Here is a 115,343-nt window from a genome sequence, read left to right on the forward strand (position 1 = left end):
CCTGCTCAAACTTGTCACAGAAGCACTTGATAACAACCCGCAATCCATCGAAGACTTTAAAAACGGAAAAGACCGCGCGATTGGTTTCTTAGTCGGACAAATCATGAAAGCATCGAAGGGACAAGCAAACCCGCCGATGGTCAACAAGATTCTCCTAGAAGAAATCAAAAAACGCTAATGAACAATAGCAAAAAAAACCGCCTCATGAGAAGAGGCGGTTTTTTTTGCTTGAACTGACAGGGTCTTATAATAGATTCAGACCACCGCCGTATATCAATTCGGAGATTCTTTTCTTATAATGAAGTATAAGCGAAAGTGCACATTCGAAGGGGGATAAAGGTGAACGAACCGGAAAAACAGCACGTAAAGTTATGAAAGAAACAGCTTCAATTGTTCGACTACTCTTATGACAGCAGGGTCCTCACACTTTTCTAAATTCGTCAGCATCCCTTGAATGACTGGCTTACGAGGCTCAGCTTTCGCCAGTTCTTCTTCAATGACTTCAATGGATACAAGGGTATCATCAGAAAGCAAATGCTCAAGCTTTAACAAACGAAGCTCCTCTTCTAGGGATGCAGCGCTCGGCGCTTCATCGTCCCAAATGGTTGGCTTTAAGATCGGTTTCGTCTGAGAACGAAGCATACCTTGAACCAAATCATCTAATCGTTCGAGTATAAAGGAAGAGAGCTCATCAAATGATAATTGCATCTGATCTTGTAAAAGCAGCACCTGCACATACGATTGGATGATTCCTTGAATCATGACTGACAGGTCAGTTATAAATGGTTCGATCTCCTGTCCATAAGTGGTCAAGATGGAAATTTGAATTTCATCATTCATTTGCTTTTTCACAGTTTTTGAATACTTTTTAATTTGCTGGTTTTCTGGAATAATGTTCTCGCTGAGGATCAAAATGATAAAATCCTTGTTCTCAGCAAAATGCTGAAACTGTTCAGCGATTTGCTTCTGGAAGATATCTCTCGGCGCGAGATGCTGATTCTCTTTTCGAATCGTTTCAATACTTTGCATAGACGTGTCGATATAATATTCGAACGCTCGGTTGAAAAGCTGTTCTTTTGATTTGAAATGCAAATAAAACGCGCCTTTCGATATTCCGCACTCATCTGCTATTTCCTGAATGGTCGTAGAAGAAAAACCCTTTTTCGCAAACAACTGGATGCTTGCTTTAATGATTTTTTCTTTTTTTTCGTTCATGAAATAAGGCCCCTTCAGCTTTAGAATGTTACGTCAAACGCAAGAGAAATGGTTGACGGCATTGTATATCACCGTTTATTATGATATAGAATGACCAGTCAGTCAATACATAAAGGAAAATGGAGGACATAATGAATTCGATCATCAATTTTGTATTAAAGAATAAGTTCGCTGTATGGCTCATGACAATTATCGTAACAGTTGCTGGTCTATATGCTGGATTGAATATGAAACAAGAATCAATCCCGAATATCAACACTCCAGTCATTACGGTTTCTACAACGTATCCTGGCGCAACGCCGGACGAAGTATCAGATAAGGTGACCGATCCAATTGAAAAATCGATCCAAAACCTAAATGGAGTGAGTGTCGTCACTTCCAATTCATATGAAAATGCGTCATCCATTCAAATTGAATATGACTATAGCAAAGACATGGATGAGGCGAAAAAAGAAATTGAAGATGCGATTAGCAATATCAACTTCCCAGAAAATGTGGAACAACCAAAAATCGCACGTTTCAGCATTAACGCCATTCCAATTTTAGCACTCAGTGTGTCTGGCGATAAAGAATCCTTACAGGAATTAACTGAAAAAGTTGAAAATGATTTGATCCCTGCACTCAAAGGTCTGGATGGTGTCTCATCTGTAGAAGCATCTGGTCAACAAATCAAAGAAGTGCAATTCTCATTTAAACAAAAGAAACTCGAAGAATATGGTTTAGATGAAGAAACCGTTCAAAACATCATCAAAGGTTCCGATGTGAACTTGCCACTTGGTTTATACACATTTGGCAACAAGCAAAAATCGGTTGTCGTGGACGGTAACATTTTCAGCGTGAAAGACTTGAAAAATATGCGTATTCCTGTGACAGGAGGGGCCGGCAATGCCTCTGGCGGAATAGGAAATACAGGTGCAGTTGGAAGTGCTGAGCAACAAGCAGCAGCAAGCAGTCAGTCTGTAGAGCTTCCAACAGTGAAGTTATCTGAAATAGCCAATATCAAAGTAGTGAAAGAAGCAGAATCAGTCTCAAGAACTAATGGTAAAAATAGTATCGGACTTCAAATTATGAAGGGTTCTGATGCAAACACAGTCAGTGTTGCAGAAGAAGTCACAAAAGAACTAGACAAATTTAAAAAAGACAACGAAGGAATGAACATAAGTTCAACTTATGATCAGGCAGAGCCAATCAAAGAATCTGTCAGCACAATGCTGAATAAAGCAATCATTGGTGCCATCTTTGCCATTATGATTATTCTCTTGTTCCTTCGTGACATCAGATCAACATTGATCTCGGTCATCTCGATCCCGTTATCACTGTTAATTGCTATCTTAATTTTAAATCAGCTCGATATTACGCTGAACATTATGACCCTTGGCGCGATGACCGTTGCAATTGGTCGTGTCGTGGATGACTCCATTGTCGTCATAGAAAACATATACAGACGGATGGCGCTTAAAGATGAACCGTTACGAGGAAAAGCCCTTGTACGAGAAGCAACGAAAGAAATGTTCTTGCCAATTATGTCTTCAACGATAGTCACAATTGCTGTGTTCTTGCCATTAGCACTAGTTGGTGGCATGATCGGTGAATTATTTATCCCATTTGCATTAACAATTGTGTTTGCTTTACTTGCATCACTTCTTATTGCCGTTACGGTCGTTCCAATGATGGCACACAGCTTGTTTAAGAAAAACTTGTATGGCGATAGAAAAGAGCTCAAAGAACACAAGCCAAGCAAGCTAGCACTTGGCTACAGACGTGTGTTGAACTGGACATTAAATCATAAATGGATTACGTCTGGAATTGCCGTTCTTATGCTTGTCGGAAGCTTATTCTTAGCACCACTTGTTGGCGTTAGCTTCTTGCCACAGGAAAGTGAAAAAACAGCAATAATCACGTACACACCTGAGCCTGGACAAACAAAAGAACAGGCTAAAGATGAAGCGAAGAAAGCAGAAGAGTACTTAATGAAACGTGAGCATGTCGATACAGTTCAATATTCATTAGGTACGTCAAATGCTCTGATGGAAAATGCTGGTGGAACTTCAAATGGTGCTCTCTTCTTTGTCAAATATGAAGGTGACACACCGAACTTTGAAAAAGAAAAAGAAAAAATTAGTAAAGACCTTCAAAAAAATGCATCACAAGGTGATTGGAAGTTACAAGACTTCTCATCTTCCGGTGCGAGTAATTCTGTCACTTACTATGTGTATGGCGATACAGCAAGTGACATTGAAGGCACAGTAAACGATGTAGAAAAGATTTTAAAAGACGAGAAGAATTTGAAAAACGTGAGCACAAGCTTGGCTGATAAATACGCTGAATACACATTTAACGCAGACCAAGAGAAGCTTGCGAAACTAGGTCTTACAGCTTCACAAATCGCACAAGAAATTGCGCCTCAAAGCAATGAAGTCACTTTAACGAAGGTGACAGAGGACGGCACAGAAATTGATGTGAAGCTTCAAACAGATAAAGACGAATACAAGAGTAAGAAAGATTTAGAAGACAAAAAAATCACGACACCTACAGGGCAAGAAATCCGAATCGGAGATGTAGTGAAGGTCAAAGAAGGAACAACGGCAAATACAATCACGAAACGTGACGGTAAAATCTACGCTGAAGTATCCGGAGATATGACAACGGACAACGTAGCGAGTGTCACACAAGACGTACAGAAAAAGGTCGACAAGCTCGACTTGAAATCTGGTGTAACTATTGATTCGGGCGGTGTGAGCGCAGATATTCAGGAATCCTTCACACAATTAGGGATTGCGATGTTAGCTGCCATTGCCATTGTGTATCTGGTATTAGTTATCACATTCGGTGGAGGGCTTGCACCATTTGCGATCCTGTTCTCACTACCGTTCACAGTCATTGGTGCCTTGGTCGGATTGTTTGTAGCGAAAGAAACGATCAGCTTAAACGCAATGATTGGCTTGCTGATGCTGATAGGAATAGTCGTAACAAATGCCGTTGTCTTAATTGATCGAGTCATTAATAAAGAGAAAGAAGGACTCTCAACAAGAGAGGCATTACTGGAAGCTGGTACAATAAGAGTACGTCCAATCTTAATGACGGCACTTGCGACAATTGGGGCACTTCTTCCATTAGCATTAGGATTTGAAGGCGGAAGCCAAATTGTTTCAAAAGGACTTGGCGTCACAGTCATTGGTGGTCTCGCAAGTTCAACATTGTTAACACTGGTTATCGTACCAATCGTATACGAAGTGTTAAGCAAATTTAAACGCAAAAAGAAATACGTAGAAGAAGATTGAGATGGGGCCCCGCTTTGATGGCGGGGCTTTTTTATGTTGAAATCTGACAAACAGCTCTTTTCATAAGCTCTTCAAATGCTTGGAAAAATGCGTCACGATCGACATGGTCGATCACTTGAATTGATTTTCCATCTGTATGCTCTTCGGTACGTCCTTGCTTTGGCGTTTCGGTGTAAACGATCGCATTCATTTCCTTTGAACGAGTAAATGATGAGGAATCAAGAGTGATCGTTGTCAGCACATCCCATAAGTAGTAAGTCGAGTTGGTTTCGTGATGAATGAGAGGCGGGCAAAAGGCGTAGCACTGCCCAATAAAATCTATTCCAATATGAGAACGAAGGGAAGCCCAGCGCTGACGAATATCAGGTGTAAGCGGAACTTGATTCGTGCTTTCAAGTGCGACCATATCAATAGGAAAGCGTTCCTTGAAGACAGTGCTGACAGCATAAGGGTCCCAAAATGCATTCCATTCTGCTGTCCCATCATGCTCGGGTTCCTCAACATTGCCTTTTTCAAGAAATGTACCGCCCATCCATACCAATTTTTCGATTTTATTAGAGATTGAAGGATCTTCTTCTAAGGCGCGTGCAAGGTCTGTGAGCGGACCTGTAAAGAGCAGCGTGACGGGTTCTGCAGACTTTTTAACAGTTTCGATTAAATGAAGATGTGCTGGAAGCTTGGACACGTTTGTATCAACAGTGCCTTTCTCGTTTAAAATAGGTAAGGCGTCTACATAAAAAGCATGCATTCGCCACTCTTTCGGAAAAGGATTGACGCCTCTAGAATTTGAAGCAGCGACTTCAATTTCATAAGGGCTAAATCGATCAATGATTTTTTGAGACGCACTGAGAGCAGGCTCTAAATAACAATCAGCAGGAATCACAGACGTCCCAATCACTTTCAGATGTTCCATTTGAAGGAGAAGAAATAACGAGACGAGGTCATCAACACCGCCATCATGATTAAAATAGACAGGCTTTTTCATCGCAAACCATCCTTTACAGCGTTTTCTTTTATCTTATCAGAATGCTTTCTTGCTGAGGGAAATGTGGCAGGAGATTTGTCATATTAGGGTGTTGTTCTGTTGCCATTTTCAAATCTCATAGTATAATTAAAGGTTGTTAGTGGTGAAAATAGATTGCATAATGAATATAGGATGATGATGAATGAAACGTGCTCGAATTATATACAATCCGACATCTGGGCGTGAACTCTTCAAGAAGAATTTGCCGCAGGTTTTGCAAAAATTTGAACAAGCTGGCTATGAAACATCTTGTCATGCAACGACATGTGCAGGAGATGCGACACAAGCAGCTGAAAAAGCTGCCCAGAGAGACTTTGATTTAATTGTAGCAGCAGGTGGAGACGGCACGATCAATGAAGTCGTCAACGGACTAGCCCCGCTTGAAAAAAGACCAAAACTAGGAATTATTCCGGTTGGAACAACAAATGACTTCGCAAGAGCACTTGGAATTCCACGAGAAGGTGTTTTAAAAGCAACAGATGCCATTATAGATGGTATAGCGAAGCCGCTTGATATCGGTAAAGTCAATGGCCATTATTTTATTAATATTGCAGGCGGCGGCCGGTTAACAGAGCTCACCTATGAAGTGCCTAGTAAGCTGAAGACAATGCTTGGACAGCTTGCTTATTATTTAAAAGGCATGGAGATGCTTCCTTCGATCCGCCCGACAGAAGTCGAAATTGAATATGACGGCAAATTGTTTCATGGAGAAATCATGCTGTTTCTTGTTTCACTCACAAACTCAGTAGGCGGCTTTGAAAAGCTAGCGCCAGATTCTGTTTTAGATGATGGAATGTTTGACCTGATTATTTTAAAGAAGGTCAATTTAGCAGAAGCCATTCGAGTAGTCAGCCTTGCACTGCGAGGCGAGCATATTCATGATAACAATGTCATCTACACAAAAGCGAATCGCGTAAAGGTAGATGTAAAAGATAAAATGCAATTGAATTTAGATGGCGAATTCGGCGGCATGCTGCCAGGTGAATTTGAAAACCTGTATCGTCATATTGAGTTTATAGTGCCAAAAGCAACAGCTGAAAAAATAGGGTAGAGATTGAACTTGGTTCCTTATGGCGCCAAGTTTTTCTTTGCAAATGAGGTGATAAAATTGGTGAAAATGAAACCGCCTGTTGAAAAGAATGAATACTACAATGTAACCTTCGAAGACTTAACGCACGAAGGTGCAGGTGTAGCGAAAATTGAAGGGTTCCCTGTCTTTGTACCGAATGCCCTTCCAGACGAACAAGGGAAAATCAAGGTCACACGTGTGAAAAAAGGATTTGCTTTTGGGCGACTCATGGAGCTGACAAAGGAAAGTCAGCATAGGCAAGATGCGCCATGTCCTATCTATAAGCAGTGCGGAGGCTGTCAAATTCAGCACATGAGCTATGAAGGCCAGCTGCTATTTAAGGAGAAACAAGTAAAGGACGTATTAGAGCGGATCGGCAAGCTTGATATGAGCCGTGTAAAAGTTCATCCTGTACTCGGCATGGAAGACCCTTGGAATTACAGAAACAAAGCACAAGTTCCAATTGGCGAACGCGAAGGCGGACTAGTTGCAGGATTTTATCAGCAGCGTACCCATGAAATCATCGATATGGAAAAATGTTTGATCCAGCAGTCAGAAAATGACGAAGTGGTACAGGCAGTAAAAGACATATGCAATGCGTTTGGTATGAAAGCATATAACGAAGAACGTCATAAAGGCTGGCTACGTCATGTGATGGTTCGCTACGGTATTGCAACGGGTGAAATGATGGTTGTGTTTGTTACTAGAACGGCTGACTTTCCGCAAAAGCAGCAGGTGATTGAGCAGATTATAGCACGCTTCCCACACGTTCGGTCAATTGTGCAAAACGTGAATTCAAAGAAAACAAATGTTATTTTCGGAGACGAAACGACTGTTTTATGGGGAGAAGAATACATTTATGACACGATTGGCGACATCAAATTTGCTATTTCAGCCCGCTCGTTTTATCAAGTGAACCCAGCTCAAACAAAGGTGCTTTATGACAAAGCCCTTGAATATGCAGAGCTGCAAGGCGAAGAAACCGTCATCGATGCGTATTGCGGAATCGGTACGATTTCCTTGTTTCTCGCACAAAAAGCAGGCAGAGTATATGGCGTTGAAATAGTTCCAGAAGCAATTGAAGATGCAAAACGCAATGCTGCATTGAACGGAATCAACAACGTCGAATTCGCAGTCGGTGAAGCAGAAACCGTTATCCCAAACTGGTACAAAGAAGGCATCAAAGCAGACACCCTCGTCGTCGATCCGCCAAGAAAAGGCTGCGACGAAGCACTGCTTGATACGATTTTAAAGATGAAACCAAAACGCGTTGTTTATGTGTCCTGTAATCCAGGGACGCTAGCTCGTGATTTGCGTATTCTTGAAGATGGTGGGTATGTGACGGAGGAAGTGCAGCCTGTGGATATGTTCCCGCATACGAGTCATGTGGAGGTTACAGTAAAACTTGTTTTAAGGATACCAGTTAGCTAAACGATACTCGGTTAAGAGGTATGAGAGAAGAAAGAATAAATTTTACTTTCTTCTCTCAGGCTTCTATTAAAATAATTTTTATTGAATGTTTAAAACAATTAAGTGTATTACCTGTATAAACATAATTATGAAAATTTCTCTTGTTCTTTATTCAATTAAAATTTTTAAATCAAAGAGGTTAATTGAATAAAACCATTTAATCTTCCTAGGAAAAAGCAGATTAATGTTTTCATACATAATTTATTAGTGATCATATGTATGTTTATTTATCTTATAAATCACCGATAAAATGAATATATTTGTAGAAATATCCTTTTTGTAGAAGTATAAATAGATTTCCTCATTTATCAAAACCTCCCCTCAAAAGATAGTCTAAAGCGTTTACTAATTCCCTAAGTCATATTTGAAAAATAGAAAAGCAGCAGTTTACTTTACAAAATCAATTAGAGGTGGTCAATTGAATTTCCTAATTAATAAATTTGGAATGACAATAATCGGAAAAATATGAGAAGAAATAAGTGTTCTTATTTCCAATAAATATATAGAAGTACTGGAATTTAGCTGGTGCAATATTATATAAAATTTAATTTTTATATAATATTGGAAATGGTGAAAGAAGGAGATAGATGTTGTTTAGCACAGTAGACAAGCCTTTAGTACATTGTAGAGTACATGAGCAAATGCTTTTTTGATCAGAAGAGTATATGGTTGATGATATTGTTGAGTCTCTGTTGCATAAGGAAAACATAATACTTTGTACGTCTAGAAAGTACATAAATTCATATCTAATTTTGAAAGCACTTAATATGGATGAAACAATTGGTTTTCAGAAAAGAGAGAACCCATCTAAGAGGGCAGAGATTCTGGTAATAACCAATCGATTTGAAATGTTAGACTTCTTGGGAACTTGCTCTGTAAATACAGAGAGACTTTTTCAAATTTGCAGTAATATTCATCTAAATGACCGTAGTGAATTCCTTGATGCCGAAGATTTCTTTGAAAAGTGGACAGCATATCTTAATCAGTCTAAAATAGAAGAGCAAATTGAGTATAATCAGATCAAAGAAGCTGAGTATAAAGCTTTTACTGCATTTGATATTAGAGTAAAAATTGGTGATTTTGAGGCTGAAGTTGAAATAGTACCGAATGATTTTCAACTCTATTTCAATAAAATTATAAAGGCTCACAAGGTGAAGGAGATTCTTGTGCTCCTAGGGTTTATAAGAAATGATAGCCCAGAACCAGATGTCAATGAACCAAAGGAAATTGTTTGGTTAGAGTCAGGTGGGTATGATGACTGGTTGCCAGCAGTTGAAGTGTATGGCGAAGGGATTTTTATTGAATTTAATCAAACTACTATAAGCAAGTGGCTCGAAGAAAACAGCGAACTTCCAAAGCGGTCAGAGAAGTTTACATCATTATATGCAAATTGGATAGAAAACAAAGGATGGGAAGTACGTGATGAAAAAGACGTCGTGTATGTTATGCTACATACATTTGCCCATCTATTAATTAAGCAGTTATCCTTGCAATCAGGGTATTCATCAGTAGCTATTAAAGAAAGAATATATTGTGGTAAGAACATGGCTGGGGTTCTTTTGTATACTGGTAGTACTGATCAAGAAGGTTCCTTAGATGGCTTGGTAGAAATGGGGAATATAGATAAGGTTCGTCCACTTATTATGGAGGCGCTTGAAGAGGCAATATTCTGTTCTAACGATCCATATTGTTCCAGTTTAGAGCCGAGTGAGGATAACCAGTTAAATGGCTGTGCCTGTTTGCTTGTTCTATGGTTGCTGAAATTTCATGTGATACAGGAAACTGATTATTAGACCGGTCATTGTTAGTAAAAACAATAGACATCAAGTATTCCCCATTCTTTAAGGGATTACTGTAGATGGAAAAAGTGGAATGCTCGCATATTGTAATCCTCCAAATTCAAGTTTTTTTAAGTCTTAGATAATGGAACTGTACAAAGGAATTTTGAGTGCGATCACTTGATTTATAAAAAGCAAGAGTTTCCGAAGAGCAGTTTTTAGAACTGCTCTTGGTTTTTAAGCTTTGCAATGAACAGTAACAACAGAAATCCGTTTGAGTTTGTTGCAACAGTTACAAGTGAATTTGTTTTTAGGTTTAGAAAAACGATGTCATTACAGAAATGATTTGCCGTGCACAAAAACCAATTTTGTCTTAGGATATTCATGGTAAGAGATGTAGTTGTAGCAATGGAAAGGTATTTATTGGAGTCGACTTTCAATGTTAATTTTTTTCTTACTGGAATCCTCAAACTATGCGATATATAGAAAATATAAGAAAGAAATAATATAAAATTTCTCATGAATATTTCGCTCTGCATACAAAAGTAATTAGGATTGAAATAGAAAAAGCCTTTGTCTCATCCGCAAATCTTCCCTATAATGGGATAGTAACATTGGTTCGCGGAGAAAAAGTTTTAGTGGAAAAATGTTCTCCTAGAATGGTTGAGAGTAAATATGTCTAATAAAATATATGGTACGCATAAAGGGAGATTAAAAATGATTGTTATTGATTTATTTTCTGGAGCAGGAGGGCTGAGTGAGGGGTTTCATAAACACGACTTTAAAATTGCTGCGCATGTTGAAAAAGAATATTGGGCATGTGAAACAATTAAAACGCGTTTATTTTATCATTATCTAAAGGCAAAGAACGATTTAGAGTTATATAATGAATTCCTAAGGATGTCAGACAATTACCGCAGTATTGAACAAACGAGAGCTTTAGTTTTTGAACGTTACCCTGAATTGAGAGAGAAGCTCGACATTGAAGTACTAAACCGGAAGTTTGGGAACCCCCATAATGACCCAACAGCTACTTCTTCTACACAGATGATACAACTTATTCAGAATTCTCTTCAGTATAGCCGTGCTACAAGTGTAGATTTAATTATTGGTGGCCCGCCATGTCAAGCATACTCCTTGGTGGGGCGTAGCAGGATGAAAGAGAGTGTAGATAAGGACTCAAGAAATTATCTATTTCAGTACTATAAAAGAATTGTCGATGAGTTTAAACCTAAAGCGTTCGTTTTTGAAAATGTTCCGGGCCTACTTACTGCTAAGAAAGGGAAGGTGTACCAAGAAATAAAGGAATCGTTTGATCAAATTGGTTACACAGTGCTATCTGGAACAAGTGAGGAAGACAAGAGTAATATAATCGATTTTGCTGATTTTGGTGTACCTCAAAGGAGAAAAAGGGTTATCCTGTTTGGTTTTCAAAAGAATTTAAATTATGAGTACCCTAACTTTGAAAGACATAAATTATCTTGGAATATTCCTTTAACTACTCGAGATGTTATTTCAGATCTACCAGTCGTGAAGCCAAAACAAGGTCATGATCTTCAACTTTTTGAGTATGATTTAACGCAAAATGTCGATTATTTGTCGCCTTATGAACTGATGATGAGAGAAGACAGTATTGGATTTACTAATCACTTTGCAAGACCCATTAAAGATCGTGATGCTGAAATATATCAAATTGCTATAAAGCATGCCACTCAAGGTAGACAAATTAAGTATAATGAGTTGCCTGATAGATTGAAAACACATAAGAATGATAAGGCATTTCTAGACCGATTTAAGGTTCATTGGTGGGATAGTATTCCGCATACTGTAGTTGCTCATATATCAAAAGATGGTCATTATAATATTCACCCTGATATTGGACAGTGTAGGTCTCTAACGGTGAGAGAGGCTGCACGAATACAGGGTTTCCCTGATAACTATAAGTTTGAAGGTCCGCGTACTGCTCAGTTTACACAGGTTGGAAATGCTGTACCCCCTGTGATGTCTGGGGTAATTGCGAGAGCAGTGAAAGATGTTATTTGTGGTTAATTATACAGTTTAAATATTTCTTGCTTGGGTAAAGAAGATGTTCAATTAAAACAATTTTATCATAGAAATATATTAATAATAAGGGATATGTAGATGTAATTTCAAGACACTTAGTCTTTTGGCGAGTGTTTTTTATAAAGATTACATTATGAAATTTTGATGTTGTTGTTAAACTATATTTTCTGTTAAGAGAAGTACCTTGTTCTAAAATTGTATTTAGATATTTATTCATACAGATTTACTAAAGTACACTTGTTACTTCTTTTTAAATATTTCAAAACAATTGTAAGACTTTATAGCTTATTTACATTAAGGGTTTTTAATAAAGTTAATTGTTTGGTAATTTAATTTGCACGTTTTAATATAAAGAAAAAGAAATTAAAGCTTAAATGTCTTCACCAAATTCCCTTTTTTGCAATTTTGCCTCGTTCATATTAAAGTATATAATGATGAAAATTGACAATCACTTGATTAGCTAAACTTGCTTATCGTGTGTGAAGTCATGAGAGGAATTGGATGAAAGATGAGTGAAAATTTCTGGCGTGATTTACCACGGCCATTTTTTATATTAGCACCAATGGAAGAAGTGACAGATGTTGTGTTTCGTCATGTTGTGAGTGAGGCGGCGAGACCAGATGTGTTTTTCACAGAGTTTACGAATAGTGAGAGCTATTGCCATCCTGATGGGATTCAAAGTGTGAAAGGGCGTTTAACCTTTACAGAGGATGAGCAGCCGATTGTTGCTCATATTTGGGGAGACAAGCCTGAGAACTTTAGGCAAATGAGTATTGGAATGGCGGAATTAGGATTTCAGGGGCTTGATATTAATATGGGCTGTCCTGTCCCAAATGTCACGCAAAACGGGAAGGGCAGTGGCTTGATTCTTCGCCCAGATGTTGCCGCAGAACTGATTCAAGCGGCAAAAGCTGGAGGATTACCAGTCAGCGTAAAAACAAGACTTGGTTTTACAGAGGTCGATGAATGGCGCGATTGGCTCAGACACATTTTGGAGCAAGACATTGTGAACTTATCGATCCACCTTCGTACTAGAAAGGAAATGAGCCAGGTGGATGCACATTGGGAGCTCATTCCTGAGATTATAAAACTTCGTGATGAAGTAGCACCTGATACGCTTTTGACCATCAATGGTGATATTCCTGATCGTCAAACGGGCTTAAAGCTCGCTAACCAGTATGGAGTGGACGGTGTGATGATTGGGCGCGGAATTTTCCATAACCCATTTGCTTTTGAAAAAGAGCCGAAGGAGCATACGAGTGATGAGCTGCTAGGTCTTTTAAGATTGCATCTTGATCTTCATGATCAATATTCCTCATTAGGCTTGCGTCCATTCAAGGCGTTACATCGTTTCTTTAAGATTTATGTAAAAGGATTCAGAGGAGCGAGCTTCCTAAGAAACCAATTAATGAACACATCATCAACAGATGAAGTGCGTGCAATGCTAGATGAATTTGAAGCGAGAAATCAAGAACAATCATGACGGACAAGAGGAGGGGTAACCCTTCTCTTTTTTTATAAATAGGACTATTAAACTAGTTCTCTCAAATGGTAAAATGAGATAGAAATAACAATTGGAGGTATTTTATTTGAAACCATTTTGGGATACAGACATAGAAAGTGAAGAGACATTTAAGAAAATCAATGAGAAAGGCATTGTAAAAGCGGAAAAGAAGCTAGGCGTCACCTTGCCTGATACATATAAAAAACTTATTCTTGAACAAAATGGCGGGTATACCCTGCATAACGCCTTTCCAACGGACCAGCCGAATGGATGGGCAGAGGATCATGTGTCATTTGATCATTTAAGAGGAATTGCCAAAGGCGAAGGCATCATGGATAGTGATTATTTAATAGAAGAATGGGAATTGCCTGAGGGACTTGTGCTCATTTGTGGGGATGGTCATACGTGGATTGCATTGGACTATAGAGAAACAAAGGAACATCCGCCAATTCATTACTTTGATCTAGAATATGAGACGGATTTTAAATTAGCGAATTCGTTTGATGAATTGATAGCGGGGCATTATACCGCAGAAGATAGCGAAGAAGATGGGATGTCAGATGAAGAGTGGCAGGCTGAATATGAAAAGCAGAATAAACCTTTATCAAAAGAAGAAGTGAAAGACATATTCTTAACAAAAGACCCTGAACAGCTTTCAAAAATCGCGAATTTCCAAGTGGAACAAATAGATGATATTAAGTGGATTTTTTCTGAAGTAGAATCGTATATGGATGCGCTTCAGGACGAAGAAATGTTAACGACTGCTGGCTGGGCAATCAATACGATCTTTATGATGAATGACGAAATGATTAAGCAGCATGCTGATGTTGTCGAGCATGCACGTCGTTTTGCAAAGCATTTGAGTGAATCAGAAATAGATGAGATTCACAACATTGCCATTAATATATCAATCGCATTTGAATTTGATTTAGAGGAATAGGCATCTATCATATTTTAAATAGACCCCCTTAACCAACAAGGGGGTCATCTTTTCTTTACTCCGCACTCTCCACAACCTCACGGCTATCCTCTGTTTCACCAATATAAATAGGGCCGTTTGCGTGGTCGAGTCGGATTGGCCATTCGTATGGAACTTGAAGTCGTCTAGCAATGGCTCTCCAGAATTTTGTTGAATCCAATTCGAATTCTTGGAAGTCTTTTAATAAGTCTTTGTAAGACGAGCCATCAAATTGAATGAACATATCTTGAAGGCGCATGAACGCGACATGTCTCACTTCTAATGCTGCCGCAGCTTCCATTTCTTCTTCTGTTGCTTCTCCAATGATTGTTCCTGCGGGCGGAAGCATGTCGTATACGTTAAATTCCTCTTCTTCTTCGTGTGCTGCATTGTGCTGTTGATCTGACATTTCTCTTCACTCCTTCTAGTCTTCATCAAAATTTGATTCGTGCTTACCTCTATTATCGGAAGGAAATGCGAAATGTGGAATGAAAAAAGAAGCAGATCCACAACACTTGCTTTTTCTTCTTGAATCTTTTATGATCAATTGCAGATATAAAAGGTCTATAATAGATAGAAAGGAAATCATCTGATGAAATATTCTAAAGCAACCAACTATGCACTTCATACGATGGTATTTTTAACTCTTGAACCAAAGGGGAAAGCAATAGGCGTTGAGCCTCTCGCCAAGATGCAAGACCTTTCACCCACCTATTTATCCAAAATTTTAACAAAGCTTGTGAAGGCAGGATTGATTGAATCAACACCTGGCGCAAAAGGTGGTTACACCATTATGAAAAAGAAGGAGGACATTTCATTTTTAGACGTCATTCAGGCGGTAGAAGGTCAAACTAATTTATTTCGTTGTTCCTTAGAACATGATTCTTTCATGCCTCATGATGACTGTTTGATTGAGCAGGTCATGCAGGATGTTGAAACGAAAATGCAGGAGACGTTAAGTCAAAAGCGGTTAGTTGATATTGCAAGCCAAATTGAGCAGACAGAAAAAAATCCATTTTTCAACATGTGATTTTTTTGAACTAATTATAGATATTAAGAGTCTTTAAAGTCTGGAATAGAAAAGGAGAGATTGATATGTTATTAGATTGTGCCATTATCGGAGGCGGGCCAGCTGGATTAAGTGCAGCACTTGTTGTAGGACGAGGCAGAAAGCAGGTCATTGTATTTGATGATGAGCTGCCAAGAAATCGAGTGACGCAGGAATCACATGGATTTATTACAAACGATGGAATGACACCGTTTGAAATCAGACAAGCGGGAGAGGCAGACCTTCAAAACTACCCACATATCCAAATCAAACGAAGTAGAATTGTTGAGATACAAAACAATGATGACAACTTTACGTTACTGACACACGAGGGAGAAAGGTTCGAAGCGAAGAAAATCATATTGGCAACAGGACTAAAGGATATACTGCCAGAGATGAAGGGGATGCATGAAGTGTATGGAAAGACGTTGTTTAGCTGTCCTTTCTGCGATGGCTGGGAGCTAAAGGACAAGCCGCTTGCTCTCATTGCTGAGAATTCACGTGCCTTTCATATGGCTAAACTTCTTTCCAATTGGACAAAGGATTTGATCGTGTTTACGAATGGGAAGCAAGTGTTTGCTGAAGAGGAGAAGGCACTGCTATCAGCACATTCTATTCAAGTCATTGATGTACCAATTATGTCCATTCATCATGAGAATGGACAAATGCACTCTCTTCACCTTGCGAATGGGGAAACGGTGAATAGAGAAGGCGGATTTGTCGCAAGTGAATTCAAGCAGTCAGCTCCATTTGCTGAAAAACTAGGCTGTCAAATGACGAAAAATGGTGGTATTGAAACAGATATTCTTGGACGTACAACCGTCAGCGGTGTCTTTGCGAGCGGTGACAATTTAGGCGGGCCTGCTCAACTTGTTCTTGCAGCAGCTGCTGGTAGCCAAGCAGGAATGGGCGTCATCCATGAACTTGTGCAAGAAGAATTTCAACAAAAAACATCTCTATGAAAAGAGATGTTTAGCGATGAACGGTTTTCCGTTTTACTAAAATGTGAGCTGTCCATTCAAAAAGTGCGTAGATGACAAAGAAGATCAGGATCCAGCTGCTGGCATCGACCCATACATTAGTGATATGAATGATGTTCGCCTGATCAAGTCCAGTCTGTATCCACATGGTGATCAATGCTGTGAGGAACACCTGTAAAAACCATTTTTTCAATTGGTCACACCTCCATCTCTTTCTATCATATAAGAAATGACAGTTTATTTCCAATTGTTTTCCTGTATGTTTCAACGGTAAAATGAAATATAAAACGAGTGAAAGGAAAGCAAATGAGTGATCAAACAAATATGTTTCTAAAAAATCATTTTCCTCATCTTGTCCTCACGCCGCCTCTTTTTTATGGGTGGCCTATTGGGCTTCGGTTTGAAGTGGCAGATTGGTCATTAGGAAAAAAATCGATTGTATTAGAAAAAGCGGGAGATCGTGCTTTAGAGATTGTGAAATATGCTTTTGATCCAGAAGACGAGATGCTGCTTGTAACGGATGTGTATACAGAACATGAACATGAATTAACGAAGCGTAAGCTCTTGGTTTATCAAAAATATGTCAATCGGAAAATGCGTTACCGATTGCGTCATAAGCTTTTGACCTATGAACACCCAGAAATAGAAGAGAGCATGAAGTTAGAGCGGTTTACAATCAACTGCCGTCTGCGAGATATTCGGTTGCGCCCTTTGCTTCATGCGATGTGCCAAGAAGATTTTTTTACACCAAATCAGATTTTGAAGGGAAAACTGGGGTATGAAATCTATCTTATCAATCTCTCAAAACAGATGATTTTTCACTTATATGATGATCGAGGCTGTGATCTCATTGCGGCAGAGCCAGAGCGTTTAAGACCAGTCTATGAAGGCTTACAGCACTGGCTATTAGACTATGATCGCCCTAAGATGGACCGCCTGTTTGCAGCCAAATAAAAAACCGCACTTTTGACAAGTGCGGTTCTGTTTTATGCTTCTACTTTATTGAAGAACTGTGGTAAATATTCTTTGTGTGCTTCTAGCATTTCATCTAGGATGCTTTTTGCAATGGCATCTGATGGGACGAGCGGGTTGATCGTCATTGCGACAAGTGCTGTGTTGTAATCGCCTGTCACGGCTGCTTCAGCGGCAACACGTTCAAAGGATTTAATTTGAGAAATAAGTCCTTTGACTGCGACTGGCATTTCGCCAACAGCAATTGGTTTAGGGCCGTCTTTTGTGATGACACAGTTCAGTTCAACAGCAGAATCATTTGGAATGTCACTGATGGCACCATTGTTGATCGTGTTCACAGGCTGAATGTCATGCTTGTCGTTATAAATGGATGCAATCAAGTTACAAGCCGCATCACTGTAGTAGGCACCGCCTCGTTTTTCAAGCTGTGGTGGCTTGATATCAAGATCAGGGTCTTTGTACAGCTCGAACAAGTCATTTTCTAGTGCACGTACGACTTCTGCACGAGTGCCCTCATTCTCTGCTGCTTTCTTTTCTTCAGCCAGCATGTCACTTGTTTTGTAGTAGTAGCGGTGATATGGACATGGAATCACGCCAAGCCCTTTTAAGAAATCAGCATCCCACGGAATGGCATGAATGTTGTTCATCGACATCGTGGAGTTTGGATCTGCCATGTCTTCGATGACTTGATCCATGATACTTTTGCCATCTAAGAATACATTGAGTCCAAAGACCATATGGTTCAATCCAGCAAAGCTGACCTCGACTCTGCTTGCGTCGACATCAAGCCCTTTGGCAATTCCCATGCGAATGCCGATTGGCACGTTGCATAGTCCAACGACTTTGCGATGGTTTGAATAGCGAAGTACGGCTTCTGTAACCATACCCGCTGGATTTGTGAAGTTCACAAGCCATGCGTTTGGGCACAGTTCTTCAATATCTTTCACAATATCAAGAATGACTGGAATGGTGCGAAGCCCTTTGAATAGACCTCCTGGACCATTCGTTTCTTGACCAATGACATCATATTTTAAAGGAATGCGTTCATCCTTCATACGTGCTTCAAGAAGTCCGACACGGAATTGTGTTGTGACGAAATCAGCGCCCGCAAGCGCTTTCCGGCGATCTAATGTTAAATGAACCTCGATTGGAAGTCCTGACTTTTTCACCATTCGTTTTGCAAGATCTCCGACGATTTCAAGCTTTTCTTTTCCCGCTTCAATATCGACAAGCCAAAGCTCGCTAATCGGAAATTCATCGTACCGTTTAATAAATCCTTCTACAAGCTCTGGTGTATAGCTTGATCCTCCGCCAATTGTGACAACCTTTAATCCTTTTGCCATGTTCTGCACCTCCGAATAATGTAACGCGCAATGTTATAATAGAGAAAAGCCAATTCTTTTGTTTGTACATCTATAGCTTATCGTGAGAGCATCTCGTGCGTAAATGACTTCAGCGTCTTTAGGCAAGGGTGCCCTATTTAGAGATTTGTTACATAAAAGAAACACAATGTGACATGCTGTTGGAGAAAGGGGAAGTCAGATGTTTTCAAGTGAGGTTATTTCCAGCTTTAATGAACTAGAAAGCGCTTTATACCGATACATCATGGAAAACAGTGAAAAGGTCGTGTATATGAGAATTCGGGACTTAGCAGATGCTGCCCATATATCCACCTCGTCTGTCCTTCGCTTTTGCCGAAAAGTGAATTGTGAAGGCTTTTCAGAGTTTAAAGTGAAGCTTAAAATGTATTTAGAAGCAGAGCAGACACCTACTTTAAAAAGCACCCAGCACTTTCTATATGAATTTATTGAAAGAACATTAAAGGGAGACTTTGAGGGGAAAATTAAGGAGGCAGCGAAGCTCATTGCTGAGGCAAAAAATGTGCTGTTTATCGGGACTGGCAGTTCTGGCATTTTGGCGCAGTATGGGGCGAGGTACTTTTCAAGTCTTGAGAAATTTTCATTTTACATCAATGATCCGTTTTTCCCGATGAATATGCAGTATTTAGACAATAGTGTCACTATTGTGCTGTCTGTATCAGGGGAGAACAGTATTACGATTGATCATATTTCAAAGTTAAAAAGGGAAGGCAGCACAATCATTAGTATTACGAATAACCAGCACTGCACGATTTCGCGCATTTCAGATTTAAATATTGCCTACTACGTCACAGATGAGCGGGTACACAGAGCCAATATCACCACACAGACGCCAGTTGTGTATATTTTAGAAGCAATGGCCCGTGACATGTTCGCGATGTTAAAAGAAAAGTAAAAGAGCCGCTGCATGAATCAGCTGCTCTCTTTTTTCTGCTTCATAAAAGAAAGGATGGCAATACCAGAACAGACGAGCACAAACAGACCGCCTAGCAAATACACAGACCTCGCCCCATATGCATCCGCAATCAATCCAACAAAGAAAATAGATAAACCGACAGATACAGAAGAAAGGACGTAATGAGCCGAGTACACCTTTGATAAATCTTGGACAGGTGTTTCCGTTTGAAGAATGGTTTGCTGCGAAACATCACGAATTTGATAAGCAGGCCCCATCAAAATACAAAGCAGCAAAGCAAGCCAAGGCAGGCTGTTCAGTGAATAGACAATAGTCAGCACTGCATAAATGAATGACCCAGCTGCCATAAAGAGAAGAAGCTGCTTTTGAATGAACCGGCTTATCCACGCAGCCAAGAGCCCGCCTAGAATGGCGCCGGTATAATAAGCGGCATTGATAAATCCCCACCAATCCTCACTTTCGTTTAAATCTTGTGTGACAAAGGCAAGCGTAATTGCCCCAATCCACACAGCGCCTGCTATATTTTCACACACATCCATAAAGGTCAGGGTGCGAATTGTTTTATTTGTCCAAATGATCGTCCAGCCATCCTTGAAACTGTTCATCTTATTTGCTTTTCGAACGGTGTCTTCTTGCTTAAGAAGAGGAAATAAAGGGATGAAAAATAAATAAGACAACACAATCATCAAACAAGTGATCCACATTAAATAAAAGGGACCAATGAACAGAACGAGCATTCCAGTAAACGAATAGCCGGCAATTTGAACCGTTTGTTGAAAAATGGAGGCTGTACTGTTCGCTTTCACAAGCTGATTTTCTGGCACAAGCATCGGCATGATGGCCTGCAATAAAGGGCTAATGAACCCGCCTGTGATGGAAATGAGAATGAGCGCACCAAACAGCCAAATCATATGCTGCTGAAAGAAATGAAATTGAGCTGTAAACACGATGAGCATCCCAAGACGTAAAAGCGGGACCCATTTCAACAGCCGGCCCGCTTGATAGTGATCTGCCAAAACAGGAGAGATGAGCCCAGCTAATAGCTGGCATAGCGTTCTTATTAACGGAAATAAAGCCGCATACGCAACAGATTGTGTATCTTGATAGATCACAAATGTGATCGTCATGACAAATAGAATATCACTTAGCATGAGAAGGCTTTTACTGCCTGTATAGTACCAAAACTTGTTTCCCATATCCAACCGGCTCCTTTTCAAAAACAAGTTCAGTATAGCATGGTGAAGAAGGACCCAGTGGCTTTTCATTGAAAAATACATCTTAAGGATGAGAGGATTGTGATAAGCTAAATGAAAGACATCGTAAGGAAAGGGGTTCAAATCAATGAAAGTACTGCCAGCACATGAATTCTTGAATCAGCACAGCATCCCATATGAGATCAAAACATTTTCTTCCGAAACAGAGAAGGGAGCCGCAAATGTAGCAGCAGCCCTTGGTTTTCGTGAGAGACAAATGATTAAGACATTGATTTTTGAAACAGGGGAAGGAGAGCAGCTGCTTGTGATGGTTGGCGCTGACCAGCATATTAAGTCAGGGAAACTAAAGAAAGCGGCTGGCTCTCGTAATATTAAAATGGCATCACCAGAGAAGGTTCTAGAAGTGACAGGCTACCGAATTGGCTCAATACCGCCGTTTTGCTGGCAGCCAGAAGGCTTCCGCACCATCATCGAAGCTTCGCTATTAGAGGAGGAAATATTAGGCGTTGGAGCAGGTGAATGGGGAAATGAAATACTGATCACACCAGAACAATTAGTGAAAGCCTCAAAGGCTGTACCGTATGACATCGTGCAGCCAGCAGAATAGAAAAAAGTGCCTGTTTCTCATGCAGGCACCTTTTTAATTTGCAGCCGGCTCCTTAAATGGACCGATATCTTTCATTTGCAGGAAGGCATCCACGGTTCTATTTTCTTCAAGGTCATTCGCCCGTTTGCAGATCACAACAGGTCTGACGATTTCTATGCCTTCGATATATACACGCCCAATCTCTTTCCGCTTGAGACTGCCTTGAACCGCATCACGGGGAACAAGTGTGATCCCATAGCCAGCTTTAATCATTTGAATCGCTTCATGAACACCGCTGAATTGTAAATCAACAGTCGGTTTTTTAATTCCTTTCGAGGTGAACAGGGAAAAGAGCTTATCTCTAGTGGAGCTGCCTTCTTCACGCATTAAAAAGGGCTCCTGACTCAGGCGCTCTAGCGGAACGGTTTTTCCGTTCAACAGATGGTCTGCTGGCACAATAAAATCATAGCATAAATTCGTCAAATGAGAGGTAACGATCTCCTCATGATGCAAATCTTCAATTACAGCGATGGCGACATCTGATTCATATTGAAGCAGGCTCTCTATCACTTGAGCGGAATTTCCGCTTTTTAATTCGATTTCTGACTGTGGTGATGACGTTTTAAAAGCAGCCAGCCAATCAGGCAGTAAAAAGTTGAGTGGTACATAGGTAGAACCGATGCGGAGGCGCCCCTTCTTCCCGTTTTGTAATAGCGTGATCTGATATTCTACTTCCTTTTCAGCCTCAAACACTTGCCGGGCATAAGGATACAGCATCTTTCCCATTTCTGTGAGCGCAATGCCCCGACCGTTTCGTTTAAAAAGGCGAAACCCGATCTCTCGTTCAATGCTTCTAAGCTGAGCCGTCACAGCTGGCTGTGTCAAAGATAGTGCGTCGGCAGTTTGTGTGACGCTTTTTGTCTCTGCGACCTTTGCAAAAATCCGAAGGGCATGTAAATTCAACTTCGCACCACCTATCAATTATTTTGATAAAACAATCAAAAACATTCATTAGATTTATTATAAGGCATCCCTTATCGTAAAGGTAGCGAAGGGGGAAGAAAAAATGGATCGTCGTCAAAAGCAAGTTGTGTCAATATCGCTCATCACAGCATTTGCACTTATTGGGGATTCAATGCTCTATATTGTTCTCCCGGTCTATTGGAAAGAGATTGGTTTATCATCCATTTGGGAGGTCGGGTTACTGCTGTCCATCAACCGATTCATTCGTATCCCGCTAGCACCTGTCGTATGGTGGCTCTATCGCTATATCCCAATGAAGACGGGTGTATTGATCGCGATTTTGATCGCGTCAGTGACCACGATATTATATGGGATGAGCGGCTTTTGGCTGCTGCTTATCTGCCGCTGCGCATGGGGTCTCGCTTGGACATTACTCCGAATGAGCGGGATGAGGGTTTTGGCTGAAATGGACGAAGGCTCACAAGGACATTTGACGGGGCTTTATAATGGGCTTTACCGGCTTGGCAGTTTATTTGGCATGTTATTTGGCGGAATCTTTGCTAGCTTGATCGGCTTCCAGTCCATGACGCTAGTCTTTGGTTTACTTACATTGATGGGATGCATTTTTTATGTATCGTTGGATGAAATTGAAAAGAGAGAAGGCACGCAGGTGTATCATGGCATCAAACAAAAGTGGTTTACACGAGATGTTGTAAAAGTACTGATAACAGGCATGCTGATCGCACTGATCATTCAAGGTTTATTCGCATCCACGCTGAGTCATGTCATTGAAGCAAAGATTGACCAGGATCAATTGACTCTGTTTGGCTTTGTCATCGGAGCTTCGGCTTTAAGCGGTGTGATTCAAGCAATTAGGTGGGGATGGGAACCATTTGTAGCACCGAGAACGGGCAAATGGTTTGATCGGCTTGTGATGAAGGAACGAATGCTATGCTGGATGTTTCTTTCATTTGGAGGGCTCAGTTTTCTTGGGGTCATGCTGAAGGTAAGCGGCTGGTTCCTATTGATGCTGCTTTTGATTCAGCTGCTGGCAACGATTGTAACAACGTTCACCGATACACTTGCCTTTCAAAAAGCCTCTGCTCAAACAGATAAGAACCGCTTTCTCGCCAGCTATTCTTTTGTTCAAGATATGGGGGCTGCTTTAGGGCCTTTGTGCGGGTATACATTGATTCAGTTTTTCGGAACAAACAGCGTCTTTTGGTTGATGCTCATCATAAGCTTAATGCTTGTCAGCATGTGGATAAGAGGCGGGCAGCATGTTTCTTCTAGTGCAGTGTAAAAAATAAAGCGTCATATAAAAAAACTGCCTCATGCAGCTGATCGCAGGAGGCAGTCATATTCTCTTATTCTAAGTCTGAATCGTAGGCTTTTTGCGTGAGCTGGCTGACAACCTCTTTTAATCCATTTGGTTTATGGAATTCTACAGGTGTGCTTCCTTTTTCGAAGACAATTTGGTCTGCTTCGACGAGCACGACATATCGATTGTTGACCTTCGCAATATGGATCGAGTGGCCAAAGTCCGCTAGAAGCCCTTTGATTTCTGTTTCACCTAGACGCATTTTCATTGTGATATCAGGGGTTTGTTCCACAATGTGAGAAGCTGCTAGTGTGACCTGTTCTGTATCGAGTGTTTCTCTAATTTCTCGTTTTTCACTCGCTTCCCATACTTCAAGATCCTCTTCGAACTGCTTTAATTCTTCACTTTCATCCTGTAATGTTTCAAATACTTGTTCCTGCACCATGTTCATAACCTGTGATTTCATGATTTCAGGCATAGATTCTCCGTATTCGACGAATTTCAGAAAGTCCTCAAAATAACGAGCATGTGAGGATTGGTGAATTTTCACTTCAGCTTCCTCTGTCATGCCCTCTTCTGGCATAAAAGGGTATTGAATTGATTTCATGTTTTTTGTTGTAATAGCCATTTCTACTTTTTTGATCAAGGTAGATGTATCAGCGATAGAAGCAACTTTCTGTTCAAAATCGCATTTCATAATAAAGACAAAGGAGTCATCGAAGTACTTTTTAGGAACGGCAGACGCAACTAAAAAAACGCCGCCTCTGACAGCACTTGTATCTAAATACGTGCGAACAAACTGTTCACTGCATTCATTAAATACTTCTTTTGTATCGGCAAATCTCGTCTGATGAAATAAATTGTAGTTTGGATTTGAATCGAGTTCATGACCGGGTTCGACAATGAACCGGCCAATTTTGGTTGGTACTTGTTCAGATTTAGGGTGTCTGTCCACTTTTCGTTTGACGATTTTTTTTAGCTCACCATCTAAAAAGTCCTTCAGCTCACTTTGTTCAAATTCCTCTTGATCTAATGTTTGATAATGCTTGAACCGTTTATTTGCTTGTTCATCTTTGCCTTCGATTTCTACGACAAAGAATGATAGAAAACGTATCGTAAAATCCATTGATTGGTCACCACTTTTTCTTCTTCGGATATGTTGAGTATAGAAAAAGGAGTGAAAATCGTCAACGAATGGAGAAATATCGTGTCATTATTTCCCGAGAAATGTTTAATGAAAAACACTTGATAATAATTATCATTCTTGATAGAATGATAAAAGAAAAGAAGGAACCTGCTAGTTCCTTCATCTCAGAAAAATCACTTATTTTGTTTCAAATGTTTCGCAATCAGTTTCAGCATTGCGAGTCACATCAGTCATTGTGTTTTTACCAATTTTAATGGTAGAAGCTGTACAGCTGTTATCCGCCCAAAAACGGCAAGAGTTCACTTCACAAAGTACGTTTTGTGCCATGGGAATTCACCTCCGTGATTCATATTGAGAATGAAGCAAGCTGCCACTTGAATTCATTCCATCTAGTAGTCTCTTGATAAAAAGAGGCTGTTTGTGCTGTTGATGCACATGTTTATCATACCATCTACCCTGATAATATACAATTTAAACTTTGAAAGAGCGAGAATACAAATCTCGCTCTTTTTTTATTTGTAAAAATAGTTAAATGCTAGGTGGCACCCTCTCTCATTTCGACATATGAATAGAGTAGATTCAAAACCTGATGTCGGACAAAGTATGAGGGTACATGTACTGATTTTTCGCATAAAGATAAGGTTTTCAATCAAAAATTTTTCATAGAGAGATGAGGGGAGAAGATGAAAGCAGTCATTCTCTGCGGAGGAAAGGGAACGAGAATGAGTGAGGTCACACAAGCGCTTCCTAAACCACTTGCTATGATCGGAGATCGGCCTATTCTATGGCATATTATGAAAATCTATCAGTATTACGGAGTAGATGAGTTTATCTTATTGCTTGGATATAAAGGAGAGAAGATCAAAGAGTATTTCCTGAACTACGACTGGCGGCATCACAGCATGAAGCTAGATATGGCGACAGGGGAGATGAAACTTTTAGGAAAGTCAGAGAACTGGAAAATCACTTTTTTAGATACAGGCGAGAATACGATGACAGGCGGACGGTTAAAGCAGGCACAGGACTTCATTGGGGATGAGACATTTATGATGACGTATGGTGATGGACTTGCCAATGTCAATATGTTTCATCTGCTGAAGCGTCATCAGGATCTTGGGGCAGCTGCGACTGTCACAGGAATTGAAAAGAAGTCACAGTACGGGACGTTGAAGGTATATAACGGGATGGCACAATCCTTCTCTGAGAAGACAGACAGTATCGGGATGATCAATGGAGGATTTTTTGTGTTGTCTCCAAAGGTATTTGACTATTTGACAGACGATGATCAATGCGTGTTTGAAGCGGAGCCTCTTCAAAATCTGGCGAATGATGGAGAGCTTGCGGTTTATGAGCACCACGGATTTTGGACAGCGATCGATACGTATAAGAACCTGAAGGAAATCAATGGCATGTGGACAAATGGAAAACAACCATGGAAGGTTTGGTGACGGCATGAGCGGATTTTGGAATGGGAAAAACGTATTTGTGACTGGATGTACAGGACTATTGGGAAGCTATCTCGTCAAGGAATTGATTGATCAAGGGGCAAACGTGACGGGACTTGTGCGTGATCAGGTGCCTCGATCGAATCTATATCAAGGCAGTCAATTTGAAAAGATGAATGTGGTACAAGGTGCATTGGAGGATATGCAAACGATTGAACGTGCGTTAGGAGAATACGAAATTGATACCGTCTTCCATTTGGCGGCGCAGGCCATTGTTGGGGTTGCAAATAGACACCCTGTTTCTACATTTGAAGCCAATATTTTAGGGACATGGAATGTACTCGAGGCTTGCAGAAGACAGCCGCTGATCAAACGAGTCATCGTAGCATCAAGTGATAAAGCATACGGCGATCAGGAGCAGCTTCCATACGATGAAGACATGCCGTTAAATGGGAAACATCCGTATGATGTATCAAAGAGCTGTGCAGATTTAATTTCTCACACGTATTACAACACTTATGGTCTTCCAGTTTGTATTACGCGCTGCGGCAATTTATACGGGGGCGGGGATTTAAATTTCAACAGAATCATTCCGCAAACCATCCAGCTTGTGCTAGAAGGAGAAGCGCCTGAAATTAGAAGTGATGGGACATTTATTCGTGATTATTTCTACATTGAAGATGCGGTTAAGGCTTATTTGCTGCTAGCTGAGAAGATGGAGGAAAAAGGGCTCGCTGGAGAAGCCTTTAACTTTAGTAATGAAATTCAGCTGACGGTTCTTGAACTCGTGGATAAGATTTTAAAGGCAATGGGCAGTGAACTGAAGCCTCGTATTTTAAACCAAGGAACGCATGAGATAAAGCATCAATATTTGTCGGCAGAAAAGGCGAGAAAGCTGCTTGATTGGAAGCCAGACTACTCGATTGATGAAGGTTTAGAGAAGACGATTGAATGGTACCGCGAATTCTTTCAAAAATAGAGGTGTTAGTAGATGAACAGCATATATTGTACGGTTCTATCAAGTGGAAGACTTTATCAAGCCATTGCGTTTTTCTTGTCATTGAAGCAAGTAGAAGATGATGCTGTCATCAAGACGTTATGTATGGATGATGCTGCATTTGATCTGCTTCATCAAATGAATTTTCCTCATGTTGATCTTGTTCATGTACGGGAGCTCGAAACGCCGGAGCTGCTGGAGAAAAAAGAGGAACGGGATGCCTCGGAATATTGCTGGACATTAAAACCGATGTGGATTGAGTGGTTATTTGAACAGGAGCAGGCAGAAGGAGTAACCTATCTTGATGCGGATTTATTTTTTTATGAGAGCCCGCAAGTGATTTTTCAACATCAGCCGGATGCCTCTGTTTTACTTTCGAGAGGGGATATTGTGATTCCGAGCTTCGATCCTGAGGAAGTGAAAATGCTTCAGAAGCTTTTAGGTCGCTATAACTCTGGCTTCCTGCATTTTAAAGGAGATAAAGCCGGACGAAAATGCCTCAGCTGGTGGAAGGAAGAATGCTTGAAGGAATGCAAAAATGCACCGGGAGAAGGCAAGTTTGGAGATCAAGGATATCTCGATCATATGCCGAAGCTGTTTGAAAAAGTGGAGGATATTCAAACAAAAGGCGTGAATATTGGTCATTGGAACTATGGGCAGCATTCCTATCGGGAAGAAAATGGACGGATTTTGCTGGAGGATGGGCATCCGCTCATTTGCTATCATTTCAGCGGCTTTCGCATCGTGAGCAAGGATGAGATGCAGCAAATTCATGAAAAAGGGAGAGATGATCTGCCGTTTTTCCAAGAAGCCTATCGAAACGTGCTGCGCCATGTGATTGAATCTGTTGAGCAGGTCGATCCGCTGTTTAACGGCTATGCCAAATTGGAGGAGGATGACGCATGAATGAGAAGCCAAAGGTAAGCGTCATTATTCCGAGCTATAATGCCAAGGAGCGTTTAGAAGGGAGTCTTTTTTCCTTAACGCTTCAGGATACGAATATTCCGTTTGAGGTCATTGTCACTGATAATGGGTCAACGGACGGCACGATGGAAATGCTTGAGAACATTGAGGTGAATTTCCCGTTTAAAAAGGTGCGTATTCCTGTCAATCAAGGGATAGCCAAGGGGCGCAATCATGCCATTCGCGAGGCGGAGGGAGACCTGCTGATATTCCATGACAGCGATATGCTGGCAGAGCCGCAATTTATTCAAAAGCATGCGGAGGCACATGCTGATCATGAGGACCTTGTCATTTGTGGTGTATGCTGGAAGCGGATTTATCGTTATTTTTACGAAGCATTTGATCAGGATCATATCAATCGGTTGAAAAAGCAAGGCCTGTATAAGCGGAAAATGAATGATAAAACGCCTCTTTTATCAATGAAGGAAGTTGAAAATGGTGCATTTCTAGAGAAAAGCTTCGATTTGCAGTCTGAGTTTATTGATATCCTCAAAGACATTTTGCGCACGTACAACTATGATTTAGGCTCTTATGAGCTGCCGTGGCGATTTTTTATTACGAATAACTCCTCTGTCAAACGCAAGCATGTCATCGCGCTCGGGATGTTTGATGAACAGATCGTTCGGTACGGGTTTGAGGATTATGATTTAGGAATTCGTCTGCATCAGCTTGGTCTCTCCTTTGAATTGCGAGAGGATATCATGAGCGTGCATCAGGAGCATCCAAGTAATTTAACGTCATTTGATGACATCAAATATAACATTTTGTATATGTGCGAGAAGTACAACAATATTGATGCCATTGATGTCCATTTGGCTTTCTCTGGTCCATTTTCTCACACCATCACAAATGACATTGTAAAAGAAGTCCGGCAGCTGCGTGATAATCCGGTATTCGATGGTCTGCTCTCTTATTTTTTAGAGCTGCTTCATTTGATCACGGAGCGGAACGTAGGCGTCAAACGCGATAAAAAAGATCAGCTGACCGCTAGACATGTCCCTTTGAAAAAACTGTCCGAGGCAGCGCAGCTTGCGCGGCAGGAATATGGCTGCACAGTGGTTGTAGAAGCCATTCAAGGGCTGACAAAAGAGTTATTACGCGTTGATTTGTTTCAAGTGGATGTGTTGTAGATGGCGTCTTATCATTTTACAACCATTGTGTCGAATACACATGTTTTTAAGCTTTTGGCGCTGATTCATTCGCTTGAACAAACCGCTCATTCATTCAAGTTGTCTGTTCTATGTGCAGACCCTTTGGCTTACAAGGTGTTAAGTGAATTTCCTCATCCGCACGTTAAATATGAACAGCTTGAAGATATTGAAGATGAGACGCTGCGAGAGGCAAAGGATGATCGGACGTTCCATGAGTATTGCTGGACGTTAAAGCCCGTTTTTTTGCTCAAAATCCTTGAGTCCTCAGAAGCGGATTATCTCGCCCATTTGGATACGGATTTGTATTTTTATCATGATCCAGAGGCGATATTTGCAGAGAATCCACTCGCTCATTTATTTTTGACGGATCATATGAATTCCAAGCGGTTCTATCACTTTTATGAGTTATCTGGCCGCTTCAATACTGGATTTGTCGGCTGCCGCAACACAGACGTTGCCAAACGGGCGGTCACACAATGGAAGGAAAACTGTCTTGCACACTGTACAGTCGAAATGGATACAAAAAATAAGACGTATGGAGATCAGCGGTATGTTGAAAGATGGATCGATGATTTTGAAGGGGTCCATGTGGTGACATCTAAAGGAGCCAATGCCGCGATTTGGAATATTGAAAACTACAAGCTTTCAGTTGTGAAAGGGGAAATGTATCTCGACGAATGTCCACTCTTGTTCTATCATTTTTCTGCCTTTACGATCATTGATGAGAATACCTTTAATCTGAATTGGTATTACTATATGACAGAACAAAAGCTTGTGGATCATCTATATATTCCATATGCCGATTTGGTTCATCAAAAAATCAAACAGGTGCAAAAGGTCTTTCCGGAATTCCAGCAAGGGTTTATTGCAAAGAAGCATGTACCTGATACGCATTTTTATGAGATATGAAAAAACCGCTCAATCACTGAGCGGTTTTCTCCTTTTTATGATTCATTCCATTTGGAGATGGTTTGATCGCTAGGTAGTAAGAATGCAAGGATGCCTAATATCGGTAAAAAGGCGACTCCGATCATGGTAGGCGTTAAACCGAAGGCATCAATGAATGAGCCTAGAGCGACCGATCCGATTGCACCCATACCAAACGCAAGTCCAACCGTTAAACCAGACATTGTGCCAATTTTCCCGGGAAATAGTTCTTGAGCATAAACGACTGTGACAGAGAAGCTTGACGTCAGAATGACTCCAATCAGTCCAAGTAAAACATAGGCAAAAACAGGTCCGGCAAATGGCAGCAGCAAGGCAAGTGGAAAGGATGCCAATAAGGAAATTAAAATCACCGTTTTCTTGCCGAAGCGGTCTGCAAGCGGTCCGCCTAAAAATGTCCCAATTGCACCTAGAATGAGAAATAAGAAAATATAAGTCTGTGATTCTTTAATCGTCAATCCATATTGTTCAATCGCATAAAACGCATAGAAATTTGATATCGCATTCCCATACCAAGAGCGGGCAAAGATGAGAAAGACGATAATGCCAAGTGCTGTGAGTGCTGACTTACGGTGAAGTTCAGATCTTGCAGCTTTTGCTGGAGCTTTTTTCGCTTGAGCTCGAATGGTTTGAAGTCTTCCTGCGTACCATCTTGAAATATAAAGAAGGAAACCGACAGCCATCATTCCAACAATCGTAAACCAAGCCACGCCTGGCTGACCGAGAGGGACGAGCATTAAAGCAGCGATCAGCGGAGCAAAGGCTTGACCTGTATTTCCGCCTACTTGATAGATGGATTGTGCAAGTCCTCGTCTTGGACCAGCTGCCATGTTGGCAACGCGGGAACCCTCTGGATGAAAAATGGCAGAGCCGAGTCCGATAAAGACAACGCAAAGCAAGATGGTGGCAAAGGAAGGCGCAAACGCAAGCCCGAATATACCGACAGCACTAGAAAATAAAGCAACCGGGAGTGCATAAGGCATCGGCCTTTTATCTGTGTACCACCCAATAGCGGGCTGCATCACGGAGGAGACCATATTTAATGTAAAGGCAATCAGCCCTAATTGTGTAAAGGTCAGCCCCATTGAGCGTTCTAAAATAGGGAACATGGCAGGAATAACGGCTTGCAAAGTGTCATTGAGCATATGGCAAATGCCAATAATCAATAAAATGGGATAAACCGTTGATCCAGTGACAGAATTTTGAGGTTTATCCTTTGTACGAGCAGCAATAGCCAATGAGACTTCCTCCTTTCATTCAACTGTTTTCTATTTTGCATTCTTCTCATTTTATTCATAAGGTGAACTATAAAACAATAGCAAATTGTCATGATTTAGTAAAAAGAGACACAAGCGCTTGTGTCTCTAAATGGTTACTTATAAAAAGTTGCGATGACAGGCTTCATTTTTTGAATGACGAGTCCACTACCACCGCGATTTTTTACACCTTCAATCATGCCGACGAGGACGTAATCTTCTTTTTTAGGATTAAATGCAAGTAAAAATCCATTTTCAGAACCGTCTGTCGCTCCTTGTTTGCTCTTCAGCTCTGCCGTTCCTGTTTTAGCGGCAATATCAGCTCCTTCAATTTGTAAGGAGTGAGCTGTACCGTTTGGACTCGTCACGACCTGAGTGAGCGCGTCTTTCACTGTATTTGCCGAGTCTTCTTTGATGATTTGTTTTGGTGATGCTGTTTTCTCATCTTGAACGACTCGAGGGTAGACCAGCTTGCCTCCAGTTGCAAATGGAGAATAGGCATGTACTTGTTCAATCGGTGACATGAGTAATTCGCCTTGCCCATATGCCGAGTCAGCAAGTAAGATGTCCGATTGAATGCCGTCGTTCGATACTTGTGCTGGTTTCATTGTAAATGGCATGTGCAAATCTTCGCCAAACCCAAATAATTTCACTTTTTTCTCATAGGTATCTTTGCCAATTTCCAGTGCTTCCTGTCCGAAGTAAATATTATCTGAGTACACGAGGGCATCAACCATATTTACGTTTTCTTTATCGTGAACCCGTGTAATTCGATAATTGCCCCAAGATTGATCCTTTTGCCATTTCAGGCCATGAATGGTGCGTACTTTATTAGGCTTTGTGACACCTGTTTCCAGACCGATGGCTGCTGTAATGGTTTTGAATGTAGACCCTGGTGCATACCGGCTCGCATACCGGGCTTGGAATGGGAGATCTGGGTTTTCACTGTATGCCTGATATTGCTTAGGTGTGATCCCGTTTGTCATAAGATTGACATCATAGGAAGGGGTGCTGACAAGCGCTAATAGATCCCCTGATGATGGATTCATGATGGTGACGGCTCCTTTTTCACCTTTCAGCTGTTCATAGGCTTTTTTCTGTAAAGAAGCATCAATGGTCAGCTTCACTGTTTTTCCATCTTGTCGATCTGATTTTTGCAATGTTTCTTCAATGCCTGTTTCATCATGTACGATCAAAATGCTTCCGCCATCTTGTCCACGTAAGTTTTTGTCAAATGTGAATTCAAGGCCGGTTTTGCCGATGATTTGATCTGCTTTTAATGCCGGATTTCTTTTGATATCATCTGCATTTGCTTTTCCGACATAGCCGGTGAGATGGGCGGCGGCTTCGTTATAAGGATAGTAACGCATTTCCTTCGATTGATAGGTGACGCCTTTTATATCCTTTGGAATCGGTTTCTGTTCTAACATTGATTTGAGCGGGACAAACGTGTCGTCTGTGACCCATGCTTGTTTCAACTGATTGTCGATTAGTTCTTCATCTATATCAAATGCTTTGCTGATTTTTTTGATATTGTGTTCTTTTTCTTCCCCTGTGCCAAGCTTTCCAGGGATGATGCCAAGTGCGCTTCCGCCAGTTGTTTCTGCTAGGGTACGCCCTTTTCGGTCGACGATATTTCCACGGACAGCAGGGTCTGATTTGACTTTGATGGTATCTCCCTTCTCCATTTGCGGGAAGATGAGATTTGGCTTCCAGTCGACTTTCCATTTATCATCTTCTTCTGAGAGAACGCCCTTGTAAGATAGCTTGTGCAGCTTGCCAAATGACGTTTTCATTGTCACATCATAGGAAAATTGATACCCATTTCCTTTGTCCTGTTTTTCGACGTTGAGCTTTGATATGCTTAGGTCATAAGCACCAATTCCATTGAAGATATTGTCGTATTTGTCGGCTAGTTGTTTTTTTGAGAAGTCATTGGCTTTCAAAGACGCACTCGTTACCTCATCAGCCAGCTTTGTAAAGTCTTTCTTCTCCATTTGTTTTGTAAAGGATTGAGCCGCTTTTAAAGCTTCTTTTTCTTTTGAGAAAAGAGAATCTTTTAAGAAAAAGAAAGCAGCAGCAACTACGATGATACTAAGAATGGGAATCATGACTTTTTTCTGTTTCCAAAATGATTTTCGTTGATCCGTATACAATGAAAACACCTCAATTTTTGATTAGATCCTCTATATTTTACAGTGATTTGTCGTGATTTGTATAGTTTCTCATAGAAACCTAGCGAAATAGATAAGAAAAACGACCTGTGATTTGCCGTTTAGGATACCCAATTTTATTAAAAAAATCTAAATCCTCAATTGAGGAAAAAGGTGAAATCATTTATGGTCCAGACCTAGCCTTGTATTACTCACCTTAAAAAGACAAATTTTAAATTATTAAAAGATATGTAGCTAGATATCAGAAGATAATGCCCTACAGCGAGTTCTTAATTTACGGTTATGACGGGTGTAAGCCAATTAGAACGTGATCTTATCCGTATACGACAGCATGAAGGAATTAAACTGGTTAGGAAGTAAGAGAAGCTTATAGGTCGACTAAAGAAGTGTCGTGATGCAGTAAAGCTTAATAAAGAGAGGAATATGATTGTAAATTAAATGTGTGAAATGACAAATGTGTGTATAGTTTCAATATATAGAAAGCTGTCGGAAAGGAATAGTTGATGGATTGTACCGGAAATTGTATAAATAAATCTCATATAAAGGAGGTATTATATGCCTAAAGTTGACAACCTGTTAGCCATCCTATGGATGCTTCGCTCAGATAAAAAAATAACTGCAAAACAAATTTCAGAAAAGTTAGAGATGAATATAAGAACTGTTTATCGTTATATTGATACACTTTCAACGAGTGGTGTACCTATCATTTCAGAACCAGGACATAACGGTGGCTATCGTTTATTGAACAATTTTATAGAGGCTCCTCTATTTTTTGATTTTGAGGAGCAAATTTCACTATTTCACGCTGCTGTTTTTGCAGAAGATGCGGGATATTATGGAGGTGAAGCGCTCCAAAGAGCCCTCTCAAAACTTAGTAAACACTCAAATCAAGAGCAAGAAACAAAGGTAAACCAACATATAACTAGTCTTGAAGTAATAAGTCGAACCAGTTCAATCTCTTTGGAACCTTCTCTGAAAAAGTTGGAAAAGGCGATAGCAGCCGCGAACACGGTGAAAATTCTTTACCATAAAAGTGGAGAAAAGCAATTACATCATAGATGTGTCGATCCATACAGAATGATCTATTGGAATAATAAGTGGTATGTGATTGGATTTTGTCATCTTAGGAATGATATGCGCAGTTTTAGAGTAGATCGAATTGAAAGTCTAATGGTGACTGAAAATCAGTTTGACCAGCAAGAAAATTTTTCAGCACGTGACTTTTTTATAAACAGTCTCCTACCAACTTTAGAAGATAAGGAAGAGATTATTTCTTTGGTGATTCATGGGGATAAAAATGTATTGGCTGATATTTGCCAACATTGGTTTTTAGGACATTATTTACAAGAACGGAATTCACATCAAGCAGTTTTTCTTCTTCCAAAAGATATGATACATACATATGTACCTTATTTACTTTTACCTTACAATAAATCTATTAAAGTTGTTGAGCCAATCAGTCTTAAAAAAAGAATGATTGAAGTTTTGTCGGATTTAATAAAATTTTACCAAGTATGATAACTTCCCTGACGTTAACTGTCAGGGAAGTTATTTTATAATCGCTATATCAACTGTGATTGGAGCGTGATTGGATGCAAACAAAAAAAGCTTATCTATATGTATTTGATACGATGTCTGACTGGGAATATGGATATTTAATTGCTGAACTAAACTCAGGTAGATATTTCAAAAAAGATTTAGCACCTTTAAGAGTAATTACAGTAGGAGCTAATAAAGAAATAAAGACGACTATGGGAGGTTTGAGTATAAAACCAGATATTTCCCTTGAAGAATGTAACCTTGAGAACAAAGATCTTTTCATTTTACCAGGAGGTACGACTTGGGGTGAAGACATTCACCAACCTATCTTGGAAAGAATTGGCCAAGCTTTAGAACTGGGCACTATTGTTGCTGCAATTTGTGGTGCAACTGAGGGGCTCGCGAATAGGGGATACTTAAATACTAGAAGGCATACAAGTAATAACTTAGAATATACTAAAATGGTATGTCCTAACTATCAAGGAGAGAAGTTCTATGAGTTGGCACCTGCGGTATCTGATGCGAATTTAGTTACTGCATCAGGAATAGCCCCTTTAGAATTTGCAATGGAAGTGCTGAAAAAAATAGAAGTATTTACACCAGATACCTTACATTCTTGGTATAACCTGAATAAGACACATCAATCTGAATATTTCTTCCGGTTGATGAATTCAATAAATAAATGAAGTAACTGAAAAAGCTCCATTTCTCTATTTTGATTTGTAGAGAAGTGTAGCTTTTTATTTTGGACTTGCCTTATCATTTTCTATTTGCATGTTCCTGATGCTGCCCCGATTGTACTAAAAAGCCGAGCGCATTAAGAAGATGGCTTTGATCGAATCGAGACTGTCGGTGTTTTGGTTTCTTTTGGCTTCGGTGGTGATACTGTTTTTTTGATGTGAGTGTCCTTTGGCGTGTAATAGGTTGCCCCAATATTGAGCCTGCCTTGAAGCTGATCAATGGAAAGCTCCCCAAACTCTAAATGGTAATCAATTTTGTCCACATGCAGGGATTCGATATGAATGTGTGTATCCTCTGAGACAGGAGAAGCTGGTGCGGACATTTTTTGCTCGAGAGCGGTGAGCCTTTTCTCCAGCTCGGTGACAGAGGGGGATGGACTGGATTCAGTTTTTTTAAAGAGTGATAGAATGAAATGTTTCAAGTAGACCACAACCTTTTCTTCTGCCTTGATCTAGTCTATGGAAAAGCTGTGAGATATATACTTATAGAGATGACAAGAAAGGGGAGAAGTACATGCTGCCTACTCATATACACATTGCCCATATGAAAACGAACTCGATAGGCACAGGATCATCCATGACGTTTGGTTCGACGATTGTTCGCAATCATTGCAGTACGATCAAAAGGAACAATGGCTTTGGGGAACAGAATGCTGATGGCGTGATCACGATCCTTCCGATTGAATCGATTAATGATCGTGATCAAATCGACGCCGTGAGTATCAATATTCGTCATCTATGATAATAGCAGTCGCTTTTCCTTCATCCTTTTGCAGCCTGATATAAAGCACACCGTCTTTAAAGGCCGCATTCATTTGTCCAAGAATCATTTCTGGAAGCCGGATTTTCTTTTCAAACGGACCATATTTCCCCTGCTTTTGGCGAAAATCCTGCTCATTAAAAAAGGAAAGACGCTGTCCTTTCACAACCAAATATTCACCATATGATAACACTTGTACATCTTCCTTTCGGTAGCCAGGTAAATAAATTAAGTACTGAATTTCTGTCGCGGTTTCCACCATGTCGATTGGTGGAAACGACGCGTCTGGGCCGCGCTGATCCTGCTGTGTGAACGTAAAGGGAGATGGACCATTTGCCATAAAGGGAGATCTTTGCTCATCATCGAAGATCATTTTCCAAAAATCATCCCCATGCATTTGCTGGGCAATATCCATCCACTGCTTCATTTTTTCGAAGTCCATGTGAAGACCTCCTGTTAACATACTTGATGGGTGCTTGCATATACCTATAAAAAGGAGGTTTATCTGTGGTTCAACCAACTCCGTATATCAATATTAATATTTTCATGTTAAAAATTAATTCCTTTGAAAATGCATCGGCGGTGAATGTCGGACAAAATTTGTTAGCAGAGTGGCAAAACTCAGATAAAAAAAATCAGGGGTACGGACAAAATTTTGGAGATGCCAGCGGTTTTGTCGGGACAAAAAGCCATGTAGATGATCGAGATCAAGTGGACTCACCTGCCTCTTTTTCACCAGCAGCTAAACCCATTCAAAGGAAGTGACGTGTGATGTTATTCTCACCCTCAGTCGTCAATGTCGGTGCTTTTAAAATCAATGCAATGGATCGGGGTGCATCACTGACGCTAGGTCCTTATCAGCAGATCGATTATTTTCTCTCAATGAAATTGAACCAAGGATTTGGAGAGGACAATGGAGATTGTTCACCGCTTGTCATTCCGATTTCAAGCGTGTTAGATCCAGATATGGTGGACTCAAATTCAGCCAAAAACAGCGTGATTTAAGCAAAAAAAAGAGACCGGGAATCCCCGTGTCTCTTTTCTAATTTGTTTCATTCAGATGGCTTTTTCGTCTTGCATAGGTGAAATAGACAACGACACCAATGGCCACCCAGATCAGGAAGGCTCTCCATGTCTCCCATTTCAGTGTAGCAGCCAATATCATACAAATGACCGCACTAATAATGGGAAGGTAAGGTACAAAAGGTACTTTAAAAGCTGTCTTCATATTCGGATGTTTTTTCCGTAGTACGATCACAGCGATAGAGATCACCGTAAAGGCTGCAAGTGTACCGATGCTGACTAAATTCGCTAGCGTAGATAAGTTAACGAATCCAACGATACATGCCGCAACAGCACCTGTGAGCCAAGTGTTGGCAACCGGTGTTTTCGATTTTGGATGAACGTTTGAAAAGATTTTCGGCATGAGTCCATCTCGGCTCATGGCAAAGGTTAAGCGAACTTGAGCATAAACAAGTGCAATTAACACTGTCGTAATCCCGATAATAGCACCTGCGGATATAATGCCCGCCACACTATTCAGGCCAACAACTTGAAGAGCAAATGCGACAGGGTCACTGACATTCAGCTTCGTATAGTGAACCATGCCTGTTAAGACGAATGAAACACCAATGTATAAAATCGTACAAACACCGAGCGCACCGATGATTCCGATTGGCATCGCCTTTTGAGGATTTTTGACTTCTTCAGACGCATTAGCGATTGCATCAAATCCAAGGTAAGCAAAAAAGACAGTCGCCGCTCCAGCAATCACGCCGTGAAAGCCCATCGGCATAAAAGGTGTCCAGTTTTCAGGTTTGACGTAAGCAAAGCCAGAAATGATAAAGAGAAGGACGATGGCAATTTTAATCAGCACAATGATGTTATTCAGCTTCGTACTTTCTTTGACGCCTCTTGAGACGATAAAGGTGATGAGCAAAATAATGAGTGCGCCTGGAAGGTTAAAGACGGCTCCATCAGCGGCTCCAGGTGCAGCTGATAATGCCTTCGGTATGTGCAGACCGAATCCACTGAGCAGTGATTGAAAATAGGACGACCATCCGCTTGCTACAGCAGAGAGCGCAATGACATATTCAAGCATGAGATCCCAGCCCATTAAGAAGGCGAGAAATTCCCCAAGTGTTGCGTAGGAATACGTATAGACGCTTCCTGACACAGGAATGGACGAGGAGAATTCAGCGTAGCAAAAAGCAGCAAGGGCGCATGCGATCGCAGCTAAAATAAAAGATATAATAATCGCAGGTCCCGCATCTTTCGCAGCAGCAACCCCCGTAATCACAAAGATACCAGTCCCGACCACGCAGCCAATGCCAAGCAAGATTAAATCAAACGTATTTAACGATCGGCTGAGCCGCTTCGTTTGACTTTCAAGCATGAGCTGGTCGAGAGACTTTTTTCGAAATAAAGAACTCATGTTGACCTCCTAATGGATAAATCTTTTCGTAAGACGAGTGTTAGTATATGCTTAAATGATAATTTAGTCAATTGGTTGGAGAACGCTTTAAATCACTAAAGTATTAAACGCCACAATCGAATTTGTGCTTAAAAAGAGACATCCGCCAAGAGATGGAAGGCGGATGTGGCGATAGATAGTCTATGTCTATTTAGTAAATATTTTTTCATTATACAGCACACTTGGATGAGTGGGGTTATGGGCGGCGGAGGCAAGGTGATGTGTTTTGGCTTTCTCCAAATTGCCGAGCTGATAATAACAATAGCAAAGCTGAAGGTGAGGATACCACGTTTTATACTGTGTGAGTGTGAAGGCTGCTTCGTTTTCAGGAGCCTTCAGCGCCTGCTCATACCAAAAGATCGCTGCCTGATGTTTATTTTGAATTTTTAGATGATCCCCGATCCGGCAGCAAAATTCTGGCCGAGGCTGATCATATAAGAAAGAACGTAATAATGAGGATAAAGCCGCTTCCTCGAAACCTACCGCATAATAGCAGTCGGCTAAATATTGGCATGCGCGAATTTCATCCTCAATCCAGCACTGTTTTGTCGCTAAAAATTCATGATAAAAACGAATCGCTCTGACATGCTGCTTGTTATCTCTTAATTCATTGGCAAAGTAAAAGAGATCACGGGGTGTCATGTTCTCTCCCTTTGCCAGCATATCTTCATAAATTCGCAAGTTGCGCCCAGGCTCACCAGCGGTTGTTTTCTTACGCTTTTGGTGTGTGACGGCGATATCGGCTGGAAAGATGTTGCCATACACTTGAAGATACTCATGAACGGCTCCGTACCATTGAAAGTTTAAGGCACGCTTCACTAGGCGATTTCTTCTATATTTAAAATTCACCCGACCGTCTTCATCAAATCCCACATGATAAAACATCGAGACGGCATCTACCGAAGGATCGAGTGTCTCTTTGAGCTGAAGAAATTTTTGACGGTCTTCTTCTAGCAGAACATCGTCTGCATCAAGCCATAAAATATACTCTTTCGTTGCACGTGAGAAAGCGAAATTGCGGGCTTTGGCAAAATGCTGAACCCATTCGAAATCAAGTACCTGTGCTGAAAAGGAGTGAGCAATCTCCTTCGTACGATCTGTTGAACCTGTATCAACGATGATCATCTCATCGACAATGTCTTGAACAGAGGAGAGGCAGTCCGCTAACACCTCCTCTTCATTTTTCACGATCATACATAAGCTAATGGTTACCATCTTTAGATCACCTCTTCATAGTGTATCGAGCAGCAAAAGGAAACATTCTTTTCAGCAGCAGGTTTTTTAAAACTAGTTTTCTGCTACTGGCTGATTTAGAATAAAGGAAGAATCTATGTAAGGGCTGATAAAAATGAGTTTATTGAATGTTGAAGGATTATATAAAACCTATGGCGAGAAAACGCTGTTTGATCATATTTCTTTTCATATAGAACCAAAGGAACGCATCGGATTGATTGGACCAAACGGAACAGGAAAGTCAACGCTCCTAAAGGTCATTGCAGGACTTGAATCGTTTGAGGAGGGTGATATTACGAAGGCAGGGACACTTGATATCGAATTTCTTGAGCAGGACCCTGAAATGAACGGGGATGAAACGATTCTCGATTACATTTTTTCTGGAACAGCACCCATGATTCAAACGATGAAGGCATATGAACAGGCACTCGCTGATTTAGAGCATGATCCGCAAAATGAAGCAAAACAAGAGGCGCTCATGCGCATGCAAAATCGAATGGATCAGGAAGACGCATGGGATGCGAACCTGTCAGCCAAAACGATTTTGACAAAGCTTGGCGTCAAAGATGTGAGCCGTTCTGTTCATGCCTTATCAGGCGGACAGAAAAAGCGTGTCGCGATTGCTAAAAATTTAATTCAGCCTGCGGGATTGCTGATTTTAGATGAGCCAACCAACCATCTCGATAATGCAACGATTGAATGGCTCGAAGGATATTTGAGTCAATACAGCGGTGCTGTCATTCTGGTGACGCATGATCGTTATTTCCTCAACCGTGTGGCCAATCGAATTTATGAATTGAATCAAGGACAGCTCTATACGTATAAAGGAAATTATGAAGTCTTTTTAGAAAAAAGAGCGGAACGAGAAGCCGAAGCTCAGGTAAAAGAAACGAAGCGTCAAAACTTACTCAGACGCGAGCTTGCATGGCTGAGAAGAGGGGCAAAAGCAAGAACGACGAAGCAGAAAGCACGCATCGGCAGAGCCGAAGAGCTGATGGATCAAAAAGGGCCTGATGCGAAGGGAGAGCTGGATTTCGCCATCGGTTCCCATCGCCTAGGAAAACAAGTCATAGAGGCAGAAGACTTATCGATTTCATTTGCTGGCCAGATCCTTGTGGAGCGGTTTACAGACTTAGTCGTGCCAGGCGACCGAATTGGGTTTATCGGACCGAATGGAGTCGGAAAAACGACGCTTCTCAACTGTCTAGCGGGTAAAATTGAACCGACTTCAGGACAATTGACGATTGGACAAACCGTTCGTATTGGCTATTACACGCAGGATCACAAGGAAATGGATGAAGAGCTGACGATCATTGAATACATCAAGGAAACAGCTGAAATCGTTAAGACATCTGATGGCGCCATAGTGACAGCAGAGCAAATGCTGGAGCGGTTCCTATTCCCAAGATCCATGCAACGGACGTTTATTCGCAAGCTGTCAGGGGGAGAACGCCGCAGATTGTATTTACTGAAAGTCTTAATGGAAGAACCGAATGTTCTCTTTTTAGATGAGCCGACGAACGATCTTGATACGGAGACCCTCAGCATTTTAGAGGATTATTTAGAACAGTTTCCTGGCGTTGTCATGACCGTATCGCATGATCGTTATTTCTTAGACCGAGTAGTTCATCGTCTGCTTGTCTTTGAAGGAAATGGCCGCATTTCACACTACCAAGGTGCTTACAGCGATTACATGGAGCAAGAAAAAGAGGCGAAGCGGACAGAGACAAAGCCTGCTGAGAAACAAGTAGAAGCGGCGCCTAAAAAGAGAAAAAAACTTTCTTATAAAGACCAGCTTGAATGGGACGGAATTGAAGACCGGATTCAGGCATTAGAGGAAAAACATCAGCAGCTTGAAGCCAGCATTGCAGAAGCAGGCAGTGATTTTGGGAAAATTCAAGAGCTGATGGACGAACAAAAAGCCGTTGCTGAAGAACTAGAACAAGCAATGGACCGCTGGACAGAACTGTCGATCATGATTGAGGAATTAGAGGGTTAATCCTAATATGAAACCTGTAGAACATTCTACAGGTTTTTTTGCTTTACATCAAAACATGAGAGAATCAAGAACTCAAACATTTACGTTTACGTTAAGGTTATAAAGGTGTATAATAAATCATGAATTGATGAGCAGGAGGCACTGGCAATGGAATGGATGAAAATTGATCAAGTGGCGAAAAGAAGCGGGCTGACGAAACGGACGATTCGTTTCTATGAAGAGATTGGTTTATTATCAGCACCAAAGCGGACAGAGGGCGGTGTCAGACTGTACTCAGAGGACGACATGGAAGAACTAGAGAAAGTAATGCAGGCAAAAGAGGTACTCGGCTTTTCTTTACAAGAGCTTCAATCGTTTATGGAAATAGGAAAACAGCTAGAGCTAAATAAAGAAGGCTATTTGCTGTCGCTTGATCCGAAGGAACGATTAGAGAAGCTGTTAGATATGGATGCGCAGCTGACTGTGCAGCATCAATTGATTACAAAAAAGCTTGAAACGATTCAATCCTTTAAAAAGGATCTTGAAACGATGAAAGATAAAGCGGCTCATGCAATTGAGCAATTACAAAAATAAACACCTCTGTGTGTTTATTTTATTTTGTCAACATTTGAAGGAAAGGTTCTGATGGAATGAAGGAAGAAGAAGTGTTAAAACAGCGTACAAGTCTGCTTAGACAGCCGAAGGCCGTCTGGGCTGTTGCCTTTGCATGTGTGATTTCATTTATGGGGATAGGACTTGTGGACCCGATTTTGCCGGCCATTGCATCACAATTAGATGCATCTCCAAGTCAGGTCTCTCTTTTATTTACGAGCTACTTACTTGTGACCGGCTTTGTGATGTTTTTTACCGGCTTTCTCTCTAGTCGGATTGGTGCGAAATGGACGTTATTAATCGGACTTATTTTTATTATTGTCTTTTCTGCTTTAGGCGGTACCTCTTCAACGATTAACGAATTAATCGGCTTTAGAGGCGGATGGGGCATTGGGAATGCCTTATTCATTTCAACGGCTCTCTCTGTCATTGTTGGCGTGTCTGTTGGAGGAAGTGCGAAGGCCATTATTTTATACGAGGCTGCACTAGGTCTTGGGATTTCGGTTGGACCGCTGCTTGGCGGAGAGCTTGGGACGATCTCTTGGCGCGGACCATTCTTTGGCGTTGCGGTATTAATGCTTGTTGCTCTTTTAGCCATTACGTTTATGCTTCCACCGATGCAAAAACCTCAGAAAAAGGTGAAATTATTCGAGGCTGTCGGGGCGTTAAAATATAAAGGGCTTTTAACGATGGCATCTGCCGCTTTCTTATACAATTTTGGTTTCTTTGTGCTTTTAGCGTATTCGCCATTTGTGCTTCATCTGGATGAGCATGGTCTTGGTTATGTCTTTTTTGGATGGGGACTATTTTTAGCTGTGACATCCGTCTTCTCAGCGCCGGTCATTCATCGCAAGCTTGGGACATTGACTTCTCTTGTGGTTCTGTTTGCTTCGTTTGCTGTGATTTTATTCGGTATTGGGATCTGGACTTCACATGTAGTCGTCGTCATCTGCGGAATTGTGATTGCTGGGGGTATTCTTGGCATGATCAATACTGTGCTCACGACCGCTGTGATGGGATCAGCACCGGTTGAGCGTTCCATTGCTTCATCCTCTTACAGTGCTGTACGGTTTATTGGGGGCGCGATTGCTCCTTGGATTGCCGGCGTACTTGCTGAATCTTATACAGCAAGCACCCCTTACTATGTTGGGGCGGCTGTCGTTCTGTTAGGCATGATCATCCTGCTGATTGGTCGTAAGCATCTCATCAATATTCAAGCAGGTCATTAAATAGAAAAAGCCATATATCTGCATCAGATATATGGCTCAGCTTGTAGACAAACCCTCGCATTCTTTGTCAGGACTGTGTTCCGGTGCTCACGAATGTTCAATTCGCTCCACTCCGGTACTCGTCCTTCCTAGACTTCAAAGGTTTTCTATCATGCTGAAAAGAAGACAAAGGGCTAAAATAAAGATCATTTTAGCCCTTTGTCAACAATCTGAAGCCTATAATACTTTGGTCGTCCAAGATTCGCAATTCCAAGTTTCAGTGGCTACATCTTGATAAAATTCAGGTTCGTGAGAGATCAATAAGACGCTCCCTTTGTATTCTTTTAATGCACGTTTTAGTTCTTCTTTCGCATCGACATCCAAGTGATTGGTCGGCTCATCGAGAACAAGTAGGTTGGTTTCTTCATTGATCAGCTTACAAAGACGGACCTTAGCTTTTTCTCCACCGCTTAAAACAGACACGCGGCTTTCAATATGCTTTGTCGTTAATCCGCATTTAGCAAGAGCAGCTCTCACTTCATATTGCGTGTAAGAAGGGAAGGTGCCCCATACTTCTTCAATACAGGTGTTGCTGTTTTGCTCTTTTACTTCTTGCTCAAAGTAGCCAATATGAAGGAATTCTCCGCGTTCCACCTCACCCGAAATCGGGGAGATTTCTCCAAGGAGACTTCGCAGCAATGTCGTTTTTCCGATCCCGTTAGCGCCGTATAGCGCAATTTTTTGCCCGCGTTCCATTTTCAGATTCAATGGACGAGAGAGCGGTTCATCATAACCAATGACCAAATCTTTTGTTTCAAAAATCAATTTCCCAGAAGTCCGTGCCGTCTTAAAGTGGAATTCAGGCTTTGGCTTTTCTGCTGCGAGTTCAATCATATCCATTTTATCCAGTTTCTTTTGACGGGACATGGCCATATTTCTTGTGCTGACACGCGCTTTGTTTCTTGCCACAAAATCCTTTAATTCAGCCACTTCCTGCTGCTGCCTTTTATAAGCTGCTTCAAGCTGCTGCTTTTTGACTTCGTACACTTGTTTAAATTGATCATAATCACCAACATAGCGCGTGAGCTCTTGATTTTCAACATGATAGATCAAGTTAATGACGCTGTTTAAAAACGGGATATCATGTGAAATGAGGATAAACGCATTTTCATATTCCTGTAAATAGCGCTTCAGCCACTCAATATGCTGCTCATCTAAATAGTTGGTCGGCTCATCGAGAAGGAGAATTTCTGGCTTCTCTAACAGCAATTTCGCAAGCAATACTTTTGTACGCTGCCCGCCGCTCAGCTCTGTCACATCACGGTCCAGTCCAAGATCGGTTAACCCAAGACCTCTCGCTATTTCTTCAACCTTGGAATCAATGATATAGAAATCATTGTTTGTGAGTGCATCTTGAATGACGCCCACTTCCTCTAACAGCTTTTCCAGCTCATCAGGATCGGCTTCACCCATTTTGCCGTAAATGTCATTCATCGCTGCTTCCATGGAAAATAAATAGTGGAATGCATCCTGAAGGACTTCGCGGATCGTTCTTCCCTTTTCTAGCACAGTGTGCTGATCCAGGTAGCCGACACGGACATTTTTTGCCCATTCGACTTTTCCTGCATCTGGCTCCAGCTTGCCAGTAATAATATTCATAAACGTTGACTTTCCTTCACCGTTGGCGCCAATTAAGCCGACATGCTCGCCTTTTAATAAACGGAAGGAGACTTCGTGAAAAATGGCTCTGTCGCCAAAGCCATGGCTTAAATCTTTAACAGATAATATCATTTTTTACACCTCAAATAGATTCAAAACGGCTAGTGCCTCTCATGATTATATCGAACTGTCCCTCTCGATAAAAGCATCAAAAGAAAAATTGCGTTTCAAAGCTGATTTTGAGATACTAAAGGATAGATTGAATGAGGATAAAGGAGATCGACATGATAGAAAATTGGGCATTTTTGAAAGAAGCAAAGCCATTTATTCAAGAGAACTTCCAAGCGGCTGGCTTCGAAAAACCAACAGCTATACAAGAAAAAACAGCAGAATGGATTACGGAGAAGCGTGATGTGATTGCAGAATCGCCTACGGGAACGGGGAAGACACTGGCGTATGTGTTGCCGCTTTTAAATAAAATCGATGTGAATATCAAGCACCCGCAAGTCTTAATCTTGGCACCTTCAAGAGAGCTTGTGATGCAAATTTTTGATGTCGTGCAAGAGTTCAAACAAGGGTCAGACATCAAAGCGATCTCCTTGATTGGTGGAGCGAACATCAAAAAGCAGCAGGAAAAACTAAAGAAACACCCGAATATCGTCGTAGCGACACCAGGCCGCGTCCAAGAATTAATCAAAATCAAGAAACTGAAAATGCATGAAGTCAAAACAATCGTGCTAGATGAAGCAGATCAGCTTCTTGTGCCAGAGCATATGAAAACGATCCAAGCGATCATTAAATCAACATTAAAAGAAAGACAAATTCTTTGTTTTTCTGCAACCCTGAAAGACGAAACGGTTCAACTGATTAAAGAAATGACAACTGAACCAGAAGTATTGAAAATTGCCAGAAGCAAGGAAGAAGCGCAGAAAGTAGGACACTATTATCTGTTATGTGACCAGCGTGACAAAGTGAAACTACTGCAAAAGCTATCACGGCTTGAGGACATGCAGGCGCTCGTTTTTGTGCGTGATATTACGAATTTAAGCATTTATGCAGAGAAATTAGCATATCACCATGTCGACCTCGGTGTTCTTCATAGTGAAGCGAAAAAAGCAGAGCGTGCTATCATCTTAAAGGAATTTGAACAGCGTGAATTCCCGCTTCTTCTTGCAACGGATATCGCAGCAAGAGGCATCGATATTGACGATCTGCCGTATGTGATCCATGCCGACCTGCCAAACGAAGAAGGCTATATCCACCGTTCAGGCAGAACCGGTCGCGCAGGAAAAGAAGGGGCTGTCATCAGTCTTGTCACACCTCAAGAGCAATCAATGCTGAAAAAAATGGCGAAAAAGCTGAATCTTTCGCTTCAGGAAATTGTTTATAAGCAAGGCCAGCTGCATCTTGCGCCAAAGCAAGCATAGAAAAAGGACCCTTCCACATGGAGGGTCCTTTCTTTTTATGAAATTTTGACAAGCTGTTTTCCGACATTTTCCCCTTTGAATAGTCCGAGGAATGCATCAGGAATGTTGTCAAAGCCTTCAATGATTGTTTCTTTGTAAGTCAGTTTGTCTTCTTTTACCCATTGTGCGAGATCTCTTGCTGCTTCTTCAAAACGATCTGAATAGTTGGCAACAATGAAGCCTTGCATCAATGCGCTTGTTTTAATGAGTTTTGTTTGCACACGCGGTCCGATGTCCTCGCTTGCGCTAATATTATAAGACGAAATCGCGCCGCACACTGGAATACGTGCGAAGCGGTTCAAATGATTCATCACAGCATCAGATATTTCGCCGCCTACATTGTCAAAATACACATCGACGCCGTTAGGGCATGCCTTTGCAATAGCATCATCTAAGTCATTTGTTGTTTTATAATTAATCGTTTCATCAAAACCCAGTTCTTTTAAATAAGCCAGCTTATCATCAGATCCCGCAATCCCAACGACGTGAGCGCCTTTGATCTTAGCAATTTGCCCAACAACGGAACCAACAGCACCTGCGGCCCCAGAAATGACAACGGTCTCGCCTTCTTTTGGCTGACCAATCGCAAGAAGACCGAAATAAGCGGTTTGTCCTGGCATGCCTAAAATGCCTAAATAATAGGACAATGGCGCAATGGATGGATCAATTTTAGTCAGAGATTCAGCTTTGGCTGTAGAATATTCTTGCCAGCCAAGGAATCCAAGAACAAAATCACCTTTTTCAAATTGAGACGATTTAGACTCGACAACTTCTCCGACAACACCGCCCTGAATCACTTCATTTAGCTTGAATGGAGGTGTATAGGATTTTGTATCCTGCATTCGTCCTCTCATATAAGGATCTACAGAAACATATTTCGTTTGAATCAAGACTTCACCATCTTGCGGCACAGGTATATCGACTGTTTCAAAATGAAAAACATCTTTTGTAGGTAATCCTTGTGGACGTTTGGCTAATTGAATTTGCTTTTGTTGACTCATGTCAAATCCTCCCTTTCACTTGCAACCTAGATTTACATTAACATGATGCTTCTTTTCATTCAAAACATACGGTCTATTTCAAACACATACAAAAAAGCAGCCGCCATCTCAGAGATGAGGACTACTTTTTTGGAAGTCAACAGAGAGGAGCGGTGGCAGACAGCCAAACAGCTGATACACATCCGCATCACGTTCTTTTAATAAATATTCGTTCGCATTTTGCATGGAGGCTTTCATCATATCGCGCGTCACAAAAGGAAAAAGGATATTCAAGTATGAGGACAACAGGTCTTGTGGATCTTGTTCAATTGACTCGATATCTCCAATGTTAATAATGATGGAAAAGAGATAATCAATGGAGATGCGAAAGTGCTGTTCAGCAAACAATGTAAGCGGCTTTGCTTTTGCTTCTTCAGGATTCCACTTTTGAAAAAGCTGTTTCACCAAATCACTGACAACCCAAGCATTAAACTGCTGCTCCGCTGAAAAGTAATACATCAGCTCTACCTCATTTCTAGCCTCCAGTACAAGAATTGTACACCAAAATAGCAGGGATGAACATAATATTTCTGAAAATTTAGTCATTTTTACAGGGTTTTTGTCAAAAATAAGTCAATAGGCATGGCTAGTACACAATGTAAAATGGATGTGCTCAAGGAAGGTTTAATGATAAAAGTGACGGGTAAAAGATTCGTAAGACGCTAAAGGAGGAATATAAAATGAAACCTGTTGTAAGAGAGTATTCAAATGATGAAACACTTCAAAGAGATGTAGAGCAATTAAAATCACTCGGTGTTGCAAGAGAGGACATTTATGTTCTGTCCCATGACGATGATCGTACAGAGCGTATTGCTGGAAACGCAGATGCCAATACGATAGGTCCAAGAGAAGTTGGACTGAAACATGCTGTTGGGAACATCTTTAGTAAAAAGGGCGATGAGCTCCGAAATAAAATCCATGAAATTGGTTTCTCTAAAGAAGAAGCTGAAACATTTGAAGAACATTTAGACGAAGGGAAAGTCCTTCTCTTTGTGACAGACCATGAAAAAGTGAAAACTTGGGCATAATCGCCAACTGAAAAAAGTCTCTTACTTTCGTAAGGGGCTTTTTTTCATGCCTTCATCTCTGAAGGAGAGGATGCATCTTTTTTACTATATTAAGAAAAAACAGCAGATTGGAATAAACAGTAAATCATCTAATTGAAAATGCAGATATACCAAAGAAAATGATAGGAAATGAGAAAGGAATAGTCAAAATATCACAAAAATCTATTCGGGAAATAATTATTGTATCTTTCAATTTTGTTTCAAAATGTAATGGGAATCTTGTGTAATTTAGTAGATAAATTTCTTAGTTCTATTGGTTTATGTTGTATTTTTGTGTAGAAATAAGTGTTTTGAGGTCAAAAAACCACGAAAAATACCTGTATTTTCAATTAGAAAATTCATTTTAATGTTTAGGAAATAATCTGTTGACAAAATAATCTAAAAACAATATATTTGGCTTATTCCAGTTGTTATGGAAGTAGTTGTTAAATTTCTGATGGGTTTATTCTAGGCACACTCTAGTGATAGGTGGTGGCATAAAACCAAGGTAAAAGCACTCGTGAAATTTCTACTAAAACACAAGAAAATGGTTTTTTACATGAAGAAGAAATGATAGTCGATTTAAACAGTAGATGATCTTTCTACTATGATCACTTTGCAAGAGATATTCAAAAGGCGTCGTATTCCTGTACAGAAGAGAAAGCGTTTTCAATAAAGACAGTGAGTTGATCGAACGGTGAAGGAGGTGAACTCATATGAAAAAAAGAGATAACAAGCTGATGCGATGTAGCTGTCAAATGGCTGCATATGAGGATGCATGCTGAAAAAGAAGAGTGAACATGTGGGATGCTTCTCTCCTTTTTCAGAAAATAGATTTCCTAAAAAATCCATCTTTCATTTTAACATAAGGTGTTTTGCTTGAAAATGACCTTTGCCCGAAAAATCGATTTTAATAGAAGGAGGTCCTGTGATGAAAAAGGCTTTATACCATGAAGACAGTGGATTGTATCTAGAAAAAATGCGTATGGCATTTCAAGAACATTATGAGAAAAGAACAGATATGTGGTCTACTGATCCATCCTTAACAGATGCAGCTGTGATGTCATTAAAGGCATGGCGTTCAAGGGAAAAGAATGCACTTGCTTCTGTGCTCGATATCGGATGCGGGAACGGCCGGGCACTTGAACATTTAAGCGGGCTTTCCGCATATGTCGGCATCGACCTGTATGAGCATGAGGAGTGGGTAGGATTACAGAAAAGAGAAACGGTTCCTGTCCATTTTGTTCATCAAGATTTTATGTCCTGGTCGATGGGCCAGGGTCGAGGGATGCAGTTTGATTTAATTTTAGATCATGGCTGCTTTCATCACCAGCACCCTGATGATCATGAGCGTTATTTAAAACAGGTTTCCTCTTTGCTTCATGAAGGCGGCGTCTTCTCACTTGTTGTATGGGGAGAAGAGTGGAGAACAGGATTAATCGGAGAGGATGGCCGTTTCCACTTTTCGTTTTCAGACTCTCAGCTTGGAGAAAGAATTTGTTCATCAGGTCTGGAGCTTGTATCGATTACACCATTAAAAGCAAAAGCCGGCATTAGCCAGCATCATGTCATTGCCGTCAAAATCTAGTACAAAGGTGAACACTCAAACGTAGCAGAGGTGTTCATTCTAAGAAACAGCCTGTGCGCAACATGTAAGGGAAAGGCGTTATGAACCAAGAATTCTGCTCCTTTGTACTGGAAAAGACCTAGATTGACATATCGCTAGAATAGGTGGAATCAAGGTCTGAAGGATAAGAGGAAACGCACATCCATGTTCTTTTAAGCCATGAGTGCAGGCACATATTCATCACCATCACTGCGCTACCTGAGTCGATTTGGGTGCAGCGATGAATAGGGGGGAGACAAATGAACAAGTTTGTAGATGAATTACAATCAATGATTCATCATTTTACCTTTCAAGAAAAAAACTATTTGCTCGTGGGGCCAGTGAACCTGCCAATCTCCATTCAACATGAAGAAGTGCCATTTAAATGGTATGCCTTCGCACCTGTTGAAGGGGAGACAAAACCAACGATCGAATCTATTGTCCAAATGAGTACCGCGCAGCAAACCTTTTCCTCTTGTCTCTTATTTGGCGACTTTGAAAATGAGGTGCCGCCGCTTGTGCGAATTCATAGTGTCTGCCAAACAGGGGATGTGTTTGGGTCACTAAAATGTGACTGCGGTCCACAGCTTGCGTTATCGCTGAAGAAAATCACCGATTACGGAAAAGGCATGCTCGTCTATATGGCCAATCAAGAAGGGCGGTCAATTGGGCTGATGGCGAAAGCATTGACGTATAAATTACAGGAAATGCAGATGGATACGTTTGAAGCCAACCGTCTGATTGGCTGCGGCGATGATGATCGGCATTACGAGGAGGCAGCGGCTGTTCTGCACTATTTAAACAAAGGGAAACCAATGCATCTCCTAACGAACAATCCAGATAAAGTCGATTCCATTGCTGCTTACGGTCTTCCTGTTTTACGGTTTGATCATACGGTCGAAGCCTCTCTCTATAATGAAGCCTATTTAAAAGCAAAAGCAGCCTCAGGGCATATGGTCGATGAGAAAAAATTAATTAATCAGTAGATGAGTTTACTTTAAAGAAGGCGGGAGAAAAGCGTGAAACCTGAAATCAATTGGATTCAAATCCCAAGCGGCTATGCAACAATCGGAAGTAATGAAGAAGATATGAAAAAGGCATCAGAATTCTGGAAGGACAAGCTTCTCAATCCAACTTACGGACGTGAGAAAAAATTTCAAAAATGGCTGTACAAAGAATTTCCATCCTATCAGCCGTATATCAATGAATTTTTCATTTCAGATACGGTCGTCACCAATGAATGGTATCAAAGCTATTGTGATGAAACAGGCCAGTCGTACCCGGAGAGCTTAACGAATCAAGAGCTTGGCGGAGGGAAAGATCATCCGGCTTGGGGAATGGAGATCGAGGAAGCCTTCTCATTCTGTCAGTGGCTGAGCGGGAAACTTGGGATTGACGTGTCGATTCCTACTGAAGAAGAATGGGAATATGCTGCCCGGGGTAACACGAGAAATCAATACCCATGGGGAGATGAGTTTGACCCTTCTTCCTGTAATACGTACGAATCAAATATCGAAAAAACGACGCCTGTCCGCCATTACGAAAAGGGCAGATCCTTATTCGGTCTTTATGATATGGGGGGCAACGTCGAGGAATGGGTCAATACTAAATATCATGTATACGAAGGTGGCATAGAGGTCGTAGATGATTTAACAGAAACGCTTGGCAATGATTACTACATTTTAAAAGGCGGCTCCTTTGCTAGAGGCGGAGATTTATGCAGAGTCGCCAGAAGACATGGGAAGCACACAGATCCCGTTTTCCGATTTACTGGTTTTCGTGTAGTGACTCGTCAAAAACAACATATAAAGGTGGGAGTGTAAAACCATGCATAGAGGACCAATTACATCTGTTTTATCAACTCAGCAGGATCAAATTGTTTACACTGGCGGTTATGACCGCTGTATTTATCAGTGGAACCGGGCGACAGGAGAAGGAACGTTTATTGGAAGTCACGAGCATATCATTAACTCTTTATCTCTTTCTGAAAACGGAAAATATTTAGCGAGTGCATCGTCAGACTACACCATTCAATTGTTTGATACAGGTACTCATACTCAAATTCGCACCCTGTTTGGTCATGCGGATGATGTAGAAGCCGTTGCTTTTGCGAAGCAGGATACGTTGCTTGTATCGGTGTCTAGAGATAGAAGATGCTTAGTCTGGGATATCGAAACAGGAGCCATCCTAAGAGAATTTCATGGACATAGCAAGGATGTATTAGCTGTATGGATACATGGCGATAAAGCTTATACAACAGGTGATGATGGCTATGTTCTTGTGTGGCTGTATGATACAGGAGAAATTGTAGGGGAGATCGGTCCGTTTGATTATGAGCTGGACACAATCAGCGGCAGCAATCAAAAAGAAGTGTTCGCACTTGGCAGAGACGATGGCACCGTTATTATTTATGATGCGGTGACTTTACAGGAGAAAAAAATCATCAAAGCTCATTTACAGGGCGTCAAGCGTGTGAACTTTTCTCCAAGCGGCAATTACTTGCTGACAGCAGGCTATGACCATTTAATTAAGCTGTGGAATTACGAAACAGGGGATTTAGTCGATACGCTGCTGCCTCATAAATATCAGTGGGAGCGCTCGCTTGTCTGGACGGAAGATGAGAAATCCATCCTAGGAGCCAGCTTTGGAAAAACGTATTGTGAATGGTCTATTGAAAAGGGGAAAGTCGTATCAGATGAGATCGAAATGGCTACACCATCTATTAATGATATTGCACTGACTGATGCGGGAGATATCATCACAGCATCAGATGACGGAAAATTCAGAAAGAATGGGATTGAAATTGCTAAATCGACAGGCGTTTTAACAAATGGAGTGGCTGTCGCACGAGATGGAAGCTATTATGCTTGGGGAGATCATGCAAGTCAGGTGCATATTGTTCATGAATCATTACAGCAAATGGTTTCGTTTGATCTCAATACAGGGCCGGTCAACAGTGTGTATTTCCACGAGGAGGATCGGCAATTTTATATTGGAACTTACGGCGGCTATGTACATGTCATTTCGACGGAGCATTTAAAGGAAGTTGGCCGTTCCAAAGCACACGATTGTGCTGTGAAAGCACTAAAAGTAGAAGGAGATCATATCATCACAGCCGCAGTAGAAGGAACCATCTGTCTTTTAGATAAGAAGAGCTTGTCTTTAAAAGCGAAATATATCGGGGCGACAGAGCTATTAAATGATGTATTCATTGATAGCAAAAGAGATCGTATTGCCATTGTCAGCCGTGACAAGAATGTGAGATTGTTTGATTTGCATACAGGAAGAATTTTAGACCAGCATAATGAACACCAGTATTCGATTAAATCGGTCTCTGTCACAGACTCTGGCTATATTGTGAGCGGAGATTATTGGGGCTATATCGTTGTGTGGAATCCAGAGCTCGGGGTCAATACCGGCCCAATTAGAATTGCCAAGAATGGAATTAGTGCCATCAGACAATTAGGCAATGATGTATACGCAAGCTCGTATGATGGTGGGATTTATCATATTCGAGAAGATGGCACGTATACCGAAGTACTGCGCTTATTTGAACAATTTCCAAAAGAAGTAATCTCTCATTAAGAAAAAGAATGTAAGCGGGGGATTCTCATGATAAGTGTTTGCAAGGAACATATGAAAAAAGGTCTGACTGTACTCAATTGTCCGCATGTGCTCCTCATTAATAAATATGAATGTCGCAAATGCTGTTTTTGTAAACAACGAGCATCATATAAACTTTTTTATTCCTTGCCTTACTATGATCGTTCTGAAAAGAAACGGATGGAAAAAATATGAGAATAGAACTCCTTCATTTCCTGAAGGAGTTCTTTCCCTTGAAAGAGAAGAAAGGAGACTTACATGAAAGACGATGTGTTTTATATGAAACTGGCGATTGCCAACGCAAAGGCAATGAAAGGGCAAACCTCCCCAAACCCGCTTGTCGGTGCAGTCATTGTGCAGCAAGGTGAAATTGTTGGAATGGGTGCTCACATGAAGGCGGGCGAACCTCATGCTGAAATTCATGCACTGCACATGGCAGGAGAAAAGGCAGAAGGAGCTCATCTGTATGTAACGCTCGAACCTTGTTCGCATCATGGGAAAACGGGTCCTTGCACAGAAGCGATTATCAAAAGTGGTGTGAAACGAGTAGTCATTGCGACGCAAGATCCGAATCCGCTTGTAGCAGGGAAAGGGATTACCGTGTTGAAACAAGCAGGGATCGAAGTAGATGAAGGAATATGTAAACAGGAGGCGGATCGCTTAAATGTGCCTTTTTTCCATTTCATTCAATCAGACCTTCCCTACGTCATCTTAAAATCAGCCATTTCATTAGATGGGAAAATTGCCACAGCTCAACTTGAAAGCAAATGGATCACAGGAACAGAAGCGAGGCAAGAAGTGCAGCAATTGCGCCAAGAAGCAGATGCTGTGATAACAGGTGTCGAAACGATTATTCAAGATGATGCAGGTCTTATTGTGAAAGATTCAATAGCGTCTCAGCCGATTCGCGTCATTTTAGATTCTACATTAAGGATTCCGCTTCATGCGAAATGTTTAACAGATCGTAGAGCGGAAACCATTATTTGTACCTCGCACATGTATGATCAGAAAAAGTATGAACAACTCATAGAAAAAGGGCATCACGTCTATGTCACAAGCGGAGAGCAGCGGACAGATATTCATGACGTGTTAAGAATGCTGAAGGAACGTTCTGTTATGTCAGTTCTTGTTGAAGCAGGAGGGAATGTGAGTGCTTCCTTTTTAGAAGCATCACTTGTCAATGAAGCCGTCATTTATATGGCACCTTTATTAATCGGTGGAAAACAGGCACCTACTTTTTTTGAAGGAGCTGGGGTGAAAAAACTAAAAGAGGCGATCCGTCCAGCAGATGTTGAATATAGTATGGTAGGAAAAGATATCAAAATGACAATGAAATTTCAATAAATATAAGGCCTTGTGCTTCGAGTGCAAGGTCTTTTCAATATTTCTCATAAAAATAAAAATGTACATACACCTTTCCAAGGAACGATGAATACGATGGATGGGGGTGATTCTATGAGAAGATGTAGACAATGCGGAAAGACATATCCAACTCATTCGACAGACCACTACCAAAAAGGAAGCTGGTATGATGCGTATAAGGATGATGGCTGGGAATGTGATAGTTGTAAGAAAGGAAAGTCAGGAAAACCAGTGAAAAATCCTTGCTGCGGGAAAGATCCATGTGTGTGTGTCATTCAAGGTCCGCCAGGAGGAAGAGGAAGAAGAGGCCCAGCAGGTCCGGCAGGTGCAGTGGGTCCAGCGGGTCCAGCAGGTCCAATCGGGCCAACAGGTGTAGGGTTAACGGGTATCGTAGCATTTGATCCAGCGGTAGCGCCGACGTATCCAGTAGGTCAAGTGGTGACGTATGATGGCAGTACGTATGTGGTCAATACAGCACCGCCAACAGGTACGCCGGATACGTCGCCAGATTATACGCTTTTAGCTGCTGCAGGCGCGACTGGTGAGACGGGTGCTACCGGGACAGGTGCAACCGGCGCCACGGGAGCAACCGGCGTCACAGGAGCGACAGGAGAAATTGGTCCAACCGGAGCCACCGGTACAGGAGTAACAGGTGCCACAGGAGCAACCGGAGCGACCGGCGTCACAGGAGCGACAGGAGAAATTGGTCCAACCGGAGCCACCGGTATTACGGGAGCGACAGGGTTAATAGGAGCAACCGGAGAGACTGGCGCCACAGGAGCAACTGGTGCAACCGGCATTACGGGAGCAACAGGCGTAACTGGGGATACAGGTGTAACAGGAGCGACCGGTGCAACCGGCGTCACCGGAGAAACAGGTATTACGGGAGCGACAGGGTTAACAGGAGCAACAGGCGTAACTGGGGATACAGGAGCAACAGGGGCAACCGGAGCAACCGGCATTACGGGAGCAACAGGCGTAACTGGGGATACAGGTGTAACAGGAGCGACCGGAGTCACCGGTATTACGGGAGCGACAGGGTTAACAGGAGCAACCGGAGAGACTGGCGCCACAGGAGCAACCGGCGTAACTGGGGATACAGGTGTAACAGGAGTGACCGGTGCAACCGGCATTACAGGAGCAACCGGCGTAACTGGGGATACAGGAGCCACCGGAGTGACCGGTGCAACCGGCATTACGGGAGCAACCGGCGTAACTGGGGATACAGGAGCCACCGGAGTGACCGGTGCAACCGGCATTACGGGAGCAACCGGCATTACAGGAGCAACCGGCATTACAGGAGCAACCGGCGTAACTGGGGATACAGGAGCCACCGGAGTGACCGGTGCAACCGGCATTACGGGAGCAACCGGCGTAACTGGGGATACAGGTGCAACAGGAGTGACCGGTGCAACCGGCATTACGGGAGCAACCGGCATTACGGGAGCAACCGGCGTAACTGGGGATACAGGTGTAACAGGAGCAACCGGTATTACGGGAGCGACAGGGTTAGCAGGAGCCACCGGAGCGACTGGCGCTACGGGAGCCACCGGCGTCACCGGAGAAACAGGTATTACGGGAGCGACAGGGTTAACAGGAGCAACCGGAGTGACTGGCGCCACAGGAGCAACAGGCGTAACTGGGAATACAGGAGCAACCGGAGTGACTGGCGCCACAGGAGCAACCGGCGTAACTGGGGATACAGGTGTAACAGGAGTGACCGGTGCAACCGGCATTACAGGAGCAACCGGCGTAACTGGGGATACAGGTGTAACAGGAGCGACCGGAGCCACCGGCGTCACCGGAGAAACAGGTATTACGGGAGCAACAGGGTTAACAGGAGCAACCGGAGTGACTGGCGCCACGGGTGCAACAGGCGTCACCGGATCAAGTGCTATTATTCCATTTGCGTCTGGAGATCCTGTTATCTTGACAACAATTGCAGGCGGACTTGTTGGAACATCTAGCTTAGTCGGATTTGGCAACTCAGCAACAGGTGTCAGTATTGTAGGCGGAATCATTGATTTAACAGGCGCTGCAGGCACCTTACTGAACATGGCGTTCTCAGTTCCGAGAGCTGGAACGATCACGTCATTTGCCGGCTATTTCAGTACAACAGCAGCTCTTTCTTTGATCGGCACGAGTATTACCGTAACGGCTAGTCTATTCGCTTCACCGACACCAAATAACAGTTTCACACAAGTAGCGAGTGTCACATTAGCCCCAGCTTTAACCGGAGTTTTAACACTGGGTGCTATTGCAAACGGTATTGCGACTGGTCTGAATGTACCAGTCACACCACAAACAAGACTGCTCGTTGTCTTCTCTGCAACAGCTACAGGTCTATCGTTATTGAATACCGTAGCAGGCTATGCGAGTGCTGGTTTATCAATCACGTAATGAACACAATGGGATGACTCAATCATGAGTCGTCCTTTTTTGTTTTGTATGAATTTTCTCTTACCTTAGTGAGAAAAAATGATATGATTTTCTTAGAGTCTAGTTGATGAATTTAGTTGAATTAGGGGTTGTAGCGGTGAGGATGAGCAAAAGGAAAGTCACTTTGCAAACGAAAATCTTAGGGTTAATTATTGGGCTTTTGCTTGTTGTCATTGCGTTATTGACCATTTGTTTTGGTTTTTTGCAGACCTCAGAAAGGCAGCGGCAAGCAGAACAGCTGGCGGTGCAAACCGCTAGAACAATCTCATATATGCCGCCCATTAAAACATCGGTGGCCACATCTGCATCGAAAAATGAAGAACAGGCAGTGCTTGAGCAAATGAATGATCAAGTTAGAGCACATGCCATCTTCATCACCAATCAAAAAGGGAAGGTCCTTTTTCATACGAACCATGAGAATGTAGGAAAAACCATCAGTGTATTTAGAGGAAGAAGTACCCTGCTTTTTGGGGGAACCTCCATATCATCGGGTGATTCTAATGGTGAAACCGTTGTCAGAGGCAGTGCCCCGATTATGAAAGAAACAGGCAAGCATGAAGAAATTATTGGCACAGTCACCGTCGAATTTTTAAAAAAGGAAATCGATCAAGCGACAGCCCATCAACTATTCAAGCTTAGCTATATTGCTCTTCTTGTGCTCTTGCCTGGTATATTCGGAGCGATCTTTTTAACAAGAAGTATTCGTAAAGATACATTAGGTCTTGAACCGCATGAAATTGCTTCATTATTTCGAGAAAGAGAAGCGATGCTGCTTGCGATAAAAGAAGGGATTATTGCATTTGACCGCAAAGGCGCGATTACGATGATGAATACATCTGCTGAACACATGCTGCGCGTTTCATCCGAGCTGCGGCTTCATATTGATCAAGTCTTGCCAAAAGCCAATCTCCTTGTCTATTTAAAGGAAGAGACAATTGAACCGAACATAGAAACCGTTGTCAATGATAAAACCTATGTCTTAAATGTGAAAAAAGTGGTGCAGGACAACCATGTCTTTGGAGGGATTGTGAGCTTCAGGGAGAAAACAGAGCTGACGAAGCTGCTGGATACATTAACAGAGGTCAGCCAATATTCAGAAGACCTGAGAGCGCAAACACACGAATTTTCAAATAAGCTGTACGCCATTTTAGGTTTGCTTGAGCTGAAGCAAGTGGATGAAGCCATTGACTTAATAAAGGAAGAATATACGCTGCAAAACCGTCAGCACGATTTACTGATGAAGCAAATACGATCTCCTAAAATACAAGCCATCCTACTTGGCAAGCTAGGGAAAGCCTCTGAAAAAAAGGTACATTTCCACATAGATGAAAATAGTTCATTGGAGCCGCTCCCAGCACATTTAAGTCTATCTCACTTTATTACCATCATCGGCAATCTCGTAGACAATGCGTTTGAGGCTGTATTGAATAAGGAGAAAAGAGAAGTAAGCTTGTTCATCACAGATATTGGATTTGATATTATCATAGAGGTGTCTGATTCAGGGGATGGTGTCAATGAAGGAGCCATTTCACAACTTTTCACAAGAGGACATTCATCAAAGGGAGAAGGACGAGGCTATGGACTCGCCAATGTCAAAGAAGTATTGGACGAACTTGGGGGCTGGATTGAAATAACGAACCAAAAAGAAGGCGGTGCCATCTTCACTGCATACATACCGAAAGGCACAAAGGGGGAATAAATGGTGATGAAGGTACTCATTGCGGAGGATGATTTTCGAATCGCAGCCATTCATGCATCTTATATACAACAAATAGAGGGATTTCAAGTCGCCGGAAAGGCAAAGAGTGCAAAGGATATGTGGGAGGCGCTTCAAAAGGAACAAGTCGACCTCATCTTGCTTGATGTGTATATGCCCGATGAGCTCGGCACAAACCTGTTGCCGCTTTTAAGAGAACGCTATCCAGAAATAGATGTGATTATTATCACAGCGGCAACGGAAACGACACTTTTAAGAGATGCCCTTCAATACGGAGTGGTTCATTATTTAATCAAACCAGTGACCGCACAAAAGTTTGCGCAAGTTTTAACTGAATATAAAGAGAAGAAAGACATCATCAATTCCAAGGATGAAGTCAATCAAACGATGATTGATTTGTTTTTTGGACAGATGCAGGAAGAGCCAAAGGAACAGGATGACAGAGACCTGCCTACAGGCATCAATTCGCTGACTTTGGACAAGGTGAAAACATTGATGGCATCAGAGAATAGTGGAATTACAGCAGAAGAACTAGGAGAAAAGATGGGGGCATCACGTACAACAGCGAGACGGTATGTTGAGTATCTCGTGACAACAGGAGAATGCCGGGCAGAGCTTGCGTACGGAATCATTGGCAGACCAGAGCGAAAATATTATCCTGCCAAAAAGCAAGCGGAGTCTTAAAAGATGAAAAAAGCAATATGCCTTGTCGTGATCATAATATGTCTTTGTATGACGCTCACCTTTAATGAAAAAAAGGGAGGTGACTCTTTCCTGCAGCACAGCCCATTATATATCGTGGTGTCTGGTGTCCCTGACGGCGGATTTGACCAAACAGCTCAAGTGATGAAATCAGTGCTCGAGAAGGAAAAGCTGGTGAAGCGGCCGGTGAATATCCTTTATCAAAGAGGCGGAACGGTGGATAAAGGATGGACATATATGCTGGAGCGAGATACCAACTATATTAGTTTGAATTCAAGTTTATTGTTAAGCCGTAATTTGCTTGGCAGCAGTAACATGACAATGAATGATGTCACGCCACTTGCGATTCTTGCAGAAGAGTGGCAGGTCGTCGCAGTCCCAGTGGATTCTCCCTTTTCAAATGGGAAGGAGCTATTAAACACACTAAAGAAGAAACCGGATTCCTTAAAAATTGGATTTGCCCCGGACTTCGGAAATGATGATCAAATCTCATTCGCACGAGCGGCAGAAATGGCAGGAATTGATCCATACCGCATTCAATTTTTGAAGTTTGACAGTGCAGATGATTTATTTCAGGCGCTCATTGACCATGAGGTGGATGCAGCAACAACAACGATTACAGAGGTTCGTCATGATTATGAAAAGAAGAGGCTAAAACTCATAGCGACCACAACCAATCAGCGTTTAGAGGGATTTGAAGATGTGCCTACTTGGAAAGAGCAAGGCATCCCGCTCATCTTTTCTCATTGGCGTGGTGTCATGGGACCCAAGCAAATGAATCAGCACGAGATTCGTGAATGGGATCAGCTTCTTCAAAAAATGACACAGACTAAGTCCTGGAAAAAACAATTAAAGCAAAAGGGCTGGACAAGTCGTTATATGAACAGCAAAGAGGCAAAGATCTTTATGGAAGAGCAATTAAGGCGATATGAGCAGTTTATTCAAGGAGAACAAGCGGTCGAGTGAGACCGCTTTTTTTCATGGAATCCATCAAAACCAAGGTTTGAACAAAATGAACAAAAAGCATTTATCGACCGAAAAAGAATTAAAATTCATAATATTTACTTCAATTCAGGCGTCAGATATCATGACAGAAAGGGTTGGAAATGGGATACCAACATTTAATGAAAGCGTATACAACATAAGGGGTGAACAAAGTGTTAGCAATCTTAGGATTTCTTATGATGGTTGTATTTATGGTTTTGATTATGACGAAACGTATGTCTGTTTTAACGGCATTGGTATTAACACCAATTGCTTTTGCTCTTATTGCAGGTTTTCATTTTACTGAAATTTCAGACATGATTGTCAAAGGTGTGCAGCAAGTCGCACCGACGGCGGTCATGATCATGTTTGCGATTTTGTACTTTGGCATTATGATTGATGCGGGTTTATTTGATCCGATGGTGGCGAAAATTTTAAAAATCGTCAAAGGCGATCCATTAAAAATTGTCGTCGGAACAGCTGTCCTGACTATGCTTGTTGCACTTGATGGTGACGGAACCACAACGTACATGATTACAACAACAGCGATGCTTCCATTATTTACGCTGCTTGGCATCCGTCCGATTATTTTAGCGGGAATTGCCGGAGTTGGCATGGGGATTATGAATACGATTCCATGGGGAGGAGCCACACCTAGAGCGGCGAGTGCACTTGGCGTTGATCCATCACTTTTATTTGGTCCGATGATTCCAGTCATTGGTGCAGGGGTTTTGAGCATGATTGTGGTGGCATACTTTCTTGGGAAGTCTGAAAGAAAACGTCTTGGTGTCATTGAGCTCGAACGGCCGATTCATGCAAATGAAATGGCAGCGGCACTACAGGATGACATCAAGCGGCCGAAACTTTGGTGGTTTAACCTGACGCTTACGTTGTTATTGGTGCTCCTTCTCGTCTCTGGAAAAGTCAGCTTAACGGTATTATTTGTTCTTGCATTCTGTGTGGCGATTATCGTGAACTATCCGAACCTTGAACAGCAGCGTGAACGGATTGCGGCTCATTCAACCAACGTTTTAGCGATTGCTTCCATGATATTTGCGGCAGGGGTTTTTACAGGCATCTTAACAGGCACGAAAATGGTCGATGAAATGGCGATTTCGATTGTATCTGCTATTCCAGAGCAGCTTGGCGGCTTCATTCCAGTCATTGTTGCGTTAACGAGCGGAATATTTACGTTCTTTATGCCGAATGATGCATACTTTTATGGGGTCCTGCCGATCCTATCAGAAACAGCGGCAGCATACGGTGTTGATAAAATTGAAATCGCGAGAGCCTCTATTATTGGCCAGCCGATTCATATGTTAAGCCCACTTGTTCCATCCACTCATTTACTTGTTGGACTTGTTGGGGTATCACTGGATCAGCATCAGAAGTTTGGCATGAAATGGGCTGTGCTTGCAGTCGTTGCCATGACGGTCATGTCGGTACTCATTGGGGCCATTTCCATTTGGTAAATAAAAGAGTGTCTGCTACGTGAGCAGGCACTTTTTTAGGTCATATTGCCGAGCAAGCTCGATTCATTTGCCCTATACAAAAACACTCTTGTTCCTCCAAAAGATATATTTTTGAAAAATACTGACACTTTTACTGTTTTTTTCTTTATAATGCAAATCAACGAAGGGAGAGGATAGCATGTCCAACCGAAAAGGCACGATTCTTTTTGCTGCTGTATGCCTCATAACAGGAAGTTTGTCGATGGTGAGTCCAGATTCAGCTCATGCAGATACCCCTTATTATGGAAAGAGTTATGAACAGCCAGCCTCAGTGAAGAAGCTATACCCTGAGCCTGACGAGACGTTCGATACCCCCGCATTTCAGAAAAAAGGAGAAGCCTTCACCACGCAAGAAGAGCTTCAAGTATTCTTACGTGAAATTGTCCGCAAAAGTCCTTACGCTACGCAGAAACAGATTGGAACATCCATTGAAGGACGGTCCATTCCAGCCCTCTACTTTACAAAAGATCGTCATATTTCTCCACTTTCAAAAAAGCCAACGATCTGGCTTCAAGCACAAATACACGGAAATGAACCAGCCTCCGGTGAATCTACTCTCGTCATCGCAAAACGATTAGCTGGTGAAGAAGGAGAGCGTATACTCAATCATGTCAATATCATCATTGTCCCCAGAATCAATCCTGATGGTGCTTATGCGTTTGACCGCAGACTTGCAAACGGAATGGATGGAAACCGTGATCATATGACATTAGAATCTCCAGAGCTCACAGCCCTGCATCAAGAATTTAATCGGTATACACCAGAAGTAGTCATTGATGCCCATGAATACGATGTAGGACAAAAACAGTTTGATGATATCGGATCAGCGGGTGCACTCAAATATCACGATTTACTGATCTTATCAGGGAAGAACTTGAATATTCCAGAAAGCATCCGGCTCACGTCAAATGAATTATACGTGAACGGCGTCCGTGAAACGCTAACAAATCAAGGATTTTCAAATGATTTATATTATACAAGCACAAGAGGAAAGGATGGAAAGATCGATCTCTATGAAGGTGGAACGGATGCACGAATTGGTCGAAATGCTCTGGCGCTCTCCCCAGCGCTATCCTTTCTTGTAGAAAGCAGAGGGATTGGAATTGGAAGAGAGGACTTTACCCGCCGCGTCGCAGCACAAGTCACCACTCATGAAAAAATCATTGAAACAACGGTGAAACATGCAAAGCAGGTGAAGCAGCTTATGGTGACGGAGCGTTTGAAGCTGGTGAAAAAAGGTCTCCAATCGAATGATGACGATCAAGTGGTCATTCAAGATGATTTCAAAGCGCCGGTGGATGATTCGCTTGAAATGGTAGATATTGAAAAAGGACAGACCATCAATGTCCCTGTACGCTTTCACAGTGCGAGCGATGCTACTCCTGTCATGTCGAGAGAGCGACCGACAGCTTATCTTGTTTTACCTGGACATGAAGGGGTAGAACGGAAGCTTCAAACCTTAGGGTTAAAAAGTGTCACATTGCCTGCCAGTGTAAAAGTACCGGTACAAGCCTATCAAGTAACAAAACGAGATGAAAAGAGCAAAACAGATATTCAGCTTGAAACAGAACTCGTCCAAAAGAAACGTCAGCTGCCAAAAGGGACAAAGGTATATTTCACGGCGCAGCCGCAAACGAATTTGTTGTCACTTGCCCTTGAGCCAGAATCAAAAGACAGCTACATGTCCTCTGGATTTATTGCTTCAAAAGTAGGCGATGAACTGCCAGTATACCGGTTCTTGCTATCTAAAAGGACGTTGGGCATTAAATAAAAAAGGGCTAAAATAAACATCATTTTAGCCCTTTGTCCACAATCTAGAAGCGGCACAGTGCGTGCTGCTTTTTTATTTTCGTCCTGCTCTTATTTCATCAGTCAAGCCTTCATATGGCGCTTCGGCGATAATGGTTTCGTCATTTACACCCGCATGATGAATATACGTAATGTCCGCAAATTCTGGAACAACATATTTCGGATATGTTTCGTACTTTTCACGAGATTCTTTCATGAGATCGATGTAGTCATTTTGATAGCAAACTGTGATATCTGGACGTTCATGCACCCATTTTGGGAAGAAGATGACGCCATGCATGCGTTTTTCTTCAGGCATAAAGTTCAGAGAGACGTCTGTCCCAGTTGGCTCTGTCCAAGAAACTTTGTAAACGCCTTTTGTTAGCTTCACAATATTCACTTCTTGATCACGGACCCAGCGGCCTCCAACCATTCCGCTATGAATGCGGTAATCAATGGTGTGATCGTTTTTAATGTAAATCTCATATTCCCAGCCATTTTCATACGTATAAATCATATGAAGTCCAACGAATTGTTCCATGTTGATTCCTTCTTTCATTAGAATGATGTTGTTTCAAACATGTCGTGATTTACATGTTTATTTTAAAGCCTGTGGTATACTATTGTCAAAGAATAAACGTTGGAGGCACATCATGAGAGTTTTGAAATATGCCATTCTTGGTTTACTAGATCAGTGTGAGCTGACTGGATACGATATCACCAAACATTTTAAGGATTCTCTTGGACAGTTTTGGAGCGCGAAGCATAGCCAAATTTACCCTGAGCTGAAACGGCTCACAGAAGAAGGGTTTATTGAATTTGATGTTCGTATACAAGGAAAGAAGCTGGAGAAGAAGGTTTATCAAATTACAGAGGCAGGGCAAGCAGCATTGCATCAGTGGTTAAGGACAAAAGACCCGATCCCAGAAACAACAAAGGATGAATTCATGCTCAAAACATTTTTCATCTCCTCCATGGACAAAAAAGAAGCGGCTGATCTGTTTACACATCAACTGCTAGAGCGCACGAAGAAAGTAGACATGCTAAAGCAGAAGCTGCATGCGTTAACAGAGGAAGATCCTGGGGCTGAATCGCTTTATTCAGCGCAATTTGGGCATTATTTAGTGCTGACAAGGGCAATTGAAAGAGAAAAAGGCTATGTCCGCTGGCTCGAGCAAACCCTTAAACGGATTGATTCATCCGCTCTCTAAGGACAATGGTCGGATGATATGATAAAAAATGGTTTGAAACTAGTGAATTTATAAATAGAAACCGCTACAATGGATATATTCGTATTAAAGTGAGGCGAGTATGTTTGAGTAATCAAGAAGCGTTGTGGAATGAAGCAGAAGCTTTTATTTCTGTATGCTATGAAGAATTGGGCAAGTCAAATGAAGAGAGAGCAGCACGTCTGCATGAAATAAAACAAGAAATTAACTCTAAAGGGACGTATACTCACACACAAGAGGAATTGGCGCACGGGGCGAAAATGGCGTGGCGCAACAGCAATCGCTGCATTGGCCGTTTATTTTGGTCAACTCTGCATGTTCACGACTGCCGTCACGTGAAGTCAGAAGAAGAGGTGAAAGAGGCACTCTTTCATCATATTGAGTATGCGACAAATGATGGGAAAATCAAACCATCCATTACGATCTTTCCTCCAGAAAATCATTCGCAAAAGGAAGTCGTCATTTATAATCATCAGCTCGTTCGTTATGCAGGCTATGAGACGGAGTACGGCATCATCGGCGACGAGGCTTCTCTTGAATTAACAAAGTTGTGTGAAGCCCATGGCTGGAAAGGGGAAGGCACGCATTTTGATATCCTGCCTCTCATGTTTCAGCTAAAGGATCAACCGCCAGTTTTGTATGAGCTTCCGAAAGAAATCGTCCAAGAAGTCGAGATTACCCATCCTGAATATGAAGGATTTCGTGATTTAGGACTGAAATGGTACGCCGTTCCGATTATTGCTGATATGAAATTGGAGATTGGTGGTATTCATTACAATGCAGCGCCGTTCAATGGCTGGTATATGGGCACAGAAATTGGCGCACGTAATCTAGCCGATGAAAATCGCTATAATATGCTGAAAAAAGTCGCTTCGATTTTAGAACTGGACACGGCAAAGAATGCGTCGCTTTGGAAGGACAAAGCCATTGTTGAGTTGAATGTGGCGGTTCTTCATTCTTACAGAGAAGCAGGGGTGACCATTGTTGATCACCATACAGCAGCACATCAATTCAAACAGTTCGAAAAGCAGGAAGAAAAGGCTGACCGTAAGCTGACTGGGGACTGGACTTGGCTGATTCCACCGGTATCACCAGCTGCTACCCACATCTTCCACAAGCATTACGACAATACCATTGTGAAGCCGAATTATTTTTATCAGGAAAAGCCCTATCATGGAACAGAAAAAGCCTAGCGAAAGCTAGGTTTTTTTATGAAAACTTCATCCCTTGATGCGAAAATCCTGATAATGAGCGAACTCAGTGAGCGGCTCCATCTGCATATCTGTGACCTTTGAAAAAGGGCTTCCTTTCCGGACAGTCTTTAAGAAATTAAGCACTTCCTGCTGCTCACCCTCTACCTTTAACTCGACATGTCCTTCATCTGTGTTGCGTACCCAGCCTTTCATCCCGCGATTGACGGCTTCTCCTTGTACAAAATAGCGAAAACCGACTCCCTGCACCCGTCCTGTGACAATGGCATGATAATGAATCAATGTCATCTCTCCTTTTTTCTCATCGTACCATAGCATGTAACTGACCTTCACGCATCGACTATGATTTCATTGTCTAACGATGTAAAATAATAGCCATGAGACAATCAAAGGAGATGGTCATCGTGGGACAGAAGAGATACGACATAGTAGGAATTCAAGTAGGACAACCCATCACGACCTATGCAAACGGAAAAGAAATCAAAACAGCCATCAACAAAAAGCGAATTCATGAGCCTGTCTATTTGAGTAAGGTCAATTTTGAGGGAGATGGTCAAGGTGATTTGGTTCATCATGGAGGATATGATAAAGCCGTCTGCGTCTTTCCATACGATCATTATGCTTATTTTGAGCAGTTTTTAGGGGTTCCGTTACAGGAAGCTGCCTTCGGTGAGAATGTGACCGTGCACCAACTAGTTGAAACAGAAGTGCGGATTGGCGATGTATTTCAGCTTGGAGAAGCACTTGTTGAAGTGAGCCAGCCAAGACAGCCGTGTGTGAAACTATCTTTTAAGCATGGCAACATGAAGCTTGTAAAGGAAGTACAGCAAACGGGGTATACCGGCTTTTATTTACGGGTGCTGAAAGAAGGCTTAGTGCCTGCTGATGCTTCTCTTGTATTAGTAGAAAAAGCACCTCATCACATTACAGTCCATGAAGTGAACGAGGTCAAATATCGTCAAACAAGTCCAGAGAGGCTAAAAGCCGTTCTTGAAGTAGATGCCTTAGCAGATGTCGTGAGGAAGTCTTTAGAAAAACGAATTCAGCCCATTTAAAAAAAGCCGTACATCAGCATAAGATGTACGGCTTTTAAGCGCTTATGAGCTAGGTTTCTTTTGCTCAAGAAGATTTGCAAGGAAATATGTTTTTAAGCTTTGAAGCTTTCTTCCTTCATGCTTGGTCACACCAAGCTTCTTTAATTCTTCGACATACCAGCCTTTGCTACCATAATGCATGATAGAAAACTCCTTTCAATTGAAACTGCCTGCATTGTAACATCTCAAAAAAGGACGTGAAAAGTGTGCAGGTATGAATAAATGAAAACTGATTCTATCTTCCTATGATCCATGTATATGCTGGAAATGATCATTTATGAATTTGGCGGGTTGAGGGTAACGATGATCATGCCGACCGTCATAATCATGATGACAATACCAAGATAAGTCATCATGGATTGTTTTTTCTTAATACCTACAACCGTTAAGATAATACTTTCAATCAAAAAGATAACGCCGATGATGATGAACCACATATCAAATAAGACCCCTTTCGCATATCTTTGCCTATTTTACCACAGGCATTTTTGTTTAGTCGTGACAGATTCGTGAAAGGGAAACGAAAAGATCCCCTCCAATGAAGAAGGGGATTAGCTGGCTTATAGCTTCGTTAATATAATCGGTTCGTCTTTTGTGATGACAATGGTATGTTCAATCTGTGCGACAAGGCTTTTGTCTGGTGTTTTAAAGGTCCAGCCGTCATCAGCCTGATAAATCGATTCAGCATTTGTTGAAATAAAAGGTTCGAAGGCGATCACGGTGCCATTCTTAAACAAAGCATTATCGAATGGATCATAATAGTTCAAAATATGGTTAGGTGCTTCATGCAGATTTTTCCCAATACCATGTCCTGTCAGATTTTTAATGACAGTAAATCCTTGTTCTTTTGCTGTATTGTAGACCGCACGGCCAATTTGGTTTTGTCTTTTGCCGGCTTTTGCATGCTTTAATCCTTCAAGGAATGCATCCTCTGCACACTGGCATAATGCTTCAAGACGAGCATCACCTGTACCTAATACGAATGAAATACCGGTATCGGAATAATAGCCGTCCAGCTCTGCTGAGATATCAATATTGATGAGGTCGCCCTCTTGTAAAATGGTTTTTTCACTTGGAATACCGTGAGCAACTTCATCGTTCACGCTGATACAAGTCGTCCCAGGGAAGTCATATTCCTTTTCGGGTGCTGAATTCGCCCCATGTTCTTCTAATATTTTTTTCCCAATCAAATCTAGTTCTTTTGTAGACATGCCTGGTTTCGCTTGGCTTTTCATTTCTTCTCTTGCCAAAGCGACAATTCGGCCGACTTTTTTTAAGGCTTCTAACTCATGATCATGTTTGACAATCACTGTTCATTCCCGCTTTCTATAACTTCATTCTATTCAATAGCTTACCACATTTTACGCAAAAAGAGTAAAGAGCGGAATTCAAATGAATGTGGACAAATTGGTATAGATAACTAGATGTGCATATGATATATTTTTTATGAGCATCATGGACGTTTAGTCATGATGATGACAAAGGGGGAGAAGGCAAATGGTGTTTCAGTTTTTTCAAAAGCTAGGCAAATCTTTTATGCTTCCAATCGCTGTACTTCCAGCAGCAGGGATTATTTTGGCTATTGGGCGGGAGGATGTATTCGATATCCCGTTTATTCATGCTGCTGGAAATGCCATTTTTGCAAACTTGGCTTTAATTTTTGCAATGGGGATAGCGATCGGCATTGCAAAGGATGGTAACGGGGCAGCGGCATTATCAGGTGCGATCTCTTATTTTATTTTATCAGCTGGTACAACGTCGATTAATTCAACGAACAATATGGGGGTATTGGGCGGTATTTTATGCGGGCTATTGGCAGGTTATGTGTACAATCGCTTCAAGGATACGAAGTTGCCCGAATACTTAGGTTTCTTTAGCGGAAGACGGCTTGTGCCGATTATGACCGCACTTTTCACCATTTTATTAGCAGCCGTTTTCGGATTTGTATGGCCTCCGATTCAAAGCGGGATCAATGGTTTAGGAGAATGGATTTTAAGTCTTGGTGCAACGGGTGCAGGGCTGTTTGGTTTCTTTAACCGCTTGCTCATTCCATTAGGGCTTCATCATGTGCTGAATAACTTATTTTGGTTTCAATTCGGTGAATTCAGCGGGGCAACAGGAGATCTAGCGCGATTCTTTAAAGGAGATCCAAGCGCGGGTGTCTTTATGACTGGTTTCTTCCCAGTGATGATGTTCGGTCTGCCAGCGGCATGTTTAGCCATGATTGTGACCGCAAAGCCTGAAAAGCGAAAAGCAACGGCTGGCCTGATGATTGGTATGGCGCTTACGTCATTTATTACAGGGATTACTGAACCAATTGAATTTTCATTTATGTTTTTATCTCCACTCCTATATGGTGTCCATGCTGTACTAACGGGTCTTTCGCTCTTTATTGTGAACATTCTCGGGATTCATAGCGGCTTCGCTTTTTCAGCAGGAGCGATTGATTACGTTTTAAGCTTTGGCATTGCACAAAAACCACTCATGCTGCTTGGGGTTGGGGTGCTTTATGGCATTGTGTACTTTGTCGTTTTCTATTTCCTCATTAAACTGTTAAAGCTCAAAACACCGGGTAGAGAAGATGAGGACATTGAAGATATTGCAGCCGATGATACGAAGACGGCAGGTGCGAGTATACTTTTAGAGGGACTTGGCGGCAAAGACAATATCACCGCCATTGATCATTGTGCCACCCGCCTGCGTTTAACAGTAGAAGATACACATTTATTAAATGAAGGCACATTGAAAAAAGCAGGTGCCAAAGGGGTACTGACTTCAGGGAAAACCTCCGTACAAATCATCATTGGAACGAATGTAGAATTTGTCGCAGATGATCTTCGCAAGGAAGTCGATCGAGATTAAAAAAAGCGTTCAGCCAGGTCAAATCGGCTGAACGTTTTTTTGTTTGCGCTGTTCGATGACGAGCACAATACTGATCACAACAAGTAAAAACCAAGAACTGATTTTCCCAAGATGGACGAGAGACCAAGCGTGCTGTTGATTTGGATATTGCCATGCCCCTAAAAAGGTGGTGACATTTTCGGCAATCCAAATAAAGAAACCAATCAGCAAGAAAGAGACGACAAGCGGCATTCGGAAGGTAGAAGAGCCAACCTGAAACGAGACGGACGTTTTTCGAAATACGACAACAAGCAGTAATGTCAGCCACCACCTGAGATCATAGAGCCAGTGATGCGTAAAAAAATTGAGATAAATACACAAGCTAATCCCAATTGAAAGAAACGGATGGGGCCATGAACTGACCTGCACGTGAAGCCGGGACAGTGCCTGATAAATATAGCTTGCTACACTCGCATACATAAACCCACTATAGAGCGGAACCCCAAATACCTTCATATAAGCCTCTTCAGGATAGGACCAAGAACCCATATGAACTTTATACAATTCTAAGCCAATACCTATTATGTGAAATAGACAGATCACCTTCAATTCATTCAATGTCTCCAGCCGAAGCGTCAGCATGAGTATCTGGGCAAGAAGGCAAAGCAGTAGAATGAAATCATACCGGTGTAGAAAAGGAGTCGTCACTATCTTTGATAGGGCAAGCGCTGCAAAGATCATGACGGGGAATAGACACGACATCGCCTGTAAGTAAGCAAACTGGAATAATGTTTTCATACAAAATGAAACCTCTTTTCATTGTCTGAAATGACTAAGACGGATTTAGCAAGGGAAAAGTTACCTCAACTAGATATTCATGAACAATTTGTGAATACGTATGTGAAAAAGATCACAAATTAGTTTTAACATAGTATAATAAGATCATAAAGAAAATGTGAAGAAATTCACATAAATTAAAGGGAGGCATCATCATGTTTACAAAATTCTTACAAACGAATGTATGGGCAGCGGTTATCCTTTTGGCAGCAAGACTTTATATCGGTTGGACTTGGCTCACATCTGGTATAGGAAAACTAACAGGCGGATTCGATGCATCAGGATATTTACAATTTGCGATAGCTGAACCTGTTGTCAAAGATGGAAACCTTGTGTATCCGTTCTATGTATGGTTTTTAGAAAATGTCGCTTTGCCGAATGCTGGACTATTCAGTGCCATGGTCATGTGGGGAGAAATTTTAGTAGGTCTAGGATTAATTGTTGGATTATTCACAACAACCGCAGCGTTTTTCGGAAGCATGATGAATGTCTCTTTCTTACTAGCTGGTACCGTCTCTGTCAACCCGCTTCTTCTGCTCATTGCCATCGTCATCATGGCTGCGAAAGGAAATGCAGGCAAATTTGGACTTGATTATGTCGCAGGTCCCGTCTTGAAACGAACTATGAAAAGAAAGCCGCATTTAGAAGTGGCTTCATAATAAAGAAAAAGCATCCTCAGCTTCTGCTCAGGATGCTTTTTTTATTTAGGAATCGGCTTTAATCAGGTTAATATGCAGGACGGTGAGCTTATGCTGATTTATATCTGGGTCATGGCCGACGATAAATTCAAGTTCATAATCTCCAGTTCGGTACACGTATTTTTTCTCTTTTGTCTGAGGGATGGTGCTGACTGAATCCGCCGGTCCAAGTTGTTTCTTTAATAGGGAAGGGGTCATTCCGCCGATATTCGTTTCTTTTTCTACATTTGTACCGAAATAACGGATTTCGTCAATTTTGCCTTTTGCATCATAATGAAAAGCAAATCCCGGATTCCCCATTTCAGCATGATACAAATCAAAGCTGCTTTGACCTGTTTCTGGATATGGATTTCCTAGTTTATGATGGACATCCATCTTTGTTTGAACTCCAATTTTAAGACCTTTTGCATAATACGGCATTTGTCCTTTATGTGCCAGCTCATAAATGTTGTTTAGTGCGGTTTTCGGACCTTGAGGAACGGATTGTTCGACTGCTGTTTTGGTCATGGCGTGTGCTGAGACTGCAGGACTGAATCCAATGAGGCAGGACGTAGCGAGTGAAGCAGTCATGACAAAAGCGGTTGTTTTCTTCATGATAAAATCCCTCCTTCTTCTTTCTATACCCGGTGCAATAGGGGTCAAACGTAAAAAGAACCAGCTGATCATGGATCGGCTGGTTCTTAAAATGAGAAAGTTATTTTGATGAAGTGCCGGATTTATCTTTGGCGGAAGAGGAATCTTCTTCATCCTGTACTTTCTTTGTATAGTCATATTGATTGCGGTCAATCGGTGTAAAGCCTTTAGGCTTGTAGAAACGGAGTAAATCTTCGGTGACGATCTTATCAGATGTCTCAAGCATCTTTTTCACCGTTTCATTTTCTTGTGATGCCTTATCAGTCGGCTCGATTTTCTCGCCTGTTTTGTTGCTGTAATAGTTATTGCCTACTTTTGTGTAATCCTTAGAGACGAAGTCACCATTTCTAAATGGCACTAGCTCCTTGAAATTTTTCGATAAGATATCAGAACCAGACATTAAATAGTTCTTCGTATCATCACCAAGCAGGTGCAGAAGGGTTGGTGCGACATCGACTTCACCAGAGTATTTATGAATCTGTCCGCCTTTTACGCCTGGTACATGAATAAAGAGCGGTACGCGCATGAGTTGCGCATTTTCATAATCTCCGATTTTTTGTCCTGTCACTTTTTCCATCGCTTCATTGTGGTTTTCAGAAATGCCGTAATGGTCTCCGTACATAATGACGACTGTATTGTCATAGAGTCCAGACTTTTTCAGGTCGTTGAAGAACTGTTCAATCGCTTCATCTAAATAATGAGCCGATTGGAAATAGTTATTGACGACAGAGTCTCCGAAGTCACCAGGTTCAAAATCGGTATCCCCTTCATCCATTCCAAATGGGAAATGGTTCGATAACGTAATGAATTTCGAATAAAACGGCTGCTTTAAGTTTTCAAGCATTGGCATAGATTCTTTGAAGAATGGTTTGTCTTTCAGCCCATAGTTCTTCGTATCTTGCTCGTTCATATCGTAATACTCAGAATCGTAAAATCTGTCATATCCAAACGACTTAAACATTTCATTACGGTTCCAGAAGGTTTTCGTATTGCCGTGGAATTCTGCTGACGTGTATTGATCCTTCTTCAAAATGCCAGGAAGTGCTTGATACGTGTTTTGCGCTTTGTTAATAAAAACAGAGCCTTGGGATAATGGGAAGAGCCCAGTATCCATCATAAATTCAGCATCAGACGTCTTTCCTTGTCCTGTTTGATGGAAGAAGTTATCAAAGTAAAACGTTTTGTTGTTGTGTGCCAATGAATTAAGGAATGGCGTTACTTCTTTTCCGTTTACTTTGTAATCAATGACAAAGTTTTGCAGAGATTCAAGAGAAATCGTAATCACGTTCATGCCTTTCGCTTTCCCGTAATAAGCCGGGTTAGGATCAGTGCTGTTCGCTTTTAAATAGTTCTCTACATCTGTCACGTCATTTGAATTTGCCAGAGCGCGCTGGCTGTTTGATTTCACATTTTGAATGGCATCAAACACAGTAAAGTTATAAGCACCTAAATATTTCACTAAATAATTGCGGTCAAATGATCTTGATAAAAGCTCTGGACGATCAATCTCTGCAGCGACTAAATTCATCACAAAGATGACAACAGAGGACACAAGGACGAGTCTAAACGATTTTGACTTTTGAACAGGTACAGTAGCTGTACTTGTTTGCTGCTTCTTTTTCATGCGGACTGCGAGTACGATCAAAATGATGGTATCCATAAAGTAAAACATATCAGTCCAACGCATGAGTGAAAATGCACTATCACCTAATTGTCCGCCATTCGTTCCTGCCTGCATCACGGTAGGCAGCGTGATAAAGTCATTGAAGAATCGATAGTACACGATGTTTGCGTATAGTAAAAAAGACATGAAAAAATGAATCACAATGATAGCGGCAGGCTGCCATTTTTTCTTGAACAATAAAGCAAAGCCAAGAAAGAACAAGCTGGAGCTAATAGGATTCACGAAAAGCAAAATATGCTGAAGCACATTTGATATACCAAGTTTAAATTCAATTAAATACGCTGAATACGTTTTGAGCCACAGTAAAATGACTGCAATAACAAAGAAGCCGAGGCCTCGTTTTTGAATAAATGTTTTCATAAAAACACTCCTTTTCTCCGATACACGGAAGAGGCGGAACGAAAGAAAACGAACCATTAGAATATACCATGAAATGATCAAATAGAAAAGTGATAACCGGCGAAGAGTGTCTAGCAGCTCGTCCGCGCAATAAAAGGGTGGAAAACGAAAATATTCGCTCTTCGAAAAACTTTTTATGAAATTCATCCTATTATTAACAGAAAATTCAGCCGTTTTCCAGTTGCTATATCAATAAAACAGGTAAAAAGGCACGAGTCTAAAGAATTAATTTGGTTTCTACAATGATGATTTAGAGTGTATTTCCAGTGTTTCTTAATGTTTATGCAGGTTAAGTAAAAAAAATGAGAAGAAGAATAGAGAAATGATATGGATGAAATTTCCTGATATAAGATATATCGATATATTTTTTTGTTTCATCAACATAATGGTTTTGATGTGTTTTGTAAGGGTTTTATTTATTTTGATGAATGAACAAATTATCTAAATATACTTAAGTGAACATTTCGAGACTATAAACTTTTGAAATGGGGTCGATATAGACTTTGACAGGAAATCTTCCATTGAAAGGATTGATAGTATATGACTGTACGAGCAAACAACCTCGTTCAGAACTGGTTTCCGAGTGAGGACGGAAATGCAGCAGAGCGTAAAGAACTCATCAAATTGATGGAGCAGATTGTTTCAGGGGTCGATCACCTGAAAGATCCGAACCGTGCTCACCTAAAGGGTGAAAAGAATCGTGAGGAGGATTTTTACCAAAAGCTCACTGAAACAAGTCAAATTCCGTTGAACGGCCAACAAGCGGAACTTGTGAATGAAGAATTACTGAAGCTTTTACATAACCATCCTTACCACACAAAGTATTTCTTCACGAACATTTTGCCAATGGCAAGTACACCAGGAATTCTAGGCATGCTGACGGCGATGCTGGTAAATGGAAACAACCTATGGGATGTTTATGGACCAGCAGGAGCGGAAGCTGAGGTCAGAGTGGTCTCAATGATGTCTAAGCTCATCGGATATGATCCAAGTGTGAGCGGGGGATATACAACATGGGGAGGTCAAGGAGCCATTTTCTCAGGACTGCGTTTAGCGATTGCAAAAGCTGCGCCGGAGTCACTGCGAAAAGGTGTTCCACAAAACCTTTATGCGTTTTGTTCTGATGCGGCACATTACAGCTTATTTAAGTCAATGGAAGCAACAGGACTTGGCACAGACAACTTGATCAGAATTAAAACGAATAAAGATCATTCGATGGATATGGAAGATTTGCGTTGTCAAATGGAACGTGTTGCACAAAATGGCGGAATTCCCGTTTATATTGTCGCAACAACCGGAACAACAGATGCCATTGCAATTGATGATGTAAAAGGGGTACGTGAAACAGCAGAAGCCATTGCTGAGGAGTATGGTCTAAAGGTGCCGCATATTCATGCGGATTCAGCGCTCGGCGGATTCTTTGCTTTCTTTAATGAGTATGATCTAGCTGAAAACCCGCTGCAATTCTCAGACGGTGTTCTTCGTATGTTAAAAGAAATCAAAGCGAAATTCCAGCATCTTTCTCTTGCTGACACGATGTGCTTTGACTTTCAAAAGCTCGGCCAAACACCTTACACATCTAGTTTATTCTTAGTGAAAAACGCGGCAGACCTAAAGCGTTTAGATCTGGAAGAACAAGAGACACCATACGTTGGTCATAGAGGCTACGGCGAATACCATACAGGTTATACGCTGGAATGCTCAAGAATGGGAAGCTCGATCAGTATGCTGAGTGTGCTGTTAACGTTTGGAGTTGAAGGCTACCAGCGCTTGCTCGGTCAATTCTTAGAGGTGAACCTTGCCTTCAGAGAAGCACTCAGTCAAGAAATTCCGCAAGCAGAAGTCGTAAATGATGACAATGTCGGAATGGCTACATTATTTAGAATTTACCTAGACGGCTCACCGCGCTTTCAAGAAGAAATTTCAGGCGAAGCGACGGCAATGGAAATTGAGCGGAACAATGAATTGAACAAAATGCTGTTTGAAAAGCTTGGAGAAAAAAGAGATGAAATGTTCTTTGGTGATACAACGAAGTTTTTACTTGTAAATTCAAAAGAAGGACAAGAATTCTATCTAAGCGTTAGTAAGTTTTTTGTCATCTCACCTTATACGTTACCAGAGCATATCCCACATATCGTATCTTATTTAAAAGATGTGATCGCATCTGTTTGTGGACAATTTGAACATGTACATGCTTAAATCAAATCTGAGAGTGGAGATGTAGGAAAAAATGGCGAAACAAAGGAAATTTGGAGGATACACCATATCCTCTAAAATCATGTCAGTCGTTGTCGTAACATTACTCGCAACCGTTGCACTATTTGTTCTAACATTTTATCTAGTCAGCCAGGATTTATCATCCCAGTTATTAAAGCAATTTGATTATCGATTAACAACAGATGTTGATACAGCGAAGAAAGAGATCGATAATCTGGATGGGAACGTCCTTGGTATTAGCGGGAAAGATGACCCCCTTTATGTGGAGGTCAAAAAGAAATTCACAGAGCTTCAAGAAGATCATACGCTTGAGAACTTATACGTGCTATCTAATAAAGGCGGCAAAGAAAGAATTATTATATTAACCGGTGAAGAAAATGACTTTGATCAAGATTATGCTTTTTCAGATGAGATGAAACAAGCGCTCTCTGAAGATAAAATGGTCAAAAGTGATATTTATAAAGATTCATTTGGTACACATAAATCAGTCTTTTTGCCAATCAAGGATTCAGGCGGTGAGCTGACAGGGATTTTAGGCATTGATTTAGATGCGTCTGTCGTGCCTCAAACAACGCAGAAGCTGATGATCTATATCACAGTGGCATCTGCCATTGTGCTCATCGGTGGATTACTCTTCTCATACTTCATGGGAAGAAGAATTGCGAAACCAGCACGTTCCTTGATGGAATCAGCAAACCGAATTGCTGACGGTGATTTAACTGGTATGGTAGAGGTTGAAAGTAAAGACGAGATCGGCCAGCTTGCCGCATCCTTCCAAAAGATGCAGGGGCGGATCAAAGAGCTTATTTCGAAAATCTCACACTCATCTAGTGAAGTGTCGAAAATGTCTTCACAGCTTCGTACAGTGACGACCGAATCGAGTCAAAGTGCGCAGCAAGTATCAGAAGCTATGACGAATATGAGTGAAGGAATCAATGATTCTGTCGCAAATATTACGGATTGTACGACATCCGTTGCAGAGATCGATACTCAAATCGAAGGCGTCACAAAAGAAGTCGATGAAATGAAATCTGTTTCATCTGACGTACAAGAGCAGTCAGAATCTGGTCAAACATTAGTGAACCATGTGCTTGATCATCTGAATATGCTTCATGACAAGATGACCAACTCAAAGCATGCAGCAGAAGAATTACAATCTCATTCAACGGAGATTGAAAGTGTCATCTCAATTATTACAGACATTTCGGCCCAAACGAATCTGCTTGCACTGAATGCTTCAATTGAAGCGGCACGTGTTGGAGAAGAAGGAAAAGGCTTTGCTGTTGTGGCAGATGAGGTGCGCAAGTTAGCTGAGCAATCAGCGGATGCGGCTAAAACCGTTTCAGACCTCGTCATCGGCACACAGGAAAACAGTCAGCGCGTTCTTGAAAGCGTAGAGGAAAGCAGTAAAGCAGTGGAAGAGGGACGCGTACAAATGGAAGGCACGTCACAAAATTTCGCTTTGATTTACGACGGTGTGTCTCAATTTGCAACAAGAACGAACAATTTGCTTGCTTCTATTAAGCAAGTAGAACGAGCATATCAAACGATTTCTACATCGATTGAGCAAATTTCTGTTGTATCGGAAGAACATGCAGCCAGCTCTCAAGAAGTAGCGGCAGCAACAGAACAGCAAAGTGCTGGCATGCAGCAAATTTCAAGTGCAATTGAACAGCTCTCTGATATGTCAGAGGACTTAGCACATATGGTTTCTACTTTCAAAATCGACAATAAATAACGAGAAAGGGCTAAAATGATCTTGATTTTAGCCCTTTGTCTTATGTTCAACGTAGCTGATGCTGACTCTTGTGAGAGAGTCAGCTTTTTTGCTATGCTTAATCAAATCGTTTCAGACGAAAGGAGAACGCCATGGATTTTGCGCAGAGATTATCAGAAGAACGGATCAAAAAAGCGATGGATAACGGGGCTTTTGAAGGATTATCTGGCTTTGGCAAACCTCTACCTAAAGATGACGCTGCTCATGTGCCTGAAGAACTAAGAATGGGCTACCGGATGATGAAAAATGCTGGCTTTGCTGGGGAAGAAACAGCACTGAAAAAAGAACTCATGACCGTCAAAGACCTACTTCACTCCAGTATAGACGGAGAGGAAAGAAAAAAGCTTTCTCTCATATGTGAAGAAAAGCAAAAACGACTGGATGAACTCACATCTAAGCGCCAAACTTTTGCTCGTCCAGCCTCCTCCTTTTATAAAAACAGGGTCTACGAAAAATTAACGGAGCATAAAAAAAGATGATGACACGCAGCCTCTCCTGAGCACATTGAGGGGGCTTTTTTTATGAAAGCGCTACATTTTGTTGTTGACTACATGTATATACAAATATAAAATAAGAATCAAACATGTATATACAAGTTTTTTGGTTCTTTTTTCTTATAAAAAACGATCTCGGAGGGGATAGCATGGCTGATTATCAGGCAGCAGCAGATCAGATTGTGAAAGCCATCGGCGGCAAAGAAAATATTGATCAAGCGACACATTGTGTGACAAGGCTGCGCTTTGTGCTGAAGGATGAAGGAAAGATTGATGAGAAAGCACTTGAAAAAATAGAAGAAGTGAAGGGATCTTTCTCAGCGAACGGTCAATACCAAGTGGTGATCGGCCAAGGGATCGTCAATCGGGTATATGCCGAAATGGTGAAACAGACGGGGATTGGCGAAGCCTCAAAAGAGGACGTGAAGCGTGCCTCTGATCAAAAATTAAATCCATTGCAGCGTGCTGTGAAAACGCTTGCGGATATCTTTATTCCGATTCTTCCTGCCATCGTCACAGCCGGTTTATTAATGGGGATTAATAATATTTTAACAGCTCCTGATATTTTCTTTGATCAAAAATCGATTGTCGATGTGTATCCGGCATGGGCTGATTTAGCGAATATGATCAACTTGATTGCAGGCACTGCCTTCACATTCCTGCCCGCATTAATCGGCTGGTCAGCCGTGAAGCGGTTTGGGGGAAATCCGCTTTTAGGGATGGTCCTTGGACTCATGCTCGTACACCCGGACTTATTAAATGCGTGGGGCTATGGAGCGGCTGAAAAGTCCGGTGAGATTCCAGTCTGGAATTTGTTTGGACTTGAAGTGCAAAAGGTAGGGTATCAAGGACAGGTTCTTCCGATACTCGTCGCCTCGTATTTACTAGCGAAGCTCGAATTGTTTATCACAAAACGGACACCTGAAAGCATTCAGCTATTAGTGGTTGCACCGATTACGTTATTAGTTATTGGCTTTTTATCCTTTATCGTCATTGGGCCTATTACATTTGCAATCGGCAACGTGTTAACATCTGGACTTGTCGCTGTATTCCAGCAGTTCGCAGCACTTGGCGGTCTATTATACGGCGGTTTGTATGCGGCGTTAGTCATTACTGGAATGCATCATACGTTCCTCGCTGTTGATATTCAATTGATTAATTCAAAACTGCACGGCACGTTTCTATGGCCGATGCTCGCACTGTCTAATATTGCACAAGGATCAGCCGCACTTGCGATGATGTTTGTTTTGAAAGATGAAAAGCAAAAGGGTCTCTCGCTCACATCAAGTATTTCTGCTTACTTAGGAATTACCGAACCAGCGATGTTTGGCGTCAACTTGCGCTACCGATTCCCATTTATTTTCGCACTCATTAGCTCTGGTTTAGCTGGTATGTTTATCGCCTCTCAAGGGGTGCTGGCAAGCTCAGTTGGTGTTGGGGGCATTCCGGGAATCTTCTCTATTATCCCGAAATATTGGGGCGCATTTGCGATAGGGATGGTCATTGTCCTCATCGTCCCATTCATCGGAACCCTTTTGTATGCAAAGCTGAAAAAGAAGAAAGATGTTTCACAAGAACTTAACTAGTGGTGGTGGATGAAATTGAAACAACAAACGAACGAACCGTGGTGGAAAAGAGCGGTGGTCTATCAAATTTATCCGAAGAGCTTTTTAGATACAACGGGCTCAGGTACAGGCGATATCAATGGTGTGACAAAAAAGCTCGATTATATCAAAGAGCTTGGGGCGGATTGTATTTGGCTCACGCCAATGTATGAGTCCCCGCAGCATGACAACGGCTATGATATTAGTGATTATACAAAAATCCATGACATGTACGGCACAATGGCAGATTTTGAACACATGCTGAAGGAAGCCCATGATCGAGGCATACGAGTCATCATGGATTTAGCCGTCAATCATACATCCATTTTCAATAAGTGGTTTCAAGCATCACGCGAGTCAAAGGATAATCCTTATCGAGATTATTATATTTGGAAGGAGCCCAAGGCGGACGGATCACCGCCGAATGATTGGCAGTCAAAATTCGGCGGTCCAGCCTGGGAGCTAGATGAAGAAACGGGAGAATATTATCTTCATTTATATGATGTCACCCAAGCGGATCTCAATTGGGAAAAGGATGAGGTGCGCAGGCAAGTATATGACATCATGCATTTTTGGTTTGAAAAAGGAATTGATGGATTCAGGCTGGATGTCATCAACAACATCTCAAAGGATCAACGCTTCTTAGATGACGCCGGACAATCTGTACAAGGAGACGGCCGGATGTATTATACGGATGGCCCAAGAATTCATGAGTTTCTGCACGAAATGAACCAAGAGGTTTTTTCGAAATATGACAGCATGACAGTTGGAGAAATGTCTTCAACGAATATTGCAGACTGCATTCGGTATACAAGACCGGATCGGCAGGAGCTGGATATGACGTTTAATTTTCATCATTTAAAGGTCGATTATCCAAACGGAGAAAAATGGGCCCTCGCACCATTTGATTTTCAGGAATTGAAGTCGATTCTGTCTGAGTGGCAGACGAAAATGCATGAGGGCGGCGGCTGGAATGCGCTCTTCTGGTGCAATCATGATCAGCCGCGTATCGTCTCAAGATACGGTGATGATGAAACGTACCATCAGCAATCAGCGAAGATGCTGGCGACCACTATTCATCTCATGCAAGGGACTCCATATATTTATCAAGGTGAAGAGATTGGCATGAAGAATCCTCAGTTTGAGGACATCTCGTCTTACCACGATATCGAATCACTCAATATGTATGAAGTAATGCTTGAAAAAGGGAAATCAAAGGAAGAAGCGCTCGCCATTTTACAGGTCAAGTCAAGAGATAATGCGAGAACACCGATGCAGTGGACCTCAGAAAAGAATGCAGGTTTCTCAAAAGGGACACCTTGGATTGAGCCAGCCAATAACGACATTTCGGTCGAAACTTCGTTAAAGGACCAATCGTCTATTTTCTATCATTATCAAGCCCTTTGCAGGCTGCGTAAAGAACTTGATGTGATCACATATGGAAGCTTCACTTTACTCTTAGCAGAAGATCCAAAGATTTTTGCTTATGTGAGAGAAAGCGGTGAGGAGAAGCTTCTTGTGATCAATCACTTTTATGCAGGAGAGACGGACTTTACGCTTCCTGATGAGCTTATGCAGGCTGTAGATGAGATGGAGGGGCAAGTGTTGTTATCCAATTATGAGGATGCACCGGCAGATATGAAGGGATTTACGTTGCGTCCATACGAGTCAATCGTTTATCATTTAACCAAACGCTAGAAAATGGGGCGGAGGGAAAATGAAAGAGAATAAGTTTCGAGTGATTTATGATCAGCTCGCAAAACGAATTGAACAAGGTGAATGGCAGGATAAAGGCATTCTGCCATCAGAGCATGAGCTGTCCTTGATGTATGACACATCCCGTGAGACGGTAAGAAAGGCATTAAATATCCTTGTGCAAAATGGCTATATCCAAAAAATCCGCGGCAAAGGCTCTGTCTTGCTGAATCGAGAGAAAATGCAATTCCCAGTCTCGGGTCTTGTCAGCTTTAAAGAACTTTCCCAAACGCTTGGCCGAAAGACCGTTACGACGGTTCACGAATTTGGTTTAATCAAACCGGATCAGTATATTCAGTCTCAGCTGAAAATTAATGGGCAGGAGGATGTCTGGGAAGTCATTCGATCTCGTAATATTAGCGGAGAAGAAGTGATTTTAGACAAGGATTACTTTTTGCAAAAGCATGTGTCGGTCTTGTCGAAGGACATATGCGAAGGATCCATCTACGAGTATATTGAAGGAGAGCTCGGTGTATCAATCAGCTATGCCCAAAAGGAATTTGTGGTAGAGCCATGTACAGAAGAGGACGCCAAGTATCTTGATTTGAACGGGTTTGATCATGTCGTCGTCGTGAAGAATTACGTGTTCTTAGAAGATACAAGTTTATTTCAATACACAGAAAGCCGTCACCGATTAGACCGCTTCAGATTCGTCGATTTTGCAAGAAGAGAAAAAGTGGACAGAGCATAGGCTCTGTCCTTTTCAGGTTTTGGGAGAAGTAGACGACGAATAGATCACCATTTTCAGGAGGAAAGATGATGAGATTAAATAGACCACTAAAATTAAGGGACTTAGAAATATTCAGCGTGATGAAAGATCATCAGATTTTATGTTATGTCATCATTGAAGATACGCGAAAACCGTTTACGGCAGAAGACAGAAAGCTAGAGCCATTATGTTATATGGATGAAGAAGATATACAAGCGATTTTGAATGTTTTTCATATTTCCATTATCAATGATGAAAAATTAAGTGAAGAGGATTTAACGATGGTAAAAGGTTTTTTTGCTGATTTAGTAAATAATACGAACTTAACGAATTTTATTACGAGAGATTATGTTTTAAAGGATTTATATGATGTCGATGATGAAAATGACATGATGTTCTTTAATAGGATGCTTCGGCATATAGGGTCAGATGATGTAAAAGAATTCGACGATCGCAATTGGATCTATTTATCTCAAGATTGATGTCTTATTCCAAGAAAAGAGGACAGAGCATAGGCTCTGTCCTTTTCCTTTAGGATGATACATTTTTTCTTGTACGCTTGCGCTGGTAGTAATATAGGATACCGCCAGCAGCGAGCATGAGCACGCCAATCAGTACAGCTGTATACATCATCGTGGCTGTATTCGGCAATGTGCCGCCAGGAAGGCCTGTTCCATCTTGGTTTGGATCTGTACCCGTGCCTCCGCCTGGTGCTGTTGTTCCGCCGTCTCCGCCAGTTTGATCTGGCGTTGTTCCAGCTGCCCCGCTTTGGTTAAGGACCGTGTATTCGCTGAAGTGCTCAGTTTGACCTGATACGACTCCGTTTTCAAATGATCCATTACTAGTTTTGGTGTAACGATTTTTCTTGCGATCCACATAATATACACTAGGTTTTTTCGCCTTTTGAGGCTCGTCTAGTGTAAAGGATAGTGTGACAGGGTCTTTAAAGGTCGAAACCTTTTTCTTGTCTTGTTTGATTTGGAAATCATACGTATCCGTTAATGCGTTTTTCACTTTATCTGTCTTTGTCATCCATATATCTGCGCTTGTCTCGGATAAATTTGAGAGCGGTAATGCGAGTCCCACTTTGTCATGATAGATGGTGACGTTTGGATCTTGCTCTCTTTTCTTCAGCTCGGCTACTTGCGCTTTTGATAGAGACAATTGAACGTTTTTCGCTTTGCTTGCTTTGTCTAAATAGAGCAATGCTTTGTTTGTATGCTGTACATACGTTTGGAATTTCTTATCATCTTGAATGTCATAAGCGCCTTTTCCTTTCGCACGAGGAAGGAACACTTCTTTCACCCTGTGATCGATAACAGGCGAAATTTGACCGTCTGCCTTTTCAATTTGCTCTTTGAAAATTTCATAGTCGACATACCCTAAGTCTTCGCCGTGAGAGGCTTCTGTAAAGACGCTGTAGCCGTCGCCACCTGTGCCAACAAATGCGTTTGTGGCTACGCGGTATGTTTTCTCATCATCAATGTCTGTCAGTTGACCTTTTTGATCTTTCAGTTTCACATCAATCAGTCTGCTTCCAGCTGGTTTACTGAGCGTAAACGTATATTCAATGCCGGCTACATGAGGGAATGCACCTCCGCCTTCCTCAATGCCTGACAGCCCCTGTTCAAGTGCTTTTTTAATTTGGCTGCCTTTTAGATCTGCGACATATAGTGTGTTTCCAAATGGCAGAACCGTTAAAATGTCACCTAAAGTGATATCTCCTTTTTCAATGCTGCCTCGAATACCGCCGCCGTTTGTGATGGCAAGATCAGCACCAGCAGATTCTTGCGCTTTCTTCAGCATGCCGTCAGCAATAAAGTTCCCAAGATTCGTTTCCTTCGCACGGACATGCTCACGTTGACCATCTAAAAGAACATCTGTATGTCCGACTTTTTCTGTTTTTAAATCTTGAATATCTGCTTTGTATCCATCAAGGATCGCTTTTGCCTCTGCATCTTCTTTGACAGAGTCATCGATCGGAATCAGGTCAAAAGAAGATTCTTTTGGCTGGATGACACCTTTTTTGTCAAAGGCTACGTCTACTTTTCCTAAAAATTGTCCGTAATCTTTCACTTGAGCGACAATCGTAGGTTCTTTTTTATTGATGACCTTTAATTTTTCTACAAGTGTGTGCGTGTGACCGCCAATGATTAAATCAATCCCATCGACTTTTTGAGCGAGCTCAAGATCACGGTTGTAGCCAATGTGTGTTAACGCTATGATTTTATTGATTTTTTCTTCTGTTTGAATGGTGTTGACTGTTTCTTTTGCTTTCTTGTACGCATCTTTAAATTGAATGTTAGGACCGCTGCTGGAGGTAATGGCTGTGTCTTCAGTCGTTAAACCGAATACGGCCACCTTTTCACCGTTTACATCGAGCAGGATGTAAGGGTAAATCCCGGCTTCTTTTTTCTCACCAGCTTTAAATAAGGCTGGTTTTTTCATTAAGTCACTCAATTGTTTTTCCTTCGAGACATCCACGTTGGATGACACGACCGGGAATCGAGGCTTTTCAAATTGATGACGGTTTTTCGGATCGACATCTGATGCATCACCTGTCAGGAATTGACGGAGTACAGAAGGACCTTTGTCAAATTCATGATTACCAAACGTCATGGCATCGTATTTCATTAAATTCATCAATTTCAGATCGGCAAGTCCTTGCCACTTTGTGAAGTACAGGTCACCAGAGAAGACATCTCCAGCGTCTAATAAAATATTGTTCTTGCTTTCAGCACGGACTTCTTTGATCTTTGTTGCGCGTCTTGCCGCATCATCAAGGTGTGCGTGTGTATCGTTCGTATGCATCACTGTTAAATTCCAGTTGTCTGATGTAGGCGGTTCTGTTGTGCCATCGTCTTTAAAGGCTAGCTTATACACACCAAGACCATCTGTGCTTGCGTTACGAATAAAGTCTACGCTGCTTGATTCTTTAGCAAACGGTTTGGCTAAAAGAGAAGATTCAAAAGTGACTGTTGCGCCTTTGATCGGTGCGATAGACCAGTTTTGATCTGCACTTGGGTTGATCGTTTTTTGTTCGATAATATAATCCATTAGTACTTGACGGTTCTCATCTGCTGAGGCAAGCACCACTTTATCTTGCGTCAGATGAGGGAAGCCTCCGCCGCCAGAAGCACGATAGTTATTTGTTACGACTAAAAATTCTTGATTATCAGAGACGGTTTTCCCGTTGTAAGACAGGTTTTTGATGCGGTTGGCATTGGCGTTGAGAAGTGTGCCTGTTGTGCTGTATTTAGCAGGCTGCGTCACATCGACTTGGTATGTCACGCCATCAATTACATCAAAGTTATATGAGCGGTATTCCTCGTTTAAAATCGGCTGTTCTTTTGCATCGTTCGGTTTGATCTGATTAAACTGACCAGCAGACATTTCTAGCCAGTCTTTCACTTCACTGCCTTTCAGCTTCACAATCTGCACAGTGTTATCGTAAAGGTAGAGATCGCCGATATTTTTAATCGCTAAATCTCCTTTTGCGATATTTGTATAATAGTTTACACCGTTTCGGCCGCCGGCTTTAAACGGAGCACCTGCAGATAAAATCGGTAAATTTTTATACGATGTGTCCTTCATTTTTTCTTGTGCATACCATTTTTGGGCATCTGTCACAATTTGAATCGAAGGGTCATCCATCACTTGAGCGAAAAAGCTATTAATGTCTGCTTCTGTTTTGCCAACAGGCTTTCTCACGTAATCAAGTGTGTTTTGATGCGTTGTTTGAATGGCGTCTTTTACGGTACTGTTTTGAGATGATACTCCGGCAACAGATTCGATCTTGCCTGTTCCGTCTGTGACCTTCCAGTTGCTGCCATCAGGCTCTAGTGTTAAATCAATGACCCCTAGGTAGCTGCCCCAGTTTTTTGACATGACGACTGGGATGCCGTTGATGGTTCCTTTTGAGACATTGAATTTGTCGACGCCGTTATATTCAGCGCTTGGGAATGTGCCATGCTGGTGGCCTGATACAATGGCATCGATGCCTTTTGTTTTCGTGGCAAGGTCAAAGATCATATTTTCTGATCCTTTAGGTGAAGCGGTTTTTTCAATTCCGGTATGAGCAAGAGCGACAATGACATCTGCCCCTTTCTCTTTCATTTCAGGAATGGTTTCATTGGCAGATTCGACGATGTCCTGCACTTGGACTTGTCCATCTAAATGCTTCTTATCCCACGTCATAATTTGTGGTGGAACGAATCCTATGTAACCAACTTTCACAGTTTGTGAGGCTCCGTTTGCATCTTTAAAGGTTTTATCTTGGATCACATAAGGTGTAAAACGGTGTTCTCCATTTAGCTTTTTGACGTTCGCATTGACAATCGGGAAGTTGGCGCCCGCAATGGTACCGTCAAGGAAGGATAATCCGTAGTTAAATTCATGATTGCCAAGTGTTCCTGCATCGTATTTTAGCTTGTTGAGTGTATGAATAATAGGGTGAACCTTTGTTTGATTGATGATGCTGTCTTTCTCATGTTTGTAAACGTATTCTCCAAGAGGGGTTCCTTGAATCAAGTCTCCGTTATCCACAAGGAGTGTATTCGGGTTTTGTGATCGGTGCTTGTCGATCAGCTCGGCTGTTTTTGCCAAACCAAATTCATTTGTTTCTTTGTCGCTGTAATAATCATAATTCATCATGTTCGCATGAACATCGGTTGTGGCTAAGATGCTGACCTTTACGGCTTTGCCGTTTTCTGTTTCTGCATGAGTAGGTACTGCTGGGAGAATGAGACTAATCATCATAATGGAAGTGAGCAGAATAGACAGGTTTTTCCTTCGTTTAGACCTATGTGCTTGCTTCTTCACCTGATCTCCGCCTTTCTAATTTTTTTGACCACAATACCTATTGTAGAAATGTTTCGTTAACTTTTGTAGTTATTTTTTGCAGATTATTGTAAAGATAACATAAATCATACGAATTACCTTGTTGAGGTAATGTGAATGAGTCTAAATGCTTATTTTTATCATAAGGGGTTTTCTGATAGGGATAGGATGTTTGATTTCAACATGCCCGGGTATAGTGTGTAGTGTAAACGATAATCAAGCAGGAGGGTTTCTACATGGGTAAGAAAATTGCAGTTGTATTAACAGATTACTTTGAGGATGTTGAATTCACCGAGCCTGCAAAAGCCTTTAAAGATGCAGGTCATGAGTTGACAGTCATTGAAAATGAAAAAGGAAAAACAGTGAAAGGGAAGCAAGGAGAGGCAGAAGTGAGAGTGGATGCGTCTATTGACAACGTGAAGCCTGAAGACTTCGATGCACTTCTCATTCCTGGCGGTTTCTCACCAGATATTCTGCGTGCAGATGATCGTTACGTCCAATTCACTAAAGCATTTATGGATGAGAAAAAACCAGTATTTGCAATCTGTCACGGACCGCAATTGCTCATTACAGCGAAGACGCTGGAAGGAAGAGGGGCGACTGGGTATACATCCATCAAAGTCGATATGGAAAACGCAGGCGCTAAATTTAAAGACGAAGAAGTCGTCGTTTGTCAGGATCAGCTTGTGACAAGCCGTACACCTGATGACATTCCAGCCTTTAACCGTGAATCATTAAAACTGCTTGAGAAATAAACCGCAGTTGTAAAAGGATAAAAAAGCCAGCACCTTGCGGGGTGCTGGCTTTTTGTGTGCATGATGTAAGAAAACTGCGTGTAGACCATAAAACCAGTTTCCTTTTGCACCATTATTTTCTTAAGTTTTTTAGCTCGCTTGCGATGGCTTGCATTTCACTTGGGCTGAATGAAGATTTTTTCATCACCATTTGGTGAAGAAATTCAATATCTTCGTATTTGTCTGGACTGAAGTCTTCTGCTTTGATGACTCCAATGTTCAGCATATTTAACTTTTGCGAAATGTCTTCAATCAGCTGATTGACTTCAGCCGCTTTTTGCTCTGACAAGGGCGGCACGTCCTTTCCTGCATATGTGTCGAATAATATATCTATTTTAACAGAAATGCAAAAGAATAAAAGGGCTATTAAGATGACACAGAGATGTTTTTCTCCTTTTTCTCCTGCTTCATCTTATCAATGATTCGTTTGGATTCAAATACGACAACCCCTGATAAACCGATGAGTCCGATTAAGTTTGGAATGGCCATCAGCCCATTGAGCATATCTGCCACACCCCAGACGAAATCATTCTTGAAGATGGCACCGAAAAAGACAGCGATGACAAACACAACACGATAATACATCACATAAGAGTCTTTCGCCAAATAAGTAAAGCATTTTTCGCCATAATATGACCAGCCAATAATGGTGGAATAAGCGAACAAAAGTAAGCCGATGGCCACAATGGTTGAACCGATTGGACCGAGGAAATGAGCAAAGGATAACGAGGTGAGTGCATCACTTTTTTCTGTGACATACATATCTGCCATGACGATCGTAATACCTGTGATGGAGCAAACAATCATCGTATCAATGAATACTTGCGTCATCGACACAAGCGCTTGACGAGCGGGCATATCCGTTTTTGCTGCGGCCGCAGCGATTGGAGCAGACCCGAGACCTGCTTCATTGGAAAAGACCCCTCTCGCCACACCCCAGCGAATCACCGTACCGATAGCACCGCCTGCAACCGCTTGACCAGTAAATGCGTCTGAAAAAATGAGCCCGACTGCGCCTGGGACAAGGTCGGCATTCATGACAAGAATGATCAGTCCGCAAATGACGTAGAATAATGCCATGACTGGTACAAAAATAGACGTCACCCGGCCAATGCTTTTAATTCCGCCTAAAATCACAAGGGCAGTAAAAATAGTAATGATGATGCCTGTGACCCATGTTGGGACTTGAAAGGTTGAATTCATGACACCAGAAATCGAATTTGACTGTACGAGATTCCCAATTCCAAAGGCAGCCGTGGCGCCAAAAATAGCAAACAGCACCCCAAGCCATTTTTGCTTCAAGCCATGCTCCAAATAATACATCGGCCCGCCAGACATTTCGCCTTTTTCATTTTTTACACGATATTTCACGGCAAGAACAGCTTCAGCATATTTTGTCGCCATGCCAAAGAATGCAGCAAACCACATCCAAAACACGGCGCCTGGTCCGCCGGCAATGACAGCAGAGGCGACCCCTACAATATTTCCTGTTCCAACCGTTGCAGCAAGAGCCGTCATTAATGCTTGGAAGTGAGAAATATCACCTTCTGATGTCTTGTCTTGCTTTGAAAATGCAAGCTTGAGTGAATAGGGAAGTAGCCTAATCTGAATAAAAAGCACTCGAAAGGTCAGGTAAATCCCTGTTCCCACGATCAAAAGCAAGAGCGGCGGTCCCCATAATACGTCATTAATATTGCTGACAATCTGTTCAACCCATCCCATATGTATCCCCCTTTATTTGTGAAATTCTCCTAAAGTGTCTCCTTTTTTTGTATAATGTGTCAATGCCGATGAGAGTTTTTCTTGCAAAGTTTTCAAAAGAAAAAGGACTTGATATGATAGAGAAAAGGTTTTCGAAAAGAACTCTTAGGGAAAAGATAGGAGGAGAATGAAGGATGATTCATGTGTTATTCGTGTGTCTTGGCAATATTTGCAGGTCACCGATGGCAGAGGCCATATTTAGAAAAAAAGTAGAAGATGAGGGGCTTAGTGAGCACTTTGTGATTGATTCAGCAGGTATTGGCGGCTGGCATCAAGGCAGTCCTCCGCATGAAGGAACGCGAAAGCTGCTTGATGAAAAAGGCATCAGCTATGAAGGAATGTCCGCAAGACAAATCATGGATGAGGACATCACAACATATGACTATATCATTGCGATGGATGCTGAAAATGTAGGGGCACTTCGCAGTATAGCTGGCTATGGGAAACATCACTTTATTGGCCGTCTTCTTGATTTTGTAGAAGACGACGATCGAGATGATGTGCCAGATCCTTATTACACTGGAAACTTTGAGGAAGTCCATGAATTAATTGAAACAGGAATTGACCGTTTTTTGACGTATGTAAAGAAAGAGAACCACCTTTAACTGAAAGGAGATCAGACGAGATGGAAGAAAAAAATCAAATCGTGCTCCGAGGAGCTTTCTTAGGTGCAGCTTGCGGCGCATTGCTGACTTTATTTCATCGGCCAACAAGAATTGCACTCAAAGAAAAATGGAATGACTGCCAGCAAAAGCTTGATGAGTACCGTGAGGAGCCAGGCAGAATATCAGCTTGCTTGAAAGAAAAGCTGGAAGAAACGAAGCAACTGATGCGAACAGTCTCAGATGATTTGTCATTTTTAAATGAACAGGTCAATCAGTTAAAGGAAACAACCCCAAGGGTATTAGAAATTATTGAAGAAACAAAGGATCACTTTCAATCGAAACAGACAGATTGATCATTGGAGATGAGGCGTATGGGTTTTATTAAAGCGTTAATTGAACGCTTTTTGCTGCATGAAGGACCGGCAAAATCTGCTGAGCTTGCCTATTTCTTTTTGCTTTCATTATTTCCGTTTCTCATCTTCGTACTGACACTCGTTGGGTATTTGCCGCTGACGTCAAAGGATGTCCTAAGCGTCATTTCTGGCTATGCGCCAGAAGGAGCGCTTTCGATGATTGAATCCATCGCCGAACAGACGCTGAATAATCGTAATGGCGGGTTATTATCGTTCGGGATTATTGCCGCCCTTTGGTCAGCATCTAACGGCATTAATGCCGTCGTCAGAGCATTTAACCATGCTTACGAAGTTGAGGAAAATCGTTCCTTCATTCTCGTACGTTTAACATCGATCATTTTAACGATCGCGATGGTTTTGACCATTATTTTTGCCCTGATGCTACCTGTCTTTGGCAAAGAACTCGGTTTATTTGTCGCTAAATTAGTTGGGCAGTCAGACGCCTTTCTCACCGTATGGACTGCAATGAGATGGATCATTAGCCCGCTGATTTTATTGATTGTTTTTACATCCTTATACTATTTTGCTCCAAACATTAGGCTGAAATTAAAATTTGTTCTGCCAGGTGCCATTTTTGCATCGATTGGATGGATTTTGGTCAGCATGCTATTTTCATTTTACGTAGGCGAGTTTGCTAACTACAGTGCGATGTACGGAAGCATTGGGGGAATCATTATTTTAATGATCTGGTTTTATTTAACCGGCATCATGATTATCCTTGGCGGCGAGCTCAATGCGCTTTTACATAAGCGTAAAATCGTACCAGGCAAACTATAAAGAAATCCGGGCATCCTAAAGAAGAACGATCAAGTTCAAACTGAATGGATGGGGGAAACCACATATGTCCAAACAATCGAAAAAAGGCGGAAGCAATACGAAACAAAACAAAGGCCATCAGCCTAAGCACAAAACAAGCGGCAGTGCGAACGGGCAAAATGGATATCACTAAATGAAAAATACTCCTCTGCATGGGTGCAGGGGAGTTTTTCATTCACAATCGTATATATCGTTTAAGGATAAAAGCGGCATCAGGCTTTGACTCATAGTGAGGATCTAGCTCGAATCCGGCATTCATTGCTACACGTTCACTTCGAACATGACCTACGGGACAAAAAATTTCAAATCCATCGACTTTTGAAGAAAATGTTTCTGTCATATATTTCACGATCGTTGTCACAATGCCCCGACCTTGCACGTCTTGACGAATCCAATAACCGATATTGCCTATTTTCTGATTAAACGTCAGGCGGAACACCCCGATCAATTGGTCGTTCAGCTTAATGCCAGCTTCCAACCCTTTTTGTTCATTGTAGATGGTTTGAGTCGATTGAATAAACGTTTTGACATCCTCTATGCTTTTGCAGTGATGAACCCACGGTAGCCATTCCCCTAAATGAGCCTGATTCTCTTGAATAAGCTCCAATAATGTGTCCGCATCATCTAATTGTAGAGATGCCAACGTTAATTCATTTGTGACGTCGTATGAAAACAAAGGTCGACCCTCCATTTTAATGACTTTCCACCACTGCCGCCGTTCGCCCAAATCGAACGCAGAAAAATACGAACAATATCACGATGCTGACAAGGTAAAGTAAATTCATTCCTTCAAACGTTTGCACAAAGATTCCACCGAGAACAGGCCCTAGAATACTTCCCGCACTAAATGCCATTCCGCACATCAAATTTCCAGCAGGAAGCAGATGCTTTGGCAATAAGTCTGTCATATAACTGATGCCAAGTGAGAAGGTAGAGCCTACAGCCATTCCGACAATAAAGAAACAAATCGCAACAGCCAAAACCGATTGAATGAAAATCCCTGCTAGTAGAAAAAAGAAAGACCCAACGAGAGTCACATATAAAATGATGCGGCGCCTGCCAAACCGGTCGCTAAGCATACCGAGAGGCAGCTGAAAGACAATACTTCCAATGGCAAACGCAGGTAAAATAAACGCCACTGCATCTACGGTCACCCCGCTTCTAAGTGCATACACAGGGAAGTTGCTATTGAGTGTCGTTTCTAAAAAGCCATAGCAAAACGGCATCATAAAGGCGACCCAGCCAAATTGAAAGGCTTTCTTAAAGCGCTTCAAACTGTTTGTCTGCTCTGACGTCTGCACTTCGCCCGTATCTGGATATGTATTTTTCAAAACAAAAACAAGCAGCCAAATACATAAGCTAACAGCACCGGAAACAATGAAAGGTAAAGATGGGTTGATTTCGATGAGTGGTGTTAAAAAAGGTCCAGCGGCAAAACCAAGTCCAAAGGATAACCCATACAATGAAATATTTCGCCCGCGATTTCTCGATGACGACGCATAGGTCACCCACGTCTGTGTAGAGAAATGCAGCATATGATCACCAATTCCGATCATGAGCCGCAGGAAGAACCAGACAACATAAGATTCAAAAAACACAAAGCTGAACAAGCTTAAAAAGACAGCGGCGCCTCCAATGACAATTAACGGCTTAAACCCAAACCGGCGAAGCGGCGCCTCCATGAAGGGAGATGCTAGCAGCACGCCGAGATATAAGCCTGTGGCATGCAGGCCGTTTAACGTAGGAGAAGTACCGGCATGTTCAAAAATAATCGAAATGACAGGCAGTAACGCTCCCTGCGAAAAACCAGATACAGATACAAGTAAAATTAAAATCATAAAGTGAATTCTCGACATAAGAAGCTCCTTACAAGTTCATATTTTCATCGTACAATGGAACCATAGGGGTTTCAATAGAAAGGTGGAAAAGGAATGAAACTGAGATACGAAACGGATCGGTGGATCACTGAAATAGATGAAAGGCAACTGCATATATCAGGAAATGAAGAAACGGGATACAGGCCATCTCAATTGTTCACATCAGCTATTGCTGGATGTTTTGGAGAAATGCTCATTCATGTATGCCGAAAAAAGCGAATATCTTATGAAGGGCTGACGCTGACACCTGAAACGACAAGAGCAGGCGCTGTAAACAAAGTCTCCCGTATTCATTTACATATTTTATTTGAAGGCGTCCGTACATCTGATGAACAACTAGAGAAAGTCATTAGACTTGCATTGAAGCATTGCGCGATGGTGCAGTCCGTGAAAGGAAGTATTGAAATCACTTTTTCACATGACAGAATCTAAATGTATATGAAGCCGGCACTCACGAAAGAATAACAGTCAGACATATGTAAAGGAGAATGGCTGTATGAATCGTTTGTTTCTTGTGATTGTCGCAATTGGTGTGCCGCTATCGGTGATTGGCAGTTTTCTTCATTTTCCGCAGGTCATCATGTTTGCTGTGTATTGTATCGCCATTATTGGCCTTGCTAGTTTTATGGGAAGAGCCACAGAAAGTCTTGCCATCATAGCAGGTCCCAGAATTGGCGGGCTTTTAAACGCCACATTTGGAAATGCGGTGGAGTTAATTATTTCGTTTTTTGCATTAAAGCAAGGACTGACAGCCATCGTCCTTGCGTCGTTAACTGGCTCAGTGATCGGAAACTTACTGCTTGTGGCGGGGCTGTCTTTTTTCGTTGGCGGTTTAAAATATAAGCGCCAAGTGTTCAATGTCCACGATGCAAGGCACAACTCGGGCTTGCTCATGTTTGCCATTATTGTGGCGTTTGTCATTCCAGAAGTGTTTTCGGTGGAAATGGCTGAGGAGAAGCAATTTGTTTTAAGCATTGGCATTAGCATTGTGATGATTTTGCTTTATGTTGCTGCGCTCTATTTCAAACTAGTGAGCCACCGAGGTGTCTATGTTGCCAAGCAGGAGAGCTTGGATGGAGAGGCGGAGACGGAAGAAGAAATACCTGAATGGTCTGGTAAGTTTGCCACTTTGATTTTGCTGCTTGCAACGATGGCCGTTGCGTACATTTCAGAGCGCCTCGTCCATACATTTGATACGGTGGGGGAACAATTTGGCTGGAGTGAGTTGTTTATCGGAGTCATTATTGTGGCCATCGTCGGCAATGCGGCAGAACATGCCTCTGCTGTCATCATGGCGTATAAAAACAAAATGGATGTCGCAGTGGAAATTGCTTTTGGTTCCACACTTCAGGTTGCGATGATGGTCGCACCAATCCTTGTCATCAGCTCGCTTTTTTTCAATACGCAGATGCCACTCATTTTCTCCTTACCAGAGCTCATTGCGATGGCATCCGCTGTGTTACTCACAGTCATTTTGTCAAATGACGGAGATACCAATTGGTTTGAAGGTGCCACATTACTTGCTGCTTATTTCATTATGGCGATTGGATTTTTCCTTTTATAATCTTTTGTGGATAAGGGACGTCTTTGCGGAAAATACTATGGAAAAATGAATGAGAAAGAGTGATGATATGAAAAAGATGCCCCGCATCATGTTTGTTGTTCTCTTATCCTTAAGTTTTCTATACAGCTTTCCAGCGGAGGCGGCGAAGTCATTTAAGGTGCCATCGTCTGTCGCCAGTATTTCTAAGGAGAATACGTATCCGAATGCGTCACAGGACCAGCCATTGCTCCAACCGAGCGAGCTGACAGCAGAATTGTTTAAAACAACGAATGTTCCTATTGAGAATACCCATTTGATCAAAATGCTAAATGAATCCAGCATTTCAGGGACGCCATTAGCTGTTGGTTACCGCGCGACCATTTTCCTTGGCAGATGGGCACTGAGCTATGATTCAAACGAAACGGTGGCCAACTGGGAATACAAAAAAGTGAATACGAATCACATTGATAACAGAGGCGGCAACAAAACAGCCATTGGCAAATACGTTCAAAAGCAGCAAGTGAAAGTAAGCGGCGGGCTCACAGCAAAAGTGCCAAGCCCAGAAGATGTGAAAACATTGATGATGCAAAAAGCCATCCAAAAAACAAAGCTGCCCCTTGCATTTGACACGGTGATTGGCGCAGGAACAAAACGAGATCAATCGTACCATGTCTCTCCGAAAAAAGCAGCTTCGCTTCATGCCTATGCACCAGCGATTAACGAAAAAGGGAAGGTGACATACGGAGAAGTGTACCTTGTACTAAAAGGAAATAAACGCAAACTCGTCGTGAAAAACGTGACCTCACAAGGAATCGGCGCTTGGATTCCTGTTCAGGATCACCTGACGTTTGGGTTTCAAGGGATGAATTAAAACAGTCATCTCCTCTTATCAAGGGGAGATGACTGTTTTTTGCTAATTGGTTTTATCATTTTTCCCTTTCAATTCACTTTTGTAAAAGTCAAAGATGGTATATAAATACCATGCGATGAAGAGAAAGAAGAAAATTTTTGTTACTATCATGAAGTTGCTGAAAATTAAACTTAGCCCAAGAATAGGAATGATCATAAATCCATAATAAGAAAACCACCATGTTTTAAAAATGAAGCTCAGCTCCTTAAAGAGTTGTAGAAATTAACATTTTATTTATATATTACATGTTTTGAGAAAATAAAAAAGCCATAGCAGCAGTTGAATGAACCCAACCTCGACGATGGCTTAAATTTTTATTCCCCTAAATCCACATTATGATAAACCTGCTGCACGTCTTCAAGCTCTTCTAATACATCTATTAGTTTCTCGAATTGTTCTTTAGATTCATCATCTAATGTCACTTCATTTTGAGGAAGCATTGTGATTTCAGCGACAGTGAATTCTTCTACGCCGGCTTGTTTGAATGCTTCTTGTACTTGATTGAATTGATCTGGTTCAGCGTACACAATCACTGTTTCATCTTCTTCCATGATGTCACGTACATCAACGTCTGCTTCCATTAAAAGCTCAAGCGTTTCTTCTTCACTTTTTCCTTCGACACCGATGACAGCTGTTTGGTCAAACATGTAGGCAACAGAGCCGCTTACGCCCATGTTTCCACCGTTTTTCCCAAATGCCGCACGAACATCTGACGCTGTACGGTTCACGTTATTGGTGAGGGCATCAACGATCACCATTGATCCGTTTGGACCAAATCCTTCGTAGCGCAGCTCATCGAAATTCTCTTCCGCACCGCCTTTGGCTTTTTCAATGGCACGGTCTACAATGTGTTTTGGGACACTATATGTTTTTGCACGTTCTAGGACAAAACGAAGTGCTTGGTTTGATTCTGGGTTTGGCTCACCTTGTTTGGCAGCCACATAGATTTCACGCCCGAATTTTGCGTAAATACGACTTGTACTGGCATCCTTTGATGCTTTCTTTTCTTTAATGTTGTTCCACTTACGACCCATCTTCTTCACTCTCTTTCACTTAGAAAATACACAGTATGAGGGTCCCCATGCTGCATGAAATCATTCTGTTTTCTATTATACATGAATTAGTCAAGAGGATAGAAGTTAGAGGGCTGAAATGAAGAGATTTCTTAGCTGATGTGTCCAAGCTGTCCAAGCGTTTCATGTTTTTCGAGAGCCCGAGCCAGCTCGGCGCACCTAATAAATAAAGAAATAAGAGCCAATGATATAAAAAATAACCCCATCACAAATGAGGTTATTTTGCAGGCTGGGGATAAACGAGATCTTCAAGCAATTTGACATCATGCTGATGAAGTTGTTTGATCATTTCTTTTCGGACAGCGAGGGCAGCATCGAAGTATTTTTCGTCTTCGACCATTCCTTTCACTGTGATCTCAATCCCGCGGTTCAGCTTGTTCAGACCCATAATGCCGTGGACTTGAAACGGTTCAATGGCATGCTGGAATTCATCTTTTTTAAGAAAATCATGATGCATTTGATTTAAATTGTCACAGGCCGTTTCTAGTGCTTGAAAGGCTGTATCTGGGTTTTGATTCGCACTAATTAATACAGACTCCGTAATCCGCATGTAGTGCATGTTATAGTTTTGAATTTGCCGGATGTCTCCGTTAGAAATGGTTAACAGCTTGCCGCTCCATTCTCTAATTTGCAGCGAACGGAGACCAATCTCTTCAATGGTTCCATTAAAGAGGTTATTCACTGTCACATAATCCCCTTTATGAATCTGACGTTCATAGATCAGGAAGATGCCTGCTAAAATATCACGAATGAGCGTCTGGGCGCCAAAACCGATGACGATTCCGGCAACACCAGCACCAGCAAGGATTTTTCCGAAATCATGAAAGAAGAGAGAAATGACATAGAATACAAAGCAAATTGAAGCTGTGTACTTCGTCACAGATTTGACCAAGCTCTCGATCGTTTTCTTCTTCTTATCTTCAATAAACTCCGTTCGTTTAAAGAAAATCTGAAGGGCTTTGTTGATGATAAAGACGGCAAGCCAAAGAACAAGTCCAACAATTAGAATTTCAATGTATTTGTTCTTGACCACTGTCAGAAATGTATCGTCCATCTATCGGTTACCCCCTGGCTGTACGAGAAGTAAAATCAACATCTTGATAATAGCTGTTTTTCACAAGAACATTCGGACCGAGGCATTGTACGCTTGGACAATGACAATTCAGCTCTTTTGCTAATTTTGTGTCCATCCAGCGAGTATAAGCTGATTGCAATGTATCGGTCGCAATATTTCCAAGCGGAGGTGTATCACCAAAGTCCGTCACAATAATATTCCCATCAAAAATATTCACATTCAACCGTGAGCGTCCGTCAGGGTCATTTCGTACCGTGACATGCTTCTCCTGACGCAATCGTTTGAGAAGTCGCTGGTCTTCTTCATCTGTACTGCAAGAATAAAATGGCAGGGTGCCAAACAGCATCCATGTGTCTTGATCACGAATATCAAGCAGCTGATGAATCGCATCACGCATTTGCGGAAGCGTCAATGATTCAAGGGCGCTGGCAAAATCACTTGGGTACATCGGGTGAACTTCGTGGCGCTGGCATTTCATTTCCTCCACAATTTGCCGGTGGATGTGTTCAATATATGGAAGTGTGCGTTTATTAAGCATGGTTTCAGCAGATACGGTAACACCTGCTTTGACAAGTGCCCGGCTATTCTCAATCATGCGGTTAAATAATTTCTCGCGCTGCTCAAAGGTTGGTTTTCTGTCCATCATCGCAAAACCGACCGTTGCAAACTCTTCGACAGTTCCCCAGTTATGTGAGATGTGAAGAACATCTAAGTATGGAATAATTTCTTCATATCGCGCCAAATCAAGTGTTAAGTTTGAATTGATCTGTGTACGGACGCCGCGTTCATGGGCATACTTTAATAAAGGGACGACATATTCCCGCACAGATTTGAGAGAAAGCATAGGCTCTCCGCCTGTAATACTGATTGAGCGCAGAAGCGGAACTTCATCTAAACGGCGAAGCAGTAAATCAAGCGGCAGTGCATTCGGGTCTTTTGGCTGCAACGTATAGCCGACCGCGCAGTGCTCACATCTCATGTTACACAACGTCGTTGTTGTAAATTCAATATTTGTCAGCTTCATCTCTCCGTAATCCTGCACATCGAGATAGGCTTCCCAAGGGTCATATGCAGGTGTAATCGGACGAAGTGCTGTTTTTTGGTTCATGGTATCTATCTCCTTTTCATTCGGGCAAACGTGGACCCGCCAACAGTTAATTTTAAGCCCCATCACCGTTATACGCAAGTGGGGTTTCATTGATTTACAAGGGAAAAAAAGATAAGCTAGAAACAAATGCTAAAGGGAGTGTATCTATGGGCAAGGCAGCAGACAGCAAAGAGCAGCAGGTTGATTATTTAAAGAACCGATTAGATATGTTTATGAATGTGATTGATTCATTAGATCCAGAATCAACAGATGTTGAGGATATAGACAGACTGATCCAGATGATTGACGACCTAGAAGCAAAATATGAACGGTTTAAAACCGATTGGAAGGAAGAATAGCTCGCACAGTGCGGGCTTTTTTCTTTAAATTGGCAGGTGAATCAGTGTATGAGTCTCGGTCTTATTCTGCACAATAGAAGAAAAACCGGGAAGTGACGTAAATGAAAAAATACATGCTCATCTGTTTATGTGCGCTTTTTGTATCCATGCCTCTCTCAGAAGCGGAAGCCGTGTCTAATCAGCCCGTCCATTGGGGATTTGCGAAAAGCAAAGAACACAAGCCAGCGGATGCGGGTAAAGAACTGAACGCCCTTTTAAAAAAGTATGATGCCTTCTATTTAGGAAGCACGAAAAAGAAAGAGATTTATTTTACCTTCGACAATGGCTATGAAAATGGGTACACGCCGAAGATCTTAGATGTGCTGAAAAAACATCAAGTGCCAGCCACCTTTTTTGTGACAGGTCACTTTGTCAAGGACCAGCCTGAGCTCGTTAAACGTATGGCGGAGGAAGGTCATATCATTGGCAACCACTCCTATCACCATCCAGATTTAACAACAAAGAGTACGAAAGAAATCAAAGAAGAGCTGGGGCGCGTCAATGAAGCCGTGTACAAAATCACTGGGAAACAAGACAACCTCTATCTTCGTCCGCCGCGCGGTGTATTCAGTGAAAGAGTGCTGAAGGAAACAAAAGAGCTCGGTTACCAAACCGTTTTCTGGTCAGTGGCGTTTGTGGACTGGCATATTCATCATCAAAAAGGAAAACAGTATGCTTACGATCAAATGATGAAGCAGGCGCACCCAGGTGCCATTTACTTACTTCATACCGTCTCAAGAGACAATGCCGAGGCATTGGATGATGCCATCACGTCACTGAAAAAACAAGGTTATTCCTTTAAAAGCCTAGACGATCTCATGCTTGAAAAAGTATGGCATCTGCCTCAGCTATAGAAAAAAAGCTTGCAGAAGACCTGCGAGCTTTTTCTTTATCCTTCTCTTATTTTACGCTGAAACAAAATCGGATGATGACGAGTGAAAGAGTCAATCAAGCCCTCACCGAAAATCGTGATACTTTGCTCCCAAGGGTGTCCTAGCAAGCCCCAATGCATCTCTTTTGATAAAAAGAAATAATAATCCCCGTTCGGTAGCACAGGCACTGCCCAATCTCCGAATTCATCTTTTTCAAATGAGCCGTATGGTGTGATCCAGTAGCATTCGTGCTGCCAATCAAGTGCCAGCATATACTCGTCTGTTCTGATAAGCTCCTGAAAAACAAGTAATGCTTTCTCTTCAAGGTCTTCATCTGCATGAAGAAGGGAAGAGTCCTCAAAATAAGCAGAAATATCATATGTAATGAAAGGAGAAGGTACGCGAAATGAGGGAAAACGAGAGAGGCTCGGATTAAATTTGAAATCTCGATAGAGCGTCTCCCATACGAGCTTTAGTTCTTGATGAGACAAAGGAATCCAGTTTTTCATTCTAACCGCCTCCTCAGTCATTCACTCTACACATTATTTGAATATGCGGAACCATCCTTTATGCTTAAACCACAAAAGCATACCCGAGACGAGCAGACCCATGAAAATCAGTACGCCAAAATAGCCATACTTCCAGTGTAATTCAGGCATGTTATCAAAGTTCATTCCGTACACTCCAACAATAAAGGTCAATGGAATAAAGATGGTCGATACAATGGTCAGCGTCATCATGATTGCATTCATTCGGTTAGAATTCAGCGTCTGATAGCTGTCTCGTAAATCGGCTGTCATATCACGGTTTGATTCGACAATCTCTGTTAATTTCAGAAGGTGGTCATAGATATCATTGAAATAGGCTTGTCTATTTTTATCGTTTTTCATCATATTAATATTCACGATACGATATAAAAGGTCTCTCATCGGAATAATTGTCCTTCTTAGCTTTAACAAGTCTGACCGAATTCCGAATACTTCGTTCATTAAAGTACCGTACGTTTTATGACCTTCTTCATCTTCGATCTCATTTAACCTGTCTTCAATTTGATAAATAATTGGGAAATAATCATCAACCAGATCATCAATCAGCATGTAGGCAAGATGCTCAGGTCCACTATTTCGCGCGTGTTCAGATGCTTTTAGCTTTCGCATCACACGATCAATGTATGGTGCTTCCTTTAAATGAAAGGTGACAATAAAACTTTCCCCAACAAACAGGTCCACTTCCTCTGAACGAAGTGTTTTTTGATTGAGAGCATGAAGAACGAAAAATAAATACTCTTCATAAAAATCAAGCTTAGGCCGCTGTAAATAATGGAAGCAATCTTCAATTGAAAGCGGATGAAACTGAAAGAATTCCTTCAGCAGCGCTGCTTCCTTTTCCGTTGGCGCATGAAAGTCAATCCAATACCAGGCGATATCGGGGCTTGAAAGCTGGTGCAATGTTGCATGTTCAATCAAGTCTCCGTTCTTTGTCACTGCAAGTTTTTTCAGCATATACACCCCTCCAGACTTGCATTATATCATGAAGCAACGCCAGTGAACTTATACATTCTCTCCATAAAAAAGCCGATCTCATCACTGAGATCGGTCCAATGTGCGTGTATGATTGATGGATAAAACCGAGAATTAAGGACGATGGAACGTAACAAATTTATCTTGACGGTCAAACCAGCCTCTGAACGCCCAGTTATCCCAGCCGCCATCGCCGTTGTTTTTAAAGGTACCACTTTCAAATACCCAAATACCGTAAACAACGTTACCAAGATTAGCAGTTGCAAAAGTTTTCACGCCGTTAAAGCGGTCTTCATAATTTTGGCTTAGGTTAAAGACCATGACATTATATCTGCCACCAGCAGCATAGAATGTGCTTTCCATCACGCCTTTAACGAACCCAGGACGGTTTGCATTTGCGTTTACTGCGTTAACAATCGCATTGGCAATCCCAAGAACATCGAAGTTGACGTTAACATTAGGACTAGCTGTCGTTCCAGCTTTTCCTTCAGCAGCTTTGTTTAATACAGTTTGCTGTAGTGTAGTAGAGACGGGTGTTGACGTTTTTTTCTCAACAGCGTCAGCAAATACTGGCAGTGTCGAAGAAACAGCAGTGGCAAGGGCAATAGAAAGAATGGTTTTTTTCATTGGTCGGATCTCCTTTGTTTTAAAATGTTTGGGTCTTCCTTTTCGTAAAAAGTGAAACTAGGTGAAGCCGGTTATCAATGAGGTAAAATATGTTCCTGCAAGATAAAACAAATGATTGCCTAATCAGCTAATTCCTTTGTCACCTCCTTGATATGTCATAATTATACAAATTTTTTCGGGATAGAAGATATCACCCAGAGGTTCTATTTCTAATTTAAGGAAAATGATCCTAAAATATTGGAGGATCATGTCGAATATTAGCTGAATTCGACCAAAAACTTTCATCAGACCAAAAGGAGAATGACCACAAATAAGGAAGATATAACTGATAAATTCTTGTACTCTTTATATTCAAAAGTATTTAATATAGAGAATCATTCAAGCAAAATGAAACAATTGCATCTGCGCGTATTTGCAGAAAGGAAGAGGGAAAACATGTGGGAAAAACAGCTGGTGGTTGAACCGCCATATCACTTCGATCAAGTGCTAAGACGCTTATCAAATGATCCATTAAAAGCAGTCGATTTGAATAAAAGAGAAATCAAAGTACCAATCAGATTAGAACAAACACCATACGTTGTCGTTGTTCAAGCCACGGGAACAAAAGAAGCACCCACGTTTCGGGTGAAAGGAAATGGTCCTGAGGAACCTCTCATATGTGAGGTGAAGCGGATATTTGGCATGGAGCATCAATTAGACGCTGTGCATGAGCATTTTTCTCAAACAAATCTAGCCCCCGTTTTTGAGCGTCATAAGGGGACACCGCTCATGCTGGATTTTCACTTATATCATTGCTTGATGAAATGCATCATTCATCAGCAGCTCAATCTGGCGTTTGCCTATGAACTCACAAAACGGTTTGTTCATACGTATGGCGAGCAAATAGAGGGGGTTTGGTTTGATCCTTTACCAGAAACCATCGCCTCACTTGAAACAGAGGAATTGAGAAAGCTCCAATTTAGTCAGCGGAAAGCGGAATATGTCATCGATGTCTCGAAGCGAATTGTGAGCGGCTCTCTTTGTTTAGAAGAATTACATGATTTAACTGATCTGGAGGTGGAAGAACGTCTGCTTCCGATTAGAGGGATTGGACCTTGGACAGTTCAAAATGTGCTCATGAATGGACTTGGAAGACCAAATCTCTTTCCGATGGCAGATATCGGGATTCAAAACGCCATCAAGCGGCATTTTGACCTGCCTGAAAAGCCGACAAAAGAAGAGATGGCAGCATTAAGCAAGGATTGGACTCCTTATTTAAGCTACGCTTCTTTATATTTATGGAGAAGCATTGAGACAGATAAATAATGAAAGGGATTTTCTCTCTTTGTCCAAGTCATGGTATACTAATGAGATGGAATAAAATGAAGACAACCTATCAACGGTTCAGATAGAACGGAGAGAATGAAGTGAAGGAAAAACAGCAAGGTGCCCTTTTGCAAAAGGGACAGCAGTTTCCGCTTACCATTAAACGCCTTGGCATTAATGGAGAAGGGGTCGGTTATTTTAAAAAGCAAGTAGTCTTTGTCCCAGGTGCGCTTCCAGGCGAAGAAGTGGTTGTGGAAGCAACGAATGTCCAAGCAAAATATGCAGAAGGTACGGTTAGGAAAGTTAGAAAGCGCTCCGAGCATCGAGTGAAACCGCCATGCCCAGTATACGAAGAATGCGGCGGCTGTCAGCTTCAGCATTTGGCGTACGAGCAGCAGCTAAAGGAAAAACGAGATATTGTCATTCAATCAATGGAACGACATACAAAACTACCAGTTGAACAGCTTGATATCAGGCCAACGATCGGTATGGAAGATCCGTGGCACTACCGGAATAAAAGTCAGTTCCAAGTAGGGCGTTCTCATAGCGGTGACATCATTGCTGGGCTTTACGGACTGAACTCTCATAAGCTTGTACCGATTAAGGAATGCATCGTGCAGCATCCAAAAACGAACAAAACAACGGGCGTTGTCCGCAAAATTTTAGAGAAATTCGGTGTATCGGTCTACAATGAACGGACGAGAAAAGGCGATGTACGCTCAATTGTTGTGCGTGTCGGCTTTGAAACAGGGGAAGTGCAGGTCGTTCTTGTCACATCAAAGCCGGAATTTCCAAAGAAAAAAGAAATCGCCGAAGCCATTCAAAAACGTCTGCCAGAAGTGACGTCCATTATGCACAACATCAATGGTGAAAAAACGTCGGTCATCTTTGGCCATAAGACATCTCACCTAGCTGGCAACATGGTCATTCAAGAATTTTTAGGAGACGTCTCCTTTGAACTGAGTGCACGTGCTTTCTTCCAATTGAATCCGAAGCAAACGCTAAAGCTTTACGACGAAGCGAAAAAAGCGGCAAAACTAACTGGCAAAGAAAAAGTTGTCGATGCGTATTGCGGCGTTGGAACGATTGGGATGTGGCTTTCAGATGGCGCCAAAGAAGTACGAGGAATGGATGTCATCAAAGAATCGATTGATGATGCCAAGAAAAATGCCAAAAAACACGGCATGAAAAACGCGACCTATGTGACAGGAACAGCTGAACATTGGCTGCCAAAATGGGTCAAAGAAGGCTTCCGTCCTGACGTCATCGTCGTGGACCCGCCAAGAACAGGCTGCGAGAGCACCTTCTTAGACACCGTCAAACAAGTCAAGCCAAAACGCCTTGTCTACGTCTCTTGCAACCCATCAACACTAGCAAAAGACCTCGAATACATGTCAAAAGACTACAAAATCGAACACATGCAGCCAGTCGATATGTTCCCGCATACATCTCATGTGGAGACTGTTGTATCGCTCGTGAAAAAATAGACTTTAAATCAAGGCTCGAAAATCAATATTAGATTTTCGAGCTTTTTTTGTTTTGCGGGCATTTCTTTCATCAGACTTTTTTCTAAATGAACATATACACTTGCAATGTTTAAATTAGTACTATATAGTTCTAATTATGAAAAAAGTAAAATTAATGAATCAAAAACGTGTGCTTGAAGTAGCTGCAACTTTATTTTTAGAAAAAGGATTTGCTTATACAAGCATGGATGAATTAGTACGTGTAAGCAAAGTGTCAAAGTCTAATGTGTATTATCACTTTTCTAATAAGGAGGAATTATTAGAAGGGGTCGTTGATTATTGGATTGACATGTATCAATCTGCAATTGATGACGTACTATCTCAGAACCAATTTTTAGTTGAAGAACGTATCCAACTATTTTTAAAGCAATTATCACAAGGAGTTCAATCGAGAGACTATAAAGGGAGTTGTCCATTTATTACTCTTTATATTCAAAGTCCTACACAGGCCACACAAATAAAAGAAAAAATAGGTCTGTTTTTTACAGGATTACAAAAGAAAGTTTCTCTATTACTGAAACAAGGAGTAGAGAATGGAGAATTCAGAAAGACGATTCATATTGATGAGGTTGCATCACTATTTATTACCAATCTTGAAGGCGCGTTATTTATTTCAGAAACATTGAAGGATGCCACTGTCATTACAAAAACAGCCGATCATATTTTTAACTTGCTTCGATAAAGAAGCTTTTTTTTCACATTAAATTAGTACTAATTAGTACTAAAAGGGAGATGTTTATATGAGAACAGTATTATTAATTGGTGGAACGGGCTTTATTGGAAAGGAGTTAGTAAAAGAATTAGCCAAAGAGGATGTGAACATTCTTCTTTTAGTGAGGTCGAAAAGTAAAGCAACACGCATTTTTCAAGAAAGAGGTATTTTAAAAGAGGCAGTGATGCACTTTGTTGAAGGTGATTTGACGAAAGTCGATTTGGGTCTAAGTGCTGAAGATAAGGAGAAGGTGTTGAAAACGGATGTGATCATTCACGCAGGAGGACCCATGGATATTCAAGCGACAAGTAAAAAGGCAGCTTCCGTCTTTTTAAATGGCGCCAAACATATGAGTGACTTAGCTAAAAGTATTCATCAATTGAAGGGCTTGCAGCAATTTATTCATGTTGTCGGTTATATGAGTCCCTTTGATGATCAAAATAGCAAGATTGAAATTGATGTGTTTAAAGAAGTAAACCATTATTTGGAAATAAAAAATCCATATGAGAGAACAAAATTTTTAGCAGATCTTTATATTCGTCAACAGGCATCAGCAGTAGGTTATCCGCTTTCTGTCATTAATCCGCCGACTGTCGTCGGTAGTAGTCAAACGGGGAGTACAGAGCAAATAGCAGGAGTAGGTTTGCTTGTGAAGAGTATGCGAAGAGGGCTCATGCCGGTGATTCCTGGAGGTAAGGACTATAGGTTACCACTTATTTCAAACGATGAGTTTGCGAGGTTTATTGTGCAGGTTTTCAAACTGGAGCAACCGGCTATTCAAACATATACGCTTGTTGAAGACAAGCAGCGCGATCAGAATATTGGTGAATTATTGAGTGTGATGTCAGAAAGTATGAATATGAGGGCACCAAAAATCTCTGTCCCAATGCCACTGATGAAAGCTATGATGAATAGTGGCGTAAGTAAAATGACAAATATTCCTTCTGATGGACTGAACTTTATGACAAAAAGAACATTTTCAAATGTTGCAGCGAAAAAAATTATTGGAGAAGATTGGTTTAAGAAGACGAGTGTCATGAAATTTTTCCCTGCTGTAGTAGCTGATCTGGATTATCGAATGATGAATCAAAACGGTAAGGATGATCATTTATTTAAACGAACACTATGTGATAACACGACCCTTTACCAATTAAAAGGAGAGGGTAAACCGTTTATTTTATTACATGGTTTATTGAGCGATGGAGAGGATTTATTCCCTTTAGCACAAGAGCTTCATAAAAAAACGGGTCAACCTGTATGGATCTTGGATCTTCCAGGTTTGGGGCGTTCTCCTTTTAAAAGAGAGAAACATCTTCTAGATATGTATTTGAATGTCTTGAAAAAGGTATTGGAGAAAGCGACGAATGGTGCACATCTAATTGGTCATTCATTCGGTTCGTATATTCTTCTGGAGGCATTGGTACAAGAATACATCGATCAGAAGTATTCAATCACGTTACTTCAGCCACCTGTTGATAAGAAAAATACTGCATCGCGACATGTTCCTCAATTGATGAACAAATGGACATTGAAATGGGCAACGACTAATATGATAGGGCGTTATGTATTAAGGAATGGTTTGTTTGAAAATACGGAGAGCATCCCTGAACATTATATTGAAAAAGTCAGAAATAGTTTTACGTCTCCTAGAATATTAAATACGACGGTTCAGCTTAATCATTTATTACTGAAAACCGATCAAGATGATTTCAATGAAGTCACAAAGAATCATCTTCATATTATTTGGGGGGATTATGACAAAGGCTATTCTGCCCCGTCACATCTGGGCAAGGTTGATTTTGTTCCATATGGTCATCATTTCCCACTTAGCCATCCGAGTGAAACGGCAACATTGGTCATAAGGCAGATGAGGGTATGGGATAAATAAAAGGTTTGAGGTAGACCAGCGTGGCTAAAAAATTTTAATAGTAGATTACTTGATGAAATCGTGAGAAACAAAGTGAACCATATCAATGAAATAGAGGAGGATGAGAATGAGCCAATTCGATATTCTAACAAAATACATACCAATGCTTCAGGAAGATCCTATTGGAGAATGGGTCATCGATCAAGAAAATGATGGTACAGCTGAACATCCGATTCAGATGCCCTTTGTGAATTATTCTGAAACGGTCCGTCACTTGATTGCAGATATCTATACCTTTGCAGAACAACACGAAGAAATGGGGCTTATCCGCTACAGAGAGATCCTTAAAGAAAATGGGATTGAATCGGGAATGAATGATATGGAGAATGTGGACATTTCAAATTTAAATGCGCAGTGTGTGCTTGCTCTTATGATGGAGGTTGTGAGAGCCGAACGATTTAGCGAGGGTGCCATACTCAATTTCTTTAAAAGCGGAGCCATCTTAAAATGGCTTGAAAGATTGAAAAACCTAGATGTATAAAATCTAGGTTTTTTGTTTCTGAAACGAGATCACGGGAATGTGAATTGCTCCGCTTCTTGACGAAATAGATCAAGCAGCAGCTGCTGGGTCTTTTCCAGAGAGAGAAGGGGTTCCTTATGAGTTAAGATTCCTATCGAGATAAAAGGGTCCTCCATTTCAATTGGAATTTGCACAAACTCGTCTGACAATGGGATAGAGGAAAGGACGACTCCGACAGAGGGGAATTCCTTTAGAAATGATGGAATTGCTGAAATCTGGCTGATGGTATAAGTGAACGGCTCCACATTAATTCTTGAGAGTTCCTTTTGTAACTTCATGTGATATAAACAGCTTTCCCCGCCTATGATCAAAGGCTGTTGATAAAGATCCTTGATCAATGAAATCGTTCCAACTTGATCTGCCTGCTGTTTTGCGATAATAAAAGACATTTCCTCCTTGTACAACTCCTCAAACGGAAGTGTATTCATCACTGGTTCCCCTGCAATGGCAAAATCAATCTCACCCTTGAGCAGAAGCTTGTAAAGAAAGTCTGTATTACCGATGATAAAGTGGCATGTGATATTCGGTTTATGTCTCCTGAATATTTGAAGGACGGAAGGAAGAATAGTGGCAGCAATTGGTTCTATGACGCCTATATTCAAGGTTCCGATTTCTTCTTTTTGGAGTTTTTGTGATTGTTCTAATACAAAGCGCCAATGGAGTATCAACTGATCAATCTCTTTGGCAAACAATTGTCCTGAAGGGGTTAATTCAGCCTCCCATCCTCTTACAAACAATTGAAATCCTAACTCCTTTTCTAATCGTTTGATCTGATTCGTTATGGTCGACTGTGCATAATTCAATTTTTGAGCGGCTTTTGAGAATGTTCCTTCCTGAATCACGGCTTGAAATGCTTTTAACTCTTTTAAGTCCATTTCTAATAATCTCCATTCGATATATGAATATAATTTTATATATTATTCAATTATATAAAATAAGTATTGGGATGTAAAATGAAGTGAAATAGAAAAAAGGAGATGATAATCATGCCATTTGTAAAAGTCAGTTATATGGAAAAGGCGTACGATCAAGAAAGCTTAGCTTCTGTTAGCCAAACGATCATGAAGGCTCTGATGAAAGAATTTCAAGTTCCTAAAAAAGACTACTTTCAGGTGTTCAGTTCACATAAGAAAGACGAATTTTTTTATGATCCCCATTATCTTCTTCGTCATGAGAGGGATCATCGCCTTTTATATATCCAAATTACATGTGGTTCAGGAAGAACCGAGGAACAGAAGCAGTCTTTATATAAGGAAATAGCTGACCAGTTGTATTGCCAGCTCAATATACGTAAAGAAAATGTATTCATTATGCTGATTGAGACAGGCTTGGAGAATTGGTCTTTTGGAGAAGGGCTTGCGCAGATGATCAAGTAACGGAACGAATGAAAGGGGAAATAGCTATGCATCAACCAATCAAGCCAACTGTAAAATACACTCTCGGAGATTTTGCTCCAGCATTTGTTGAGTATTCAGAAAAAGTTCTCTATGGAGATTTGTGGAGGAGAGAGGAACTTTCTCTAAGAGATCGCAGTCTGATTACAGTCTCAGCCTTAGTAAGTGCGGGCAGCCTGAATCAGCTGGAATATCATTTACATCTTGCCAAAGAAAATGGTGTAACGAAGAACGAGTTGATTGAACTCATCACCCATCTTAGTTTTTATATCGGATGGCCTAAAGCAGCTTCAGCACTAGAAGCGGCTAAACATATTTTGGAGGACGAATAAAGTTCATCAAACAACGAGCCCTATTTGAGATAGGGCTTTTTATATGCGGTAAATTTTATTTTAAATTCTTCTGTTGACCTTCCCCTTAACTGAAAGGTTTATACTTTGATCAGATCAACAAAACGGAGGAGATGCAGGATGTTCAAGATCGGCGATTTTTCTATGTTAAGTAAAGTGCCTGTTAAAACCTTAAGATATTATGACCAAATTGATTTATTAAAGCCTAAGCAGATTGATCAAGATTCAGGATACCGTTATTACTCAGCTGAACAGCTGCTTGAGGTCAACCGAATTTTTCTGTACAAGGAATTGGGCTTTACGTTAAAGCAAATGGCTCAGCTTCTTCGTGAAGATATCTCAGTAGAGCAGATTCAGGGCATGTTTCTGCTGAAAGAAAGTGAAATTCAGCAATTGATCGAGAGAGAACAACAGAAATTGGCGCGTATTAAGGAGCGGATGCACCTCATCAAACGAGAGGGATGTGTTGAAAAAGAACAGGAGGTCATCATCAAATCCGTTGAAAGCAAACGCATCCTGTCTTTCCAATCTAACGGAACGGTTGATGAGATCCCCTCATTTTTTCAGACGTTTCATCATTTATTACTTAAACATCAACAAGAATCAATTTCGGGACCACAAGTGGTGCTATGGAGGGAATCAGTCGAAAAGGAAAGTGAGTTTGAATTTGAGGTCGGGTATTCCATCAAAGCGTTAAAAGGCAATCTTCCTCAAGGAATCACGATACGAACGTTACCTGCTGAAGAAACTATGGCGACATTATTATTTCATTCACATTCTCCATCCGCCCAAACAGCTTGTATTGACCTGGCGACATGGATCGAAAATAATGGATACCGCGTGAAAGAAGACCAGCCAGGCCGAGAGATTTATTACCCATTGTCTGAAAATGAAGAAGGCAGACTCATTGAAATTCAAATTCCTATTATAGATGAAATCAAATCGTAAGCATTGTCCAAAGGAGAAACGTCACGATGAAAAATAAAACCGTTGTCTATTTACTTGCATTAGCAGCCTTTTTAATCGGAACAATCGAATATATCATTACAGGCATTATCCAGATGGTCGCAGATGATCTACATGTCACGACGTCTGCCGCTGGATTATTGGTCACGTCTTTAGCGCTCTCAGCAGCCATCGGCGCACCGATTGTCATTGCACTGACCATCAATATAGACCGCAAAAAAATACTGTCATGGATGTTAATTATTTTTATTTTAAGTAATGTCATCACAAGTGTCAGCCATTCGTTTGAAATGGTGATGATGACAAGGATTTTACAAGGAATCAGTGGGGGGACGGCTATTGTGGTGGCAATGGCTGTTGCGACTCGTCTTGTAGAACGTGAAAAAAGAGGAACAGCTATTGGTATCATTTTAATGGGACTCAGCAGCTCCTTGGTTTTAGGCGTTCCAATCGGGACATTTCTAAGCAGTATGATCGGATGGAAAGCATTATTCGCAGCCATTGGATTGATCACGCTTATTCCGCTGATTGTTGTGTATAGGCGAATCCCCTCTATGAAAGAACAAGAACCGGTGACGCTTCGTATGCAGTTATCGATTTTAAAAGACAAGCGAATATTACTGGCGGTGGCAGTGACGCTATTCTATGTAGGTGGATATTCCACGTTGTTTACCTATTTAACGCCCTTTCTGCAAGCATCAGCAAATCTTAGCATCACAGAAATCAGTGGCATTTTGTTACTAGCAGGAATATGCAGCTTTTTGGGCTCCAGCCTTGGAGGGATGGCGGCAGATAAAAAAGGCCCAATATTCACGATTTTCTCAGGAATCATTTTGCAAATCATCATGCTCTTGCTGCTATCATTTGTCACAGGTAATCTCGTGCTCATGGTAGCTGTCATCATGATATGGATGATCGCTACCTGGAGCACATCACCAGCTCAGCAGCTATATCTTGTCACACTTGTACCAAAATCTCCTGATATCGCATTAAGTGTCAATACATCATTTATTCAATTCGGATTTGCCTTAGGCTCTGGTGTAGGAGGGATTGTGCTAAGCGAAACATCTATATTAAACCTAAGCTGGATCAGTGCTGGCACGGTTTTTCTCGCTCTACTCATGACCATTCTAATGGTAGCGTTTGACCGATTTTCTCAGCGCAAGAGTTTGAAGGTGATCGAGCAAGGAAGCTAACTTACATTCAATGTTGTATGAAAGGAACTACTTATTTCGGGTAGTTCCTTTTTGATTTGAAGAATGCACCAGTGAAGTTGTTTATTTGCTACAATAGGAGTCAATATCCAAGCCGCTAGACAAGGAGAGAATACAGAATGCCAATAAGTGAGGAAATGATCAATCGAAAAGGCGCTCGAAAGGGGACTGATATCCCTCATGACGTCTTGATCCTTTTGAATCAGGGAGAGATTGAAAGTGTGAATTTAACTGAATGGCTGGCTGTCAATCATATGACGCTAATACAGCATGTTTTGCCGTCCGTTGGTTTAGAGCATCGTTTAGACGATGTATCATCTGAGATCACTAAACAAAAAGCTGAATCAGGAATGAAAGCCATTCGGCTCATTGGTCAATTGTTAGATGACGTGCTACATGAAGAGAATGAAGAAAAACAAGCGGAAGTGCTGCTGGCATTTGCTCACCACATATCTGATAGCGTTCGCTGTTGGGCTGCTTATATGAACAAACAGAGTTTATCAACACTGGAAGAGAAACTTGCGTACATTCAGCCATTTGCAGCTGATCATCATTTTGGTGTTCGAGAAATTGCATGGATGTCAGTGAGAGAAAGTCTAAGTCTTCAGCTCGATCAAAGTATAGAGCATTTAACAGAATGGGCAAAAAGCGAGGATGAAAATATTCGCCGGTTCTCTGTAGAGTCGCTCCGTCCGAGAGGGGTATGGACAAAGCATATTGAGTTATTAAAACAAGAGCCAGAGAGGACACT

General features: G+C 41.6%; 109 protein-coding genes (2 of these 109 running past the window's edge). 71 read left to right on the forward strand and 38 right to left on the reverse strand.

What is annotated here, in order from left to right; genetic code table 11:
- On the forward strand, positions 1–178 hold the 3' end of the coding sequence (gene gatB, locus MHH54_RS03565) for an Asp-tRNA(Asn)/Glu-tRNA(Gln) amidotransferase subunit GatB (RefSeq protein ID WP_003214292.1). 1,253 nt of this gene lie to the left of the window's left edge; only the last 178 of its 1,431 coding nucleotides appear in the window; its start codon lies beyond the left edge, outside the window; it ends in the stop codon at positions 176–178.
- Positions 179–369: 191 nt separating this feature from the next.
- Here gatB and MHH54_RS03570 read toward each other — a convergent pair whose 3' ends face one another.
- Positions 370–1,215, reverse strand: coding sequence for a TetR/AcrR family transcriptional regulator (locus MHH54_RS03570; RefSeq protein WP_342500698.1), 846 nt, complete (start codon positions 1,213–1,215; stop codon positions 370–372).
- A 131-nt stretch (positions 1,216–1,346) separates the two neighbouring features.
- Here MHH54_RS03570 and MHH54_RS03575 point away from each other — a divergent pair, with 131 nt between their 5' ends.
- Positions 1,347–4,496, forward strand: a complete 3,150-nt coding sequence (locus tag MHH54_RS03575; RefSeq protein WP_342500699.1) for an efflux RND transporter permease subunit — start codon at positions 1,347–1,349, stop codon at positions 4,494–4,496.
- Between the two features lie 31 nt (positions 4,497–4,527).
- Here the strand turns inward: MHH54_RS03575 and MHH54_RS03580 are convergent, their stop codons facing one another.
- Positions 4,528–5,481, reverse strand: coding sequence for a nucleoside hydrolase (locus MHH54_RS03580; RefSeq protein WP_342500700.1), 954 nt, complete (start codon positions 5,479–5,481; stop codon positions 4,528–4,530).
- 181 nt (positions 5,482–5,662) lie between these two features.
- On the opposite strand from MHH54_RS03580, the gene MHH54_RS03585 reads away from it, so the two are divergent.
- The 6 genes from MHH54_RS03585 (at position 5,663) to MHH54_RS03610 (ending at position 14,345) form a co-directional block, all read left to right on the forward strand.
- On the forward strand, positions 5,663–6,571 hold the full coding sequence (locus tag MHH54_RS03585; protein ID WP_044141563.1) for a diacylglycerol kinase: 909 nt from the start codon (positions 5,663–5,665) through the stop codon (positions 6,569–6,571).
- Between the two features lie 60 nt (positions 6,572–6,631).
- Positions 6,632–8,020 (forward strand): 23S rRNA (uracil(1939)-C(5))-methyltransferase RlmD, encoded by a 1,389-nt coding sequence (gene rlmD, locus MHH54_RS03590; protein ID WP_342500701.1) that lies wholly within the window; start codon positions 6,632–6,634, stop codon positions 8,018–8,020.
- 806 nt (positions 8,021–8,826) lie between these two features.
- Complete coding sequence (locus MHH54_RS03595) at positions 8,827–9,852, forward strand: DUF1998 domain-containing protein (RefSeq protein WP_342500702.1); 1,026 nt, start codon at positions 8,827–8,829, stop codon at positions 9,850–9,852.
- Positions 9,853–10,554: 702 nt separating this feature from the next.
- Positions 10,555–11,886 carry a DNA cytosine methyltransferase gene (locus MHH54_RS03600; RefSeq protein WP_342500703.1) on the forward strand — a complete coding sequence of 444 codons (1,332 nt, stop codon included), beginning with the start codon at positions 10,555–10,557 and terminating at the stop codon, positions 11,884–11,886.
- A 523-nt stretch (positions 11,887–12,409) separates the two neighbouring features.
- The gene (locus tag MHH54_RS03605; protein WP_342500704.1) at positions 12,410–13,384 is read left to right on the forward strand and encodes a tRNA-dihydrouridine synthase; all 975 of its coding nucleotides are present in this window, start codon (positions 12,410–12,412) and stop codon (positions 13,382–13,384) included.
- Between the two features lie 106 nt (positions 13,385–13,490).
- Positions 13,491–14,345, forward strand: a complete 855-nt coding sequence (locus MHH54_RS03610) for an SMI1/KNR4 family protein (RefSeq protein ID WP_342500705.1) — start codon at positions 13,491–13,493, stop codon at positions 14,343–14,345.
- 55 nt (positions 14,346–14,400) lie between these two features.
- Here MHH54_RS03610 and MHH54_RS03615 read toward each other — a convergent pair whose 3' ends face one another.
- Positions 14,401–14,772: a hypothetical protein gene (locus MHH54_RS03615; protein WP_111912194.1), complete on the reverse strand. Its 372-nt coding sequence runs from the start codon at positions 14,770–14,772 to the stop codon at positions 14,401–14,403.
- 183 nt (positions 14,773–14,955) lie between these two features.
- On the opposite strand from MHH54_RS03615, the gene MHH54_RS03620 reads away from it, so the two are divergent.
- Together MHH54_RS03620 and MHH54_RS03625 are read left to right on the forward strand one after the other, a co-directional pair.
- Entirely contained in the window at positions 14,956–15,393 is a 438-nt protein-coding gene (locus MHH54_RS03620) for an Rrf2 family transcriptional regulator (RefSeq protein ID WP_342500706.1), read from the forward strand.
- 65 nt (positions 15,394–15,458) lie between these two features.
- Entirely contained in the window at positions 15,459–16,373 is a 915-nt protein-coding gene (locus MHH54_RS03625; protein WP_003214233.1) for an NAD(P)/FAD-dependent oxidoreductase, read from the forward strand.
- A 10-nt stretch (positions 16,374–16,383) separates the two neighbouring features.
- On the opposite strand, the gene MHH54_RS03630 is transcribed toward MHH54_RS03625, so the two are convergent.
- Positions 16,384–16,584, reverse strand: coding sequence for a hypothetical protein (locus MHH54_RS03630; RefSeq protein ID WP_003214492.1), 201 nt, complete (start codon positions 16,582–16,584; stop codon positions 16,384–16,386).
- Positions 16,585–16,697: 113 nt separating this feature from the next.
- Between MHH54_RS03630 and MHH54_RS03635 the strand changes: the two genes are divergently transcribed.
- Positions 16,698–17,345, forward strand: a complete 648-nt coding sequence (locus tag MHH54_RS03635; RefSeq protein WP_003214027.1) for a DUF3885 domain-containing protein — start codon at positions 16,698–16,700, stop codon at positions 17,343–17,345.
- Positions 17,346–17,377: 32 nt separating this feature from the next.
- On the opposite strand, the gene MHH54_RS03640 is transcribed toward MHH54_RS03635, so the two are convergent.
- A complete protein-coding gene (locus MHH54_RS03640; protein ID WP_342500707.1) occupies positions 17,378–18,706 on the reverse strand; it encodes a 6-phospho-beta-glucosidase in 1,329 nt (442 codons plus the stop codon).
- 199 nt (positions 18,707–18,905) lie between these two features.
- Here MHH54_RS03640 and MHH54_RS03645 point away from each other — a divergent pair, with 199 nt between their 5' ends.
- Positions 18,906–19,637 carry a MurR/RpiR family transcriptional regulator gene (locus tag MHH54_RS03645; protein ID WP_342500708.1) on the forward strand — a complete coding sequence of 244 codons (732 nt, stop codon included), beginning with the start codon at positions 18,906–18,908 and terminating at the stop codon, positions 19,635–19,637.
- Between the two features lie 17 nt (positions 19,638–19,654).
- Here the strand turns inward: MHH54_RS03645 and MHH54_RS03650 are convergent, their stop codons facing one another.
- Positions 19,655–20,854 carry an MFS transporter gene (locus MHH54_RS03650; RefSeq protein ID WP_106032783.1) on the reverse strand — a complete coding sequence of 400 codons (1,200 nt, stop codon included), beginning with the start codon at positions 20,852–20,854 and terminating at the stop codon, positions 19,655–19,657.
- 145 nt (positions 20,855–20,999) lie between these two features.
- Here MHH54_RS03650 and MHH54_RS03655 point away from each other — a divergent pair, with 145 nt between their 5' ends.
- Complete coding sequence (locus MHH54_RS03655) at positions 21,000–21,479, forward strand: YbaK/EbsC family protein (protein WP_106032782.1); 480 nt, start codon at positions 21,000–21,002, stop codon at positions 21,477–21,479.
- 33 nt (positions 21,480–21,512) lie between these two features.
- Here MHH54_RS03655 and MHH54_RS03660 read toward each other — a convergent pair whose 3' ends face one another.
- A complete protein-coding gene (locus MHH54_RS03660; RefSeq protein ID WP_342500709.1) occupies positions 21,513–22,421 on the reverse strand; it encodes a LysR family transcriptional regulator in 909 nt (302 codons plus the stop codon).
- Between the two features lie 103 nt (positions 22,422–22,524).
- Between MHH54_RS03660 and MHH54_RS03665 the strand changes: the two genes are divergently transcribed.
- On the forward strand, positions 22,525–23,724 hold the full coding sequence (locus MHH54_RS03665; RefSeq protein WP_003214222.1) for an MFS transporter: 1,200 nt from the start codon (positions 22,525–22,527) through the stop codon (positions 23,722–23,724).
- A gap of 64 nt (positions 23,725–23,788) precedes the next feature.
- On the opposite strand, the gene MHH54_RS03670 is transcribed toward MHH54_RS03665, so the two are convergent.
- Entirely contained in the window at positions 23,789–24,868 is a 1,080-nt protein-coding gene (locus MHH54_RS03670) for a DUF3900 domain-containing protein (RefSeq protein ID WP_335356203.1), read from the reverse strand.
- Between the two features lie 198 nt (positions 24,869–25,066).
- The gene (locus MHH54_RS03675) at positions 25,067–25,216 is read right to left on the reverse strand and encodes a DUF1540 domain-containing protein (RefSeq protein WP_003213883.1); all 150 of its coding nucleotides are present in this window, start codon (positions 25,214–25,216) and stop codon (positions 25,067–25,069) included.
- 356 nt (positions 25,217–25,572) lie between these two features.
- Between MHH54_RS03675 and rfbF the strand changes: the two genes are divergently transcribed.
- The 5 genes from rfbF to MHH54_RS03700 are packed head-to-tail and all read left to right on the forward strand — an operon-like array spanning position 25,573 to position 30,354.
- Positions 25,573–26,337 (forward strand): glucose-1-phosphate cytidylyltransferase, encoded by a 765-nt coding sequence (rfbF, locus tag MHH54_RS03680; RefSeq protein ID WP_003214374.1) that lies wholly within the window; start codon positions 25,573–25,575, stop codon positions 26,335–26,337.
- 4 nt (positions 26,338–26,341) lie between these two features.
- A complete protein-coding gene (locus tag MHH54_RS03685) occupies positions 26,342–27,313 on the forward strand; it encodes a GDP-mannose 4,6-dehydratase (RefSeq protein WP_041816148.1) in 972 nt (323 codons plus the stop codon).
- A gap of 12 nt (positions 27,314–27,325) precedes the next feature.
- Entirely contained in the window at positions 27,326–28,237 is a 912-nt protein-coding gene (locus tag MHH54_RS03690; RefSeq protein WP_003214380.1) for a putative nucleotide-diphospho-sugar transferase, read from the forward strand.
- Positions 28,234–29,424, forward strand: coding sequence for a glycosyltransferase family 2 protein (locus MHH54_RS03695; RefSeq protein ID WP_342500710.1), 1,191 nt, complete (start codon positions 28,234–28,236; stop codon positions 29,422–29,424). The genes MHH54_RS03690 and MHH54_RS03695 overlap by 4 nt, the downstream gene beginning before the upstream one ends.
- Complete coding sequence (locus MHH54_RS03700) at positions 29,425–30,354, forward strand: putative nucleotide-diphospho-sugar transferase (RefSeq protein WP_003214097.1); 930 nt, start codon at positions 29,425–29,427, stop codon at positions 30,352–30,354.
- Positions 30,355–30,389: 35 nt separating this feature from the next.
- On the opposite strand, the gene MHH54_RS03705 is transcribed toward MHH54_RS03700, so the two are convergent.
- Positions 30,390–31,628: an MFS transporter gene (locus tag MHH54_RS03705; RefSeq protein ID WP_003214287.1), complete on the reverse strand. Its 1,239-nt coding sequence runs from the start codon at positions 31,626–31,628 to the stop codon at positions 30,390–30,392.
- Positions 31,629–31,762: 134 nt separating this feature from the next.
- The gene (locus MHH54_RS03710; protein WP_003214243.1) at positions 31,763–33,802 is read right to left on the reverse strand and encodes a penicillin-binding transpeptidase domain-containing protein; all 2,040 of its coding nucleotides are present in this window, start codon (positions 33,800–33,802) and stop codon (positions 31,763–31,765) included.
- Between the two features lie 573 nt (positions 33,803–34,375).
- On the opposite strand from MHH54_RS03710, the gene MHH54_RS03715 reads away from it, so the two are divergent.
- Both MHH54_RS03715 and MHH54_RS03720 read left to right on the forward strand, forming a co-directional pair.
- Positions 34,376–35,338 (forward strand): YafY family protein, encoded by a 963-nt coding sequence (locus MHH54_RS03715; protein ID WP_003214399.1) that lies wholly within the window; start codon positions 34,376–34,378, stop codon positions 35,336–35,338.
- Positions 35,339–35,412: 74 nt separating this feature from the next.
- Entirely contained in the window at positions 35,413–36,045 is a 633-nt protein-coding gene (locus MHH54_RS03720; RefSeq protein WP_003213829.1) for a type 1 glutamine amidotransferase family protein, read from the forward strand.
- A gap of 131 nt (positions 36,046–36,176) precedes the next feature.
- Here MHH54_RS03720 and MHH54_RS03725 read toward each other — a convergent pair whose 3' ends face one another.
- Positions 36,177–36,521: a hypothetical protein gene (locus tag MHH54_RS03725; protein ID WP_342500711.1), complete on the reverse strand. Its 345-nt coding sequence runs from the start codon at positions 36,519–36,521 to the stop codon at positions 36,177–36,179.
- A gap of 92 nt (positions 36,522–36,613) precedes the next feature.
- Here MHH54_RS03725 and MHH54_RS03730 point away from each other — a divergent pair, with 92 nt between their 5' ends.
- On the forward strand, positions 36,614–36,841 hold the full coding sequence (locus MHH54_RS03730) for a hypothetical protein (protein ID WP_003214070.1): 228 nt from the start codon (positions 36,614–36,616) through the stop codon (positions 36,839–36,841).
- On the opposite strand, the gene MHH54_RS03735 is transcribed toward MHH54_RS03730, so the two are convergent.
- Positions 36,822–37,301 carry an Hsp20/alpha crystallin family protein gene (locus tag MHH54_RS03735; protein ID WP_137055408.1) on the reverse strand — a complete coding sequence of 160 codons (480 nt, stop codon included), beginning with the start codon at positions 37,299–37,301 and terminating at the stop codon, positions 36,822–36,824. The genes MHH54_RS03730 and MHH54_RS03735 overlap by 20 nt on opposite strands.
- A gap of 65 nt (positions 37,302–37,366) precedes the next feature.
- Between MHH54_RS03735 and MHH54_RS03740 the strand changes: the two genes are divergently transcribed.
- Together MHH54_RS03740 and MHH54_RS03745 are read left to right on the forward strand one after the other, a co-directional pair.
- Positions 37,367–37,624: a hypothetical protein gene (locus MHH54_RS03740; RefSeq protein ID WP_003213975.1), complete on the forward strand. Its 258-nt coding sequence runs from the start codon at positions 37,367–37,369 to the stop codon at positions 37,622–37,624.
- Between the two features lie 6 nt (positions 37,625–37,630).
- Positions 37,631–37,864 (forward strand): hypothetical protein, encoded by a 234-nt coding sequence (locus MHH54_RS03745; RefSeq protein WP_003214167.1) that lies wholly within the window; start codon positions 37,631–37,633, stop codon positions 37,862–37,864.
- Positions 37,865–37,901: 37 nt separating this feature from the next.
- Here MHH54_RS03745 and MHH54_RS03750 read toward each other — a convergent pair whose 3' ends face one another.
- Together MHH54_RS03750 and MHH54_RS03755 are read right to left on the reverse strand one after the other, a co-directional pair.
- Positions 37,902–39,293: an amino acid permease gene (locus MHH54_RS03750; protein ID WP_050945768.1), complete on the reverse strand. Its 1,392-nt coding sequence runs from the start codon at positions 39,291–39,293 to the stop codon at positions 37,902–37,904.
- A 186-nt stretch (positions 39,294–39,479) separates the two neighbouring features.
- A complete protein-coding gene (locus MHH54_RS03755; RefSeq protein ID WP_003214241.1) occupies positions 39,480–40,547 on the reverse strand; it encodes a glycosyltransferase family 2 protein in 1,068 nt (355 codons plus the stop codon).
- A gap of 133 nt (positions 40,548–40,680) precedes the next feature.
- Here MHH54_RS03755 and MHH54_RS03760 point away from each other — a divergent pair, with 133 nt between their 5' ends.
- The 3 genes from MHH54_RS03760 to MHH54_RS03770 all read left to right on the forward strand — a co-directional run bounded on the left by MHH54_RS03760 (position 40,681) and on the right by MHH54_RS03770 (position 44,384).
- On the forward strand, positions 40,681–42,564 hold the full coding sequence (locus MHH54_RS03760; protein WP_003214335.1) for an ABC-F family ATP-binding cassette domain-containing protein: 1,884 nt from the start codon (positions 40,681–40,683) through the stop codon (positions 42,562–42,564).
- Positions 42,565–42,711: 147 nt separating this feature from the next.
- On the forward strand, positions 42,712–43,137 hold the full coding sequence (locus MHH54_RS03765; protein ID WP_003213966.1) for a MerR family transcriptional regulator: 426 nt from the start codon (positions 42,712–42,714) through the stop codon (positions 43,135–43,137).
- A 56-nt stretch (positions 43,138–43,193) separates the two neighbouring features.
- Positions 43,194–44,384: an MFS transporter gene (locus MHH54_RS03770; RefSeq protein ID WP_003214465.1), complete on the forward strand. Its 1,191-nt coding sequence runs from the start codon at positions 43,194–43,196 to the stop codon at positions 44,382–44,384.
- A 216-nt stretch (positions 44,385–44,600) separates the two neighbouring features.
- Here the strand turns inward: MHH54_RS03770 and MHH54_RS03775 are convergent, their stop codons facing one another.
- Positions 44,601–46,154, reverse strand: a complete 1,554-nt coding sequence (locus MHH54_RS03775) for an ABC-F family ATP-binding cassette domain-containing protein (protein WP_044141251.1) — start codon at positions 46,152–46,154, stop codon at positions 44,601–44,603.
- Between the two features lie 152 nt (positions 46,155–46,306).
- Here MHH54_RS03775 and MHH54_RS03780 point away from each other — a divergent pair, with 152 nt between their 5' ends.
- Positions 46,307–47,449, forward strand: a complete 1,143-nt coding sequence (locus MHH54_RS03780) for a DEAD/DEAH box helicase (RefSeq protein WP_342500712.1) — start codon at positions 46,307–46,309, stop codon at positions 47,447–47,449.
- Positions 47,450–47,484: 35 nt separating this feature from the next.
- Here MHH54_RS03780 and MHH54_RS03785 read toward each other — a convergent pair whose 3' ends face one another.
- Both MHH54_RS03785 and MHH54_RS03790 read right to left on the reverse strand, forming a co-directional pair.
- The gene (locus tag MHH54_RS03785; RefSeq protein ID WP_003214060.1) at positions 47,485–48,489 is read right to left on the reverse strand and encodes an NADP-dependent oxidoreductase; all 1,005 of its coding nucleotides are present in this window, start codon (positions 48,487–48,489) and stop codon (positions 47,485–47,487) included.
- Positions 48,490–48,597: 108 nt separating this feature from the next.
- Complete coding sequence (locus MHH54_RS03790) at positions 48,598–48,987, reverse strand: YfmB family protein (protein ID WP_003214189.1); 390 nt, start codon at positions 48,985–48,987, stop codon at positions 48,598–48,600.
- 221 nt (positions 48,988–49,208) lie between these two features.
- Between MHH54_RS03790 and MHH54_RS03795 the strand changes: the two genes are divergently transcribed.
- The 12 genes from MHH54_RS03795 to MHH54_RS03850 all read left to right on the forward strand — a co-directional run bounded on the left by MHH54_RS03795 (position 49,209) and on the right by MHH54_RS03850 (position 65,269).
- Positions 49,209–49,556 carry a general stress protein gene (locus tag MHH54_RS03795; RefSeq protein WP_003214326.1) on the forward strand — a complete coding sequence of 116 codons (348 nt, stop codon included), beginning with the start codon at positions 49,209–49,211 and terminating at the stop codon, positions 49,554–49,556.
- Between the two features lie 949 nt (positions 49,557–50,505).
- Positions 50,506–51,162, forward strand: a complete 657-nt coding sequence (locus MHH54_RS03800; RefSeq protein ID WP_106036031.1) for a methyltransferase domain-containing protein — start codon at positions 50,506–50,508, stop codon at positions 51,160–51,162.
- A 278-nt stretch (positions 51,163–51,440) separates the two neighbouring features.
- On the forward strand, positions 51,441–52,166 hold the full coding sequence (locus tag MHH54_RS03805) for a GTP cyclohydrolase II (RefSeq protein WP_003213962.1): 726 nt from the start codon (positions 51,441–51,443) through the stop codon (positions 52,164–52,166).
- A gap of 33 nt (positions 52,167–52,199) precedes the next feature.
- Entirely contained in the window at positions 52,200–53,003 is an 804-nt protein-coding gene (locus tag MHH54_RS03810; protein ID WP_106032770.1) for an SUMF1/EgtB/PvdO family nonheme iron enzyme, read from the forward strand.
- Between the two features lie 4 nt (positions 53,004–53,007).
- Entirely contained in the window at positions 53,008–54,765 is a 1,758-nt protein-coding gene (locus MHH54_RS03815; protein WP_342500713.1) for a WD40 repeat domain-containing protein, read from the forward strand.
- Between the two features lie 276 nt (positions 54,766–55,041).
- Complete coding sequence (gene ribD / locus MHH54_RS03820) at positions 55,042–56,127, forward strand: bifunctional diaminohydroxyphosphoribosylaminopyrimidine deaminase/5-amino-6-(5-phosphoribosylamino)uracil reductase RibD (protein ID WP_003214330.1); 1,086 nt, start codon at positions 55,042–55,044, stop codon at positions 56,125–56,127.
- 111 nt (positions 56,128–56,238) lie between these two features.
- Entirely contained in the window at positions 56,239–58,545 is a 2,307-nt protein-coding gene (locus MHH54_RS03825) for an exosporium glycoprotein BclB-related protein (protein WP_342500714.1), read from the forward strand.
- Between the two features lie 142 nt (positions 58,546–58,687).
- On the forward strand, positions 58,688–60,283 hold the full coding sequence (locus MHH54_RS03830; RefSeq protein WP_268494036.1) for a sensor histidine kinase: 1,596 nt from the start codon (positions 58,688–58,690) through the stop codon (positions 60,281–60,283).
- A 3-nt stretch (positions 60,284–60,286) separates the two neighbouring features.
- Complete coding sequence (locus tag MHH54_RS03835; protein WP_034620234.1) at positions 60,287–60,985, forward strand: response regulator; 699 nt, start codon at positions 60,287–60,289, stop codon at positions 60,983–60,985.
- Positions 60,986–60,988: 3 nt separating this feature from the next.
- Entirely contained in the window at positions 60,989–61,969 is a 981-nt protein-coding gene (locus tag MHH54_RS03840) for a tripartite tricarboxylate transporter substrate-binding protein (protein WP_003213926.1), read from the forward strand.
- 191 nt (positions 61,970–62,160) lie between these two features.
- Positions 62,161–63,459 (forward strand): citrate:proton symporter, encoded by a 1,299-nt coding sequence (locus MHH54_RS03845; protein WP_212046548.1) that lies wholly within the window; start codon positions 62,161–62,163, stop codon positions 63,457–63,459.
- 178 nt (positions 63,460–63,637) lie between these two features.
- On the forward strand, positions 63,638–65,269 hold the full coding sequence (locus tag MHH54_RS03850) for a M14 family metallocarboxypeptidase (protein WP_268494032.1): 1,632 nt from the start codon (positions 63,638–63,640) through the stop codon (positions 65,267–65,269).
- Between the two features lie 72 nt (positions 65,270–65,341).
- On the opposite strand, the gene MHH54_RS03855 is transcribed toward MHH54_RS03850, so the two are convergent.
- Complete coding sequence (locus tag MHH54_RS03855) at positions 65,342–65,827, reverse strand: phenolic acid decarboxylase (RefSeq protein ID WP_050944807.1); 486 nt, start codon at positions 65,825–65,827, stop codon at positions 65,342–65,344.
- Positions 65,828–65,939: 112 nt separating this feature from the next.
- On the opposite strand from MHH54_RS03855, the gene MHH54_RS03860 reads away from it, so the two are divergent.
- Together MHH54_RS03860 and MHH54_RS03865 are read left to right on the forward strand one after the other, a co-directional pair.
- Positions 65,940–66,497 (forward strand): PadR family transcriptional regulator, encoded by a 558-nt coding sequence (locus tag MHH54_RS03860; protein ID WP_106036322.1) that lies wholly within the window; start codon positions 65,940–65,942, stop codon positions 66,495–66,497.
- Between the two features lie 104 nt (positions 66,498–66,601).
- Positions 66,602–67,708 carry a nitric oxide synthase oxygenase gene (locus MHH54_RS03865; protein WP_106036321.1) on the forward strand — a complete coding sequence of 369 codons (1,107 nt, stop codon included), beginning with the start codon at positions 66,602–66,604 and terminating at the stop codon, positions 67,706–67,708.
- Positions 67,709–67,735: 27 nt separating this feature from the next.
- On the opposite strand, the gene MHH54_RS03870 is transcribed toward MHH54_RS03865, so the two are convergent.
- On the reverse strand, positions 67,736–68,008 hold the full coding sequence (locus tag MHH54_RS03870) for an acylphosphatase (RefSeq protein WP_189318784.1): 273 nt from the start codon (positions 68,006–68,008) through the stop codon (positions 67,736–67,738).
- Between the two features lie 122 nt (positions 68,009–68,130).
- On the opposite strand from MHH54_RS03870, the gene MHH54_RS03875 reads away from it, so the two are divergent.
- The gene (locus MHH54_RS03875) at positions 68,131–68,781 is read left to right on the forward strand and encodes an MOSC domain-containing protein (protein ID WP_003214182.1); all 651 of its coding nucleotides are present in this window, start codon (positions 68,131–68,133) and stop codon (positions 68,779–68,781) included.
- A 42-nt stretch (positions 68,782–68,823) separates the two neighbouring features.
- On the opposite strand, the gene MHH54_RS03880 is transcribed toward MHH54_RS03875, so the two are convergent.
- From MHH54_RS03880 to map, 3 genes are all read right to left on the reverse strand, one after another.
- Positions 68,824–68,961: a YflJ family protein gene (locus tag MHH54_RS03880; protein WP_003214303.1), complete on the reverse strand. Its 138-nt coding sequence runs from the start codon at positions 68,959–68,961 to the stop codon at positions 68,824–68,826.
- A 134-nt stretch (positions 68,962–69,095) separates the two neighbouring features.
- A complete protein-coding gene (locus tag MHH54_RS03885) occupies positions 69,096–69,257 on the reverse strand; it encodes a hypothetical protein (protein WP_003214360.1) in 162 nt (53 codons plus the stop codon).
- Between the two features lie 123 nt (positions 69,258–69,380).
- Positions 69,381–70,130, reverse strand: a complete 750-nt coding sequence (gene map / locus MHH54_RS03890; protein ID WP_003213886.1) for a type I methionyl aminopeptidase — start codon at positions 70,128–70,130, stop codon at positions 69,381–69,383.
- Between the two features lie 187 nt (positions 70,131–70,317).
- On the opposite strand from map, the gene nagE reads away from it, so the two are divergent.
- The gene (nagE, locus tag MHH54_RS03895; protein ID WP_050944804.1) at positions 70,318–71,682 is read left to right on the forward strand and encodes an N-acetylglucosamine-specific PTS transporter subunit IIBC; all 1,365 of its coding nucleotides are present in this window, start codon (positions 70,318–70,320) and stop codon (positions 71,680–71,682) included.
- 18 nt (positions 71,683–71,700) lie between these two features.
- Here nagE and MHH54_RS03900 read toward each other — a convergent pair whose 3' ends face one another.
- Positions 71,701–72,459: a DUF817 domain-containing protein gene (locus tag MHH54_RS03900; protein WP_106033233.1), complete on the reverse strand. Its 759-nt coding sequence runs from the start codon at positions 72,457–72,459 to the stop codon at positions 71,701–71,703.
- A 194-nt stretch (positions 72,460–72,653) separates the two neighbouring features.
- Between MHH54_RS03900 and MHH54_RS03905 the strand changes: the two genes are divergently transcribed.
- Positions 72,654–73,157: a DoxX family protein gene (locus MHH54_RS03905; protein ID WP_003214123.1), complete on the forward strand. Its 504-nt coding sequence runs from the start codon at positions 72,654–72,656 to the stop codon at positions 73,155–73,157.
- 45 nt (positions 73,158–73,202) lie between these two features.
- Here MHH54_RS03905 and MHH54_RS03910 read toward each other — a convergent pair whose 3' ends face one another.
- Both MHH54_RS03910 and MHH54_RS03915 read right to left on the reverse strand, forming a co-directional pair.
- Positions 73,203–73,790: a YjgB family protein gene (locus MHH54_RS03910; protein ID WP_106033232.1), complete on the reverse strand. Its 588-nt coding sequence runs from the start codon at positions 73,788–73,790 to the stop codon at positions 73,203–73,205.
- Positions 73,791–73,890: 100 nt separating this feature from the next.
- Complete coding sequence (locus MHH54_RS03915; RefSeq protein WP_268494026.1) at positions 73,891–75,873, reverse strand: LTA synthase family protein; 1,983 nt, start codon at positions 75,871–75,873, stop codon at positions 73,891–73,893.
- Between the two features lie 579 nt (positions 75,874–76,452).
- On the opposite strand from MHH54_RS03915, the gene MHH54_RS03920 reads away from it, so the two are divergent.
- The 7 genes from MHH54_RS03920 to MHH54_RS03950 all read left to right on the forward strand — a co-directional run bounded on the left by MHH54_RS03920 (position 76,453) and on the right by MHH54_RS03950 (position 84,950).
- The gene (locus MHH54_RS03920) at positions 76,453–78,111 is read left to right on the forward strand and encodes a pyridoxal-dependent decarboxylase (RefSeq protein ID WP_268494022.1); all 1,659 of its coding nucleotides are present in this window, start codon (positions 76,453–76,455) and stop codon (positions 78,109–78,111) included.
- A gap of 31 nt (positions 78,112–78,142) precedes the next feature.
- Entirely contained in the window at positions 78,143–79,867 is a 1,725-nt protein-coding gene (locus MHH54_RS03925) for a methyl-accepting chemotaxis protein (RefSeq protein WP_113386837.1), read from the forward strand.
- 131 nt (positions 79,868–79,998) lie between these two features.
- Positions 79,999–80,385, forward strand: a complete 387-nt coding sequence (locus tag MHH54_RS03930) for a DUF1992 domain-containing protein (protein ID WP_106030308.1) — start codon at positions 79,999–80,001, stop codon at positions 80,383–80,385.
- 164 nt (positions 80,386–80,549) lie between these two features.
- Positions 80,550–81,986, forward strand: a complete 1,437-nt coding sequence (gene treP / locus MHH54_RS03935) for a PTS system trehalose-specific EIIBC component (RefSeq protein WP_342500715.1) — start codon at positions 80,550–80,552, stop codon at positions 81,984–81,986.
- A 15-nt stretch (positions 81,987–82,001) separates the two neighbouring features.
- Complete coding sequence (gene treC / locus MHH54_RS03940) at positions 82,002–83,702, forward strand: alpha,alpha-phosphotrehalase (protein ID WP_342500716.1); 1,701 nt, start codon at positions 82,002–82,004, stop codon at positions 83,700–83,702.
- A gap of 19 nt (positions 83,703–83,721) precedes the next feature.
- Positions 83,722–84,450 (forward strand): trehalose operon repressor, encoded by a 729-nt coding sequence (gene treR, locus MHH54_RS03945; protein WP_044139741.1) that lies wholly within the window; start codon positions 83,722–83,724, stop codon positions 84,448–84,450.
- A gap of 65 nt (positions 84,451–84,515) precedes the next feature.
- The gene (locus tag MHH54_RS03950) at positions 84,516–84,950 is read left to right on the forward strand and encodes a terpene synthase (protein ID WP_106030310.1); all 435 of its coding nucleotides are present in this window, start codon (positions 84,516–84,518) and stop codon (positions 84,948–84,950) included.
- Positions 84,951–84,999: 49 nt separating this feature from the next.
- Here the strand turns inward: MHH54_RS03950 and MHH54_RS03955 are convergent, their stop codons facing one another.
- A complete protein-coding gene (locus MHH54_RS03955) occupies positions 85,000–89,289 on the reverse strand; it encodes a multifunctional 2',3'-cyclic-nucleotide 2'-phosphodiesterase/3'-nucleotidase/5'-nucleotidase (RefSeq protein ID WP_342500717.1) in 4,290 nt (1,429 codons plus the stop codon).
- Positions 89,290–89,543: 254 nt separating this feature from the next.
- Between MHH54_RS03955 and MHH54_RS03960 the strand changes: the two genes are divergently transcribed.
- On the forward strand, positions 89,544–90,062 hold the full coding sequence (locus MHH54_RS03960; RefSeq protein WP_050944793.1) for a type 1 glutamine amidotransferase domain-containing protein: 519 nt from the start codon (positions 89,544–89,546) through the stop codon (positions 90,060–90,062).
- A gap of 112 nt (positions 90,063–90,174) precedes the next feature.
- On the opposite strand, the gene MHH54_RS03965 is transcribed toward MHH54_RS03960, so the two are convergent.
- On the reverse strand, positions 90,175–90,390 hold the full coding sequence (locus MHH54_RS03965) for a DUF1128 domain-containing protein (RefSeq protein WP_003214000.1): 216 nt from the start codon (positions 90,388–90,390) through the stop codon (positions 90,175–90,177).
- Between the two features lie 77 nt (positions 90,391–90,467).
- Entirely contained in the window at positions 90,468–91,823 is a 1,356-nt protein-coding gene (locus MHH54_RS03970) for a sodium:alanine symporter family protein (RefSeq protein WP_106030312.1), read from the reverse strand.
- 173 nt (positions 91,824–91,996) lie between these two features.
- On the opposite strand from MHH54_RS03970, the gene MHH54_RS03975 reads away from it, so the two are divergent.
- The 3 genes from MHH54_RS03975 to MHH54_RS03985 are packed head-to-tail and all read left to right on the forward strand — an operon-like array spanning position 91,997 to position 93,657.
- Positions 91,997–92,467, forward strand: coding sequence for a low molecular weight protein-tyrosine-phosphatase (locus MHH54_RS03975; RefSeq protein ID WP_050944791.1), 471 nt, complete (start codon positions 91,997–91,999; stop codon positions 92,465–92,467).
- 20 nt (positions 92,468–92,487) lie between these two features.
- Entirely contained in the window at positions 92,488–92,820 is a 333-nt protein-coding gene (locus MHH54_RS03980; protein ID WP_342500718.1) for a YtxH domain-containing protein, read from the forward strand.
- An 18-nt stretch (positions 92,821–92,838) separates the two neighbouring features.
- On the forward strand, positions 92,839–93,657 hold the full coding sequence (locus tag MHH54_RS03985) for a YhjD/YihY/BrkB family envelope integrity protein (RefSeq protein ID WP_044139737.1): 819 nt from the start codon (positions 92,839–92,841) through the stop codon (positions 93,655–93,657).
- A 214-nt stretch (positions 93,658–93,871) separates the two neighbouring features.
- On the opposite strand, the gene MHH54_RS03990 is transcribed toward MHH54_RS03985, so the two are convergent.
- Together MHH54_RS03990 and MHH54_RS03995 are read right to left on the reverse strand one after the other, a co-directional pair.
- Complete coding sequence (locus tag MHH54_RS03990; RefSeq protein WP_106066738.1) at positions 93,872–94,372, reverse strand: GNAT family N-acetyltransferase; 501 nt, start codon at positions 94,370–94,372, stop codon at positions 93,872–93,874.
- 16 nt (positions 94,373–94,388) lie between these two features.
- The gene (locus MHH54_RS03995; RefSeq protein ID WP_342500719.1) at positions 94,389–95,552 is read right to left on the reverse strand and encodes an MFS transporter; all 1,164 of its coding nucleotides are present in this window, start codon (positions 95,550–95,552) and stop codon (positions 94,389–94,391) included.
- A gap of 75 nt (positions 95,553–95,627) precedes the next feature.
- Here MHH54_RS03995 and MHH54_RS04000 point away from each other — a divergent pair, with 75 nt between their 5' ends.
- The 3 genes from MHH54_RS04000 to MHH54_RS04010 all read left to right on the forward strand — a co-directional run bounded on the left by MHH54_RS04000 (position 95,628) and on the right by MHH54_RS04010 (position 97,987).
- Complete coding sequence (locus tag MHH54_RS04000; RefSeq protein WP_342500720.1) at positions 95,628–96,005, forward strand: OsmC family protein; 378 nt, start codon at positions 95,628–95,630, stop codon at positions 96,003–96,005.
- Between the two features lie 64 nt (positions 96,006–96,069).
- Positions 96,070–97,137: a calcium/proton exchanger gene (gene cax / locus MHH54_RS04005; protein WP_106030316.1), complete on the forward strand. Its 1,068-nt coding sequence runs from the start codon at positions 96,070–96,072 to the stop codon at positions 97,135–97,137.
- Between the two features lie 88 nt (positions 97,138–97,225).
- Positions 97,226–97,987 (forward strand): YfkD famly protein, encoded by a 762-nt coding sequence (locus MHH54_RS04010; protein ID WP_236638980.1) that lies wholly within the window; start codon positions 97,226–97,228, stop codon positions 97,985–97,987.
- A gap of 353 nt (positions 97,988–98,340) precedes the next feature.
- Here MHH54_RS04010 and MHH54_RS04015 read toward each other — a convergent pair whose 3' ends face one another.
- The 3 genes from MHH54_RS04015 to yfkAB form a co-directional block, all read right to left on the reverse strand.
- The gene (locus MHH54_RS04015; RefSeq protein WP_106036313.1) at positions 98,341–99,060 is read right to left on the reverse strand and encodes a YebC/PmpR family DNA-binding transcriptional regulator; all 720 of its coding nucleotides are present in this window, start codon (positions 99,058–99,060) and stop codon (positions 98,341–98,343) included.
- A gap of 256 nt (positions 99,061–99,316) precedes the next feature.
- Positions 99,317–100,153 carry a mechanosensitive ion channel domain-containing protein gene (locus MHH54_RS04020; protein ID WP_003218032.1) on the reverse strand — a complete coding sequence of 279 codons (837 nt, stop codon included), beginning with the start codon at positions 100,151–100,153 and terminating at the stop codon, positions 99,317–99,319.
- Between the two features lie 7 nt (positions 100,154–100,160).
- Positions 100,161–101,282, reverse strand: a complete 1,122-nt coding sequence (gene yfkAB / locus MHH54_RS04025; protein WP_050944782.1) for a radical SAM/CxCxxxxC motif protein YfkAB — start codon at positions 101,280–101,282, stop codon at positions 100,161–100,163.
- Positions 101,283–101,428: 146 nt separating this feature from the next.
- Between yfkAB and MHH54_RS04030 the strand changes: the two genes are divergently transcribed.
- Complete coding sequence (locus MHH54_RS04030; RefSeq protein ID WP_003218031.1) at positions 101,429–101,620, forward strand: SE1561 family protein; 192 nt, start codon at positions 101,429–101,431, stop codon at positions 101,618–101,620.
- Between the two features lie 101 nt (positions 101,621–101,721).
- Positions 101,722–102,513: a delta-lactam-biosynthetic de-N-acetylase gene (pdaA, locus tag MHH54_RS04035; RefSeq protein ID WP_003218060.1), complete on the forward strand. Its 792-nt coding sequence runs from the start codon at positions 101,722–101,724 to the stop codon at positions 102,511–102,513.
- Between the two features lie 35 nt (positions 102,514–102,548).
- Here the strand turns inward: pdaA and MHH54_RS04040 are convergent, their stop codons facing one another.
- From MHH54_RS04040 to MHH54_RS04050, 3 genes are all read right to left on the reverse strand, one after another.
- On the reverse strand, positions 102,549–103,040 hold the full coding sequence (locus tag MHH54_RS04040) for a DUF2716 domain-containing protein (protein WP_003218062.1): 492 nt from the start codon (positions 103,038–103,040) through the stop codon (positions 102,549–102,551).
- A gap of 33 nt (positions 103,041–103,073) precedes the next feature.
- On the reverse strand, positions 103,074–104,033 hold the full coding sequence (corA, locus tag MHH54_RS04045) for a magnesium/cobalt transporter CorA (RefSeq protein ID WP_003218035.1): 960 nt from the start codon (positions 104,031–104,033) through the stop codon (positions 103,074–103,076).
- Positions 104,034–104,165: 132 nt separating this feature from the next.
- Entirely contained in the window at positions 104,166–104,678 is a 513-nt protein-coding gene (locus tag MHH54_RS04050; RefSeq protein ID WP_342500721.1) for a stress protein, read from the reverse strand.
- A gap of 435 nt (positions 104,679–105,113) precedes the next feature.
- On the opposite strand from MHH54_RS04050, the gene MHH54_RS04055 reads away from it, so the two are divergent.
- The 5 genes from MHH54_RS04055 to MHH54_RS04075 all read left to right on the forward strand — a co-directional run bounded on the left by MHH54_RS04055 (position 105,114) and on the right by MHH54_RS04075 (position 110,629).
- The gene (locus tag MHH54_RS04055) at positions 105,114–105,983 is read left to right on the forward strand and encodes a DNA-3-methyladenine glycosylase (RefSeq protein WP_137055528.1); all 870 of its coding nucleotides are present in this window, start codon (positions 105,114–105,116) and stop codon (positions 105,981–105,983) included.
- Between the two features lie 101 nt (positions 105,984–106,084).
- Positions 106,085–107,470, forward strand: a complete 1,386-nt coding sequence (rlmD, locus tag MHH54_RS04060; RefSeq protein ID WP_342500722.1) for a 23S rRNA (uracil(1939)-C(5))-methyltransferase RlmD — start codon at positions 106,085–106,087, stop codon at positions 107,468–107,470.
- A gap of 154 nt (positions 107,471–107,624) precedes the next feature.
- On the forward strand, positions 107,625–108,191 hold the full coding sequence (locus MHH54_RS04065) for a TetR/AcrR family transcriptional regulator (RefSeq protein ID WP_113386849.1): 567 nt from the start codon (positions 107,625–107,627) through the stop codon (positions 108,189–108,191).
- 58 nt (positions 108,192–108,249) lie between these two features.
- A complete protein-coding gene (locus MHH54_RS04070; protein WP_342500723.1) occupies positions 108,250–110,109 on the forward strand; it encodes an alpha/beta fold hydrolase in 1,860 nt (619 codons plus the stop codon).
- Positions 110,110–110,215: 106 nt separating this feature from the next.
- On the forward strand, positions 110,216–110,629 hold the full coding sequence (locus MHH54_RS04075; RefSeq protein WP_342500724.1) for a DUF6508 domain-containing protein: 414 nt from the start codon (positions 110,216–110,218) through the stop codon (positions 110,627–110,629).
- A gap of 29 nt (positions 110,630–110,658) precedes the next feature.
- Here MHH54_RS04075 and MHH54_RS04080 read toward each other — a convergent pair whose 3' ends face one another.
- Positions 110,659–111,543: a LysR family transcriptional regulator gene (locus tag MHH54_RS04080; protein WP_342500725.1), complete on the reverse strand. Its 885-nt coding sequence runs from the start codon at positions 111,541–111,543 to the stop codon at positions 110,659–110,661.
- 111 nt (positions 111,544–111,654) lie between these two features.
- Between MHH54_RS04080 and MHH54_RS04085 the strand changes: the two genes are divergently transcribed.
- From MHH54_RS04085 to MHH54_RS04105, 5 genes are all read left to right on the forward strand, one after another.
- On the forward strand, positions 111,655–112,044 hold the full coding sequence (locus MHH54_RS04085) for a tautomerase family protein (protein WP_003218064.1): 390 nt from the start codon (positions 111,655–111,657) through the stop codon (positions 112,042–112,044).
- A gap of 26 nt (positions 112,045–112,070) precedes the next feature.
- Positions 112,071–112,394 (forward strand): carboxymuconolactone decarboxylase family protein, encoded by a 324-nt coding sequence (locus MHH54_RS04090; protein ID WP_003218056.1) that lies wholly within the window; start codon positions 112,071–112,073, stop codon positions 112,392–112,394.
- Positions 112,395–112,532: 138 nt separating this feature from the next.
- A complete protein-coding gene (locus MHH54_RS04095) occupies positions 112,533–113,360 on the forward strand; it encodes a MerR family transcriptional regulator (protein ID WP_003218038.1) in 828 nt (275 codons plus the stop codon).
- Between the two features lie 26 nt (positions 113,361–113,386).
- Positions 113,387–114,574 (forward strand): MFS transporter, encoded by a 1,188-nt coding sequence (locus MHH54_RS04100; RefSeq protein WP_106030222.1) that lies wholly within the window; start codon positions 113,387–113,389, stop codon positions 114,572–114,574.
- A 137-nt stretch (positions 114,575–114,711) separates the two neighbouring features.
- A protein-coding gene (locus MHH54_RS04105; protein WP_106030223.1) for a DNA alkylation repair protein crosses the window boundary here: on the forward strand, positions 114,712–115,343 show its 5' portion. Its footprint extends 199 nt past the window's final position; 632 of the gene's 831 nt are visible here — the first part of the coding sequence; the start codon lies at positions 114,712–114,714; its stop codon lies beyond the right edge, outside the window.

It is taken from the genome of Bacillus sp. FSL K6-4563 (genome assembly GCF_038630405.1).
Taxonomy (GTDB): Bacteria; Bacillota; Bacilli; order Bacillales; family Bacillaceae; genus Bacillus; species Bacillus pumilus.

Excerpts from the sequence above, each read along its gene's own strand:
- MHH54_RS03570 (WP_342500698.1), bottom strand. The coding sequence starts at position 1,215 with ATGAACGAAAAAAAAGAAAAAATCATTAAAGCAAGCATCCAGTTGTTT.
- MHH54_RS03575 (WP_342500699.1), top strand. The coding sequence starts at position 1,347 with ATGAATTCGATCATCAATTTTGTATTAAAGAATAAGTTCGCTGTATGG.
- MHH54_RS03580 (WP_342500700.1), bottom strand. The coding sequence starts at position 5,481 with ATGAAAAAGCCTGTCTATTTTAATCATGATGGCGGTGTTGATGACCTC.
- MHH54_RS03585 (WP_044141563.1), top strand. The coding sequence starts at position 5,663 with ATGAAACGTGCTCGAATTATATACAATCCGACATCTGGGCGTGAACTC.
- MHH54_RS03595 (WP_342500702.1), top strand. The coding sequence starts at position 8,827 with ATGGATGAAACAATTGGTTTTCAGAAAAGAGAGAACCCATCTAAGAGG.
- MHH54_RS03600 (WP_342500703.1), top strand. The coding sequence starts at position 10,555 with ATGATTGTTATTGATTTATTTTCTGGAGCAGGAGGGCTGAGTGAGGGG.
- MHH54_RS03605 (WP_342500704.1), top strand. The coding sequence starts at position 12,410 with ATGAGTGAAAATTTCTGGCGTGATTTACCACGGCCATTTTTTATATTA.
- MHH54_RS03615 (WP_111912194.1), bottom strand. The coding sequence starts at position 14,772 with ATGTCAGATCAACAGCACAATGCAGCACACGAAGAAGAAGAGGAATTT.
- MHH54_RS03620 (WP_342500706.1), top strand. The coding sequence starts at position 14,956 with ATGAAATATTCTAAAGCAACCAACTATGCACTTCATACGATGGTATTT.
- MHH54_RS03625 (WP_003214233.1), top strand. The coding sequence starts at position 15,459 with ATGTTATTAGATTGTGCCATTATCGGAGGCGGGCCAGCTGGATTAAGT.
- MHH54_RS03635 (WP_003214027.1), top strand. The coding sequence starts at position 16,698 with ATGAGTGATCAAACAAATATGTTTCTAAAAAATCATTTTCCTCATCTT.
- MHH54_RS03640 (WP_342500707.1), bottom strand. The coding sequence starts at position 18,706 with ATGGCAAAAGGATTAAAGGTTGTCACAATTGGCGGAGGATCAAGCTAT.
- MHH54_RS03645 (WP_342500708.1), top strand. The coding sequence starts at position 18,906 with ATGTTTTCAAGTGAGGTTATTTCCAGCTTTAATGAACTAGAAAGCGCT.
- MHH54_RS03650 (WP_106032783.1), bottom strand. The coding sequence starts at position 20,854 with ATGGGAAACAAGTTTTGGTACTATACAGGCAGTAAAAGCCTTCTCATG.
- MHH54_RS03655 (WP_106032782.1), top strand. The coding sequence starts at position 21,000 with ATGAAAGTACTGCCAGCACATGAATTCTTGAATCAGCACAGCATCCCA.
- MHH54_RS03665 (WP_003214222.1), top strand. The coding sequence starts at position 22,525 with ATGGATCGTCGTCAAAAGCAAGTTGTGTCAATATCGCTCATCACAGCA.
- MHH54_RS03670 (WP_335356203.1), bottom strand. The coding sequence starts at position 24,868 with ATGGATTTTACGATACGTTTTCTATCATTCTTTGTCGTAGAAATCGAA.
- MHH54_RS03675 (WP_003213883.1), bottom strand. The coding sequence starts at position 25,216 with ATGGCACAAAACGTACTTTGTGAAGTGAACTCTTGCCGTTTTTGGGCG.
- rfbF (WP_003214374.1), top strand. The coding sequence starts at position 25,573 with ATGAAAGCAGTCATTCTCTGCGGAGGAAAGGGAACGAGAATGAGTGAG.
- MHH54_RS03685 (WP_041816148.1), top strand. The coding sequence starts at position 26,342 with ATGAGCGGATTTTGGAATGGGAAAAACGTATTTGTGACTGGATGTACA.
- MHH54_RS03690 (WP_003214380.1), top strand. The coding sequence starts at position 27,326 with ATGAACAGCATATATTGTACGGTTCTATCAAGTGGAAGACTTTATCAA.
- MHH54_RS03695 (WP_342500710.1), top strand. The coding sequence starts at position 28,234 with ATGAATGAGAAGCCAAAGGTAAGCGTCATTATTCCGAGCTATAATGCC.
- MHH54_RS03700 (WP_003214097.1), top strand. The coding sequence starts at position 29,425 with ATGGCGTCTTATCATTTTACAACCATTGTGTCGAATACACATGTTTTT.
- MHH54_RS03715 (WP_003214399.1), top strand. The coding sequence starts at position 34,376 with ATGCCTAAAGTTGACAACCTGTTAGCCATCCTATGGATGCTTCGCTCA.
- MHH54_RS03720 (WP_003213829.1), top strand. The coding sequence starts at position 35,413 with ATGCAAACAAAAAAAGCTTATCTATATGTATTTGATACGATGTCTGAC.
- MHH54_RS03730 (WP_003214070.1), top strand. The coding sequence starts at position 36,614 with ATGCTGCCTACTCATATACACATTGCCCATATGAAAACGAACTCGATA.
- MHH54_RS03735 (WP_137055408.1), bottom strand. The coding sequence starts at position 37,301 with ATGGACTTCGAAAAAATGAAGCAGTGGATGGATATTGCCCAGCAAATG.
- MHH54_RS03745 (WP_003214167.1), top strand. The coding sequence starts at position 37,631 with ATGTTATTCTCACCCTCAGTCGTCAATGTCGGTGCTTTTAAAATCAAT.
- MHH54_RS03750 (WP_050945768.1), bottom strand. The coding sequence starts at position 39,293 with ATGAGTTCTTTATTTCGAAAAAAGTCTCTCGACCAGCTCATGCTTGAA.
- MHH54_RS03755 (WP_003214241.1), bottom strand. The coding sequence starts at position 40,547 with ATGGTAACCATTAGCTTATGTATGATCGTGAAAAATGAAGAGGAGGTG.
- MHH54_RS03760 (WP_003214335.1), top strand. The coding sequence starts at position 40,681 with ATGAGTTTATTGAATGTTGAAGGATTATATAAAACCTATGGCGAGAAA.
- MHH54_RS03765 (WP_003213966.1), top strand. The coding sequence starts at position 42,712 with ATGGAATGGATGAAAATTGATCAAGTGGCGAAAAGAAGCGGGCTGACG.
- MHH54_RS03770 (WP_003214465.1), top strand. The coding sequence starts at position 43,194 with ATGAAGGAAGAAGAAGTGTTAAAACAGCGTACAAGTCTGCTTAGACAG.
- MHH54_RS03775 (WP_044141251.1), bottom strand. The coding sequence starts at position 46,154 with ATGATATTATCTGTTAAAGATTTAAGCCATGGCTTTGGCGACAGAGCC.
- MHH54_RS03780 (WP_342500712.1), top strand. The coding sequence starts at position 46,307 with ATGATAGAAAATTGGGCATTTTTGAAAGAAGCAAAGCCATTTATTCAA.
- MHH54_RS03785 (WP_003214060.1), bottom strand. The coding sequence starts at position 48,489 with ATGAGTCAACAAAAGCAAATTCAATTAGCCAAACGTCCACAAGGATTA.
- MHH54_RS03790 (WP_003214189.1), bottom strand. The coding sequence starts at position 48,987 with ATGTATTACTTTTCAGCGGAGCAGCAGTTTAATGCTTGGGTTGTCAGT.
- MHH54_RS03795 (WP_003214326.1), top strand. The coding sequence starts at position 49,209 with ATGAAACCTGTTGTAAGAGAGTATTCAAATGATGAAACACTTCAAAGA.
- MHH54_RS03800 (WP_106036031.1), top strand. The coding sequence starts at position 50,506 with ATGAAAAAGGCTTTATACCATGAAGACAGTGGATTGTATCTAGAAAAA.
- MHH54_RS03805 (WP_003213962.1), top strand. The coding sequence starts at position 51,441 with ATGAACAAGTTTGTAGATGAATTACAATCAATGATTCATCATTTTACC.
- MHH54_RS03815 (WP_342500713.1), top strand. The coding sequence starts at position 53,008 with ATGCATAGAGGACCAATTACATCTGTTTTATCAACTCAGCAGGATCAA.
- ribD (WP_003214330.1), top strand. The coding sequence starts at position 55,042 with ATGAAAGACGATGTGTTTTATATGAAACTGGCGATTGCCAACGCAAAG.
- MHH54_RS03825 (WP_342500714.1), top strand. The coding sequence starts at position 56,239 with ATGAGAAGATGTAGACAATGCGGAAAGACATATCCAACTCATTCGACA.
- MHH54_RS03830 (WP_268494036.1), top strand. The coding sequence starts at position 58,688 with ATGAGCAAAAGGAAAGTCACTTTGCAAACGAAAATCTTAGGGTTAATT.
- MHH54_RS03840 (WP_003213926.1), top strand. The coding sequence starts at position 60,989 with ATGAAAAAAGCAATATGCCTTGTCGTGATCATAATATGTCTTTGTATG.
- MHH54_RS03850 (WP_268494032.1), top strand. The coding sequence starts at position 63,638 with ATGTCCAACCGAAAAGGCACGATTCTTTTTGCTGCTGTATGCCTCATA.
- MHH54_RS03855 (WP_050944807.1), bottom strand. The coding sequence starts at position 65,827 with ATGGAACAATTCGTTGGACTTCATATGATTTATACGTATGAAAATGGC.
- MHH54_RS03860 (WP_106036322.1), top strand. The coding sequence starts at position 65,940 with ATGAGAGTTTTGAAATATGCCATTCTTGGTTTACTAGATCAGTGTGAG.
- MHH54_RS03880 (WP_003214303.1), bottom strand. The coding sequence starts at position 68,961 with ATGCATTATGGTAGCAAAGGCTGGTATGTCGAAGAATTAAAGAAGCTT.
- MHH54_RS03885 (WP_003214360.1), bottom strand. The coding sequence starts at position 69,257 with ATGTGGTTCATCATCATCGGCGTTATCTTTTTGATTGAAAGTATTATC.
- nagE (WP_050944804.1), top strand. The coding sequence starts at position 70,318 with ATGGTGTTTCAGTTTTTTCAAAAGCTAGGCAAATCTTTTATGCTTCCA.
- MHH54_RS03900 (WP_106033233.1), bottom strand. The coding sequence starts at position 72,459 with ATGAAAACATTATTCCAGTTTGCTTACTTACAGGCGATGTCGTGTCTA.
- MHH54_RS03905 (WP_003214123.1), top strand. The coding sequence starts at position 72,654 with ATGTTTACAAAATTCTTACAAACGAATGTATGGGCAGCGGTTATCCTT.
- MHH54_RS03910 (WP_106033232.1), bottom strand. The coding sequence starts at position 73,790 with ATGAAGAAAACAACCGCTTTTGTCATGACTGCTTCACTCGCTACGTCC.
- MHH54_RS03915 (WP_268494026.1), bottom strand. The coding sequence starts at position 75,873 with ATGAAAACATTTATTCAAAAACGAGGCCTCGGCTTCTTTGTTATTGCA.
- MHH54_RS03920 (WP_268494022.1), top strand. The coding sequence starts at position 76,453 with ATGACTGTACGAGCAAACAACCTCGTTCAGAACTGGTTTCCGAGTGAG.
- MHH54_RS03925 (WP_113386837.1), top strand. The coding sequence starts at position 78,143 with ATGGCGAAACAAAGGAAATTTGGAGGATACACCATATCCTCTAAAATC.
- MHH54_RS03930 (WP_106030308.1), top strand. The coding sequence starts at position 79,999 with ATGGATTTTGCGCAGAGATTATCAGAAGAACGGATCAAAAAAGCGATG.
- treP (WP_342500715.1), top strand. The coding sequence starts at position 80,550 with ATGGCTGATTATCAGGCAGCAGCAGATCAGATTGTGAAAGCCATCGGC.
- treR (WP_044139741.1), top strand. The coding sequence starts at position 83,722 with ATGAAAGAGAATAAGTTTCGAGTGATTTATGATCAGCTCGCAAAACGA.
- MHH54_RS03950 (WP_106030310.1), top strand. The coding sequence starts at position 84,516 with ATGATGAGATTAAATAGACCACTAAAATTAAGGGACTTAGAAATATTC.
- MHH54_RS03960 (WP_050944793.1), top strand. The coding sequence starts at position 89,544 with ATGGGTAAGAAAATTGCAGTTGTATTAACAGATTACTTTGAGGATGTT.
- MHH54_RS03970 (WP_106030312.1), bottom strand. The coding sequence starts at position 91,823 with ATGGGATGGGTTGAACAGATTGTCAGCAATATTAATGACGTATTATGG.
- MHH54_RS03975 (WP_050944791.1), top strand. The coding sequence starts at position 91,997 with ATGATTCATGTGTTATTCGTGTGTCTTGGCAATATTTGCAGGTCACCG.
- MHH54_RS03980 (WP_342500718.1), top strand. The coding sequence starts at position 92,488 with ATGGAAGAAAAAAATCAAATCGTGCTCCGAGGAGCTTTCTTAGGTGCA.
- MHH54_RS03985 (WP_044139737.1), top strand. The coding sequence starts at position 92,839 with ATGGGTTTTATTAAAGCGTTAATTGAACGCTTTTTGCTGCATGAAGGA.
- MHH54_RS03995 (WP_342500719.1), bottom strand. The coding sequence starts at position 95,552 with ATGTCGAGAATTCACTTTATGATTTTAATTTTACTTGTATCTGTATCT.
- MHH54_RS04000 (WP_342500720.1), top strand. The coding sequence starts at position 95,628 with ATGAAACTGAGATACGAAACGGATCGGTGGATCACTGAAATAGATGAA.
- cax (WP_106030316.1), top strand. The coding sequence starts at position 96,070 with ATGAATCGTTTGTTTCTTGTGATTGTCGCAATTGGTGTGCCGCTATCG.
- MHH54_RS04010 (WP_236638980.1), top strand. The coding sequence starts at position 97,226 with ATGTTTGTTGTTCTCTTATCCTTAAGTTTTCTATACAGCTTTCCAGCG.
- MHH54_RS04015 (WP_106036313.1), bottom strand. The coding sequence starts at position 99,060 with ATGGGTCGTAAGTGGAACAACATTAAAGAAAAGAAAGCATCAAAGGAT.
- MHH54_RS04020 (WP_003218032.1), bottom strand. The coding sequence starts at position 100,153 with ATGGACGATACATTTCTGACAGTGGTCAAGAACAAATACATTGAAATT.
- yfkAB (WP_050944782.1), bottom strand. The coding sequence starts at position 101,282 with ATGAACCAAAAAACAGCACTTCGTCCGATTACACCTGCATATGACCCT.
- MHH54_RS04030 (WP_003218031.1), top strand. The coding sequence starts at position 101,429 with ATGGGCAAGGCAGCAGACAGCAAAGAGCAGCAGGTTGATTATTTAAAG.
- pdaA (WP_003218060.1), top strand. The coding sequence starts at position 101,722 with ATGAAAAAATACATGCTCATCTGTTTATGTGCGCTTTTTGTATCCATG.
- MHH54_RS04040 (WP_003218062.1), bottom strand. The coding sequence starts at position 103,040 with ATGAAAAACTGGATTCCTTTGTCTCATCAAGAACTAAAGCTCGTATGG.
- corA (WP_003218035.1), bottom strand. The coding sequence starts at position 104,033 with ATGCTGAAAAAACTTGCAGTGACAAAGAACGGAGACTTGATTGAACAT.
- MHH54_RS04050 (WP_342500721.1), bottom strand. The coding sequence starts at position 104,678 with ATGAAAAAAACCATTCTTTCTATTGCCCTTGCCACTGCTGTTTCTTCG.
- MHH54_RS04055 (WP_137055528.1), top strand. The coding sequence starts at position 105,114 with ATGTGGGAAAAACAGCTGGTGGTTGAACCGCCATATCACTTCGATCAA.
- MHH54_RS04065 (WP_113386849.1), top strand. The coding sequence starts at position 107,625 with ATGAATCAAAAACGTGTGCTTGAAGTAGCTGCAACTTTATTTTTAGAA.
- MHH54_RS04070 (WP_342500723.1), top strand. The coding sequence starts at position 108,250 with ATGAGAACAGTATTATTAATTGGTGGAACGGGCTTTATTGGAAAGGAG.
- MHH54_RS04075 (WP_342500724.1), top strand. The coding sequence starts at position 110,216 with ATGAGCCAATTCGATATTCTAACAAAATACATACCAATGCTTCAGGAA.
- MHH54_RS04080 (WP_342500725.1), bottom strand. The coding sequence starts at position 111,543 with ATGGACTTAAAAGAGTTAAAAGCATTTCAAGCCGTGATTCAGGAAGGA.
- MHH54_RS04085 (WP_003218064.1), top strand. The coding sequence starts at position 111,655 with ATGCCATTTGTAAAAGTCAGTTATATGGAAAAGGCGTACGATCAAGAA.
- MHH54_RS04090 (WP_003218056.1), top strand. The coding sequence starts at position 112,071 with ATGCATCAACCAATCAAGCCAACTGTAAAATACACTCTCGGAGATTTT.
- MHH54_RS04095 (WP_003218038.1), top strand. The coding sequence starts at position 112,533 with ATGTTCAAGATCGGCGATTTTTCTATGTTAAGTAAAGTGCCTGTTAAA.
- MHH54_RS04100 (WP_106030222.1), top strand. The coding sequence starts at position 113,387 with ATGAAAAATAAAACCGTTGTCTATTTACTTGCATTAGCAGCCTTTTTA.